A 96,460-nucleotide genomic window follows, 5' to 3' on the forward strand; every position below is an offset into this window, starting at 1 on the left:
ACCAGTTGGAGCGTGAACGTATCCACCTGCTGCTCATCAGTGAGGCAAGCAAGGGACTCGACGATATTGCGGCTGGGCGTACCAGCGATGCACGCAACGCTTTGCAAGCCATCAAGCAGCGCCGCAAGAACACAGCCTGATCGTGGCGAATCAGGAATCCCCAAAGACTACCGTCAAGCTCACTGCAAATTTTGAACGCAGCCTCGACGAGATCGATGCCTTCCTCACCGAAGCAGAGGCACCACAGGCCTTTGATGCGCTGCTTGATGAGCTGACGGATACCGTCATCCCCAATCTCGAACGCTTCCCTGCCATGGGGCGCTCTTTTCTGAGCCGCGCTATCCGTTCGGTTGAGACCAGTAATGGCATTGACACTCTTCAAGGCAAATTGGCAGCAATCGGTGAAAATGCTGAACTTCGTGAATACGTTCTTGAGCACTACCTGATGCTTTATGCACGTGTTGGTTCGGCGATTCACCTGCTCTCGATTCGGCATCACAAACAGTTGTCCTTCAATTTCCAGCATCTCTGGACCTCCAGTTAGCCCAACCAATAAAAATAAACACATAACCACACGACATGACTCAAGAAACAAACAACCTCGCCGCCTATATCTGGTCCCTTGCCGATCTACTGCGGGGTGATTTCAAGCAGAGCCAATATGGCCGCATCATCCTGCCCTTCACCCTGCTGCGTCGCCTGGAGTGTGTGCTGGAAGCCAGCAAGGAAGCCGTGCTCAAGCAGGTTCCCGTCGTCGACAAGATGAACCTGCCGGAAGAGGCGCAGGAAAAGTTGCTGCTGCGCGCCACCAATGGCTTGTCCTTCTTCAACACCTCGCCGATGGATCTGGGTACGCTGGGCGAAGCCAGCATCAAGGCCAACCTGGAACACTACATTCAGTGCTTCTCCAAAGATGCCCGCGAAATTTTCGATCACTTCAAATTTTTCGAGTTCATTGGTCTGCTGAATGACGCCAACCTGCTCTACAAAATTGTGCAGAAGGTTCGGCAAGCCGATCTCAGCCTAAAGTCTGTTTCCAACTACGAAATGGGTCTGGTATTTGAAGAACTGATCCGCCGCTTTGCTGAAAGCTCGAATGAAACAGCCGGCGAACACTTCACCCCGCGCGACATCGTCCGCCTCACCACCTCGCTGGTGTTCATGGAAGACGATGATGCGCTGACCAAGCCGGGCATCATCCGCACCATTTACGATCCCACCGCCGGTACAGGTGGTTTCCTGTCGGCTGGCATGGAATACGTGCACGAGCTGAACCCGCAAACCGTGATGCGCGCCTTCGGTCAGGAGCTCAATCCCGAGAGCTACGCCATCTGCAAAGCCGACATGCTGATCAAGGGCCAAGATGTCAGCCAGATCAAGCTCGGCAACACCCTCTCCAACGATCACCTCTACGCCAGCAAGTTCGACTACATGCTCAGCAATCCACCTTTCGGCGTGGATTGGAAGAAGATCGAAGGCGATATTACCGACGAATACACCCTCAAGGGCTTTGATGGGCGATTTGGTCCTGGCCTGCCACGCGTTTCTGATGGCTCTTTGCTGTTTCTTTTGCACCTGATCAGCAAGCTGCGCGACATCAAGGAGGGCGGCTCGCGCATCGGCATCATCCTCAATGGCTCGCCCTTGTTTACCGGTGGTGCCGGTTCCGGCGAATCGGAAATCCGCCGCCACATTCTTGAAGCCGATCTGCTTGAAGCCATCGTCGCGCTGCCAACCGACATGTTCTACAACACCGGTATTGCCACCTACGTCTGGGTGCTCTCCAACAAGAAAGCCGCCGAGCGCAAAGGCAAGGTTCAACTCATCAACGGCGTGAACCTCTGCGGCAAGATGCGCAAATCGCTGGGTAGCAAGCGCAACCAGATGGATGAAGGCGACATCGCCACCATCACCCGCTGCTTTGGCCAGTTTGAAGTCGTCGATGCCCGCCAACTCGACAAACCCGCCGAGCCGAAAAGTAATCGGGGTCGGCAGTCTGCCAACTCCAAAGCCGAAGCCCCCAAATCCTTCGCCAGCAAGATATTTGCCGCGCACGAATTCGGCTACCGCCGCATCACCATTGAGCGCCCTTTGCGCCTCTCCTACCAGTTCAGCGATGAACACATTTCCACGCTGCGCTTTGCTGCTGGCGTGCTGAATGGCGCCATGCAGTGGATTTACAGCGAATATGGACAGAACGGCGGCGAACAACTCTGGGACGACGCGCCAGACTGCGAAGATTACGGCGACCTGACTGCCGACAACGACGAAATCCGCACCCACCTCAAACGCCACTTTGCCGATCTGAAAGAAAAACAGATCAAGGATCTACTGGCCCGCGACACCTGGCTTGCCCAGAAGCAAATCCTGCTCAAGGCTAGGCAACTACAGAAAGTCATCGGTACAGCACAGTTTGACGACTTCAACGCCTACGACGATGCGCTGAAAGCCGCTGCCAAAAAAGCTGGAATCACGCTCGACAGCAAAGAGAAAAAGCAGATCGCTGACGCGGTGAGCTGGAAGAACCCCATTGCCGAGAAAGTCATCAAGAAGCTGCACAAAGAAAAAAACGCAAATAAGGCCAACCCCTTATATGGGCTGTTTTCCGTTAATGGTGAAATTGTCGAATACCAGGCTGATGGCGAGCTACGTGACTTTGAAAACATCGCCCTCAATCCAAATGCTACGGTCAACACCGTAAACGAGGCATATTTCATCAAGGAAGTGCAGCCGCACGTAGCAGACGCCTGGATAGATGCTGGCAAGTGCGATGCCAAGGATGGCGAGATTGGTATTGTCGGTTACGAAATCCCTTTTAACCGCCACTTCTACCAGTACCAGCCGCCACGCGACCTGGTTGAGATCGATGCGGATCTGGATGCCGTCAGCGCGGAGATCATGGCGCTGCTACGTGAGGTGCATTCGTGAAGTTTAAAAAATATCCAGAATTAAAATACAGTGAATATTTTAATTCGGATTTACCTACGCACTGGTTAGAGAAAAGGCTCGGATATATTTCGGCACAAGGGAAGGCTACGTTTGTTGATGGTCCGTTTGGTTCAGATTTAAAAACGACTGACTATCAAGACGAAGGGGTACCTTTGATTCAGTTAAATAACATCAGAGACAGCAAGCACGTTCTTCAGAATATGAAATTCATTACTGAAGAAAAGAAGAATAAGCTATTAAGACATATTACAATTCCAGGCGATGTGGTTATTGCAAAAATGGCAGATCCCGTTGCTCGCGCAGCAATTGTGGCTGATGATTTTTTTGAATATGTAATTGTTGCGGACTGCGTAAAAATCACCCCCGACCTTGGTCTTGTTAATTTGAATTACTTGGTTTGGGCTATAAACTCTGACTGCGTACGAATTAACGCAGAATTAGTATCTACCGGAACAACAAGAATTCGCATCAACTTAGGTGAATTGCAGAAACTAAAAATTCCGTACCCTTCAGACGATGAGCAAAAGGCAATCGCCGCCTTCCTCGACCACGAAACCGCGAAGATCGACGCGCTGATCGAGAAGCAGCGGCGACTGATTGAACTGCTCAAGGAAAAGCGGCAGGCGGTGATCAGCCATGCCGTGACCAAAGGCCTCAACCCCAACGCCCCGATGAAGGATTCCGGGGTGGAGTGGCTGGGCGAGGTTCCGGCGCATTGGGTGGTGACCAAGGCAAAATTTGTAGCAAATGTTTTTGTTCCTCAAAGAAACAAGCCTGATTTGAATGATGAGAATGGTGTGCCTTGGGCCACGATGGAAGACATGAAGGGCGCTTGCATCACGGGCACCAGAAATTTTGTTAATCCTGATTCAGCAAAGATCGCTGGTTCAAAAACTCTAAAAGCTGGTGCCGTGATTGCAAGCTGTGTTGGTAATTTTGGGGTTGCTTCAATCAACAAAATTGACGTGATTATCAATCAACAATTGCAAGCCTATATACCAATATCAATCAAGGCTGAGTATCTGCGTGAAACCGTTTTGACTTCCAAAAGCTATTTCGAGCAAATCGGTACAGCGGCTACCCTTGTGTATGTAAATCAGCAAGGCTTTGAAAATTTGCCAGTATTGACTCCGCCAATAATAGAACAAGAGAAAATTTGCACTTACATTGAGAAAAAACTATCTGACTTTGAAGATTTAATATCAAAAAGCGAAGTTGTCATTAGATTTATGCAAGAACGCCGCACCGCCCTAATCTCCGCCGCCGTCACCGGCAAGATCGACGTCCGCGACTGGCAGCCCTCCGCCACCTGAACGGACGAATGCGGATTGAGTTTCCAGAAGATGATTGACGCTGCCGAACAAGAACCTACAATACAACGTAACACGTGTAACACAATTGATAGGCCCATCATGTCGACTAGAACCATCAATGTCCGGATACCGGAAGCCCTCTACGGGCAGATTGAAGAACTCGCCCAAGCCACCGCAAGAAGCAAAAGCTTTCTGGCGATTGAGGCACTCAAGAGCTACGTCGAGAGCGAATCCTGGCAGGTGCGCGACATTCAGGCCGGCATCGAGGAAGCTGATGCCGGCGACTTCGCGTCTCAGGAAGAAGTGGCGGCGACTTTTGCCAAGTATGGCGCTTAAATGGACGCGGACAGCGCTCCGCAATCTGGATGACATCGCCGCGTTCATTGCTGCCGACAAGCCCGCCGACGCTACACGTTTCGTTCAGGAACTCCGAATCGCCACTGAAAAGCTGCTGTCTTTTCCCGGCTTGGGTCGGGCCGGTAGGGTGCCCGGCACCCGCGAACTCGTCTTGCACACCAATTATCTGGCCATCTATCGTGTGAAGGCCGGTGAGGTAGAAATTCTTCGCATCCACCACGCAGCAAGGTTGCTATAACAATCTGCCTGGGGATTTTCCCTCTGCTTGGCCCTTTCCATGGCATGGTGTGCGGCGCCAACTTATCCTGACTTATGTTGCAAAACATAAGTTATGTTTTTTCCCATAACTGACCATAAGCCATGAGCGACCAAGCCAGCGAACGCATCTTCCAGGACGACATCATCCGGCAATTGCTGGCCAATGGCTGGCAGCTCGGTTCGCCGGACAAATACAACCACGAACTGGCCTTGTACCCCGAAGATGCGCTGGGTTTTGTCCAAGAAACGCAGGAGGCGCAGTGGAACAAATTTTGCGCCAATCACCCGAAGGATGCCGAGCAGAAGTTCCTCGAACTCGTCGCCAAGCAACTCGCCAAGGCTGACCCGAACGCGACAAATAAAGACAGCCGCAGCTTCGGCACGCTGGGCGTTTTGCGCCATGAACTGCGCGACCGCAATGCGCGCTTTTCGCTGTGCCAGTTCAAACCCGAACATGAGCTGAACCCGGACACGCTGGCGCGTTACCAGAAGAACCGCCTGCGCGTCGTGCCAGAACTGGTCTATAGCCTATGGGCGACGGCAAGCCCGTCATCCCCGAGTGGTTTTATCGGGGATCCAACAGTAAAACCTCTGGATTCCCGCCTGCGCGGGAATGACGAAAGGGCCAAGGCCTGGCGTATCGATCTGGTGCTGTTCGTCAATGGTTTACCGATTGCCACGCTGGAATTGAAATCCGAGTTCAAGCAGGCGGTGGGTCGCGCCATCAAGCAATACAAGAAGACGCGCCTGCCGGTTGATCCGGTAGCAAAAAAGCCCGAACCGCTGCTCAGCTTCAAACGCGGCGCGCTGGTGCACTTTGCTGTGAGTCAGTACGAAGTTCACATGGCAACGCGGCTGGCTGGCGAAAACACCTACTTCCTGCCTTTCAACAAAGGCACGCAGGATGGCGGCGCTGGCAACGATGTACCGGAAGACGTGAACCGTTACGCCACTGACTACCTGTGGAATGAAGTGCTGCTGCCGGACAATCTGCTGAACATTCTGGCGCGCTACGTGCACTTGCAGATCGAAGAAGTGGAAGACTGGGAAGGCAGGAAAACCAAGAAGGAAAGCCTGATCTTCCCGCGTTATCACCAGTGGGATGTGGTGAACAAGCTACTGGCTGCAGCGCGTAGCGAGGGGCCTGGGCATAAATACCTGATCCAGCACAGCGCGGGATCAGGCAAATCGAACTCGATTGCTTGGGTGGCGCATCAGCTTTCATCACTTTACAAGGGTGATGGCCAGAAGCAGTTTCATTCAGTGATCGTCGTCACCGACCGCACGGTGCTGGACGCCCAGTTGCAGGACACGATCCACCAGTTCGAGCACACCGACGGCGTGGTCGGGCGGATCAACAACAAGGAAGGCGACGGCTCGAAATCAGAAAAGCTCGCCGCTGCGCTGGAAGGCGCGCAGCCGATCATCATCGTCACCATTCAGACCTTCCCCTTCGTGTTGAAGGCGATTGAAAACAGCGTCAGCCTGAAGGAACGCTGCTACGCGATCATTGCCGACGAGGCGCACTCCTCGCAAAGCGGCTCGACGGCACGCCAGTTGAAAGAAGTGCTGATGAAGGAAGCCGGTGAGGCTGCTGGCGATGAAGACACCATCGATAGCGACGACATCATTGCCGCTACCGTCGCTTCACGCCGCGCTTCGGGAAATTTGAGTTTTTTCGCGTTCACCGCAACACCCAAGCCGAAGACGCTGGAACTGTTTGGCCGCGTTCCGCATCCCGATGAAGTGCCTTCCATTACCAATAAGCCGGAAGCGTTTCACGTTTACAGCATGCGCCAGGCCATCGAGGAAGGATTCATCCTGGATGTGCTGAAGAACTACACCAACTACAAGGTGGCCTACAAACTGGCGCTGAAGATTCAGGAAGCGGATCAGGAAGTCGAGAGCAAACGCGCTCGCGTAAAGCTCAACCAGTGGGTGCGCCTGCACGATCACAACATCGCGCAAAAGGTGATGCTGATCGTCGAACATTTCAAAGCCAATGTGTTGGGCCTGCTCGGCGGGCAAGCCAAGGCCATGATTGTGACCAGCTCGCGCAAGGAAGCGGTGCGCTACAAGCTGTGCTTTGATAAGTACATTGCCGAAAAGGGCTACCAGAAGATCCATGCGCTGGTCGCCTTCTCCGGCGACGTGGAATTCAACGACAAAGACCCGAACGCCGCTGACCTGATCGGCGAGAAATTCACCGAAACCAATATGAACCCGAATCTGAAGAAGCGCGACATGCGTATTGCCTTCGATTCGGACGACTACCAGGTGATGATCGTTGCCAACAAGTTCCAGACTGGCTTCGATCAGCCCAAGCTTTGCGCCATGTATGTGGACAAGAAACTGGCTGGCGTCGAGTGCGTGCAAACGCTGTCACGTCTGAACCGCACTTACCCGAACAAGGCGGAAACGGGCACCTTTGTGCTGGATTTTTTCAACGAGCCGGAAGACATCCTGAACGCCTTCCAGCCCTACTACCAGACGGCGGAACTGGCGGATGTTTCCGACCCCAACCTGATCTTTACGCTGCACGGCAAGCTGCGTGCGGCAGGCATCTTCACCTGGCAGGAAGTGGAACAGTTCTGCACAGCGTTCTATGTGAAGAACAAGAGCAATGCCGCCATTGCCAATATCTGCAAGCCGGCGGTGCAACGCTGGCAGCAACGCTACAAGTCTGCGGTCGACGCCTTTAAACAGGCAAAAATGATGTTCGAGCGCACCAAAAAAACCGGCGACACGGTGCTGATTACCAACGCCGAGAATTGCCTGAAGGATTGCCAGAAGGAAAAGGACGCGCTGGATATTTTCAAGAAGGATCTGGGCACCTTCGTGCGCTTCTATGAATTCATGTCGCAGATCGTTGATTACGACGATACGGACCTGGAAAAGCTCAGCCTCTACGCCCGCAACCTGCGGCCGATGCTGCGCGAAGCCTTGATCGATGAAGATGAAATCGACCTCGATAACGTCGTGCTCAGTCACTACCGCGTTGCCAAGATCCGTCAGCAGGATTTGCTGCTCCAGCAAAACACCGGCGAATACAAGCTGGAGCCAGGTGAAGGCATGGGTACAGCCAAGCCCCAGGACCAAAAAGAAGAATTCCTCTCGCAGATCATCAGCCGCCTGAACGAAATATTTGTCGCCGACCAACTAACGGACAAGGATATGGTGAACTACGCCTACACCATCCGTGACAAGGTCGGCGAAAACAACATCGTGATGCAGCAGATTGAAAATAACTCAGCCGAACAAGCCTTGCTAGGCGACTTTTCCAAGGCTATCGACGACGCCATCATGGACAGCAGCACGGCACATCAGAACCAGATGCTGCAGTTACTGGCTGACCCGAAGAAAGCGGCTGGATTTGCGCGGATTGTGTTTGATTTGCTGGTTTCTGGAAAGTCGAATCCAGCCGTGTAATGCGTCAGGCTACACGCCCTGACCATCGCCTCATTAGACCCTAGCGTTGAGGATCAACGATAAGCCGCGGCCAAATCGACACGCGCCCGCCATTCGGCTTCACCGAACTGCGGGCGCGCCGCGTAGGCCGCGTTGACGCTCACACCAGCGTGGGCAAAGCTGCCGGGATCAGGCCATATTGCGCCAGCTGGACTTCGTCGCAGTTATGGCCGGGACCGCTACGGTCGACGACCAAAAAGTCGCAAATTCCATCAAGCGCCAGCAGCGGGTGATGCCAGACACCGGTGGCGTAATTGATCCCCTGGTCACCACGAGCGAGGAAGACGCTGAGGTTTTCTGCCGACGGCGCCTCACCGGCCGGCGCTACGACGACCAGATAAGGTCGTCCGGACATCGGCACGAAAGCCTGGCTGCCCTTGGGGTGGCGCTCCATCATCTCGACCGTAAAGGGCAGTTGCCGCGGCTGGCCGCGGAAGATCGAGACGATCACCTTGCCATCCGCGCCTGGCTCGATCGCTGCCAGGTCATGGTAACGTTCGGTGTTGCCGCCGTTGATCGTGAAATGCTGGGCAGCATCGCTCGCCTCGATGACTTCGCCAAAAGGCGCGAAGGCATCGCGGGTCAATGGCTGCGGGGGCAGGGTAATCGTCGTCATCGCGCGCTCCTTACTTGGCGACCTTGCCCCACAGACGCAGACGAGAAACGCCACCGTCGGGGAAGATGTTGAAGCGGATATGGGTGATCGGACCGAGCTTGGCGACCTGTTCCTCGAAGCTATGCACGGCATCCATCTGCAACTTTTGCTCGGGCAGCAGGGCCGCCCAGAACATCGACTGTGTGGTCGCCGAACGGTCGGTGCCGCCGGTGACACGAGCCGCCTGGATCGAGCAGCGGTCCGGATAGTTGCCTTTGAAGAAGGCGGTATCGACTTCGATCTTCTCGACGACGCCCGGCGCACCGAGTTCGATGACGCACCAGTCGTTGCCCGGCTCACGGCGGCGGCGGGTTTCCCAGCCATCACCCATGTTGGCGCCACGCCCCGGCAGGAGCAGCGCGGTGACGGTGGAACCGAAACTAGCATCGTTCCAGGAAACCGGACGCCCACCATTTTCCAGTGCGATCAGGTCGACCAGTTGGCCGGCATCCGCATTTTCCAGGCCGCCCACCGGTTGACCGTAGACGCGCAGGCGGGCAATGCCGCCATCCGGATACATATTGACGCGCAGGTGCGTCCATACGGCATCGCCGGAAACGGCGTCGACGATATGGTGGCTGCTCGGCCCGAGTGCGGTGGCCGGCAGGACTTCAGTCCATTTTGCCGCCGTGAGCGCCTCGACGTCATCAGTCGAAGAAACGCAGGCTTCGATGGAAACCGCCGGCGGGTAATTGCCGACGAAGTGGCTGGTATCAACGTCGAAACCGCGAATGCTGCCCTTGACGCCAAGCTTGACGAGCGCCCAGTCGTGGCCGGCGGTGCGCTTGCGGCGCGACTCCCAGCCATCCATCCACTTGCCGTTGGTGTCGAATTTGCCCGGCACGAACTGAGCCGGTTCAGGGTTGAGCATGCGCGAGGCTTCGGCAAAGAAGTCGTCGGAGGCAGCAAGTGTCTTGGCGCCGAGGCGCAGGTTGGCGAGATCGACCGCACGCAACGCCCAATCGGGCAGATCGGCGGCAGGGGCGATGACGGTGGGTCCGGAAGCATGACTAGTCATGGTTTTCTCCTGAATATTGTTTTCGGTTAGAGGGTTGAGGCGGTTGAAGCGTCGTAAGGGTGGCGTTCGATCCAGTGGCGGGCGATGTCGACACGGCGACAAACCCAGACCCGGTCGTGTTTTTCAATGTAATCAAGAAAGCGTTGCAGGGCGCGGAAACGTCCTGGGCGGCCAAGCAGGCGGCAATGCATACCGATGCTCAACATCGCCGGCCGTTCCTCGCCTTCGGCGTACATGACGTCGAAGGCATCGCGCAGATACTCGAAGAATTCGTCACCATGCGAAAAGCCTTGCGGCAGCGAAAACCGCATGTCGTTGGTGTCCAGCGTGTAAGGCACGATCAGGTGTGGCGCGATCGTGCCGTCAGTTTTCTTGACGCTCGTCCACAACGGCAGGTCATCACCGTAATAGTCCGAGTCGTAGAGAAAGCCGCCGTGGTCAGCAACCAGGCGCCGGGTGTTCGGTGAGTCGCGACCGGTGTACCAGCCGAGCGGTTTTTCGCCGGTCAGGCGCTCGATAATTTCCATGCCGATGCGCATGTGCTCGCGCTCGATGGCTTCGTCCATGCCTTGATAATGAATCCAGCGCCAGCCGTGGCAGGCGATTTCGTGACCGAGTTCCTTGAAGGCGGCAGTCAGTTCGGGGTGACGCTCAAGCGCCATCGACACACCGAAGATGGTCATCGGCAGGCCGCGCCGCTCGAATTCGCGCAGGATGCGCCAGACGCCAACCCGCGAACCGTATTCGTAAACACCTTCCATCGACAGGTGGCGATCCGGAAAACTGGGCGGATTGAACAATTCGGAGAGGAACTGCTCGCTGCCGGCATCACCATGCAGCACGCAGTTTTCGCCACCTTCCTCGTAGTTGAGGACAAACTGCACGGCGATACGCGCCCGGCCCGGCCAGTCGGCAAACGGCGGATTCTTGCCGTAGCCGATCAGGTCACGCGGGTAATTGGCGGGGGTATTCATGCGATTTCTCCTGTTTTTTGCCGTTGACCGTAGCAATCAGCCGAGCATTGCATCAAGACGGAAGCGAGCGATTTTGCCAATCTCGCGCAGGCAGGCCTGGAACTCGGTGGCCCGGTCGTTAAGCAGACGGGCATCGACGCCATCCATGATCTGGTAGCGACCCAGCCCCTTGACGGCGATCACGAACGGAAAACCGAAACGCGCCCGGTAAGCGGCGTTGAGATCGCGCAGGCGCTGCAGCTCTTCCTTGGTGCACTGGTCGAGGCCGGCACCGCGCTGCTCAGAAGTCGAGGCATCGGTCAGCGTACCATCGGCGGCCTCCTTACCAGCCAGCTCCGGGTGAGCGCAGATCAGGCCGAGTTGCTCGTCGGGCGTCGCGGCATCCAATACTTTCAGCATCGCAGCATGGAGTTGGCCGACATCAGCAAAAGGACGCGCTGACCAAGCCCGCTCGGGAATCCACGGCGAGTGCTCGAAGATATCGGCCAAGCGGCTGACAAACTCGGCTTGCGGCAAGGCGGACAGTTCAGCCAGCGGAGTAGAACAAGTTGCTGCAGTCATTTCGGTTTCCTTCGTTCAATCGGTCAGGCGGGCGCCCTGGGCAGCCCAGACGAGGATCAGATTGCGTTCTTCGTCGGTCATGCCGGTCAGGTTGCCCAGCGGCATGTAGCCGCTGGTCACGGTTTCCTTGATCTTGGCGATATGTTGGCCGATTTGCGTGGCGTTCTCCAGCATCACACCCTTCGGGGGCTGGACGAAGCCTTCGCGGGTCGGCTGGGCGGCGTGACAGGACACACAGCGCTGGTCGATCACCTGCTTGGCTTCGGCAAAGGTAATCTTCTTGCCACCGGTATCGATGCCCTTCGGAGCCATCAGCACGATCAGGGCAACAATCAGCGCGGCACCAGCTGCCGGCAGCCACCATTTCTGCTGCCCACGATGGCGCAGCACGAAGAACTGACGGATCAGCACACCAGCCAGCATCAGCACAGCCAGTACCAGCCAGCCGTTGGCATTGCCGTAGGTCATCGGGTAATGGTTGCTGATCATGATGATCAACACCGGCAAGGTAAAGTAGGTGTTATGCACCGAACGCTGCTTGCCGATGATGCCGGGCATGCTATCGACTGGCTGGCCGGCGCGAATCTGCTCCACCATCCGCTTCTGGCCGGGAATGATGTGGAAGAAGACGTTCGCCGACATCATCGTGCCGAGCATGGCGCCGACATGGATGTAGGCGCCGCGGGCCGAGAAAATGTGGAACAGCGCGTAGTTGCAGATCATCACGAAGACGAAGACGATTCCTGCCAGCAGGCCATCGCGACCGACCAGATTGCGGCACAACGTGTCGTAAACCAGCCAGCCAACAGTCAGGAAAGCAACCGCAATACCAACTGCAGCCGCCGGTGTCAGGTCCATGACCCGGGCGTCGATCAGTGTGTTCGAGGCGCCGATCCAGTACACCACGGCCAGCAGGCTCATGCCGGACAACCACGTGGAATAGGCCTCCCACTTCGACCAGTGCAGGTCGTTGCTCAGCGGTTCGCCCTTGGGGCCGGTCGGGAATTTCTGGCTGCAATAAAACCCGCCGCCATGCACCGCCCACAATTCGCCGAACACGCCGCGCTTGGCATCTTCCGGCTTTTTGGGCGCCTTCAGCGAGTTGTCGAGCATCACGAAATAAAACGAGGCACCGATCCAGGCGATGCCGGCGATCAAATGGAACCAACGCAGCAGCAGGTTGGCCCAGTCAAGCAGATATGCTTCCATGTCTGTTCTCTCCTTTTGGGGTTGTCAGGCTAGAGGCGCGCTTAGCTGCCGCGGTAGGTGGAGTAACTCCACGGCGAGACAAGCAGCGGTACGTGGTAATGCAATGACGGGTCGGCAATGCCGAAACGCAGCACGACTTCATCGACGAACAGCGGCTCGGGCAGCGGTTGGCCGAGCGCACGGAAGTAATCACCGGCGGCAAATACCAGTTCATACTTGCCGGCGACAAGTGCCTCGCCCTCAAGCAGCGGTTTGTCGCAGCGGCCATCGTCGTTGGTTTGCGTGCGCAGTATCTCCTCGCGCTCGCCAGCGATGCGGTACAAGCGCAGCGCAATCCCCTCGCCGGGCTTGCCGTTGGCCGTATCTAGTACATGCGTTGTAAGTTTGCCCATGAATTTGTCTCCTTGTAGTGTGTTTTGATGTCTTGCAGTCTAAGACCGCTTAACGCCTGTCAGAACCTTGATAACCTTATAAGCGATATACAGAAATCGTTATTTTGCTTGCGGCCCACATTCACAAAATGAGTCAAAGGAGACAACGCAATGACTATTCGACGAGACGATCAAGCATTGGACAGTTACTTGCTACGGGTCTTTTCCCTGGTGGTTAGCGAACGCAGCGTTTCTCGTGTCGCCTTGCGCATGAAACAATCCCAGCCGGCGATCAGTGCCGCCCTGAGAAAGCTGCGGGACATATTCGGCGACCCCTTACTCGTCCGCGAGAAAGGCGGCATGGTTCCCACCGAACGCGCACTTTTCCTGCTCTCACATGCCAAAATTGCGCTCGCTGAAATTGACCAGATGGTCCAGGCACCCGAAAATTTCGATCCGCAAGCCAGCAAGCTGACCTTTCGGATAGGCGCCCCGGACTATATCGCGCCTGCCTTCATGGCCAACGTGGTCGAAAGTTTCCGGCGCAAAGCTCCGGTGGCCCGCCTGGTCATTCACTCGCTCGGCCCCGATTTCGATTTCGAGCGCTCGCTGGCCGAAGGCGAACTCGACATAGTCCTCGGCAACTGGGCGGAACCGCCGCCCCGCATGCACCTGTCGATGCTGCTTGAAGATCGGATCGTCTGCCTGGTCAATGCCCGCCATCCTCTCGTCACCAAGGGCATGACCCCAGAAAGTTATGCCAAGGGTGTGCACATCGTGCCGCTGCCCTATTCGTTCAGTCAGCGCGGCGTCATCGACTGCGCACTCGCGACGCTACGCATTACCCGCGAAGAATGCGTCACGTTCCAGTCATTTACGATGGTCCCTTACCTGCTACAGCACACCGACCTGATCTTCACGACCACGCTGCACTTTGCCCGCTTCTATGCGGACATCCTGCAACTGGCCATCCTGCCGGCGCCGATCGACTTTCCGCCGATGCGTTTCTATCAACTGTGGCACGAAAGAAATCACAAATCGCCCGCGCATCGCTGGCTACGCAGCATCTTCGCTGAATGCGGCCAGAAAATGACTGATAACTACCCGACGGAAAAATAAAAGGCTCCCCGTCGGGAGCCTCTCGCCAGCGACGAACCAGTTCGGGTTAGCGATCGATCGGAACCAGAATCACGGGAACATCCGTCTTCATGGTTACCTTGTGCGCAACCGAGCCTAGGATGAACTCGCCAATCGATGTATGACCACGCGACCCCATCACGATCACATCGGCCACGACATGCTTGGCCATATCCAGAATGCGTCGCGCCGCGTCACCTTCCACTGCGCGCACACTGACCAGAACGTCGTGAACCGCCATTTCCGGATGCGCTTCGGCAAAGTCGTTGATGCGCTTGCGCAATAACTCCTCATCCTGGTTGTGCCCGGCGGCCTTGATCTCGTCGAATTTTTCTTCGGTAATGAACGACATGTAGGGCAGGCTGGTGGCCGGCAGCGACACGGTCATTGCGTGCAGTTTGGCGCCGAATTTCTGGGCCAAACCGACTGCATGCATGAAAACAGCGGGCGAACGAGGCGAAAGGTCTGATGCGTACAGAATGGATTTGAGTTCATACGACATATCCTGCTCCTTGGAAAGTTTGAAATTCGCATTAAGTCTAAAAGGAGAAAAAATTTCAAAACACAACAAATCAAATACGCGTTATTCAAATATTCATATATTGTGATTTGGCAACTTGTTAAAAAAAGCGCGCTTCCTCGACTTCTGAGCAATCCACAGCGAGCACCACACGACGCTGGTTCTCGCGCTGCGTGCCGCCAGGGCCGATGATCCAAAGATTATGGCTGAACTACTGGTCAGTGAGCCTGCCATTTCTCGGGATGAGGTGGATACGCATTCTCGGTGAGAAGAAGACGACCGCTTGCCCAGTCGCCCCATTTCTCGATTTTCCCGGTCGACCGCGACTGGTGGGTTATCCGGGATCAATCGCGGAAGCGGCTTCGCACCAGGTCAAGGTCGGCAGCAGCACGTGCCAGTGCTCGCATTTGAGCCGACTGGCGAATTCCGGTCTGGACTGATCGCGATGGCGCCGGACGACGGTTTCGACGCTGGCTTCGATTTTGCCTGTCGTCGGCAGCGAGCATTTACCGGCCAGGCGGCCGAGAACGAGGGTTTCGCCGGGTACGCGCAGGCCCCAGCCTTGCGCGACGTGAAGCAGTTCCAGCGGCTGGCCGATGGCGATGCGGTCGAGCCTGGCATGAAGTGGATCGTTTACCGGCTTGCGCCCGGCAAAACTCAGGTCGACGTCGCCCAGGCCAAGCGTCCGGTATTTCCGCTCCAGGCCGCGCAGGTCAGGCAACGGACTGGGCAACGGGCAGCGGGTGATGCCCGGGCCGCCCAGCCCTGGCGAGAACGGGTTACCGCGCCGGACACCCTGGCACAGGATCAGGGTTTCCTGCGCCCGGGTCATGCCAACATAGTACAGGCGGCGTTCGTCGGTGGTCGATTTCATCCAGTTGCCGCCATCGAGGATGAGCACGTGGCGGAATTCCCGGCCCTTGGCGGCATGCACGGTCGACAGGTTCAAACGGCCCTTTTCGCTGCGGGCGATGTCGGCCGAGAAATCGTAGAGTTCATCGACGATCAGGCTGGCCGGGACGCGCAGATCGCCCCAGACGGCTTCCAGTTCCTCGCAGAAGATGCCGAGTTGCGCAAGATGCGGATTGTCCTGGGTTGGACCGCCGAAGTGCTGATTGAACCAGCGGAGCAGGGCGGCCGGGTGCAGGCTGCGGCCACGTTTGGTCTTGAGCAAATCGAGCAACCAGTGGCACTCGCGGGTCTGGTGAAATTTCGGACGGCCACCGTTGTCGCGATCGGTAAGGCGATACGCCACATTCTCGCGGTGACACCAGGCACGGATCGGGTCGAGCGTCGCCCGGTTGCGGGCGAGGATCGCGAAGTCCGACCAGTCGGTGCCGGGTGCCAGCGATTTCAGGCGGCTGATTTCGGCCATCGCCACCGCCGCTTGGCCGAGCGCATCGTCGGGAACCGCCAGAATCTGCACCCGGCCCTGTGCCAACGGGTCAAGCTTTTGCCAGCGACCGCCGGCGGCGTCGTTCTGGCGGGCGTGGTTGATGCGGATCGGATGGCTGGCTTTCAGGCGCCCGGGGTTGGCGGCGATGAGGCGATTGCCCGCGTCGATAATGTGGCGCGACGAGCGATAGTTTTCCACCAGGTAGTCCAGTTTGGCCTGATAGTCGGCCTGGAAGCGCTGGATGAAGTCGTTGCTGGTCTGGCGGAAGCTGTAGATGTTCTGGTCGTCGTCGCCGACCGCGAGAAGGGTCAGGCGGGCATCCCTGTCCCGGGTCTGGCGGCCGGCGAGGGCGCTGATCAGGTCATACTGGCGCTGGTCGATGTCCTGATATTCGTCGACCAGAATGTAGCGGTAGCCGGCGAGCAGGCGTTCGCGCAGTTCATCGGCAGTATCGGCCTCATCATTGGCGCCGGTTTTTCCCTGGAGCAGGGCGATGGCCTGGTCGAGGATGCTCTCAAGCAGAATCCCGGCTTGCGCCTCTCCGTTCTGCTCGGCCAGACCGGCCAGGCTACTGCCGGTCAGGCGCAGCGCCAATGCGTGATAGGTCAGTACGGTGACACCAAGCGCGTCATTGCCGATCAACTGGCGCAGGCGCTGGCGGATTTCCCAGGCGGCTCCCCGATTGAAGGCCAGCACGATGATGCTGCCCGGCGCTTCGCGCAACACCCGCAGCAGATAGGCGACGCGATGGACGATGACACGTGTCTTGCCCGAGCCGGGGCCGGCCAGAATCAGACGGTTGCTGTCGGCCTTCTCGGCGACAAGGTGTTGTTGCAAGGGGTGGCGCAGGCTTTCGACGATCCTCCGCCACGATTCCTCGGTAGTCGCGCGTTCGAGGATTTCCTTGCGCCCGGCAAAATAGCGGCGGATGAATTCGACCTTGGGCAGCGTGAAATAGGCGAGGACGAAGCTGAGCGCTTCCGAGAGCTTTTTCAGGCCGAGCTTGGCGTATTCATGGATGACGTGGATCTGGAAGTTTTTCTCGTTGTAGTGCTCTTTCAGCGGCTCGAAATCGGCATTGGCGAAACCACGTTTTTCCTCCGGGTAAATTTTGATCGTCATTGCCGAGCGGAAAACTGTCTTGCCGCGATCGAGAATCAGTACGCCGTTGTCGTGCAGGTAGAGCAGGCCGGCATCGATGGCGGTCAGGTCGTCCTTCACTTGCGGGCCGATTTCCAGGTCGGATTTCAGGGCGTGGGCCAGGTCGCCGATCTTGCACTCGACACGCAGGTCGACGCCGCGCAGTTTGTCGTCGAGGCGGGCGAGCAGGGTGTGGAGCAGCACGGCGGCCACCGCCCGACGCTTTTCGGCGATGTCGCGGATGTTCGACCACGGACGCAGCAGGCGGACCTTGAGAATCTCCCGGCGCAGCAGACGGACACCGAACAGGGCGCGCCGGTTTTTTTCGTCGCTACCGAATGGGCGGGCCAGCGAATCCAGCAGCTTCATCAGATCGTCCGGCAGAAAATCGAGGCCGCTGCGGGTCTTCAATTCCTGACACAGGCCACGCAGATTGACATCCTGCCACTCGCCATCATCGGCTTGCGGCGCCAGTTCCGGCAGCAGGCCGAGCAGCGTCGATTCCATCGTGATCAGCCGGGCCAGACGCTCGGACGAAGCGTCCTTGACGCCACGGCGCAAGAGCACGGTCAACGCCAGATCGTTGCTCAAAACGCCCATCTGCTCCAGTTGGTGCAGCATGCGGATGACCTCGTTGCTGCTTACGCCGAGGTACATCATCAACTCGTCGGTGCTGATTCCCTTGTCGTCACGGGCGTTGATCAGCAGCGAGATCAGGTTGAGATAGCGGCGCTTGATCTCCTCGGAGAAATTCCCTTTGGCGAGATGTTCTTCCGCCTCTTCCAGCGATGGCACCTTGAGACAGCCGGGAAAAACCCGCGTGTGGTTTTCGTTGCGCTCAAGAAAGCGCGCCCGCTCGAGCCAGGAAATGGCGGTGCGAACCTTGGTGTCGGCATCGGGGTTGTCGGCCTCGATGCTGCTTTCCCGATCGTCGGCGGCGAGAATCTCACCGGGCGTGACAACGATTTCGCTGCTCCTGGTCTTGCCTGAATAGCGGCGCAGGGTGCGCAGGATGCCGGCGATATCCTGGCGCGAAAGGCGTGAGCGGGCCGACAGGCTGAACTGCGTCTCGACGTCCTGCTCGTCGTAGAGCAGCACGCAGCGTGAATTCCGCAGGTCACGGCCGGCCCGCCCCGCTTCCTGCAGGTAGTTTTCCAGCGAGCCGGGGATGTCGGCATGGATGACGAGGCGCACATCGGGCTTGTCCACGCCCATGCCGAAGGCGTTGGTGGCGACGATCACCCTCAGTTCGCCGGCGATGAACGAACGCTGGATCTCCTTTTTCAAACCCGGTTCGAGCCCGGCGTGATAATGGGTGCAGGCCCAGCCCATGTCCTTGAGAAAGCCGGATATTTCCTCGGTGCGGGCGCGCTTGCCGGCAAAAATAACGGCACCACCGATTTGCGGTGCGCTGCGGGCGAGGCCGAACTCCATCTCCAAAAGGCGGTGGATCAGCGGATTTTTCTCCGGCGTGCCGACGGCAATGACTTCGTAGTGCAGGTTTTCCCGCTCGTGGCCGCCATCGAAGATGCGCAAGCCCATGCCCAGCGCTTCCTGGAAGTGGGCACGGATGTCTTCGATGACCTCCTGCTTGGCGGTTGCGGTAAAGCAACTCACTGGCGCCATTTCTTCGGGCGACTGGGCGTGGCGTTCGCGGATGAAGCGCGACACATAGAGATAATCGGGGCGAAAGTCGTTGCCCCATTTGGACAGGCAGTGCGCCTCGTCGAACACCCAGGCGCCGATCCGGCGCATGCGGATGGCTTCGATGAAGGCGCGGTTGCGGAACTGCTCGGGCGAAACCAGCAAAATGCCGGTATCGCCGAGGCGTACCTTGTCCAGCACGTCGCGCCGCTCGGGCATGGTCAACATGCCGTTCAAGGTCGCCGAGTTGTAGATCCCGGCCTTGATCAGGTTATCGACCTGATCCTTCATCAGCGATTGCAGCGGCGAGATGATGATGCTCAGGCTGCCATTGCGCCAATGCCGCGACAGGGCGGGCAACTGGTAGCAGATCGACTTGCCGCCGCCGGTGGGCAGAATGGCGAGCAGGCTTTCGCCGGCATAACCGGCGCGGGCGATGTCTTCCTGCAGCGAGCCGCCAGCCGGGTTTTTCGGTTCGGCGCGAAAGGCAGCGTAGCCGAAAAGGCGTTCCAGTTCCTTGCATGGATCGAGATAGACCGAACAATAAGGGCAGTTGATATCACCACAGGGGCTTTCGCGCAGCTGGCGAATTTGCCGGCTGGTGGTCGGGAATTGCAGGCGGACCCATGGCGGCAGCACGGAATTGCCGCCGCTGACACGCAGCCAGGCGAGGACGTAGGAAAACGCACGGCCGGCCTCGACATCGGCCAGAGCTTCCTCGAGAACCGCTCGCAGGCGGTTTGGGCAAACCTTGCCAAGGACGAGGGCGGGAACCCGGCGACGGATCTCGTCAGCCGTGGGCGGCATGGCCTCCCTGATGTTCGTGAAAAAACTGCCGAGACCGCTGCCGCCAGTCCGGCCGAGAAAGAAATGATGGCAGGCAAGCTCGTCGGGGCCGGTCTCACGCAGGGCGGTGAAGGCCTCGTGTTGGTCCGCCCACAGCCGGAACGACAGTTGGGCATCCTTGAGCGGGTCGCTGCGCGAATCGCGGACCAGTTTGTAGTCCTTGACCAGGCTGTGATACGGGTTGGCCGGGAAGGCGAGGGGCGAAAGCTCCAGCGTGTCGACGGCAGGCAGGCGGTTCAGCAGCAGTTCAGGGTGGAGCCTGGCGAGTGTCGGCAGATCGTGGCGGACGACATTGTGTCCGACGACGAAGGCAGAGCCTTCGGTCAGGGCGTCGATCCGGGCTAGCGCCGCGGCGATCTGGCCGCCGGCAAGGAAGAGACTTTTCTGCGTATCCGGACGCCAGGCCGCGAACTTGCGGAGAGCCAACTGGTTGTCTGCAGCGGTCTCGATATCGAGACAAAGACAGCGCGGGGCAAACGTTCGACGCATTGACTGACCGGAGCTTATGCAAGAGAACTGATTTGACCATGCGCCGGGTCGGCGAACAACGGGGGATGGCAGCGGAATTGCCCGATTTCCGCGGTCGACCGCACTAATTGGCCAGGAAGGCCTCTTTATTCTTCGCGTTGCTGGAAGTCGGACGAACCGGCGCTCCGGCTAAACGTCGGCCTCGACCAGTCCGCCGTCCTTCTCCATCCAGGCTCGGCGGCCGGCGGCTTCGCCCTTGCCCATGAGCAGCGTGAAGGTCTTTTTCATTTCGGCGATGGTCGCGCGGCTGGCCTGGAAGGGCACCAGTCGGCGGGTGTCGGGGCAGAGCGTGGTTTCCCAGAGCTGATCCGGGTTCATTTCGCCGAGGCCCTTGAAGCGGGAAACGGTGATCTTGTTTTCGGAAATGCCTTCGTCGCGCAGCTTGACCAGCGTCCGTTCCTTTTCCGCTTCGTCCAGGCAATAGACCTTGCGCGTATGGCCGCGCGCCTCGACGTCGACGCGAAATAGCGGCGGTTGGGCGACGTGGATGTGGCCGCGCTCAATCAGCGCCGGAAAGTGCTTGAGGAACAGCGTGAACAGCAGCACCTGGATGTGGCTGCCATCGACGTCGGCGTCGGACATCACAATGATGCGGCCGTAGCGCAGCCCGGAAACATCGATGCTGTCGATTTGCTCGATACCGTGCGGATCGACGCCAATGGCCACCGAAATATCATGAACTTCGTTGTTCTTGAACAACTGGTCGCGGTCGACTTCCCAGGTGTTGAGCACCTTGCCGCGTAGTGGCAGCACCGCCTGGGTTTCCTTGTCGCGGCCCTGCTTGGCCGAGCCGCCGGCGGAATCGCCCTCGACCAGGAAGACTTCGTTGCGCGTGATGTCGTCGGATTCACAGTCGGTCAGCTTGCCGGGCAGGGTGGCGATACCGGAAGATTTCTTCTTTTCGACCTTCTGTGTCGATTTCATGCGGTTCTGCGCCGACTTGACCGCAAGTTCGGCGATCTTCCTGCCAAAATCGGCGTGGCTGTTGAGCCAAAGCTCGAACGGGTCGCGCACCATCTGTGAAACCAGCTTGTAGCTGTCGCGGCTGGTCAGTTTTTCCTTGGTCTGGCCCTGAAATTGCGGGTCAAGGACCTTGGCGGAAAGCAGGAAGGTCATGCGGCCGCAGACGTCGTCCTGCGCCAGCTTGACCTTGGCCGGCAGGATGGCGTGATGGTCGGCGAAGGTCTTGACCGCCTCGAAGACGCCGGCCTTCAGTCCGGCTTCGTGGGTGCCGCCATCGAGCGTCGGGATCAGGTTGACGTAGCTTTCCGGCTTGCCGCCACCTTCCTCGAACCAGGCGAGCGCCCAGGTGGCGCCCTCGCCGACGGCGAAGCCGTTTTCGCATTCGATGTACTTCTCGCCGACGAAGATCGGCGCTACCGGCTGGCCGACCATCAGTTCGGCTAGGTAGTCGGTCATGCCGTTGCGGTAGCACCAGCTTTTCGGCGTTTCGCCCTCGATTTCGAGGTCGACCGTGACATTCGGCATCAGCACTGCCTTGGAGCGCAAGACGTGCTCCAGATGCGGCAAATTGATCTTTGGCGAATCGAAGTATTTAGGGTCAGGCCGGATGCGCACCGTGGTTCCGGTCGTGCGCGGCCCGCAGTCGCCGATGCGACGCAGCGGCTCAATGACTAAGCCAGCGCTAAATGCCATGTGATAGACGCCGCCACCACGCCTGATTTCCACCTCCAGCCGGGTAGACAGCGCGTTGGTGACCGAAACGCCGACGCCGTGCAGGCCGCCCGAGAAGCGGTAGGCGTTGCCGGCGTCCGTCTTGTTGAACTTGCCGCCGGCGTGCAGCTTGCAGAAGACCAGCTCGACCGCCGGCCGGCCTTCCTCGGGGTGAATCTCGACCGGAATGCCGCGGCCGTTGTCGGAGACCTCGATCACGCCGTCAGAGCGAACCAGCACGCCGATCCGCTTGGCGTAGCCGGCCAGCGCTTCGTCGGCGGAATTGTCGATGACTTCCTGGATGATGTGCGTCGGGCAGGTCGTGCGGGTGTACATGCCCGGGCGTTCCTTGACGGGTTCGAGATCCTTCAGGACACGGATTGAGGAGGCGGAATATTCGGACATGGGCTCTGAAAATGACGCAAAAAAGGCGGTCGACCGCTGCAATCAGCGGTTGCCGGCGGATTGTACCGGTTGCGGCGGCATTCCCAATGCGCCGATCATCGCGCGGACGGCGCGCATCTGGGCGCCGTCGCGGGTATGGTAGCCGGCGCCGGTATATCCCCACCAGTCCCAGCAGCCTTTCGGGTTGAACTGCCAGCGCAAGGAGCCGAAGGCGAGGCCGTGGCGACGCACCGTTTGCGGGTAAAGCACGACGATCCGATTGCTCGCCGACCAGCCGTTGTAGCCGGCGCCCTCGACGAAACGGCGGCCGATATCGCCGGCGTTCTGCTGACAGCCGTGGAAAGCCACATGAATTTTGCAGCCGCCGCTGCGGCAGTTGGCAGGGACGAAGGCATAACCCTCGTTGGCCAGGCTGGCGTCGACGGCCCGGCCACTGACGAAGGGGCGCTGATCGAAGGCGATGACTTCGCCGGCCGGCTGGCCGGTGGGCGGCTGTAGCGTGCCGAGCAGGTGCGCCAGCAGCTTACCGGCGGCATCGATGTCCTGGCAACGATTGATGAACGGCGACTCGGTAGTTGAACAGGCGTTGGCCTGCGGATCGGCGATCGAGAGCATGGCGTGCCCGGCCTCCGGCACCTTGACGAAGCTGATGGCGTCGGCAGGCAGTGTGGCGCGGTAGAAGGCATCGAGCGCATCCATCACCGGCGCTAGCACGGTCCGGTCGTTGCCGCCGGCCAGCAGCCAGACGCGGTCGTCCTGCAGATTTCTGGGTGGGTCGATGCGGCCCGCTTCAGCCAGCTTTTTAACAGTCTTCAGCGTCTCGTCGGGCGTCGGCGGCTGATCCTTGCCGGAAGACGCCATGCAGTTCCTCAACGCCCGACGCAGCGAACCCTCGGCGCAGTAGTATGGCCCACCGGCCACGACGCCGGCGCCGCGGACGATGCCCGAATAGGCAACCTGGAACTGCACGGCCATGTAGGCCCCGGAAGAAATGCCGGATACGGTCACGTCGTCGATGTTCGCGGCCAGCCCTGGCAGCGGCTGGGCAGCGCCGGTGCCAAGCGAGATGAGCAGCAGCGAGAGGGCGCAGGACTCTTGCAGGCGTGCGGGAATTTTCATGTCACAAGGATTCCGATTGGTTACCGGGCGAGCGCCAACGGAAAGGGGCCGGCGAAACCGACCCCTTCGAACACACCGTCGATAGCGCGGGTTCTACCTTCTCTTTATGGCTTTGCCCGCCGGTGTGCTGCCGCCCTGAACGCCGAGCTGGCCGCCGGTGCCGAGTCCGCCCTGGACCTCCTGCGCCCTGTAGTTGCGGACGGCCCTGACGATGTTGTTGTAAGAATCGGTGAAGGCGGCAACGATGACCTTGCCTTCGGCGGTGTTGGCGTAGCCGCCGCCAATGCCGCCGCCGCCACCGCCGAAAAGTCCGCCCAGCATGCCGAAGTCGACATTGCGGGCGCTGCCTTCGGCGGCCGCCAGTTGCACGCCCGAGCGATTGTCGATCAGGGTCAGGATGGTGCTCGCTTCCTTGGCGTTCATGCTGCCGCCGAGCACGGCGCCCAGCGAACCGCCCAAGAGGCCGCCTAACGCCGCACCGCCGCCGCCGGCATTCTGGTTGCTGAAGGTGATCGACGGACTCATCGAATAATCGGCGGCGACCATCTGGCCCTTGCCGAAATTGGACCCCTTGCGCATCTCGCCGCTTTGTTCAAGCGCCCGCTCGCCCATGATGTTCTGCATTGCCCGACCGCGTTCGACAATCACGAAGCAGTTGGACTGCTGCACCAGCAGCTTCAATACCGGCACCGTCGAGCCGAGCCGTAACTGGCCGGTCAGATAGCCATACCAGGAAGCGTGCGTGTCTTCAACGATCGCCAGCGTGCCCATTGTGGCCGGGCATCTTTCGAGCTGGGCATTGGCGTTCTCCGCGTTGGCGCCACCAGCCGAACCGGTGGCGGTCGTTTTCGCCGCCTGCGAACCCATGTCCATGCTGGAACATCCGGCAAGTGCCGCGCATATCAGGCTTCCCAGCAACAAACGATGATCGGAATGATTTATAGCGAACATGGCAACCTCCTCTTGACTGGTTCTTGTGGGAATTCTTGTTGGGATCGGCAACCTGCGCAAGCAACCCGGATCCCGGAAGGAACCGCGGGAAGTCGTATCACATGCGCGACGGCAGCGAGGCCAGCCCGCATCATATACGAGAATGTTTGTATCGCGCATCGCGGCGTGGCGTGGTGGAAAGGCCAAACGCGGCACGTTCTTGGGTAGAATCGGGACCGCCCCAAGAAACGGAATATCTCGATGGCCGGAGCCAGCCTGCTTGCATTGATTGACGACATCGCGTCGGTTCTCGACGACGTCGCCCTGATGACCAAAGTCGCCGCCAAAAAGACTGCGGGCGTCCTTGGCGACGACCTGGCGCTGAATGCGCAGCAGGTTTCCGGCGTGCGCGCCGAGCGGGAACTGCCTGTCGTCTGGGCGGTCGGCGTCGGGTCGCTGAAGAACAAGGTGATCCTGGTGCCGGCGGCGCTGGCGATCAGCGCCTTCATTCCGTGGGCGGTGACGCCGCTGCTGATGCTTGGTGGTCTCTATCTGTGCTTCGAGGGCGTCGAGAAACTGGCGCACAAGTGGCTGCACGGCACCGACGGAGGCGAGCCCGAGAGCGCCGGGGAACAGGCCGCGCTGGCCGACGCGAACCTCGATCTGATCGCCTTCGAGGCGGACAAGATCAAGGGAGCCATCCGCACCGACTTCGTCCTTTCGGCCGAGATCATCGTCATCGCCCTGGGGACCGTGGCCGACAAGCCCTTTGCAACGCAGGTCGCGGTGTTGTCGGGCATCGGCCTGATCATGACCGTCGGCGTCTATGGCATCGTCGCCGGCATCGTCAAGATGGACGACCTCGGCATCCATCTGCTGCAAAAGCCCGGCGCGCTCGCCCGCGGAATCGGCAGGGCGCTGCTGCTGGCGGCGCCAAAGCTGATGAAGTCGCTGGCGGTGATTGGCACCGCGGCGATGTTCATGGTCGGCGGCGGCATCCTGACCCATGGTATTCCGCCCGTGCACCACGCCATCGCGTGGGTCGCCGAGGCTTCGGGAGTGGCGGGCGGCGTCGTGGCGCTAGCGCTCGACGTGTTGTTCGGCATCGCCGGCGGGACATTGGCCCTGCTCGGCGTCAAGGTGATCGGGAAACTGCGCGGCAAGCCGGAGTAGGGCGCCTCAGCCGAGCAGGGTGACGACGATTTCGCGGCGGTGTGCCTGGGTGCGGTGCTCGAACAGGTAGATTCCCTGCCAGGTGCCGAGCAGCAGGCGGCGGCCGCTAAAGGGCACGGTCAGCGAAGTGCCGGTCAGCAGCGAACGCGCATGCGCCGCCATGTCGTCGTCACCTTCGAGGTCGTGGCGATAGGCTGGGTCGCCATCGGGCGCCCAGCGCCGCAACAGGGTTTCGAGATCGCGGCGCACGGTGGGGTCGGCGTTTTCGGTGATCGCCAGACCGCAACTGGTGTGGCGCACGAAAATATGGGCAATTCCGGTGTCGACCGCGGCAGACCGGACGATGGCGGCAATTTCACCAGTAATCTCGGTGGCGCCGCGGCCGCGCGTGGCGACGGTCAGACGCTGCTGTTCGCTCACGGCCGGCGCGTCTGCGAATACGAAATCCGGTAGATCGCTCCGGCCAGGTCGTCGGAAACCAGCAGCGAGCCATCCGGCAGTTCCAGTACATCGGCCGGTCGCCCCCACGCCGATTCCCCCTGCAGCCAGCCGGTGGCGAAGGGCTCATAAGAGACAGCCCGATTGCCGTTCACCCTGACCAGCGTGACCCGGTAGCCCGATTTCCGGGAACGGTTCCACGACCCGTGTTCGGCGATGAAGATGTGGCCGCGATAGGAGTCGGGGAACTGCCGGCCGGTGTAGAAGCGCATGCCGAGTGCGGCGACATGGGCACCGAGATTTTTCGCCGGTGGCACGAATTCGGCGCACGGACGTTCGCCGCCGAACTCGGGGTCGGCAAGCGTGCCACCGTGACAGTAGGGATAGCCGAAATGCAGGCCGGCACGCGGCGCGCGGTTCAGTTCGTCGGGCGGCTGATCGTCGCCCAGCAGGTCGCGTCCGTTGTCGGTGAACCACAGTTCGCCGGTTCCGGGTTGCCAGTCGAAGCCGACGCTGTTGCGCACGCCGCGCGCGAATACCTTGAGATCGCTGCCATCCGGCCGCATGCTGGTAATGACCGCGAAGCGTTCCGGGTCCGGCTTGCAGTTGTTGCACGGGGCGCCGACTGGAACGTAGAGGCGGTCATCGGGGCCGAAGGCGATGAATTTCCAGCCGTGGTGGCGCTCCTTCGGGAAATCCTCGCGAACCGTCACCGGCGCTGGCGGATTGTCCAGGCGAGTGCCGATACTGTCGAAGCGCAGGATGCGGTCGACCGCCGAAACATAGAGATTTCCAGCGCGGAAGGCGACGCCGACCGGCATGGCCAGGCCGCTGGCGACGACGGTAGTGCGCTTTGCGCGGTACTGGCCGTCGAGCTGGATCGCGTGGACTTTGCCTTCGCTGGCGGAACCCACGTACAAGACATTGCCGTCACCGATGGCCATCTGCCGCGCGTTGGGAACCCGCGCCAGAACCTCGATCGAGAATCCGTCGGGGAGACGGATCCGCTCGATCGGCAGTTCGCCGGCAAAGGCGGCAAGGCTGACTGAGAAAAGCGCCAGGACGGCGCCGATAGTGCGGAGAGTCATTCGGGAATTTGCATGCGCGGCGGAAGTTGGCAAGGGCTTCAGTATAGCGACCCCGGCTGCCCGCATGCGGGAGCGAATCAAGCTTTCCGGCCAGGCGAAGCGCTTGACCGATATTGCGCAAGGCAGAGCGTTTGACTAAATCCGTTGCTGGCCGGAAAATCGGCGGTGCTGGACCCATGGTGCAATTTGCCGATTCAGCGGTGATTCGCAAAGCCCTGATCCCGAATCGGGGCTTTTTGTTTTTGCGTCACAGGGTTTGCCGGCGACGGTCTCCCTGGGGGATGCGCTGCCTGAGGTAATGATTTTGAACGCAAAAGTGCCGACTGTCGGTTTCGTTTCGCTGGGCTGTCCGAAAGCCAGTTCGGATGCCGAGCGTATCCTGACCAAGCTGCGCGCCGAAGGCTACGAGATTTCGCCGAGCTACGACAATTCCGATCTGGTGATCGTCAACACCTGCGGCTTCATCGACGCTGCCGTCGAGGAATCGCTCGACGCCATCGGCGAGGCGCTCAACGAGAATGGCAAGGTCATCGTCACCGGCTGCCTCGGCGCCAAGGGTGACATCGTGCAGACGACGCACCCGGCCGTGCTCGCCGTCACCGGCCCGCACGCTGCCGACGAGGTCATGGGCTATGTCCACACCCACCTGCCCAAGCCGCACGACCCGTATTCCGATCTGGTGCCGCCGCAGGGCGTGCGCCTGACCCCGGACCATTTCGCCTACCTGAAGATTTCCGAAGGCTGCAACCACAGTTGCACCTTCTGCATCATCCCGTCGCTGCGCGGCCCGCTCGTGTCGCGCCCGGTCGGTGACGTGCTGGCCGAAGCCGAGAACCTGGCACGGGCTGGGGTCAAGGAAATCCTGGTCATCTCGCAGGACACCAGCGCCTACGGCGTCGACATCAAGTACCGCACTGCCTTCTGGGGTGGCAAGCCGGTCAAGTCGCGGCTGAAGGAGTTGTGCGAGGCACTGGGCAGTTTCGGCATCTGGGTGCGCCTGCATTACGTCTATCCCTATCCGTCGGTCGATGACGTCATTCCGCTGATGGCCGCAGGCCAGATCCTGCCGTACCTCGACGTGCCCTTCCAGCACGCCAGCCCGAAGATTCTCAAGGCGATGAAACGTCCGGCGTCGGCCGAGAACACGCTCGAGCGCATCGCCAAGTGGCGCGCCATCTGCCCGGAAATCGTCATCCGCTCGACCTTCATTACCGGCTTCCCCGGTGAAACTGAAGAGGATTTCGACCAGCTGATCCAGTTCCTCGAGGACGCCAGGCTCGATCGCGTCGGCGCTTTCGCCTACTCGCCGGTCGACGGCGCCAAGGCCAACGAACTGGCCGAGTTGTTACCCGAAGAGGTGCGCGAGGATCGCCGACGCTGGCTGATGCAGGTGCAGGAAGATATCTCCGCCGACAAGTTGGCGGCCAAGATTGATAGCGTCATTCAGGTGCTGGTCGACGAGGTTGACGAAGAAGGCACCATCGCCCGCTCCAAGGCCGATGCGCCGGAGATCGACGGGCTGGTTTATGTCGACGGATTTTTTGATGCCGAGCCGGGGGATTTTCTGCAGGTGAAGGTCATCGATTCCGACCACCACGACCTCTACGCCGAGCCGGTGGGGCAGGGCTGACCGGCCATGGGCAAGCCGCGCCTCGCCATTGCGCTCGGCTCCGGTTCGGCCCGCGGCTGGTCCCACATTGGTGTGCTGCGCGCCCTGCTGCAGGCCGGCATCGTTCCCGACATCGTCTGCGGCACGTCGATCGGCGCTTTCGTCGGGGCCGCCTATGCGTCAGGCTCGCTTGATCCGCTCGAATCCTGGGTGCGCGGCCTGACGCGCCGCGATGTATTCGGGTTCTTCGACGTCAGTTTAGGGGCGGGCGGCCTGATCAAGGGCGAGAAGCTGCTTGGCTACACTTCCCATCTTTTTCTCGACGAGACCTTTGCCGATCTCGACAAGCCGTTCGCCTGTGTCGCCACCGATCTGGCTAGCGGTCGCGAGGTGTGGCTCAGGGAGGGGCGGATTCTCGATGCGGTGCGCTCCTCGGTCGCGCTGCCCGGCCTGCTCGCGCCGCATCTGCTCGACGGACGCTACCTGGTCGACGGCGGGCTGGTCAATCCGGTACCGGTTTCGCTGTGCCGGGCGCTCGGCGCCGACCTCGTGATTGCCGTCGATCTCGGCATGGACACCATCGGCCTGCGTCAGCGCCGTGGCGATGCCTCCGCACCGGTGCCTGCCTGGCGCCAGACGATGGGTCGCTGGCTGGGGCGCGAGGGCGACGGCGAGGACGTGGTACGGCCTTCGCTGGCCGACGTTGTGACCAACAGCATTGCCATCATGCAGGGACGCATCTCGCGTTCGCGACTGGCCGGCGAGCCGGCCGACGTGCTGATCACGCCGCGCCTGGGGCAACTCGGACTGCTCGATTTTCACCGCGCCGACGAAGCCATCGCCGCCGGGCGTCTGGCGGCCGAGCACATGCTGCCGCTGCTGCGCGCGATCACTGAATGAGGCGCCGATGACGGGCGATTCGCTGACGGCAACGCTGGCACGCATCGTCGGGCCGGCCAACGTCGTTGACGGGACCGCCGATCTGGCGCCCTGCCTGACCGACTGGCGCGGCCGTTACCACGGCGCCGCACGTTGCCTGGTCAAGCCCGGCGCGACTGCCGAGGTGGCGGCGGTAGTCCGCGCCTGTGCTGCCGCCGGGGCGCCGATGGTGACGCAGGGCGGCAATACCAGCCTGTGCGGCGCGGCGACACCGGACGACTCGGGCAGCGCCGTGGTGATCGGTCTCGGCCGGCTGAACCGCATTGTTGCGGTCGACCCGGAAAACAACACGATTTCCGTCGAGGCCGGCTGCACGCTGGCCGCGGTACAGGAAGCGGCGAGTGCCGCTAACCGGCTGTTTCCGCTGGCGCTGGCTTCCGAAGGTAGTTGCCAGATTGGCGGCAACCTGTCGACCAATGCCGGCGGTGTCCAAGTGCTGCGCTACGGCAACATGCGCGAACTGACCCTCGGTCTGGAGGTCGTTTTGCCCAGCGGCGAAATCTGGGACGGCCGGCGTGGCCTGCGCAAGGACAACACCGGCTACGACCTCAAGCAGCTATTCATCGGCGCCGAAGGCACGCTGGGGATCATCACAGGGGCTGTGCTGAAACTGTTTCCGCTGCCGAAAACGCAGGTAACGTGCTGGCTTAATGTGGCTGCGCCAAATGTTGCGGTCAACCTGCTGAATGCGGCAAAAAATACCTTCGATGCGGGGTTGACCGCTTTCGAGTTGATCTCCGAAACGTCGCTTGGCCTAGTGCTGAAAAACATACCGGCCAGTGCACGACCGACGGCGCAGAGCCCGTGGTACATGCTCGCCGAATTCTCCGATGCCGAGCCCACTGCCGTCGAGCATTGGCTGGCGACACGGCTGGACGCCGGCGAAGTAGCCGACGCCGTGATCGCCCACTCGGAAACCCAGGCAAAAATCCTCTGGGCTCTGCGCGAAAACATTTCCGAAGCACAGAAGATCGAGGGTATCAGCATCAAGCACGATGTCGCGGTGCCGGTTTCCTGCATCCCCGAGTTCCTGGCGCAGACCGACGCTGTGCTGGAATGGGCCTTTCCCGGTATCCGCATCGTCACCTTCGGCCATGTCGGCGACGGCAACCTGCACTACAACCTGTCAAAGGCCGACGCCCAGGACAACGACGCCTTCATTGCCAGCCAGCCCGAGGTCAATCGTATCGTCCATGATGCGGTCCACGCGCTGAATGGCTCGATTTCCGCCGAGCACGGGATCGGTCAACTCAAACGCGAGGAATTGCTGCGCTACAAAAGTCCGGTGGAAATCGCCCTGATGCGCTCCATCAAGAAGGCGCTCGACCCGCGCGGGCTGATGAATCCGGGCAAGATCCTCTAGCTTCGGTTGGCGGCTGCGCCGCCAGCGACCTCACTCGGGCAGTGTGATGGTCAAGCTGCGAAAGGTCTGGCGCTCGCCCGGCAGCTTCTTGCATGCGACGCCGCCGGTCTTGATGCCGCCGTCGTCGCTGAGCAACTGGACGCGCTTGCTGCCGGGAATCGCGAACAGGGCCTCGGGGCGCAGGTCGCGCAGGTCAATGCCGGTGATGATCGTTGCCGCCTCACTCGGGCGGCCCGACCAGCGGAACAGCGCGAAGCTGCCGGAGTCGGCAGTCGGTCCGGCGGCGATCACGTAGGAAGTGCCGACGCGTTCGATGCTGCGCACCCCGCGTTGTCCGAGATCGAGTTCGATCGGGGCAGCGAAGCGGGCGCGACCGCCGTCGATGAGTTCTCCCGGGTTGAGCAGCGGAACCAGCAAGGCACGGCCTTGACGCAGCGGGTTGCGCAGCCCGATCAGCAGGGTGCCTTCGGGTGTAGCGGCCAGGCCTTCGATATTCAGGCCGCCATCCGCCTCGGCTGCGCGCTCTGCCGCCGCGACGAGCCGGTAGGGGGCGAGCGCGTCGGTCGCGAGCAGGTCGTCGAGCAGCCGCGTGTAGGCCTGGCCGGCGGGTGTGAGCGTTGGCGGGTTGCCCGGTTTGACGTCGGTAGCGAAGAAGCGTTGCCGGCTCGGCCGGGTCTTGCCCTTGGCGTTGCGGGCATGCGAGGTGATCCAGTAGATACGAGTACCGATCTTCGTCGCCGCCTCGATATCGGCTTCCTCGCCGTTCTTCGTGGCGAGGAGGGCGGACAGATCGACCGTACCGACCGGTTGCGGCTGGCCCTGCCGATAAATGTGCAGGATATTGTGCTCGTCGTCGCCGACGACAAAGTGGTCGGCATCGAGCGCGGCGGCGGCCGAAGCGTCGCAGGGGCCGCGGTAGACAGCGGCGGTTTGCGCCGCAGCTGCCGATGCGAAACAGGCAACGAGGACGGCAGCGAGGCGGTAGCGGGTGCGCGGTTTCATCGAATCATCCGGAATTGTTCAGGGGCTGGCTGCCAGCATAGCACCACAGCCACGAGCCTCAGTGAAGCGACTTACTCGCCAGCGGGCCGAACAGTTCGGTGATGTCGTCGGCGCTGAAGCGGTATTGGTGGTTGCAGATGTCGTCGCGGATCAGGATTTCGCCATGCTCGGCAAGGATCGTCTCGGCATCCGCACGGCCCAGGCCGCGGATCATGTCGCGCACCTTGGTCCAGTCCTCGGGGCAGTGGTAGCTGACCGGCAGCGGATCGAAGACGCGCACGCCGTGGGCGTCCATTTCCTCATGGAACAGGCGGTTGAGCAGGGTTTCGACATCGAGTTCGAGTAATTCCGCAGCCTTGACGGTGCTCGCCAGTTGGGTGATGCGCTGCCAGCCATCGGCATCGTGGTTGTCGGCGCCCGGCATTTTTTGCAGGAACAGGCAGGCGGCAGCCTTCGGGGCGGCAGTGGCGAACAGGCGCGAGGACTGCTGTTCGGATTGTTCGAGGTAGTGCTCGAAGATTTCGGCGATGCTGTTGCCGACCAGCGGCACGAAACTCTGGTAAGGATGGCGGGCATCCGGCATGTCGAGGCTAAGCATCAACTGGCCGCCCTGATTTTCACCTTGTTGGGCGCCAAGTAGTTCCGGCACCGGGGCGGGCAGGACGACCGGGTTGCTGCGCGCCATGCCGCGTAGCTGCAAGGCTTCGTTGCAATCGATGACCAGTAACTGGATCGGGCCGTTGCCGCGCAACTGCAAGGTCAGGCGGCCCGCTTGCTTGAGCTGGCCGGCGATCAGCGCGGTGACGGCCGCTGTTTCGCCGAGCAACTGGGCGACGGTCGGCTGGTAGTCGCGTCCGGCCTGCATCTGCTGCCAGGCTGCGCCAAGATGAACGACGGCGCCGCGAATGTCGAGATGCTCGAAGAGGAAACGGCGGATGAAGCTGTCGCTCATTTCAGTTCCGCGGCGTAGGTTTCAGGAGAAAAACCGACCAGCAGCTTGTCGCCGGTATCGAGCACCGGGCGCTTGATCAGGCTCGGATACTGCGCCATCAATTTGAGCGCTTTTTCCGCGTTGACCCTAGGGCCAGCCATTGTTTCCATGGTTGCAGCACGCTCGTCGTCAGAAAGTTTTTTCCACATCAGGCCGCGCCGGTTGAGCAGCGCTTCCCAGCCGGTTCGCGCCGCCCAGTCGGGCAGGTGAGCCTCGGCGATGCCGGCCTTCTTGTAGTCGGTGAATTCAAAAGCGATGCCGTTTTCAGTCAGCCAGGCCATCGCCTTCTTCATGGTGCCGCAGTTCTTGATACCGTAAATCTTGATCATTTCACACCGTCATTGTTTTAAACGCCCATTTTAACGGCATGCATTCGTAGTCCGACATTGACGTTTAGTCTCTCTCACTCATAGTGGGTCCACATGCGCAACACACGAACCACCCGCTCCGTTGGAAAAACTTCATAAACCAGGCGATGCTGGATATTGATGCGTCGCGAATAGGCGCCTGCAAGATCGCCGACGAGTTTTTCGTAAGGCGGCGGGTTTTGAAACGGGTCAGCGGCGAGAACGGCCAGGAGTTCCAGCGCCTTGGCCTTCAGGCCCGTTGTGGCCAGTTTCTTCGCATCCTTCTGCGCGTGCTTCGAAAAGACGACCTGCCAACTCACCATTCAAGCGCCTTGGTACTCTGATCAAGAGGCTCTGCCATGCCCTCCTTGATGGATTCGCGCATGCCGGGGATGGAAAGAAGGTACAGCGTTTCCTGAATCGCATCCCAATCCTCGGTTGAGAGCAGGACGGCGCTGGCTCGCTTGCCGGTGATGTGAATCGGTTGATGTGATTCGGCCGCCTGGTCAATGAGCCGATAAAGGTTGGCGCGTGCTTCACTCGCGGTCAGAGTAGCCATCTTTGTTCTCCGGATAGGGGATACTTGATGGTACGTTTAAGCGTACGTTATTGTCAATCCACGCGATGTGAGGGCCAGAGTTTGAATTCTTGAAAGCAGAGCTTTTGCGGCACAGGCCGATTTTTCTTGTTGCGATTATTTATGGCCGCAACAAATAGTGGTCTTCTAACGCCCGAGCAGCTTCCCGGCATAGGCCTGACGACAGCCAGCGCTTTAGTTGCCAGTCTGGGTGGTGGGCACGACTTCAAGAACGGCCGCCAACTCGCCGCCTGGGTCGGCTTGGTTCCAGGTCAATACAGCAGCGGCGGCAAAGCAAGATTGGGCAGGATTACCAAAGCGGGGGATGCTTACCTGCGCAGCCTGCTCGTCATGGGTGCCCGCTCTGTCCTCGCCGGTCTGGGTGACAAGCAAGATCGCTTCAGCCGTTGGGCTCGCGCCCTGGTTGAACGACGCGGCTACTGGAAAGCGGCGGTCGCCATTGCTGCCAAGAATCGGCGGCTGGCCTGGGCCGTCATGAAATATGGGGAAGATTTCCGGTTGACCGCGGAACCCGCCTGAACAGTCGAAAAAAGCGTCTATAGGGAAAAATCTGGAAAGGGATCACAGGCCGCTCGCTGGCGGCCAAATACCAGCGAAGCACTGCCAACGTTGATGTGAAGCGGGTTGGACCCGCGCGGGGTATGCCTGATTAGCTCAAGGGGAAGAAGTCATTCCCGACTAACGAATGAGGCCCCCGTGCGCGTCTTTCATCAGGGTCCGGGCAAGAAGCCCCACATGACCGATTGTAGTACCGCAGTCCTTCACCTTCTTTGCTCAGACATGGCAGATCAGATGGGTAGACAGATTATTGAGGCGGAACGATGAAACAGTAAAAATCAAAAACCCGCTTGCAGAATATGGGGAAGCCCTTGTATTAGGCCAAACGCAACGAACTCTTGTTGTGTTATTGCTTTTCATAGTCTTCGAGGTCCTTGATACGCCGCTCGGCGTGGGACTGCATGCAACCGATGTACATGGCTGTCCGGATAGTGCCGCTCGCATGAAGCGTGAAAACTGCGGTGCAGTCGGCCTCTCGAAACTTGACCCAAGCCCTCTGTGCTTCGATGAGGGTGCTCTTCATCTCCGAAAATTTTTCGAGTTCAGTGTCGGGTTGGTCAAGGCTCTTTATAACTCGGCGGTAGATTGTATTCAGTTTGGTTTCGACCTTCTTCTGGTCGGCCGACGCACATGCGTTAATGTCAGGAGTCGTGATTGCTTTCGAGCAGTCGATGGCTTGCGCGGTGAGGGAGAAGAAGACAAGAGGTAATGTGAGTAGTAGTCGCATGGTAGAGGGCCTAACGTTATGGAGTTGAGCACCTTGACGACCGTAGGGCGGCGAGTGTGCTCGAACGACGCGTTGGACGTGAGAGGTGGCGGAAATCAAGGACGGTGCTCTTTCTCTCTGTCGTCCCCGCCCAAAACGGCCAAAATCCGCTGTTTATCCGAAGTGTTTTTTGGGCGTGTGGATCAACGCGAGCGTTATACATCCGCTCATAAAACACTTCGCTTAATAGCATATTTTCCACGCTTTATAAATCCCCGTGGCATGTGTTCGGAATGCGCAACTTGCCTCCCATTGAAAGCTAGCCACCTATCTCGTGCAACGTTAAGTATACGCCTTGGCAGGCGTATACTTAACTAGGCGAAGGTGTATAAAGCAAATACCTTGTTTGCAACGCATTGAATTTTTGTGTTTTATTGAAATCATCATGCCAGATTCCACCCCTCAAACCCCGCTGCCGCCAAAACTGCTTGACCAGGTGCGTGACCGCCTGCGCGTCAAGCATTACAGCATATGTACTGAAACGCAATATCTTCAATGGATAAAGCGCTGTATCCTCTTTCACGGCAAGCGCCACCCACGCGAGATGGGGGCGGTTGAGATCATGACAATAGAGCGAACCAAACGGGTCAGTGTGAATTGAAAACCCCAATTCACTCTGACCGTTTGACCGCCCGGTTTTGCAGTTTTGGCTCGGCATTTTTGAGGTCCAGTCAACCTTCGCCGAGAAATCCACGATTGACTCCGCCTGAACGGGGCAAGATACTTCAAAGCAGCATTTGAAATTCCTGTCCTTTCGATTTTTTCAACGACCGGAGACATAAAGTTGAAATTCAGAAAAGCCGCCTTAACCCATGCCATTACACACAACTTCAACACCAGCCCGTAACATGCTGACTTTTCAAGGAACGTGGGACGGGCGTGATGAGTTGGGCAGCGGAGGAGTTCAAGGCGATCGACCTGGGCGACCGGCGTCTGGACAAGCGCACGGTGCTGCTGGCGGAGCGCATGGCCGCCAACCCGCTGGCCAGCATCCCGCAAGCCTGCGGCGGCTGGGCGGAAACCCAGGCGGCATATCGCTTTTTTGCGCAGGACGACATCGAATGGGAAGCCATCCTCGCCTCGCACTGGCGAAGCGCCGAAACGCGCATGCAGGCGCACCCGGTGGTGCTGTGCCTCCAAGACACCACGGAACTGGATTTCAATGGTCAGCGCATTGCCGGTCTGGGGCCGCTCTCGTATGAAGCCCAACGCGGGATGTACGTGCATCCCACCTACGCGGTCAGTCCGCAGCGTGAACCCTTGGGTGTTCTGGACGCCTGGATGTGGGCACGCGAACCCAAGGACGCGAGCGGCCAACGAGGTGGCCTGCTGGAAAGCACCCGCTGGACGGAGGGCTACACCCGCATCGCGGAGTTGGCGAGCAGGCTGCCGGACACCCGGCTGGTGTATGTGGCGGATCGGGAGGCGGACATCGTGGCCCTGATGGTGCAAGCCCGCGAGCTGGGGCATCCCGCCGACTGGCTGATTCGTTCCCAGCACAATCGGGCGCTTCCCGGAGGGCGGCAAGCTGTGGACTGAGGTCCTGGCCAGCGAAGCGCTCGGCGGCATCCGCTTCACGATGCCTTCGCGGCAAGGACAGAAGGCGCGGGACGTTCGGCAACGAGTCTGGGCAAAGCGGGTGACGGTCTCCGACGGCAAGGGGAGCCGGATCGAGGTGAGTTGTCTGGTGGCGCGAGAAGAAAGTGCCCCGAGGGCGTGAAGCCGGTGGAATGGCGGCTGCTGACCAATCGGCCGATTAACTCTTTCGAAGCGGCGACCGAACTGATCGACTGGTACCGGGCGCGCTGGGAGATCGAACTGTTCTTCCATGTCCTCAAGAACGGCTGCCGCGTAGAGGCGTTGCAGTTGAGCACCGTGGCGCGGCTGGAACGGGCGCTGGCGCTGTTCATGGTGGTGGCTTGGCGGATTGCCCGACTCATGCGCCTGGGCCGTACCTGCCCAGACCTGGATGCGGCCTTGCTGTTCGAGCAGGACGAATGGCAAGCGGCTTACATCCTGAATCGGAAGAAGGTGCCCAAGACGCCGCCCAGGCTCAATGAAGTGGTGCGCTTGGTGGCGATGCTTGGCGGATTTCTGGCCCGCAAGGGCGATGGCGAGCCGGGTGTGAAGACCATTTGGCTCGGCCTTCAACGCGTCGTCGATTTCGCGGCGGGGATCAGGTTCGCCCGGGAAGCTCATGCGCTATGAGTTGTGTGTAATGGGATGGCCTTAACCCTGTCGATGATGACCGCCATGGCAACCAGCCCCGTCTTCGCCCAAAACAAACCGACGGTCTATTTCATTGCTACTGGCGGCACCATCGCCATGAAGATTGATCCGGTGAAAAATGCTCCAGTGCCGGCAATCTCCGGGGAGGATCTGTTGGCCACGGTGCCGGACATTGGTAAGTACGCCACAATCCAAGTCAACAGCCTGTCGAACGTGCCATCCGACTACATGGACCCGCCCCGTTGGGTTCAGTTGACCCACGCGGTGCAAGCGGCGCTGGACATGCCTGAGGTAGCCGGCGTGATTGTTTCGCACGGCACCGACACGCTTGAAGAGACTGCTTTCTGGCTTGATCTGACTGTTAAATCGAGCAAACCGGTAGTTTTGATCGGCGCCCAGCGCAACGCCTCGTCATCCGATTTTGACGGTCCGCGCAATCTGCTCAACGCGGCGCGCATCGCCGTCGACAGCCAGTCCCGCGACAAAGGCGTGCTGCTAGCCATGAACAACCAGATCAACTCGGCTCGCTATGTGACCAAGACCCACACCGGCAATGTCGAGACCTTTAACTCAGGCCAGTTCGGCATCATCGGCGAGGCCTACCCAGACCGGGTGATGTACGCTTATACCCCGGTGCGGCGACAGCACATCCCGATCGGCACCGGCCCCATGCCGCAAGTCGACATCGTTCCCATGTACGGTGGTGCCGACGGTGCGTCGTTGCGCAGCGCGGTGGATCGGGGCGCCAAGGGCATCGTGGTACAGGCCCTGGGAATGGGCAACATGAACGAGTCAATGTTCGAGAGCGTTAAGTACGCGCTGTCCAAGCAGGTGCCAGTGGTGATCGCGACCCGGGTCCACAACGGACGGGTACTACCGAACTACGGGTTCGCCGGCGGCGGCAAGACCACTTTCGATGCCGGTGCGGTGATGGCCGACGATCTGTCGCCTGCCAAGGCTCGGATCATGCTGATGCTGCTGCAGCAAAGTGGCGTGAGCAGCAAGAGCCAACTGCAGGCTGCGTTCGACCGCTGATATTCCACAGTTGAGTCTCTGGCAGGCGCCTGGCAGGGTGGTTCCAGCATCCGTGCAATTCTTTCGGCCAGAAAAATAACGGGGTCAGAGTCGAAGGACAATAGGGGTAAGGCCACACTAAGAACTTATCCGTAAACAATATTTACTTTCAGTTTAATTTTTCTGAACGCCATGATTGATGCGGCCAGGTGGTTGAGCGCCAAGAAACTGCGCTCAAGCTTCTCGTATCGCACCAACAACTTCCGGAAGCGGTTGAACCAGCTGTGAGCCACTTCGACGATCCAGCGCCGGGCTTTCTTCCTGGGGTCACGTTTGAGTTCGCCGGCCTCTTGCCCACGCCCTTTGACATGGGGGATGTAGCCATGCTTCGTGATGATCGCCAATGCGGGCGCGCCGGTGTAGCCGGCGTCAGCGCAAAGGTGTTTGCTTCGCCGCTTGGGTGGCGACGCTCGCTTGACGACAATGGCCTCAAGCACAGCCGCCAACTGAGAGACGTCGTGCCGATTGGCGCCGGTCACGACGAGCGACAACGGGACGCCACGACCGTCCACCAGCAAATGACGCTTGCTCCCATTTTTTCCCCGGTCCGTTGGATTGGGTCCAACGCTTGATTGCGCCATCGGGGCCTTCATCATCGCGCCGTCAAGGCTTTGCCAGCGCCAGGCGATACCTTCAAGGTCGTCGTATTCGGCAAGCCCGCGCTTCCATAGGGCTTCAAACACCCCGGCCTTCTCCCACGCCAGAAATCGGGCATGAATCGCACTGGAACTGCCAAAGCGCTCCGCCGGGAGTGCCTTCCACTGGCAACCTGTGCGCAGCACATAAATAATCGCCTCGAAGACCAGCCTCGGTTCTTTGGGCTTGCGCCCCCCGCCAGCCTTGCGGACGTAACTCCGATCCGCCAGTCGCTGGCGTATCGGAATCAGTGGCTCAACGCGCTTCCAGAATTCCTCGGTCACTTCCCATGACTTCACTTTTGCCATCATCTCCCCCAACGTAATTCTCGCGCATGGGCAGTGATTGTCCACTATTTACGGACAAGTTCTTAGTCATGCAGCCAACGGCTGAATATTGTGGTTAGCCGAATGCGCCTTGATGATGCAATCGCGTTCGGGGCTGAGGGTGACGGCGCCAACCGATGTCCAGTTTCGCGTCTTGCCAGACCAACGTGCGGGGTTTAGTTGGCGGTACGAAACAACGACTCGGCGTAAGCGTTGTCATCGCTGACACGGGGGCGCGAGCACGAGGGTTTGACCCCCAACCAATTGAGTATCACCAGCACCGTTGTGGCTTTAAAGGTCGAGCCGTTATCGCCGTGCAGCACCGGCTTGGCGGTCAAGGCGGCAATGCCCTCAGCCAGCGCCGTGCGGCGCACCAGAGGCACCGCATGATCGGCGTGATCACTGTCATACGCCTCCCAGCCGACGATCTTGCGGCTGTACAGATCGAGGATCAGGTACAAGAAGAACCAGCGTCCCATTACCTGCGCGGGCAGGTAGGTCATATCCCAGCACCACACCTGAAGGGGTGCGGTGGCCATGTGCGTGGCCGGTGGCCGGACCGCCTTGGGTGCCTTGGCGCGCCCGCGGTGGCTGGTTTTCCCCTGTGCGCGCAGGATGCGGCTGAAGGTGGATTTACTGGCCAGATAGACGCCCTTGTCGGCCAGCATGGGCACGATGCGCGCCGGTGGCACAGAGGCAAAGCGCAGCGCGTTGGCCACGGCAAGCACCTGCGCCCGCTCGGCCTCGGAGAGGGCATAGCGCGGTACCGGGCGCAGCGCCTGTGGCCGGCGATCACGGCCGACAAGGCCATCGCTGGCTTGCCAGCGTTGCAGCGTGCGCAAGTCGATGCCGGCCATCTCGCAGGCAGGCTTCACCCAGCAGACGTCAGGCATCGCGCTTTTCGCTGTCGTACCTGCCGGTGCCGCGTCCGCCTTGGCTTTGGCCAGGCCAAACAGCGAATGCTCATCCGGAAGCTTCCTGCCAATGTCGACAGAGGTTATACTATCTAACTTCTTGACCGTCAGTTTGACCAATTTCACCCTCAAAAAAGTGCTTAACATAGTGCCCAACAGATCACGTGGCTTTTGCTGGATGATAAAGGGCGGCCTTGGATAGCCAATGTATTAAATGAATATAAAAACAACGTGTTACGGCAGTTTTGTGCAGCTCACGGGATGCTGCTGGATTGGTTTTTACCATTATGTGGCGCAAGGGGTAGCGAGTTCGAATCCCACCTCGATCAATTAAATAACCGGCTTGTGCGGGTTTTTTAATTTAAAGGTTGATTAATTTATTAGGACAAATTAGATTGTTTCCGCCATTTCACATTAAGGAGGTAATCATGGATTTGTCCACCCTGACCGTTGTCGAATTGCGTGAGCTGCAACAACAGATTCCTGCGGAATTGAAACGCCGAGAGGCTCAGGATAAGATGAAAATCCTGAATGAAGCGCGGGCTTTTGTTAAAGCACGCGGTTATGCGCTTGAAGATCTGCTGGGTAAGGAAGCTAAAGTCAAGGGACCGACCGGAAAAGTAAAGGTCAAATACCGTCACCCGAAGAATGCCGCGCTGGAATGGACCGGCCGTGGCCGCCAGCCGAAATGGGTTGCCGAATGGCTGGCTGCCGGCGGCCATCTCGATGACATGATGGTCTGAAATGCGGATTCTCCTGAGTAACGACGACGGTTATTTCGCGCCCGGAATTCTGGCGCTGGCCGAGGCGCTTGACGGCCTGGGCGAAATCGTTGTCGTTGCTCCGGAGCAGAATCGCAGCGCCGCCAGCAATTCATTGACGCTGGATCGACCGGTATTTCTCAAGCAGGCCGCAAATGGATTTTATTTCGTCAATGGCACGCCATCGGATTGCGTCCATCTGGCGGTCTCTGGAATGCTTGATTACATGCCCGACATTATCGTTTCCGGCATTAACCATGGCGCCAATATGGGTGACGACACCATTTATTCGGGAACGGTTGCCGCGGCGACCGAAGGTTTTCTGTTGGGCATTCCATCGATTGCACTTTCGCTGACGAGTTTCGAGGGTAGTCATTTCAATACCGCGGGACGTATTGCCCGGGAACTGGTGGAGCGTTTTTTCAATGATCCGATTCGTGATCCGGTGCTGCTGAACGTCAATGTTCCCGATATTCCCTATGCCGACCTGCGCGGCACGGAAGTGACCCGTCTCGGCAGACGTCACAAGGCTGAGCCGGTCGTCAAAATGCGTTCGCCGCGGAATGATACGGTCTATTGGGTGGGTGCTGCCGGAGCGGCCGCCGAGGCAGGGCCAGGAACGGACTTCAACGCGATCGAACGCGGCTGTGTGTCGATCACCCCGCTGCAGGTCGATCTGACGCATACGGCGCGGTTGCAGGCGATTGCGAACTGGCTGCGATGACCACCAACGCATTGCAAGGATTCGGGATGACCTCGCAGCGGACGCGGGCGCGCATGATCGAGCGCCTGCGCGAGATGGGCATCCGCAATGCGGCCGTCCTCCGGGCGATGGCGGCAGTTCCGCGTCACGTCTTTGTTGAGGAGGCACTGGCGTCGCGTGCCTATGAAGACACCGCGTTGCCGCTGGGTATGGGGCAGACGATTTCACAGCCTTTCGTCGTTGCTCGGATGATCGAACTGTTGCTCAACGGGCGCATGGCGCTGGGCAGGACGCTCGAGGTTGGCGCCGGTTGCGGCTATCAGGCGGCCGTCCTGGCGCAACTGACGACTGAGGTTTATGCGATCGAGCGCCTCGGGCCCCTTCTGGAAAAGGCGAAGGCTCACATGCGACATCTGAAGCAGTTCAATGTACGCCTCAAGCACGCGGATGGTCAGCTCGGCATGCCCGAGGCAGCACCGTTCGCCAGCATCATCGTCGCCGCTGCGGGTCGCCAGGTGCCGCCGGCCCTGCTCGGGCAACTGGCAGTTGGCGGGCGTATGGTCTTGCCTATCGGTACGACTGAGCAGTATCTTTCCCTCATTGAACGGACTGCGGAGGGTTTTGTCGAAACCCGGCTTGATCCCGTTCGCTTTGTCCCACTCCTTGCAGGAACGCAATGATTAGAGTCCTCGCTCCTTTGGCCGTCCTCCTCCTGATGGCGGGCTGCAAGTCTCAGCCGCCGGCTCCGACCGTCGACCGCTCTACCTCGTCCTTGGGTAGACAGTCTGCGCCCGCGTTTGAGGGTCCCGGGTATTACACGGTCAGGAAGGGCGACACGCTTTACCGCATTGCCCTCGAGCATGGTCAGGATTACAAGGATGTTGTTGCCTGGAACAACGTTACCAATCCCAACGCGATCAACGAAGGGCAGATCCTGCGCGTGGCGCCGCCGGTCGTCACGTCAGCCGCCATGGGCGAGGCAGTGGTGGCGCAGCCAGTGGTGACGACGCCGGTTGTAGAGTCGCGGCCGCTGGATGTGCCAGGCAAGGTTGCCGGCACACCTTCCGCGATTGCCGGAGATGGTCTGAAACGGGGGCCACGCGGCGGCAAGGAGCCCTATTCCGATGAGGCGTACGCCCGGCTCAACCGCCCCGGGGAGACGGTCCCGAAGCCGCCGGTTGTCGCGGTCGACCAGAAACCGGAGCCGAAACCGGAAGTCCAGCCCGAGGCAAGACCCGAGGCAAGACCCGAGGCGAAGCCTGAACCCAAGCCGGAACCGGCAGCTACCGGCCCCGACGACGTGGCATGGCAGTGGCCCACGTCGGGCAAGGTGATCTCGTCCTTCAGTGATTCGGGAAACAAGGGTATTGATTTCGGCGGCAAGGCCGGCGATCCCGTCGTGGCTGCCGCCGATGGCAAGGTCGTCTATGTTGGCACAGGGATTCGAGGTTTCGGTCAGCTCCTGATCGTCAAGCACAACGCGACTTTCCTCTCGGCTTATGCGCACAACCGTAAGATCTTGGTCGCCGAAGGCCAGCAAGTCAAGCGTGGCCAGAAGGTGGCGGAAATGGGCAACACGGACAGCGAGATTATCAAGCTCCATTTCGAGATTCGCAAGCAGGGCAAACCGACCGATCCCGCGGCCTTCCTGCCGAAGAGATGACCGCCTGGGCGGCTGACGATCCGGAAGACGATGAACTGGCGTCAGTCGAGGCTGACGCGGAACCGCTCCCCGAACCTCAATCCGTCAGCCCAGAACTGGGACTCCTCGAGGATGTTACCCAACTCTACCTGAACGAGATCGGCGCCAAGCCGTTGCTGACGCCTGCCGATGAACTGGCGACGACGCGCCTGGTGAGGGCCGGCGATTTCGCGGCGCGCCAGAAGATGATCGAACACAACCTGCGTCTGGTTGTGAATATCGCCAAGCACTATCTGAACCGGGGTATCCCGCTCCTCGATCTGGTTGAGGAGGGCAATCTCGGCCTCATCCACGCGCTGGAAAAGTTCGATCCCGAGCGCGGTTTCCGGTTTTCGACCTATGCGAGCTGGTGGATCCGCCAGACCATCGAGCGGGCGATCATGAACCAGTCGCGCACCATCCGGTTGCCGGTGCATGTGGTCAAGGACATCAACCTCGTTCTGCGGGCCATCCGTCACCTCGAGTCGCCGCCGACTCGCGAGACCTCGATCGCACGCGTGGCGGCGCTGATCGACCGGCCGGTGGCCGATGTCCGGCGCATCCTGCATTTCAACGAACAAATCGCCTCGCTCGATGCGCCGCTGGAACTCGATTCCGGCCATAGTCTGGGCGACGCGATTGCCGACGAGGCGGCGGTCAATCCAGAAGATCTCCTGCAGTTCCGCGAGATGGGCGCGCTGCTCAACGACTGGCTGGCGCAGCTTGGTGAACGTCAGCGGCAGATAATCGAACGGCGCTATGGACTCAACGGCGCCGATGTCATGACACTCGAAGCCCTGGCGGTCGACCTCGGGTTGACCCGGGAACGCGTCCGCCAGATCCAGGCCGGGGCGCTCGATCGCCTGCGCGTGATCATCAAGCGCGGCGGCGTCACGCGTGACTCATTGCTGTAACCCGGTGCGGACCCGGCACTGCTACTGGCGCGACATACGCTTACGGATTGCCTCCGCCAACTGGAACACCGACATCGCGTAAAAGCTGGAACGGTTGTAGCGCGTGATGACGTAGAAGTTATTGAAGCCCAGCCAGTACTCGGTCGGCCGGCCGGGGGAAACGAGATCGACCAGCGTCACTGTCGCCTGCGGGTCGGCATCGGCCGTGATGCCCTGCTGCGCCAGATCGGCGACGAGCAACCTCGGCTGAATTCCGGCCTCGATCAGGCTGCGGTCGGGTTCGCCGCGTGCGCGGGCAGGGACGGCGATCGGCTGGCCGGCCTCCCAGCCGTGTTGCTCGAAAAAACGTCCGACGCTGCCGATGGCGTCGTCGACGCTGTCGGAAAGGTCTATTTTCTGGTCGCCGTCGAAGTCGACCGCATAACGTCGCTGGCTGCCCGGCATGAATTGCGGAATGCCAATGGCGCCGGCGAAGGAGCCGCGCACGTTGACCGGGTCCATGCCGTTTTCACGCGCCAGCAGCAGGAACTGCTCCAGTTCGGTGCGGAAAAAGTCGGCGCGGCGTGGGTAGTAAAAGGCGAGTGTGGCCAGCGCCTCGAGCACCCGGAAACCGCCGGTGTTGGCTCCGTATTCGGTTTCGACCCCGATGATGGCGACGATGATCTCGGGCGGCACGCCATAAATGACGCTGGCCTTGATCAAGCTCACCTGGTTTTCCTGCCAGAAGCGGACGCCACGCTCGATCCGCCGTTCGTTCAGAAAACGCGAGCGGTAGCGCTCCCAGGAACGCTGGAGCGGCGACACCGGCGGCCGGATCAACTGCAGTACCTTGTCGTTGGGCCGGATCTGAGCGAACTGCAGCAGCAGTTCGTCGGCATTGAAGCCGTGGCGCTGTTCGAGGTCGCGCGCAAATTCGATGACTGCGGGGTCACTGGCAAAACTGCCTGGGGCAGGTGCGGCATCGGCATGGGTCAGGCAGGCGCAGGCGACGAGCAGCAGAGTGCCGAGGGTGTGTTTCAAGTAGTTCTCCGTCAGGGCATGCGCCTCAGGGCGCTGCGTAGTGTGGTTAGATCGTCGGGAATTCCGCTGTAGCGCGCCCGCAGGTAGGCGCCAACCACATCACGAAGCGCCGGGGCCAGCGTCGGATATTCATTTTCGACACGTTCAAGCAAGGCCAGTGGCGTTTCCCAAGGGGCACAGTTTACTTTGCTTCGCGCCAGCCGGCGCAAGGCTTTTCGCCAGAGGCGGGCGGCTGGGTCGATGCGTGGCCGCTGGTGGAGGGTCCAAACACTTATTGCCAGCAGCAGGATGCCGCAGATGACCGCCAGCGTGGCAGCCAGGCTTCGCCAGTCGGCATCGGGCATGCCAAGGCGGGCGAGCAATTCACGCTGGCGCTGCGGGTTGTAGCCGAGGATGTACTGGTTCCAGGCATTGTTGACTGCCTCCCAGCGGAAGAGCAGGGTGCGCAGCCAGTCGTTGTGCAGTTGGATGAGCGCCGGCAGTGGCTCGCCGGCAGGCATGGCGGCGGCGATACCGTCCTCGACCCGGGCCGGCGAAACTGCGGCGGTCGGGTCGACCCGCGTCCAGCCCAGTCCGGCGAGCCAGACCTCAGCCCAGGCATGGGCGTCGGACTGGCGGACGACGACGAAACCATCGACCGGATTGACCTCACCGCCCTGATAGCCGGTGACGACGCGGGCTGGGACGCCGGCGGCACGCATCAGGAAGACAAAGGACGAGGCGTAATGCTCGCAGAAGCCGCGCCGGGTGACGAAAAGGAAGTCATCGACCGGCTGCTCTCCGAGTAATGGCGGTTGTAGGGTGTAAAAGAACTTTTCGTCGGAAAACAGCTTCAAGGCTTTCCGCACCCGGTCGGCAGGGTCCGGGTCAGCCGCTTTCCAGCCCTCGGCCAGGGCGCGCGCTCGCGGATTGCCCTGCGGGGGCAGCATCAGGTTGCGCCGGAGCGCAATAGGCTCCTCATCGGCATTAAAGCGGTAGTCGAGCGTTGCCGTCAAGGCGAAACGCTGGCGCTGGCTCAACGGTTCACGGCTGGTTGCGGTCAACGTGCCGGAAAGGAGAAATTCCGGCCCCAGGGCGCCGGGCGCGTCAAGGGCCAGCAGCCAGCGTTGCTGCTGCGGTTCGAGTGTGGTCTCGTAGGCGATCGGCGGTGACAGCGGCTCAATCTGCGGCGGGCGGGTACGACCGATTTGCGGCTTCCAGGTCAAGCCGTCGAAGCTTTCGAGGACCGGTCCGCGCCAGTAGAGTTTTTCGCGCTGCGGTGGCGCTCCGGTGAAACGCACACGGAAGGCGATTTCGCCGCTCAAGGCCAGGTTGGCGATATTGCCCGGAGTCATCTGGTCGGACAATCCGCTGCGGCCGCTGTGAGCATCCTGCGGCAGGCCCCAGAGCGGCCCGGTAATCCTCGGAAACAGGACGTAGAGGACAAGCAAGAAGGGGACTGCCTGCAGCGTCAGCAGGCCGGCGTAGCGCAGCGTGGTGCCGGTGCTGCTCGACGGACCGCCATGCAGGCGAATCAGCGTCGCAGTGAGCAGCGTCATCGCCGCCAGCAGCCACAACCCGGTGGGGATGCTCTGCGAGTAGAAATAATGGGTCAGCAGCAGGAAGTAGCCTAACGTGACGACCACCGTCGCGTCGCGCCGGGTGCGCAGTTCGAGCAGTTTCAGGGTCATGAAGACGACCAGCATGGCAACGCCGGCATCGCGCCCGAACAGGGTGCGAAACTCGATCAGCACACTGCCGCACGCTATCGCGACCAGCAACCCGAGCACCCAGCGTCCGGGCAGGCGCTCGTTGCGCCACCACAGCCAGCCACCCCAGGCCAGGAGAGCGGCAGCAATGGCGCTCAGCCAGAGTGGCTGATGCTCGGCGTGCGGCAGGGTGGTCGCCAGCGCCGCCGCGAGGAGCCAGGGTGTGGCGCCGCGGTCGAGCACTTCGCTTGGGCGTGTGCTCATGTCGGAAAAAGCGCCAGTACTTCCAGGCAGCGATGGCGGTGCGCATCGCCGCTGTCCGGCGCGATTTCCCGCCCCGGCAGGCGTAGACCGTAACAGGCACCCTCTGCCGCGGCCGTCAATATCCAGCCGGCAAGGATGGCAATGCGCGCCTCGGGTGCGGCCGCCTCGGGCGTCAGCGACCAGTCGAGTTGCAGTTCGGTCTGCGCGCCGCCGGCGAACTGCTTGACCAGCAGCGGGCGTTGTCCGGCATCGCGGGCGCTGGCTTTCCAGGCGACGTGACGCGGAGAGTCGGCTGGTTGGCGTTCGCGGAAACCGGAAAAATCGTCCTGCCCGCCGTCGCCGTGGTGATCGCCGATCCGTGTTGCCGGCTGCTGCCGTGGCAATGGAGCGGCCAGCGGTTGCGGGTAAACCAGGCAACGCATCGCCGGTTGCAGATAGCTCCAGGCGACGAACAGTCCGAGCGGGTAGGTCGTGGCCAGACGGGTGCGCGGCAAATCAAGCCAGCCACGGCGCACGGAGGCAACCGGCACGGCGACTTCGCTCAGGCCGTGGGCGGCAACGTCGGCGGCGACAATCCGGGTTTCGTCACTGGCACACAGTTCGAGTGCCAGGCGCGACGTATTGCGTTCGCTCGCCAGGTGCAGCGGAAAGTAGGCGACCTCGCCGGCAAACACCGGGTCACAGCGCCCGGGCGTGATGAGCAGTCCGTGCAGGTTGCGAAAGGTGTGCACCATGCCGGTGAGCGCGAGGCCTGCCAGCAGGAAGACGAGGGCATGGCCCAATGCCAGGTTGTAATTGATGGCGCCAGTGAGCATCGCCAGCAGGGCGGCAGCGAAGAGCAGACCGGCGCGTGTCGGCAGGATGAAGATGCGGCGTTGCGCAAGACGCAGAGGCGCAGTCCCGTCGCTTTGCCAGCGAAAGAGCCGGCGCTTGAGTTCGCCGATGACGCCCACGGCTTCAGGGAATCGGCACCGCGCGGATCAGCGCCGCGATGTCCTCAGCCTTGGCCATCCCGGTTCCCTGCGTCGCGCGCAGACGATGGCGGGCGACTGCGGGAAGAACGACCTGAATGTCGTCCGGCAACACCATCTCGCGTCCGTCCAGCCAGGCCCAGGCGCGTGCCGCTGCGAGCAGGGCGAGACCGGCCCGCGGCGAGAGGCCATGCTGGAAGGCAGGGTCGCGGCGGCTAGCCGCGACCAGGGCCTGGACGTAGTCGATCAGCGGCTCGGCGGCATGTACCGTGGTGACCTCGCGCTGAAGGGACGGCAGTTCGCATGCGGCGATCATTGGCGCCAGTTGATCGGCCAGCGCGCGCTGACCGCCAGCCTTCAGCAGCGCGCGTTCGGCATTGCGGTCGGGGTAGCCGAGCTCGATTCGCATCAGGAAGCGGTCCAGTTGCGACTCGGGCAGCGGAAAGGTGCCGATCTGGTGCGACGGGTTCTGCGTCGCAATGACGAAGAACGGGTCAGGCAGCGGGCGGGTTTCGCCTTCGACCGTGACTTGGCGTTCCTCCATCGCTTCGAGCAGGGCGCTTTGCGTTTTCGGGGTCGCACGGTTGATCTCGTCGGCAAGGACCAGTTGGGAAAAGATCGGGCCGGGCAGGAAGTGAAATTCGCCAAGCTGCCGCTCGTAGATCGAGACGCCGGTGATGTCGGCCGGCAACAGGTCGCTGGTGAATTGGATGCGCGAGAAATCAAGGCCGAGCAAGCGCGCCAGTGCGTGTGCCAGAGTTGTCTTGCCGACGCCGGGCAGGTCTTCAATCAGCAGGTGGCCGCCGGCGAGCAGGCAGGCGAGCGCCTGGCGAATCTCGTATTGCTTGCCGAGAATGACGCGGTCGGCGGCTGCGAGCACGGGGTCGAGCGGACGCGGCCTGGTGCCGAGATTCGGGAGCGTGACGGCGAACATCGGGTATTCCGGAAAATGGTGGTGCAGTCCATTCTAATGCTTGAAGCGGTGTGCTGATTGGGTCGATAATCACATTTCGCCGTGCTCCTTCCTGGTGCGCCGGTCCACAGAGAGAGAGAACAAGTGACGACCACTGCATTCATCACCCATCGCGACTGCCTGTTGCACGACATGGGTATGCATCACCCGGAATGTCCGCAACGTCTTACCGCCATCAATGATCACTTGATCGCCCAAGGGATCGACGCCTATTTCAACTATCACGACGCGCCGCTTGCCACATTCGAGCAGTTGCTGCGTGTACATCCGGCTTCGCACCTTGAACGCATCAAGCGTGCCTCCCCGATGCACGGCGTGGTCCATCTCGACCCGGACACCGCCATGAACCCGCACACCTGGCAGGCAGCCCTGCGTGCCGCGGGCGCTGGTTGTCTTGCGGTAGACCTGGTCATGGGCGACGAGTGTGAAAACGCCTTCTGCGCCGTCCGCCCACCCGGACACCATGCCGAGCGCACCAACCCGATGGGCTTCTGCTTCTTCAACAACATCGCTGTCGCTGCCCGTCATGCCCTCGCCAAGCATGGCCTCGAACGCGTGGCGATCATCGATTTCGATGTCCATCATGGCAACGGCACGGAAGACTGCTTCGCCGGCGACAATCACGTGCTGATGTGCAGCATCTTCCAGCACCCCTTCTATCCCTACAGTGGCACCGACAAGCCGGCGGCCAACATGTGCAATGTGCCGCTGGCGGCAGGTAGCGGCGGCGAGGAGTTCAGGGATGCGGTAATCCAGGTCTGGATGCCGCGCCTGATGGACTTCAAGCCGCAGATGATCTTCATCTCGGCCGGCTTTGACGGGCACTACGAGGATGATATGGGTGGCCTAAAACTGCTCGAGAAGGACTACGCCTGGTGCACCAAGGAATTGAAGAAACTGGCTGCCGAGTTCTCGGACAGGCGTATTGTTTCCATGCTTGAAGGCGGTTACGTCATGACTTCCCTGGCGCGCAGCGTCGGCGCCCATCTGCGAATTCTGGCCGATCTCTAGGCGCGGATTTCCTGAGGAAAGAATGCGGGGTGAGGTAAAATCGTGCCCTCTCTCCTGTTTCCAACGTTTAACCGGACGAATTAATGGCGTTGATTGTTCAAAAATATGGTGGAACCTCGGTGGGAAATCCCGAGCGCATCAAGAATGTAGCGCAGCGCGTTGCCAGGTTCCAGGCTCAGGGTCACCAGGTCGTAGTTGTGCTTTCCGCGATGAGCGGAGAAACCAACAAGCTTATCGCGCTGGCCAAGGAAGTGCAGGCCAACCCCGATCCGAGGGAACTGGACATGGTGATGTCTACCGGCGAGCAGGTCAGCATCGGTTTGCTGGCCATGGCGCTCAAGGACATCGGCTGCCCGGCCAGAAGCTACACCGGCGGACAGATAAAGGTGCTGACCGACGCCACCTTCACCAAGGCGCGCATCCTGTCGATCGATGAAGCCAACATGCGCCGCGATCTCGATGCCGGCAACGTCATCGTCGTTGCCGGTTTTCAGGGTGTCGATGCCGACGGTAACATCACGACGCTGGGGCGCGGCGGTTCCGATACTTCCGCCGTCGCCATGGCTGCCACGCTGAAAGCTGAAGAGTGCCAAATCTACACTGACGTAGATGGGGTCTATACCACTGACCCGCGCGTTGTGCCCGAGGCCTGCAAGCTAAACACCATCACCTTCGAGGAAATGCTGGAAATGGCCAGCCTCGGCTCCAAGGTGCTGCAGATCCGCTCGGTCGAGTTTGCCGGCAAGTACAAGGTCAAACTGCGCGTTCTTTCCAGCTTCCAGGACGAAGGGGAAGGCACGCTGATCACTGTTGAGGAAGAAAAAAACATGGAACAACCAATCATCTCCGGTATTGCCTTCAACCGCGATGAAGCCAAGCTGACCATGCTCGGGGTGCCGGACAAGCCCGGAATCGCTTACCAGATACTTGGCGCGATCGCCGACGCCAACATCGACGTCGACATGATCATCCAGAACGTCAGCCACGACGGCAACACTGACGTTTCATTCACGGTCAACCGAAGCGATTTCGCCAAGGCGACCGCCATTCTCGAAGGTGTCAAGAAAAAGCTCGGTGCACGCGAAATCACGGGCGACAACAAGATCTGCAAGGTTTCCGCAGTGGGCGTCGGCATGCGCTCGCATCCGGGGGTCGCCAGCCAGATGTTCAAGGCGCTAGCTGACGAAGGCATAAACATCAAAATGATCTCGACTTCCGAAATCAAGATATCGGTCGTGCTCGATGAAAAGTATCTGGAACTGGCCGTTCGCGTGCTGCACCGCACTTTCGGCCTCGATCAACAAGTTTGACCGCAGGGCGCGGACGATATATCATCCGCGCCTTCGTTGAAGTCTGGATCCGGAGACGTGGCCGAGAGGTCGAAGGCACTCCCCTGCTAAGGGAGCATACGGGCATAAACCTGTATCGAGGGTTCGAATCCCTCCGTCTCCGCCAGTAATAACATTTAAGCCCATGATTCTTTGGGCTTTTTTGTTTTCATAGCGGATGCGACTATCAATTCAACTATCGAAAGTCGGCTCGGTTGGCTGATTACCGCCGTCCCGCCAGCGCCGACTTTCTGACGTGAGGCCGCTACCCGCCATATTGTAGACTGCCGATATTGCATTCCCAATGGCGGTTCAAGGTTGTCAGCGGCCCATCATGCTTTTCGGCAATCGGGCCGGATTTGTTAAGGGTTGTCAGATGCCAGCCCTGACCGGCATGGCTGCTGGGCACGGGAGTTGCTCATTGGGCTGGCGTCAGACAAGCGCCGAGGGAGGAAACCGCGGGGAGCACGACGGCGATATCAGGAAAGGCGACGGGCTATGGGGATTTGACTGCCTGGATTGCCGACTGAGACGAGGATCAAGCCGGTCAGCGAGGTGACGGCCGCGTTCAATCGGCCAGCCTCTGAGGGGATAGGCCAGGTTTTTGGGTGTCGCACCCTGCCAGAATGGGCATTGCCGTAGCGCCAGGCAATCGCTTCCCGTATCGTCACTATTGGCGGCAGTGATGACGGACAGTTGAGATATTGAGAGAGCGATGCGCTCATCGTGCGACGCGTTGCAGTGGTGGTGCGCTGATCGGCTGCCCGCGCCCGAAAGTCTCGATGACGACCATCGCTGCCCCACAGTCAGGACAGATGAACGTAGGTTGCTTGATATCCGTTGGTGCCGGCGCATCCTCGGTTGCTGCAACGCCCGCGGGCGCCACCTGCAACAGTTCACGGACCCGCGCCAGATTCTCCCGGCGTCCGGCATTGGCGATCAACCCATAGTGGCGGATCCGGTGAAATCCACTGGGCAGGACATGCAGCAGGAAACGGCGCATGAACTCGCCCGGATTAAGCGTCATGGTCTTGTAACGGGTTTGGCGATTGGCCCGGTAATCCTTCCAGCGAAAGGTAATGCCACGGTCGTCCATGGCCACCAGTCGTTGATTCGAGATCGCCACCCGATGGGTATAGCGCGACAGATAAGCCAGCACCGCCGCCGGGCCGGCAAACGGGCGCTTGGCATAGACCACCCATTCGCACTGACGTAACGGGCGCAACCAATCAGTGAATTGTTGGGTCGTTGTTAGCGCCGCGTACTCACCGAAGAGCTGTAACAGGCCGGCACGATGTGCCTTGTCGAGTTCTTCGAGCAAGCGCCGCCGGAATAAGCGGGAGAGGATACGAACGGGCAGGAAGAACCCTGGCTTGCAGGCAATCCAACGCGACCCGTCGGGGGACAGGCCGCCGCCCGGGACAATGCCATGGACGTGGGGATGATGGGTCAATGCCGATCCCCAAGTATGCAACACCAGCGTGGCGCCGATTTGCGCGCCCAGATGCCTGGGATCAGCGGCAATGGTGCTCAGCGTCTCTACGGCCACCTCGAACAACAGGCGATAAATGCCGGCCTTGTTGGTGTACGCGATAGCGCTGATCGGTGCCGGCAAGGTGAATACCACGTGGTAGTAATCCACGGGCAGCAAGTCGGCCTGGCGTGCTGCAAGCCAGCGTTGCGCCGCACTGGCCTGGCACTTTGGGCAATGCCGGTTGCGACAGGAGTTGTCCCCCAAGGGGACTTCCTTCGGGGCGTAGGCAATCTCCGCATGGTCACAGGCATTGTGCAATGCAACACATGTCCCCCCAGTGCCGCGCTGCGGCACTGCTCGATGGCCGACATGACCTTGAGTTGCCCCAGACTCAGGTGAGCCTGCTGCGTTTGGCGCCAAGCCGGCCCATGGGTCCGGAAGATGTCCGCGACCTCGAGGGCAGAACGCCCCATGGCGATAAGCTATGCGGGGTTCAGATTCTCCAGCGGGCTGATCACTTCGCGCAGGATGTCGGTGGCGACCTGGGTGTACAGCGCGGTGGTATCGAGTTTCTTATGCCCGAGCAGAACCTGGATCACGCGGATATCCACTTTCTGTTCCAGCAGGTGGGTGGCGAAACTGTGACGCAGGGTGTGCATCGAGATGCGCTTGTCGATCCGGGCCGCCTCCGCCGCGGCATGGATGGCGCGGTTGAGTTGGCGGGTGCTGAGCGAATCGATCGGGTTCAGGCCGGGAAACAGCCAGCCACCATCAAGCATCTTGCCCTGCGCACGGGCGACGCGCCACCAGACGCGCAGGCGTTCGAGCAGAACGGGTGAGAGTATGGCATCCCACAGGGACTTCCTTTGGTCGTAGCGATCTTTATGGCCCTTGCCTTGTTCAACCCGTAGCGTCATGCGCTGGCTGTCGATGTCACCGACCTTGAGGGAAATCACCTCGCTGGCGCGCAATCCAGCCCCGTAGGCAACGGAGAGCGCGGTCTGGTGCTTCAGGTTGCCGACAGCAACAATCAGGCGCGACACTTCTTCGCGGCTCAGTATCACCGGCAGTGTGCGCGGGACTCGTACAGGCTGCATCTTGGCCATCAACTCGACATGACCGAGCGTCACGTCGAAGAAGAATTTCAGCCCGGTGATTGCGGCATTGAGCGAGACGGGCGATATGCCGTGATCGACCAGGTGCAACTGGTAGCGTCGCAGGTCTTCGATGGTCGCGGTGTCCGGCGAGCAACCCAGGAAACCGGCGAATTGCCGAACGGCGCGAATATAGTGAGTCTGGGTCTTGTCGCATAGCTTGCGCATCCGCATGTCGTCGATCATGCGTTGACGCAACGGGCTGATGCTTTGGGTCGTGATGGTCATGGCGCTGCTCCTGTCGAGTAACGAGGCGGATTGCCTCAGTTCTCAACATAGGAAACAGCACGCCAATCTCAAAGATACTCAGCCGCTTATGCGTAGACTCTACCGCGCGAGCGGTTTAGTCCATCGACCCAGACCTGCCACTCGAGTAGGAACTTTGAATGGCTGCAATACGATAGATACCGGACGTACCAACGGGGTGAGTTTCGTGGCGCCAACTTGGACGCCCTGACCGCAGCCAGAACGCAAGTCGGTGGTGTTTGAGCCGATAGCGCAGCTTTGGCCATTTCTTCTTTACGAGCCCCGCGGGCAGGTGGTGTCATCAACTGCGCGCCCAACCATCGGACTCCAAGACTTGCCGCTCGCAGCACACCCGTCGGTCACCATAGCGAGAGGCGTCGCGCTCTAGCCCGGCTTCAGCGGCTTCGCCAAACCTTTGCTGCGGCGCTTCTTGCTACAGCGCGATTCCTACGCTCCATAGCATGATGCAGTCGGCTTGACTATTGCGAATATTTGACTAGCCTAAGATTTATCACCACGAGTCAGTGCACAGGGCTTGTGGGATTACACGGGGCAGCGAGACATGTGCTTCCTGCTCTTGGCACCAGTCCCATGCTGAGAGGGCGCACTTCGCAGCGGGCTCTCACCCTTAGTTCTGACGGATCGAGGAGGGGCGATGGACGAGGCTTTCGCGAGCCAGTCGGGGAGTACCGCCGCCGAGCGACCAAGTGGCTTGTCGGTGCCCAATCTCACGCTGCCCAGGGGCGGGGGCGCCATTCGCGGCATGGGCGAGAAGTTTGCCGCTAATCCGGTTACCGGCAGCGGATCCGTGACCATCCCAATCGCCGCGTCTCCCGGGCGATCCGGGTTCGGGCCGCAGCTGTCGCTGTCGTACGACTCGTGTGTCGGCAACGGCCCATTCGGATTCGGATGGAATTTGTCCTTACCCGCGATCACACGGAAGACAGATCGGGGCCTGCCACGCTACCGGGATGCCTTGGGCTCGGACGTCTTTATCCTCTCAGGCGCCGAGGATCTGGTGCCCGTTCTCGATCAGGTGGGCGGCAGTTGGAATGCCCGTTCGGTGCAGCGCGGGCTCTACGGCAATTCCTATCGTGTCGATGCCTATCGGCCGCGCGTCGAAGGGCTGTTTGCACGCATCGAGCGCTGGAGCAATGACAGCAATCCCGGCGATGTCTTCTGGCGCTCCATTTCGAAGGACAACATCACCACCTGGTACGGCCGCACCGCAGAGAGCCGTATCACCGACCCGTCCGATCCGGCCCGGATCTTCTCCTGGCTCATCTGCAGCAGCCATGACGACAAGGGCAACGTCATGGTCTATGGCTACAAGGCCGAGGATGCCCAAGGGATCTCCGCATCTACCCTCAATGAGCGCAACCGCACGGCCCTGTCGCGATCGACAAACCGCTACCTCAAGCACATCCGCTACGGGAATCGCCTCCCCTACTTCCCGGATTCGAGCCTGCCGGAGGCAGTCCCGCTGCCGGACGAGTGGCTGTTCGAACTTGTGCTCGATTACGGCGAGCACGATCCCGACGAGCCGCGGCCCGCGGTCGAAATCAGGCCCTGGGACTTGCGCAACGATTCATTCTCGAGCTATCGCGCCGGGTTCGATGTGCGCAGCTATCGTCTGTGCCAGCGCGTACTGATGTTTCATCACTTTCCGGAGGAGGCGGACGTCGGCCCGGATTGCCTCGTGCGATCTACCGATCTCACCTATTCCTACGAGTTGGACCCCTCGAACGCCGACAACCCGATCTTCTCCTTCCTGCTGTCGGCCGTGCAGAACGGTTACCGGCGTGCGCCTGCCGGTGGCTATGTGCGCCGATCCCTGCCCGCGGTGGAATTCGAGTACAGCCGTCCGATCATCAGCGGCGAGGTCAGTGACCTGGACCCCCGCAGCCTGGAGAACCTTCCAGTCGGCCTCGACGGCGGCCAGTACCAGTGGGTCGATCTCGATGGTGAGGGCCTCTCCGGAATCTTGAGCCAGCAAGCAGGGGCCTACTACTACAAGCCGAATCTGAGCCCGGCCGCCATCACCTCGGCGGCCGCGGTCGAGTTCGGGCCGACCCGATGCTTGGCGCAGCAGCCACCTCTGTCCGGCAATGCCAGCCAGCAGTGGCTTGATCTCGCTGGCGACGGACAGCTCGATCTGGTCTACCTGGATGGCCCGACACCCGGCTTCAGCGAACGGTCAGATGACTCAGGCTGGACCGGGTTCAAGCCCTTCGATTCCCTGCCGCGCATCGACTGGGCAGACGCGAATCTGCGCTTCGTCGATCTGACCGGTGATGGTCACGCCGACGTGCTGATCACCGAGGACGACGCTTTCTGCTGGTACGCCTCGCTGGCGGAGGCCGGCTTCGCCCCGGCAGAACGCCTGCAGCAGGCGCTCGACGAGGAACAAGGCCCGCGCCTGGTCTTCGCCGACGGGAAGCAGTCGATCTATCTCGCTGACATGAGCGGTGACGGCCTCACCGATCTGGCGCGGGTGCGCAACGGCGAGGTGTGCTACTGGCCCAATCTCGGCTACGGCCGCTTCGGCGCCAAGGTCGGCATGGACAACGCCCCCTGGCTCGACCGGCCGGATCAGTTCGACCAGAGCCGCATCAGGCTCGCCGACATCGACGGCTCGGGGGTGATCGATATCATCTATCTGGCCGCAGATGGTGTGAAGCTGTACTTCAACCAGTCGGGCAACAGCTGGGGCGCCGAACGCAAGCTGGCCGCGTTCCCGCCGCTGGACAATCTGGCCGCCGTTCAGGTGGCCGATCTCATGGGCAACGGCACCGCCTGTCTCGTCTGGTCCTCACCGCTGGCCGGCGATGCCGCCAGTCCGATGCGCTACGTGGACCTGATGGGCGGACAGAAGCCGCATTTGCTGACCCGCTCCGTCAACAACCTGGGCGCCGAGACCCTGGCGTTCTACGCCCCCTCGACCAAGTTCTACCTGGCCGATGCGTTCGCGGGCAAGCCCTGGATCACCAAGATTCCATTTCCGGTCCACGTGCTCGAACGGGTCGAAACCTGCGACCGCATCAGCGGCAATCGCTTCGTCACCCGTTACGCCTATCACCACGGCTACTTCGATGGCACCGAGCGCGAGTTCCGCGGCTTCGGCATGGTCGAGCAGTGGGACACCGAGGAATACGCCGCGCTGGCCGAAAGCCAGACACTGTCCCCGGGTACCAACATCGACGCCAGTTCCCACGTGCCGCCGGTTCTGACCCGCACCTGGTACCACACCGGCGTCTACCTCGGCGGCGGGGGCATCTCGAACTATTTCGCCGGGCTCCTCGATGCCAACGACACCGGCGAGTACTACCGCGAGCCGGATTTGGACGACGCCGAGGCAAAGGCCCTGCTGCTGGCCGATACCATCCTGCCCGAGGGTCTGACCACCGAGGAGGAACGCGAGGCCTGCCGCGCCCTCAAGGGCGCCATGCTGCGGCAGGAAGTCTACGCGCTGGACGACAGCGAAAAAGAGGCGCATCCCTACGCGGTCACCGAGCAGAACTTCACCCTGCGCATGCTGCAGCCGAAGGCGGGCAACCCCCATGCGGTGTTCTTCTCGCACCCGCGCGAGGCCATCAGCTATCACTACGAACGCAAGCCCGCCGATCCACGCATCGGCCATGCCCTGACGCTTGAGGTGGACGACTTTGGCAACGCGCTCAGGTCGGCAGCTGTCGGTTACGGCCGTCGCCAAGCCGACACGACGCTGACGCCCACGGAACAGGGCGAGCAGTCGGCGATCCACGTCACCTGCACCGAGAGCGGTTTCACCAACCCGGTCGACAATGAGGACCGCTACCGGACGCCGCTGCCGAGCGAAAGCCGAAGCTTCGAGGTGACGGGCCTCCGGTTTGCTCCCGGTGCGCGATTCGATTTCGCCACGCTGAATACCGCCATCACGGAGGCTGAGGAACTCCCCTACGAGACGCCGCCCGATGCCAACCGCGAGCAGAAGCGCCTCATCGAGCACGTACGCACCCTCTATCGCCCGGACGATCTCGGCGCCAGCCATGGCGGCGATCCGCTGGCCCTGCTCACGCTCGGTCAGCTCGAGTCGCTCGCTCTCCCCGGGGAGAGCTACAAGCTCGCCTTCACACCAGGCTTGCTCGCCCAGGTCTATGGCGAGCGGGTCTCCGACGCCATGCTCGCCGACGAAGGCCGCTATGTGCACAACGAGGGCGACGCCAACTGGTGGCTGCACGCGGGGCGCATTTTCTTCTCCCCGGCGACCGACGCCGCCGCGACGGCCGAGCTCGCCATTGCGCGGCAGCACTTCTTCACTCAGCGGCGCTACCGCGACCCGTTTCATTCGCCCGCGCGCAGCACCGAAACCCTCGTGACCTTCGATACCTACAACCTAATGCCGGTCGAGGTGCGCGATGCCATCGACAATGTCGTTGCCACGAGGAATGACTACCGCACGCTGCAGCCGAGCCAAGTCACCGACCCCAACGGCAACCGCTCCATGGCCGCCTTCGACGCACTGGGACTCGTCGTCGGCACGGCGGTCATGGGCAAGGCGCCGCCGGCCACGGTCGAAGGCGACTCGCTGGATGGCTTCGAGCCGGACCTCGACGATGCCACCATTGCTGCGCACCTCGCCGATCCGCTCGACTATCCCCACAGCATCCTGCAGCGGGCGAGCACCCGCCTGATCTACGACCTTTATGCCTACCAGCGCACCAAAGCCGAGCCCCAGCCGCAAGCCCCGGTCGTGTACGCCCTCGTCCGTGAGACTCACGATGCCGACCTCACAGACGGCGCGCTCACCAAGGTCCAGCACGCCTTCAGCTACTCCGACGGCTTCGGCCGCGAGATCCAGAAGAAGATCCAGGCCGAGCCGGGCCCCGTGACCGACGGCGGGCCCGTGGTCAGCCCACGCTGGGTGGGCAGCGGCTGGACGGTGTTCAACAACAAGGGCAAGCCGGTCCGCCAGTACGAGCCCTTCTTCACCGACACCCATGTCTTTGAATTCGATGTCCGCCGCGGCGTCAGCCCGATCCTGTTCTACGACCCGGTGCAGCGCGTCGTCGCCACCCTCAATCCCAATCACACTTGGCAGAAAGTGGTGTTCGACCCCTGGCGGCAGGAGACCTGGGACGTCAACGACACTGTCCTGATCGACGATCCCAAGGAACCCAATGACGATCCGGATGTGGACAATTCAGATGTAGCGGACTACTTCCGCCGTCTGCCCGACGCGGACTACCTGCCGTCCTGGTATGCGCAGCGGGCCGACGGCGCGCTGGGTGCGCAAGAGCAGGCCGCCGCAACCAAGGCAGCCGTGCATGCCTTCACGCCGAGCGCCGCGCATGTGGATTCCCTTGGCCGTGCCTTTCTCACCGTCGCCCACAACAGACTCAAGCGCAGCGATACGCCAGTCAATGACCGCCCAGAAGAGGCCTTCCGCCGCACCCGCGTCGTACTCGATATCGAAGGCAACCAGCGTAACGTCATCGACGCGCTCGACCGCAGCGTCATGCGCTACGACTACGACATGCTCGGCAACCAGGTGCACTCGTGGAGCATGGATGCCGGCGAACGCTGGCTGCTCAACGACATTGCCGACAAGCCCATTCGCGCCTGGGACAGCCGCGGCTTTGCGCGGCGCCTGACCTACGATGCGCTGCGCCGCTCTACAGGCCTGTTCGTGACCGAAAGTGGCGTGGAACGACTGGCAGAGCGTACCGTATACGGCGAAGCCCTGGGAGCCGCGACCAACCACCGCGGCCGTGTGTCCCAGCAGTTCGACGCCGCCGGCGTCGTGACCAGCATCGGCTACGACTTCAAGGGCAACTTGCTCTCGAGCCAACGCGATCTCCTGCCGGACTACCAGTCCGGGGTCGACTGGTTGCAGGACCCCTCCGCAACCGCCGGCCGCTTCACTAGTAGCGGCACGTACGACGCGCTGAATCGCCCCGTCACGGCGACCTCGCCGGACGGCAGCGTGTATCGTCCCCAATTCAACGATGCCAACCTGCTCCAACAGGTCGACGTGCACCTGCGGGGTGCAGGTACGGCCACGCACTTCGTCACCAACATCGACTACGACGCCAAGGGCCAGCGCCAGCAGATCTCCTACTACAACGGAACGGTCGCGGCGTACGAGTACGATCCGCTGACCTTCCGCTTGATGCGCTTGAAGACGACGCGCCCCGCGGGCGCCGACACAACCGCCTCGCAGATCTTTGAGAGCCCGACCCTGGTGCAGGACCTGCGCTACGTCTACGATCCGGTTGGCAACCTCACCCGCATCCATGACGCGGCCCTGAACACAACGTTCCGCGATGGTCAGCAAATCGATCCGGCCGCGGGCTACGCCTACGACGCGATCTACCAGCTCATCGAGGCCACGGGCCGCGAGCACATCGGGCAGAGCGCCTTCAACTTCGATCCACCCGGCGGCGCCTGCCGCGACTACCCCTTCGTCGGCAATCGGGCGAACCCCAACGACCTGCAGGCGCTGCGCAACTACACCGAGCGCTACCAATACGACGCCGTCGGCAACTTCGAAACAATGGCCCACCTGGCGAGTGGAGCCGGCTGGACGCGGCGCTACGAGTATGGCGAACCAAGTCTGATTGAGGCGGGCAAACCGAGCAACCGGCTGAGCCAGACGACCGTGGGCAACGGATTCACTCAGGTCGAGCGCTACGCACACGACGCCCACGGCAACATGACGGCGCTGCCGCACTTGCCGTTGATGCGTTGGGACTACCGAGATCAGCTCATGGCATCCGCGCGCCAGGTGGTCAACGACGGTACACCGGAAACGACCTACTACGTTTACGATGCCGCGGGGCAGCGGGTGCGCAAGGTTACCGAGCGGTCGGCAAACGCCGGCGTAACCGCGGCGCGGAAGAATGAGCGCATCTATCTCGGCGGGTTCGAGGTGTATCGCGAGTACGACGGCGCTGGCGCTGCGGTTACGCTGGAGCGCGAGTCTCTGCACGTCATGGATGACCAGCAACGAGTGGCGCTAGTGGAGACGCAGACCGTTGAGGACGGTAGCGTGGTCCGGACGCCCGTGCCGTTGCAGCGGTACCAGTTTGGCAACCATTTGGGTTCCGCTAGCGTGGAGTTGGATGGGGGTGGGGCGCTGATTGGGTACGAGGAGTATCACCCGTATGGAACGTCAGCGTTTCAGGCGGGGCGCAGCGCCGCGGAGGTGAGCCTGAAGCGGTATCGGTATACGGGGATGGAGCGAGATGAGGAGACGGGGCTCGCGTGCCACGGAGTGAGGTACTACGCGACGTGGTTGGGGCGGTGGGCGAGTGCGGACCCAAAGGGGGTAAATACGGGGATAAACCGCTATCGTTACGGAAGTGGAAATCCGGCGAATCGCCTCGACCCCTCCGGCCTAGAGGATGTTGCTTCGCAATCATGGACCGATTGGTTTCTGTCGTTCAACCCTTTCAGCAATATACCGCTTATGGACGCTACTAGAACCCTTGGGCCAGTGTATGGCGACCCGGTCCACCTCGATCCGGATGCGGTCAAAGAAGGACAGACTCGCACGGCAGAATCAGTTTCAGATGTCGGTTCCACCATCCTGGACATCGTCCTTAGCGTTGCGGGTTCTGGAATTGAACTTCCGATCGGACGAGGTTGGGGCGCTGCGGAACGTGGACCATCGATGTCACGTGCACCAGTTGCGGAAGGTGTTGCCCGAACGGTGGTCGCATCCGAGGCGCGCAAGGGTGTGGAGGCGGCCAGCCTCTCGAGGGTCGACCCGTTAGCGAAAAAGTTGACCGATACGTTCTACAAGAACCTTGAGCGCGCAGCGGCACGTGCTGGTAACGAAGTAATCTCCCTGGGCGCCGTACGGGGAATTGAGGGTGTCCCGGTGATCATGGCTCAAGGAGAAAGTGCCGAGGCTGCTGCGCAACTCAGGCACTTCTCCGAGGGCCAGGGATTTTCGTTTGCCATGGATCCTCGGAATCGGGAGTGGGTGGCGATTGCGACTGGCGAGGGGGCTGCGCCCACAGCTCAACTGCGATCGGGTCGTGTGATGCCCGCGGCACAGCGCAATGGAACTCATCTGGATGGTGCCAGCTTGCTCGCGCGCCGCCCCCTTACCCTCGAAGAGTCAAGAGCGGCCGGCTTGTTCGGCGGGGCGATCGTGATGCGGGCCGATAACACGATCGAACTTGGCGTCGCCTCTGGAGTGCTGAATAGGGCATACGTCAATGGCCCTGGAGGGGCGATGGGGCGAACACTTCCCGAAGCTGAGATCCAAATGATGACCGAGCTATTCGAAAGCATGGGGTTCCAAACAATTGTCAATAGGTAGTGGTGTTGCGATCACTTTATCAGGCTCAGAGCGAGCGATTCTGCAGGGGTCATCATGGCAAACCAAATTGCGATAGCAGAGAGTGCAATTCCCTTGAGTATCAAAGGGTCCAAGGTCGATTTGCTGTTGCCCGAAGCCCGATCACAGCTAAACCTTTATCCGCTAAAGCCAACCACGCCGCAGAACTGTAGCCCCACCGCAAGCAAGCCGACGAAAGGATCCCGTGATGAACAAGATCACCTTCCCTCTCAATCTCCAGGTGCAGGGCCCCGAAGTCGCTGACCTTCACGAGGCACTGGCATTGCTGGGCTTCGCGATCGCCAAGTCGGAACAGACCAAGCAGCGCTTCGGCCCTACGACTCAGGCCGCGCTGAGCAAATTTCAGACGGTGCAGAAGCTCGCCGCGACCGGCGAGGTCGACGCGGCCACCGCCGATGCCCTCAACGCGGTGCTGGCCGACATGGGTGCCTTCGATCCAGCGCCGGGCGGCGGCAACGATCCGCCCGTACCCAACATCCCTCCCGAAACTTCTCGGCTATTCAGCGTTCAGGGCGAGGTGGTCAAGCCGGATGGCGCGCCGGTGCCCAACCAGATCGTGCGCGCCTACGACCGGGCGCTGTGCGAATGGCGCCAGCTGGGTGACGCCGATGCCGTAGTCCGCACCAACGATCTGGGCCGCTATGAATTCACCTACGATCCGGCGCAGCTGACGCAGTGGGGGAAGACTCGCGCCGACCTCAAGGTCGAGGTGCGCGATCCGACCGCCGACACCGTGCTCGCCGAGTCGCCGCTGATCCTGCGCGCGCTGCCGCATGAGACGGTGAATTTCTCGATTGGCAAGGACCCCTACCGTGGCCCTGACGAATTCAGCCGATTGCAGAAGACGCTCGCACCGATGCTCGGCGCGCATGACGCCGATTTGAGTTGCCTGCTGGTGTCGGACGTGCTGATTCTGGCCCGCGAGGCCGGCCTGGCCATCTCCAAGGTCGCCTACTATGTAAAGGCGCGGCGCTGGTCGGCAACGTTCGGCCTGCCCACTGCGCTTTTTACGGCTTGTTGCGCGGTGGCGAGCCGACCCGCATCGACGCCTTGTTGGCCCGACCGCTGGAGCGTCTGTGGGCGCGACTGCAGGAAGCGAAATCGCGCAATTTCATCGGCCTCGCGCTGTCGCTCAATTTGCGTGGGCAACTGGCGCAGGTGCAACAGGGCTATCTTGCGCGGCCCGAGCATCCCTATGCGAAATTGTTGCAAACCACGGGGCTCGGCACCGACAAGCAGTCCACCTTCACCCGCCGGCTCACCACGGGCGATGCTTCGGGCGATGAGCTGTGGCAAGCCCTGCAAGTCGAAGACGGTTTCAGTGCCGGCGAGGTGGGCACACTGCAACAGACTTTCGAGCTGCAGGCCGTGGTCGGCGACAACACCAGCCTGAGCGGGGCCCTGCGCGGTGGCCTGGCAGTGCAGGCTGCGCGAGAGGTGGCCGCGTTCAGCCCCGAATATTGGCGCGACATGGTGTTGACCATCGCCACGGTGGAGTTTCCCGACGAGGTGCTGCCCGATGGCACCCCGGCACAGCGCAGGGCCGCGTACGCGCAGATGCTCTACCGCGAGGCGGAGCGGCGCTATCCGACCGCTTCGCTGACCGGCCAGATGACGCGAAATGCGCAGTGGGCGAGCCACCCGGCGCTTGGCTTCATGTCCGACAACCCGGACTTCGAATTCGGCGATTTGCGGCTGCTCAACTTCCTGCGCGAGAACCCTGGAGCACTTGACGCCGGGCAGGGCGAGGTTCGCGGCGACCTGTTGCGCATTGAGCAGCTCTTTCATCTGACCGCGCCGCAGGACAAGCTCGTCTCGATCCAAGCGATGTGGAATGCCGGGATGCGCTCGGCCTCCCAGGTCGCCGCGGCGGGCCGCGCCGGACTGGCGCGGCGCCTGGCTGGCACGGTCGACACCAAGACCGTTCAGCGCATGTACCGCAAGGCGGTGCATGTGACCTCGCTGGCGCTGAGCGTCTATCTGCGTTTCAACCCCAACCTGAATCGCCTGCCGCTCGCCACGCTGCGCTCGAATCAAGCGCCCGACGGGCAGGCGGCGACCACACAGGCCCTGGCGCGGTCGACCATCGCGCTGCCCGAATGGCAAGAGTTGTTCGGCTCACCCGACGCCTGTGAATGCTCGCACTGCGAATCGGCGCTCAGTCCCGCCGCCTATCTGGTGTCGATCATGGCCTTTCTTGAGTGCGCCGTGGATGCCGACGGCCACAACGCGCTGGACGAACTGCTCGCGCGCCGCCCAGACCTTGGCGCACTGCAGCTGAGCTGCGAGAACACTGAGACCTTGGTGCCACACATCGATCTGGCAATCGAGATCCTCGAATCCATCGTTGCCAGTGCCAACGGCCAGACACTGTCGGCCACCGATATCGGCCCCACGACCTGGGATGCCGACCTGCTCGCCGCGCAACCCGAATACCTGCGCACGGCGGCCTACGACATCGTGCGCCTCGCGCCCTACCCTTTGCGGAGCCTGCCATTCGACCTGTGGGCTGAGGAAGGCCGACGCTACCTGAAGCGCATGGGCATCGAGCGCGAGGAGTTGATGTTGGCCATGCCGGCGATGCCCGGCGTCGGTCCGCTGCAAATGGCCACCGAGGCGCTCGGCATGAGCCGCTTCGAGCGCGAACTGATTGCCCAGCCGAAAGTGGCACCCGCTGCATTGGCACCTCTGTGGGGCTACGACAGTGCTGCGAAGCTTGCCGCAGCAAAGCTTGGAACGGTGGCCAACCTGCTGGCGCGTGCCGACATCGACTACGACACCTTGCTGCGCCTGCTGAACACGCGCTACTTGAATCCAGCGCGATCGATCAGCATTCGCTTCGACGGCACACCCTGCTCGGTCGACGGCGCCGTGCTCATCGACGCGGCCGGTGTCGAACTAGCTGGAGCACCCTTGCGCACGATGCTCGACCGGTTGCACCGGTTCGTGCGTTTGCAGTCACGTCTGGATTGCGACGAATACACACTCGACTTGGTCATCCAGGCCCTGGGTGCCGGCGATTTCGATGCGCCGCACTTCTTCGAGAAACTCGCCGCCGTGCAAGCGCTGCGGCGCGACTTGCGTGTCGGACTCGCCGACCTGGGGAGTTGGTGGGGCGCCGCGCTCGACACCTTCATCTTTGAGGACGACCAGCCCTCGCAGTACGAGTCGATCTACCTCGACGAGGCGCGATTCCCGGACACACACTCGGGCACTGGCGTGGACCTGCGAAACGCCGTCTTCGCGCTGCGCGCGGACCGTGCCGATCTGGCGATCACGACCTCGGCCGACGCCAGCTTGAGCCCGTGGCTGGCCGAATCCGACAGCGCCGCTGAGCCGACTTACCTCCTCCAGGCCGACTACGGCGCGTACATCCAGAGCGCCACCCGTTTGACGGGCGACGATCTGCTGCTGCTGGTGGGCGCCATGCTACCCAAGGATGCCATCAGCGGGCATGTCGCACTCGACCTGGCGAATGTATCGCTGACCTATCGGATCGCTACGTTTGCTCGCGCATCGAAGCTCAGTGTCAAGGACTTCATTCGTCTGATCGCCTTGACGGGCCAGATGCCACTGCATGCGCCGTCTGTCGATGCCGGCCCGGTCGACACCCAGAGCTTCGTCGACGTGTTGCGCGAAATCCAGGCCGCCGAACATTCCGTCGAGCAACTGGCCTACCTGCATCTTCACGAGGCGCAAGCCGTGGCGGCGCTGGCGCCCGGCGCCGAGACCGCCGCGGCGTGGCTCGAGTCGATGGTCGAAAGTTTCAATGGCATCGTGCGCCTGGACGACGCCGGCTTGACTGACGAGCTGAAGTCCTCGCTGACCCAGTCTCTCGGTTCGACGCTGAGCTTGGACCCAGCCGCGCTGGACGCCTTGTTGTTCACAAACCGCCCTCGGTTGGGCGACGCGTTGTTGTCGCACGTGATCGTTGCCGCCAACCAGGGCGGTACGGACCTGCCGGTGCCAGTGGGCGAGTTCCCGGCCTTGTTCGATCAACTCAACAAGTTCAGTCTCGCGTGGAGCGGCTTGAAGCTCGATCTCGCGTTCTTGCCCTTCTTGCTGGTTACGGGCCCAAGAATGGGATGGGCAGACATTGCCGCGCTGCCGGTGACTGCTCCCCCCACGGCCGTATTCGACCCCTGGCGCAGATTGGTGTCCGCTGCGGCATTGCAGAACTCAACCTTCACGCCAGAGGAGTCACTGTTTGCCTTCATCGAGCAAGCCATTGCGCAGTCGATTGATCCCGCGAGCTTCTTGCTCGACGACTTTCTGGCACAACTCAGCGCGTGGACCGCATGGCCCCTGGCCGACGTCACCTATCTGACAGGGTCGAGGGGCTTCAATCTCGCCCTGCCCTCAGCCATGCGCGACGAGCGCGCGTTGCTCGCCATGAAGGAGGTCTTCGATCTGATCCGGACCTCGGGCGTGAGCGTGGCGCAGGCCCACAGCTGGACGATCGAGGAGCTCGGGTACGTGCAGACGCAGGCGATCAAGCAAGGCCTGTCCCCTGCGTTCGCCCCGGAGCGGTGGCTCGATGTGCTGGGCACGATCCAGGACCAATTGCGCACGCTCAAGCGCGATGCCTTGCTCGGCCAGGCATTGAACCATCTGGGCATGAAGGACGCCGAGGCGTTTTACGCCCAGTACCTGATTGATCCGGCAATGTCGCCGGCCGACCGCACCTCGCGCATCGTGCTGGCGCATTCGGCGGTGCAGTTGTTCGTGCAGCGCATCCTGCTGAATCTGGAGCGCTACAAATTCGATAAGGCCGACGCGACGGCCTGGCAGTGGCAGCAGAACTACCGTGTCTGGGAGGCGGCGCGGCGGGTCTTCCTGACGCCCGAGAACTGGCTCGAGCCGGAGTGGCGCGACGACAAGTCAGCCTTCTTCCGCGAACTCGAAGACGCCCTGGACCAGGAGGATGTGACGGCCGAATCCGCCGAACGCATCTATGTCGACTACCTTCGCAAGGTCGACCAGGTGAGTCGGCTCGAGATTCTCGGCAGCTACGAGGAATCGTGGACCGCCGGCGATACCGATACCGTCCATCTGCACGTCGTAGGCCGCACGCAGGAGGTGCCGGCAGCCTACTTCTACCGACGGCTGGAAGACCATCTGCACTGGACGCCATGGGAGCGCATCCAGCTCGACATGTCTGGCGACCACCTCGTTCCGGTCGCCTACAACGGCAAGCTCTACCTCTTCTGGCCCGAATTCAAGGTCACCGATTCGAACGATCCAACGGCTATGGAGCAAACGATGGATAAGGTCGCCGCCGCGCAACAGGATATTGCCGATGTCCAGAACGATATCGACGCCAAGAAGCGGGAGATCAAGCAAAACGACGACCCCGAGGAACTCCCCTCGTTAGCGGCCGATCTCCTGGCGCTTGTCGACGAGCTGCGCATTGCGCAGGGTGCATACGACAAATTTGTTGACCCGGACGGCACGGTGCATGTCGACCCTGATATTGAGAATCCCGTGCGCTTCGATGTCGAGCTGGGCATGTCCTGGTGCACCCTCGGACCAAATGGAACCTCGCCCAAGCAGAGTGCTCGCGAGAAACTCGTCTATCAAACCAACGTCGACCCCGAGTGGCACTATTTCGGTGGCTGGGTCAGCGGCGACAACCTGCTGCGCATTGCGGTACGGTCGTCGCATTCTTCAGAGCCCGACATTGGCTATTTCTATCTCGACAACCTCAATGGTGAGTTACATGCCAGCACGTTCCTGAGCGGCGCGCCGGTCGGCGACGTGTCGATCACGGGCGCGTCGCAGAGCTTTCAGTCCCTCAACCTTATCTATTTCACCGACGGAATATCGCGACTGGAGTTGCAAATTGCGGGCGACCCATGGCTGGGCGAGATGGTGAAGGAAGAAGCCCGATCCGCAGCTGCGGCCCTCAGGGCCGTCGAGACAAACGTCGGCAATATGGACATGTTGTCGGTGCCTCGAATACCGCAAATTCGCACGCTGTTCAATACCCTGACCGACGGCTACGGCCGCGTTCACTATCTCCATCAGCTGGGGTTGGGGGGCACCGAGGCGGCACCGTTCTTTTTTTCCAGCAATCTGGGCTGCTACTTTGCTCAGCAGGAGTCCGTGCCGGTGCGGCCGATTTTCCAGGTCGCTGCAACAAGCGCATCGCCCGGCTCGGTTCGCCTGATGGCACCGGTGCCGTCGGCCCGTGCTGCGGTTGTCGAGGCCGACGCGCACTATCAGTCGAACGGCACCCAGATCATCGACCGAGGCCTCGGCAGCGCGGCCGGCACCACGTTGCAATCGAATACGACGCTGGTGAACAGCATCCTCGTCGACGACAAGGAACCCATTGTGTTAGCCGGCACCGACCTGTTGGAGACCACGACGAAGTACCGCTTCACGCAATTCGCCGACCCGAACAGCAGCCTGTTCTTACGCCAGGTGTGGCGCCACGGCGTGACCGGCTTGCTCAGTCCTGACCCATTGGACGACGAGGATTCGGAAACTCTCTATCGGCAACTTTTGCCGCTCGACGGTTTTGATTTTGCAGCGTCCTACGAGCCCAACACCGCTTGGGTGGCCACGCCATACCCCAAGGGCGAGATCGATTTCGACGACAGTTCGCCCTGCGCATGGTCGAACTGGGAACTCTTTTTCCATATCCCGATGACCATCGCGACCCGGCTGATGCGCAACGAGCGCCACGCCGAAGCGCGACTATGGATGCAGCACATCTTCGACCCAACTGCCGCCGACGACGCCGGCCCCGAGGGCTTCTGGAAGATCAAGCCCTTCTACGAGGAGCAGCAGGGTGGGGCCGTGCAGTCGCTCGACGAATTGCTGACAACTGGCAATAGCGCCTACGAGCAGCAGGTCGAGGCCTGGGTAGCCGATCCCTTCCAGCCCCACGTGATTGCCAGGTTGCGCATTTCGGCCTACATGCAATTCGTCGTGATGCGCTACCTGAGCTCGTTGATCGGCGAGGCGGACCTGCTGTTCCGCCGCGACACGCGCGAATACATCGATCAAGCGCGGCAACTCTATGTGCTGGCCAGCAGCATCCTGGGCGAACGACCGATCATGCTGCCGGCGCAGGAGACATTCATCACAACGCCGAACCTGCTGCTGAACCGGTTCCGATTCGACTGGAACGGGCTGGCAGGCGGCAATCCACTGGACTCGCTGACGTCGTGGCTTTCGGTGGGTTTGCCTGGGGCTTCGACAACACCGAAGAGGAGCATCGGCTTGGCAAGTGGCGGGCTGACCGTCGATGCCACGGGTGCTGGCGGTGCCTTGTCCACCTCATTCGGCGGGACCGGGCACGCTGTCACGCTGGGCAGCGCCAGCGGGGTGGATACCTTGTTGCTGATGTGCATCCCGCACAACGATGTCCTGTATGGCTACTGGGACCTGGTCGCCGATCGTCTGTTCAAGATCCGGCACAGCATGAATTTGAGCGGCCAGGTCAGGCAGCTTGCGCTGTTTGCGCCGCCAATAGACCCTGCGTTACTGGTACGTGCTGCCGCCGCGGGCCTGGATATCGAGGCCGTTCTGAGCGGGCAGTTTGCGCCGCGCTCGAACTACCGGTTCGCCTTCATGTTGCAGAAAGCCCTGGAGCTTTGCGGCGAAGCGCGCAATTTGGGCCAGATGCTGCTGGCCGCTCTCGAGAAGCGCGATGCCGAGCAACTCGGCGTGTTGCGCAGCACACACGAGCTTGGGCTGTTGGCGGCGATTCGCTCGCTCAAGACGAAGAGTGTCGATGAGGCAGATGCCTCGCTGGCGAGCCTTGTGGAGAGCCGAGAAGCGGCGCAGTTCAGGATCGAGTACTACTCGGGCCTGGAAAGGGTCAACGCGGGAGAGCAGAAGAGCCTCGATGCTTTGGAGAAGGGCCGAGTTTTCCAGATCGCGGCCGAGATCGCCGAGACGTCGGCAGGCCTCTTGAATCTTTTGCCAAATATATCGATCGGCTTCGCACCCCCAGCTCCTCCATCGACATCGATTTCCTTCGGCGGCTCGAATCTCGGTGCTGCGGTGCAAGCCACCGCAAGTGCGGCCAGGGCGCTTGCAAACGCCAAGACCTACGAAGCTTCGAAGGCCAGCACGATGGCGGGATACGGCCGCCGGTCGCGCGACTGGCGCTTCCAGGCCGATCTGGCACGGCGCGACGTCAAACAATTCGACAAGCAGATCCTGGCTGCCGAGATACGCAAGCAGAGTGCCGAAACCGATCGTGACAATCACGACAAGCAGATTGACCAAGCCAAGCAGGTCGATGAATTTCTCAAGCTCAAGTTCAGCAACCAGCAACTCTACGGCTGGATGGTTTCCAAGCTGGCGTCCGTGCATTTCCAGGCCTATCAGATGGGCTACCAGATGGCCGTGCAGGCCGAGGCCGCATTCAGAGAGGAGTTGGGCCCCGCCGAACAATCGATGTCGTTCATCAAGTTCGACAACTGGGACAGTCTCAAGAAGGGGCTGCTCGCCGGGGACCTGCTGTGCCAGCAGCTGCGCCAAATGGAAGTTGCTCACATTGCCGCCAACAAGCGCGAGCTCGAGATCACGAAGCACATCTCCCTGTTCCAGCTCGATCCGACCGCTCTACTGGCACTCCGCGAAACCGGCAGTTGCGATATCCATATCCCCGAGGTGTTGTTCAACATGGATTTCGCGGGCCACTATTTCCGCCGCATCAAGTCGGCGCGCATCTCGATTCCCTGTGTGGTCGGCCCCTATACCAACGTCAGCGGCGTCTTGACGCTGACCGAAAGCTGGACAAGAAGGAACGCGAATCTCGCCGACCCGACTCAGCCGGAACGTGACCTGACGGTCTCCCCGCAGACCGCCATCGCGACCAGCAGCGCCAATCAGGATGGTGGCGTATTTGAGCTCAGCTTCAGCGATCCGCGCTACCTTCCATTCGAAGGCGAAGGGGCCGTCAGCACCTGGCGGCTGGAACTCCCGAGCGCCGTCCGAGCCTTCGACTATGACACCATCACCGACGTAATCCTGCATTTGAGCTATTCGGCACGTGATGGGGGTGCCACAGTGCAGGAAGACGGGGCCACCAGCTTCAAACAGGCGGTGAGCGAAGGACTGACTGCCGCGCTGAACGACCTGAAATCGCTGCTCGAACAACCGGATGTGAGCTTGTCGCGCCTCTTCAGCCTGCGCCAGGAGTTCGCCGCCGAGTGGAACCGCCTACTCTTTCCGGGCGAGGGCCAGCCGCAAACGCTGACCTTGAGTCTGACCAAGCGGCATTTTCCGAAGTACCTGGATTATGTCTGGCTGGATTCGTCAGCTGCACCCATCGTTTTGGTGGTCGACTCACTCAACGTCTTCCTCAACCCCGCCCTCGATCACCCGATCGACGCGGCGGGCGTCGTCTTCAAGGTCAACAATTCGACGGCCAGCGATAGCGACCCACCGGGACTCATCGAGTTCGAAGCGGTGTCCGGCCTGTCCGGCAACACTATTGACAACTTGGCGGGGCTGACTCTCACGCTCACGATCAACAATGGCACATTGCTTCCAGAGGCGTGGAAGGATATGTACTTCCTCGTGAGATATCGCGTGAACATAGGCGGCTAGCCTGAACGCCAGACCAACGCGCGCTCCCATGGCAGCAGACATGGGAGCGCGCCGCGGTACCCGGGGCCGATCAAAACGGGCAGGTAGAAGCAGACTCCCGGCAAACCGTCGCAAGCGGGCGCGATACTGGCATGTTCCTCGATCCGAGCACATTCCAGGCAAGGAAAGGTGCCGAATCTCTTTGCGGCACTCGCAAGCTGGCCGCTACAGGCGGCCATCGCGTTCCGCGATACTGCAAGGAGGGGAGACGCGCGGACCCAAAGCGATGCTTGCCGTCACGCGCATCGTCCTGCAGGTGGTCGGAGCGTATCTGTGGGGAAGAACCCCAGGGCGCCGGTTCCGCGGCTCCTGGGCTCAGTGGTCTTTGCTCAAGGGTCCGGAGCGTCGCCGGCGCACCACATCTTTTCGGGTGCTCCATCATCGACGACGTACGATGCCGCGGCGATGACACGTCCAAGACATCGTGATCTGTTGCATGCGACGGTCGGCAATGGTTAGATGGACGGTCATTACGGTTTCAAAGTCGGATGTCCGTTGTTGGCCGAAAGTGTGAGTACGGCTAAGTTGCCAGAAAGCCGACGTCCGCGGTAGGCACTCTGGTTCCTGTCTGGTGTTGGTCGGCTTCAATCCTCCAGGCTCATAGCTGCTCCACAAGTTTGTGGATCAGGATCTTCTCGACCACAGCCCTGCTTTCGGCTTTGGCCTGGTTCCAGCGAATTCATGCGGTGACGATCCGCTTCGCTTACTCCTGGCATATTGACTACGCTTGCCCATCGGACTGAGCGACAGGTCGCTTTCGTCGACCATTTTGCGGTGAAATCTTCACCCACGGCAGAACGCCCCCATCAGTGTCGCGATGCCGGCCCGGCGTTCTCTTCGCGCAGAACGTAGTCGTCGCCCAATACGGCCCTAGCCCTCCGGCGCAAACCCGTTGCGCTCCCGGCAGCGTGGCGTCATCAGCTTGCGGGCGCCGGCCCTGGCGATGATCTTGCGATTGACCAGCCAAAACATTGCGGCACGAACCGGATATTCCGGGACACCCATCTGTTCGGCGATCTCGAAGGTGGTGAACGAATCGATCGGGTGTTTCTTCATCGCAGCGAACACGGTTTCGGTAGTTACGCGAATCGGCTCGGACATCCGCCCGTGTTCCGGAAATGGACACGGCCAGTATTTTCAGGCGCCTGCTAGCACCGAGTATTTACTATGACCATCGCCGGCAACCAGAATCGGCTGAAACCCGTGAGACGCGGCGCGGGCAACGCCTTTATTTCCTCAAAGTCGAGGCCAAAACCAGATACCAGGCGCTCAAATTCCGGAAGCTCTACTAACATGCGCTTCATTGGTGACATCCTCGGTACGACCTTAGCCTCGATTGCCTTCAAGCGGCGGGATATGGATTCAGTACTCATGCTTGCTGCCCTCCACTGGTAGCGACCTGGTCGAAACACTGGGCGACGATGCACCCGGCGCGACGCCAAACGCGTTGCCCGTGAGCGTGTCGAGGAATGTGGCTGGATCCAAGTCGGCCAGTACCACCTCGCAATAGTGGTCGAAATAGCGTACGCCCTCGATCGGCTCGCGCGCCTTGGCCGGTTTGACGAAGACGACGACGCCCACTTGACCACCAAGCGCCTTCGCTTCGGAAACGTCCCGCGCGTGCGCCTCCCAAGCAACCGGATTATTGCCGGCATCGCTACTCGGCTCGAACAGGATCATCACGGGCCGCCTCGGTTTCACGCTCGCCTCGTTCTTCTCCAGGCGCAGACGCATGTTGGCTGTGGTCATGGCTTTCCCTTCAACTGCTGTTCAATCGAATCCAGCGCTGCGCGAGGTCGGTGGTTTCGAGGCTGCGGCGTTGTTGGTCGATCAGGCCTGCCAGCGCTTGACCTTCGGCGGGCAGGAGGTCACCACCAGCGACAGCGGCCAGAACCTTAGCCTGCGCTGCCGAGCAATCGGCGACCCCGTTGATAGCTGGCAAGTCAATCGACATGGCACGCTCTCGAACCGCCGGCACCAACTTGTCGATCACGAGACGTGCGGCAACCACATCGCCGGACTTTGCCGCGGCAATCACTATGCGAACAACCTCGTTCAACTCGCCCTCCATTGCCGCGATGGCGAGCAATGTCGCTCGGTTTCGGCTGCCCTTCGGCCTTCCCTTCGGATTGCCGCTTTGGCCTTTGCTCCAACCTACTCCTGGTTTCCCACTCATCTTGTACTCCTCGCTGCAATAACAGCATCAAAGTCTCCACGGCCCGCCAGCAATTCAGCTGCATTTCTGGCAAAGAACGCTACGCCGCCGGGTTCACGAACGCGATCAAGAAAGAGCTGTTGCGCTTCCGATAGCCTCCCCCCAGGCGACCAAGGGCGCGTGCGGCTTTGCTAGTGTCCATTGCGAACGATGGACTCGGTGGCATTAATGTGATCGGCTGCAATATTCAGGATGTTGTTTCTCCTTCGTGGATCAATTTATTCCGTGGATTTTCTCGGTGTTGAGAACCTGGAAGCCGGCGTCTTCAAGCGCGACCAAGTCGTTCATAATTTCGGCCTCCGACTTTCCACACATGTGTGCAACGGTCCCGACTGAAAATGTCGGCACGCCGTCGTCGGTATCGCCATCTGGAGTGACATCGAATATTTCATCGAACATCCGATCCATTTCCGCCTTCCACCACGGCGGCGCCAGGCGCATCGCCGTCACGGAAGCAGCCATGAGTTCCTGACGGTCTGCTTCGTCGTCGCCGTAGTTTTGGGTTTCACAGAAACGCTTCATGGCCGCGCGAAACTCAAGACTGCCGGGGTTCAGTTGCATTGGCAAGGGCGGCAATCCAGCCGTGGCAAGCTCGGCCTCGATCTCGTCGATTACGTCTGCGGGAGCAGACAAAAAGGCATCTATTATTTCTTGGTCGATGGCATCGCCTTGCTGCATGCGTTCGGCAGCTGCGGAAAGCTTCATTAAGGCAGAAATACGCTGCACAAATTCAGGGATGGTGTTCATCTTTTCTCCTTTCGGTGAATACGGATTGCCTCAGCTTCGATTGCGAAGTAGTCGGCCCAAAGTTGGTAGCGCCGCTCGTGGTCATCGATGGCCGCTGGCACTTCAACGCCGGCGGCGATGATGATCATCAGGCCTTCGCGCAGTTGATCGGGGCCAGTCGTCAGATCTCGGCGCAGCTGAGCCTTGAACTCGGCCATGTTGGATTCGGTGAACTCACCCGTCGCCAGACGATTAGCTTCCCAAGCCTCGAAGTCATCACGTAATTTTCGGGTAACGGTAGCCATCAGAAGTCCACCTCGTCGTTTTCGGCAAACAACCTCATGGCCCTGGATTGATCGGTTGCTGCCTGCTGATACGTCTGGCTGCTACGGTCGAACCAGAGTTGTATCCGGCCCTCCCACTCGCCGTGTCTATGTTTGCAAACGATCAGCAGGGCGTCTGCTTCTGCATCCTTGCCGTGGTCGCCTTTTTCCTGCGCTTCTTCCTTGCACTTGTTGCGCCACACTGAAAAAACGTTGTCGGCCAGGTCGGTGATCGAGGCCGATCCACGCACATCGAACTTTCCGGGGGCGTCAGTTCGTCCTTGCCCTTGCGGCTGTGGGCCAGCAAATGAACCGCCTGGCCGGTGTCGTGGGCATGGGTGGCGAGCGCCAAGACGAACTGCTTCTGCTCGTTGTACCCATCTTCTGCAATGCCGCATGAAAGCAGGTTGTCGACCACCAGGTGTGTAACCCCGAGTTGCTCATGGCAGTACCTTCCAACGGCCAGGATGCGATCGGGGCTAACCTGTCCCGATTGGTCGTAGAGCCAAAGTCGGTCATTCGTCCAGTCGTGAAGGTCGTGGACGCTTCTCCGATCCGGCGCGTTGCGTCCGAATGCCTGACGGCAAAGGCGCTGCATCGTGCTGAATGGTTTCATTTCCATGCTGGCAATGCAGACGCGCTCGCCCGGTGCCATGAGGTTCAATGCAACTTGGCCGATCATCATGCTTTTGCCGTGGCCACTGATGCCCGGCCAGATGCTCAATTCGCCACCACGCAACCTGACCAGTTGATGCGTTTTTGACCATGGCAACGTCGCCCCGGTCTGATGCTGCGGGCGCTCGAAAGCCCACTGTGTCAGGATAGTTGTCCCTTTGGTCTGATTTAGACTTCAGACCAGAACAGCAGGGGCGAGGAAGAGGACGACGTGAGATATCCGAAGGAACTGAAGCAGAAAGTATTGTCGCGAATGATGGCGCCGGGGAATGAGACGGTGTCGGTGTTGGCGCGGGCGTTCAACGTAACAGAAGCGACACTGTATGCGTGGCGGCGGGTTGCCCTGGAAGCCGGGGTTGCGGTGCCGGGTGACGGGCGCAACGCCGAGCAGTGGGCCGGGCCTGCAAAGTTTGCGGTGGTGCTGGAAACGGCACCGCTAGCGGAAGCGGAGTTGGGCGAATACTGCCGTGCGCGGGGTTTGTTTGTGGCGCAGGTACGGGAGTGGCGGGAGGTGTGCGAGTCTGCCTTTATGCCGCCTGCAGGCGGCATAAAGGCAGACTCGGCGAAGGCTGACCGGCTGCGCATTCGTGAGTTGGAGCGTGATCTGGGTCGCAAGGACCGGGCCTTGGCGGAAACGGCGGCGCTATTGATTCTGAGAAAAAAAGCCGCGGCGATCTGGGGGGAAGAGGACGAATGATCGGCACCCAAGATCGCCGCGACGCGGTAACGCTGATCGACGAAGCGGTAGCGAGTGGCGCCCGGCTGTTTCGGGCCTGTGCCGAACTGAATCTGAGCCTCCCGCACCTACCGGCGCTGGACAGAAGTCCAGGGTGAGGTGAAGGCTGACCAGCGCCCTGACGCCGCCCGTCCGACGCCGGCCAATGCGCTGAGCAAGGACGAGCGGCAGCACTTGGTGGCGGTGTCCTGCCAGCCCGAGTTTGCCAGTCTGCCGCCTTCGCAGATCGTGCCCATGCTGGCGGATCAAGGCCTCTACCTGGCCAGCGAATCCACCTTCTACCGGGTCCTCAAGGCCCATGACCTCCAACATCACCGAGGCCGCGCCGCCGCGCCAAGTCATAGCGAACCAAAGCGCCATCAGGCCACCGCACCGAACCAGGTATGGGTGTGGGATATCACCTGGTTGCCGGGGCCGCTTGCGGGCACCTACTACTACCTCTACCTGATGCTCGACCTGTTCTCGCGCAAGGTGGTGGGCTGGGAAGTGTATGAGGAAGAGACGGCTGAACTGGCGTCTGGGGTCATCCGCAAAGCCAGTCTGGCTGAAGGCCGGGGGATGACGCCGCTGGTGCTGCACGCTGACAACGGCAGTCCCATGAAGGGTGCCACAATGCTGACAACCTTGCAGAAGCTCGGCATCGCACCGTCCTTCAGCCGTCCCGGCGTGTCCGATGACAATGCCCAGGCGGAAGCCTTCTTCCGCACCCTCAAGTACCGACCCGGCTATCCGGGCAAGGGATTCAAATCCCTCGACGAAGTGCGCCAGTGGGTGATGAAATTCGTGCGCTGGTACAACACCACGCACCGGCACTCGGCACTCAAATTCGTCACCCCGGCCCAACGACACCAGGGCGCCGATATTGTCGTACTGCAAGCGCGCGAAGCGCTCTACGCTGAGGCCAAAGCCGCCAAGCCGGAGCGCTGGCGCGGCCCTATCCGAAACTGGGATCGCCCCGCAATCGTGTACCTCAACCCAATACGACAACAGGATAACAAACTAAAAAAGGCCGCTTAAGTAACGTGACAACTATCTTGACAAACAACGAAAGCGGAAATTACTTGATCGACCCAGTCGCTTGCCGGGCGCACTGATGCGCCCTCATCGGGGCCGGCGAGGAAGGCGTCGAAATCGATATCGTCAGGGATCGTGTTCATGCCGCCTCCCATGCCTTGCCAAAAATTCGTCGGAATCCGGCTTGTGCCATCTCAACCAGGGCAGCGTCGAAACGGTCAGCATTCACCATGGCGCGGCACTTCGCCTGCCTGGCGATGAGCTGGCAGCATTCGCCTGCCGGCTTGTCGGTGCCGATCCCAGCCCATGCAACGCGCTGGCAGATGTCCATGCGGCGCCCACTTTTTGTGGCTGGCCGATAGCCGTTCAAGGAAACGTTCACGCCGTCCTGCCTGTCGGCGAACCACACCGACAGCGATCCCGGCTTTGCTGCCACGATGGCTTTGACGATACCGGCCAAATTTGGCGTATTGGACTCGATTATGACGGCCACTGACAGGCCTACCAACACCCGCCAGTCGTAGGCACGCTCTGCCTTGGCGATGATTACCGGGTTAGATTCACGCAGCGGACCAAGGAAGGAAACCAGCACAAGGTCTGCCGGCCGCTTACCACTTGAGCGCAGCGCAATTATTTCGGCGGCGCCGTAGGGGAGGTCTCGGGCGCTCACACTGCACCCGCAAAAATTGGGTTGTCCGATTCGGCGGATTTGGCGCCCTGAATGATTTCATCCTCCCAGCGTCGTCCGGTGAGCCAGGTTGCCGGGTGCGGGACGAACTGTCCGCCATCCTTCTGCCAGTCGGCTGATGCCTTCTGGCGTTGTAGCCCTGCCAACAGTTCATTAAGCATCTGGCCGGCCAATTTGGCCTTGGTCCATGCCTTCATGGCCCTGACCTTGTCGACCTTTTTGGGATATGACTGCCAGAAGTCAGAGAAACCACTATCCACATCGACGGCAGGCGATGAAGCAATGCGCAATTTTTGCGCAGTGCGCATTACTGGTGGTTCTTGATGGTTAACTGATGGTTCGCCTGTCAGAACAGACAGGGGTTTTGGGTACGTTTTGACAGGGGTAGCGGTACGTTTTGACACCCTGTCAGAATTGACAGCCCCTGTCAGAACGGACAAAGGGGAAGCTTTCAATACGACACGGTAGCGATTTGTGCCATGCGGGCCTTCGTTCTGCTGGACTTCAAGTTCGCCGCTGGACCGAAGCGCCGCAAGTATTTTATTGGCGTTTCGCGCCTTCATCCGGCACTTGGTGGCAAGGGTCTGCACAGAAGGCTAAGCGTTCCCCTCATCGTCGGCGAAGTCCGCGATAGCCAAGAGCATGAGCAAATCGTTGCCCTGATTGACGCTAAATTCCCATACGCGAGCCATGGTTTTGACGCTCATGCTATACCCCTACTGCGCGCGCAATGCGGCGCATGGCCGTCGAGTAGTTGCAAGATTCGACGCCTTGATTTGCCGCAATCCAAGCTGATTTTGCATACTCATAGCCAGCGATGCCGCTACCAAAGCGGCGGCGGATGCTGGCAGATGTGGCAAACTGAGCGCTGAACGTTTTCCCCTTGCCGCCCATGCCAGCCAGTGTGGGTGTTTCCTTTTTTGGTCGCATGATTGCGCCTCTGATAGAGAGACGGCACTCTTGCGCCTGGTGGAAAAACTTTGTCATCCATGGCGTTGCCATGGCTATGATCGCGAACATGGAGCCGACTACGCTTGGCCGGCCAGTTCTGATGCCGTTAGTTTTGCCTTGGGCTCAGTGCGCCCGCGTTCGGCGATTTTTGACAAGGCCCTGCGCACTTCATCAACAGGCCAGAACGAACTGCGTCCGCGTTTGATTGGTGCCGGAAACTCGCCCCTAGCGATCGCTTCGTAAAGCGATGTACGCCCGCCCGGGAAAACGCCTTTTATGCCGTGGCGAGGTCGGCTCGGTTTGTTGAATGGACGGCTCTCGCGCTTCGCCAGTTCGGCCTTTTCGGCATTGCGCGCTGCCTCGTCAGGGGTAACTTCAGGACGCCCGATCAGGGCATCGGTCCCGACAAATCCTTCTTGCGGAAGAATGGCTGGATTAATCATCTTGCGAACTCTTTTTTGTGCTGGCGCTCGCAGTTTACCGCTGTTATTTTGGACGTCCGGTTAAATGTCCAAATACGGCTTTTGGGTTTTGAGAATGCGCTTCAAGTGGCGATATTTCGATTCTTTTGAAGTTGATTTATTTTCTCTATACAGACCAAGTTCGACAATGAGAAGGTCAAGAATCTCATTTTTCTTCCTGCTGTTTTTCGGAAGAGAGAAATATCCTTTAGTTGTTGCAGATTTACGCAGTTCATCGTGGTCAATCTCAGACGGCCTATCCTCACCGATTCTGTTTGATTTTTGCGCCATAGAAAAGGATTTGTCGAACACAAATGCACCGGGATCTTTTTTCACTTGATCCATAATCTCTAAAGCAAATACGTATCTGGCAACATCCATGTCACGGTCTCGCCAAGCTTCCGGCCTCTTCCAATACCCTGTTTCTGACGACCAGACTCCATCAGAAAACCCATTCCATTACACACAAATTATCACTACTGTCCGGTCAAATGAGCACTCGAACTGCCGAGCGCCGTGACTGACGGGGCTTTCCAAGCGAAAAGGTGTGGTGTCGATTTGAAATCGGCGAAAAATGGCCCTTCGAAATTTTCTGAAGGGTGTTGCCATGAACGCCGGCAAGACACTGTTTTCCCAGTTGATGGATTTCCTGCCGTGGTCGACATTCAATCGCTATGTCACACGCTACAGCGGCGACAAAGGCGTTCGCACACTGAGTTGCGCCGAACAATTTCGGGTGATGGCCTTTGCACAACTGACATATCGGGAGAGCTTGCGGGACATCGAGACCTGTCTGTCGGCGCAATCCGCCAAGCTGTACCACATGGGATTTCGCGAGCCGGTACGGCGTGCGACATTGGCCGACGCAAACGAATCGCGGGATTGGCGCATCTACGCCGACTTTGCCGCGCGGCTGATTGTCCAGGCAAGAAAGCTCTATGCCAGCGAAGACTTGGGCCTGGAATTGTCGAACACCGTGTATGCGCTCGATTCGACCCCCATCGACCTGTGCCTGTCGGTATTTCCCTGGGCGCATTTCCGTACCACCAAGGCGGCGGTGAAGATGCATACGCTGCTCGACTTGTGACCAGAGGAAATCCCTGTGGGACGCGGCAGTATTCCCAGTTTTATCCACGTCTCCGACGGAAACTGCACGATGTCCATGCGCTGGACTTGCTGACCCCGGAAGCCGGTGCGATTTACGTCATGGATCGCGGTTAGGTTGATTTCGCCCGCTTGCACAGGCTGCATCAGGCGGGGGCTTTCTTCGTGACCCGTGCCAAATCGAACCTGAATTCCCATCGCGTCTATTCGGCGCCAACCGACCGCAGTACCGGTATTCTCTGCGACCAGACGATTGCCCTGGATGGCTATTACACCCGGCGCGACTATCCTGCCCAGTTGCGGCGTGTTCGATTCAAGGATGCCGAGACCGGAAAAACGCTCGTCTTCCTCACCAACCAGATGATCTTGCCGGCAGCAACGATCTGCGCGCTTTACAAAAGCCGCTGGCAGGTCGAGTTGTTCTTCAAGTGGATCAAGCAGCATCTTCGAATCAAACAGTTCTTCGGTACTTCAGAGAACGCGGTCAAGACGCAAATCCGGATCGCGGTGTCGGTCTATGTGTTGGTCGCCATTGTTCGGAAAAATTGAAGCTCGACGTTTCCCTCTACACTTTGCTACAGGTTTTATCCCTCACCCTATTCGAGAAAATGACCTTGCAGCAGGCGTTCCCGGGTGACGATTACAGATCCGGAGCGCACCCGGTTTGCAACCAATTGAATTTATTGGGAATCTAACCGGACAGTAGTGACAAATTATTCAAAATTACACTTCGAAGTTGAACTCGCGTCATAACGCATGAGCCTCTCTCGCGAATCTGATCCCGGCGGCGAAATCGACGACGCGTTGAAGGCCAAGCCAAAGGGTCTTCACCCCTGGCTCGCCATCGCCCTTGCGGGCCAGAAATCCGCCAAGCATCGCCACCAAGCGCACCACTTCATTGAGCCTGGGCGGCGTCTTGGGCACCTTCTTCCGATTCAGGATGTAAGCCGCTTGCCATTCGTCCTGCTCGAACAGCAAGGCTGCATCCAGGTCTGGGCAGGTACGGCCCAGGCGCATGAGTCGGGCAATCCGCCAAGCCACCACCATGAACAGCGCCAGCGCCCGTTCCAGCCGCGCCACGGTGCTCAACTGCAACGCCTCTACGCGGCAGCCGTTCTTGAGGACATGGAAGAACAGTTCGATCTCCCAGCGCGCCCGGTACCAGTCGATCAGTTCGGTCGCCGCTTCGAAAGAGTTAATCGGCCGATTGGTCAGCAGCCGCCATTCCACCGGCTTCACGCCCTCGGGGCACTTTCTTCTCGCGCCACCAGACAACTCACCTCGATCCGGCTCCCCTTGCCGTCGGAGACCGTCACCCGCTTTGCCCAGACTCGTTGCCGAACGTCCCGCGCCTTCTGTCCTTGCCGCGAAGGCATCGTGAAGCGGATGCCGCCGAGCGCTTCGCTGGCCAGGACCTCAGTCCACAGCTTGCCGCCCTCGGGAAGCGCCCGATTGTGCTGGGAACGAATCAGCCAGTCGGCGGGATGCCCCAGGCTCGCGGGCTTGCACCATCAGGGCCACGATGTCCGCCTCCCGATCCGCCACATACACCAGCCGGGTGTCCGGCATGCTGCTCGCCAACTCCGCGATGCGGGTGTAGCCCTCCGTCCAGCGGGTGCTTTCCAGCAGGCCACCTCGTTGGCCGTTCGCGTCCTTGGGTTCGCGTGCCCACATCCAGGCGTCCAGAACACCCAAGGGTTCACGCTGCGGACTGACCGCGTAGGTGGGATGCACGTACATCCCGCGTTGGGCTTCATACGAGAGCGGCCCCAGACCGGCAATGCGCTGACCATTGAAGTCGAGTTCCGTGGTGTCTTGGATGCACAGCACCACCGGATGCGCCCGCATGCGCGTTTCGGCGCTTCCCAGTGCGAGGCCAGGATGGCTTCCCATGCGATGTCGTCCTGCGCAAAACGATACGCCGCCTGGGTTTCCGCCCAGCCGCCGCAGGCTTGCGGGATACTGGCCATCGGATTGGCTGCCATGCGCTCCGCCAGCAGCACCGTGCGCTTGTCCAGACGCCGGTCGCCCAGGTCGATCGCCTTGAATTCTTCCGCTGCCCAACCCATCACATCCACCCAGCATTTCTTGCAAAGTCAGCATGTTACGCAGAGGTGTTGAAGTTGTGTGTAATGGAATGCTTCTTACCCCGGCGAACATGCAAGGAGCACAATGATGGAGCACTTGAAGCGATTCTTTCTACCCTTGTTCTTGGCGGCATTGGTTGCACTTTCATGGCTAGGTCCATCCCTTTATATACAACTCACATGACATGACGGATCTCGCGCATATGCTCTACGCCGGAGACGAAATCGCGCAAGCGCTGAATGCCGAGCCAGAGGGATTTGACGCCGGGTTCGCCGTCGCCCTTACGGGCGAGGAATCCGCCGAGTTGCGCGATCAGGCGGATGACCTAGCGAACCGCCGGCACCTTCTTCGGTGGCTTCTTCTTGTTGAGGATGAAGGCGCCGGCCCATTCCGTTTCGGAGAAGAACAGATCGGCAGACCACTGCGGGTGGATGCGTCCCAGGCGAATCAGACGGGCGAGGCGCCAGGAAACGACCAGATAGACCGCCAGCGCCAGTTCCAGCTTGCTCTGGCTGCCCAGTTGCAAGGCCTCGACCCGGCAGCCGTTCTTGAGTACATGGAACAAGGTTTCGATCTCCCAGCGGCAGCGATACCAGTCGATCAATTCGACGGCCGCCTCAAGACCGGCGACTTCACGATTGGTCAGCAAGCGCCATTCGACCGGCTTGCAGCCGGTGGGCGTTTCGATTTCGGTGGTGATCAGACAGGTCACGCGGACGTGGCGGCCGTCCGTGTCAGGAGTGGGAAGGTCGACCGCCTGGCTTCGCAACTGCTGGCGCACAATCCATTCCGGCTGCCCGTGCCGCGATGCCAGGGTGAATTCGATCTCGCCGAGCGGCGCTTCGGCAAGAGTTGCCGCCCACAGTTTGCCGCCTTGCGGCAAACAGCGGTTGTGCTCGGCGCGAATCAGCCAGTCTGCTGGCGTCCCCAACACCTGGGCGCGGTGCATCAGGCCGACCATGTCCGCTTCGCGGTCGGCCACATAGACCAACCGCGTTTGTGGCATCGTCGCCGCGGTTTCGGCGACCCGCTCGTAGCCTTCGATCCAGCGCGTGCTCTCGCTGATGCCCGGCCGGCTTCCGTCGGCCGCTTTCGCCTCTCTCGCCCACATCCAGGCGTCGATCACCCCGAGCGGTGCGCGTTCCGGCGTGACCGCATAGGTCGGATGCAGATACATGCCGCGCTGGGCTTCATACGAGAGCGGCCCGAGTCCTTCGATCTTTGGCCGTTGAAGTCCAGTTCGGTGGTGTCCTGAAGGCACAGCACGACTGGGTGTTGCGCCATGCGCCCTTGGCTGCAATCCATGTGTGGTTGCAGGATCGATCGCCAGGTCAGCCCACGCTTGCCAGCGCTGGCCTGGTCGAAGAAGCGGTAAGCCGCCAGCGTCTCCGCCCAATCCCCGCAGGCGCCCGGTATGCTCGCCGTCGGCTGCTCGGCAAAGCGCGTGTCGCCAGTTTGATCAGCCTCAGCTTCAGACGTCCGTCCCCAAGTTCAGCCCCGCCAAATTCGTCTCCCGCCCAGTTTGCCATCGCCCGATCCCCATGAAAATGGGAAGGACCAAGCAAGGGGTATACCAGATAAATTTAATCAACTACTTGCCAGGGGCGCATCGGGCGGTCAGATTATGATGAGTGAGTTGTGTATAACGAGATGGGTTGGGGGCGGCTCCCGGTGTCAAAGGGGTGAACTTCTTTGATCCTGCCGAGAAAGCCTTGCTGCAAACCATGCAACGCGGCGAGTTCAACATTCACGGTTGGCGTCGTGCCGATCTTCTCAGCTATCTGAAGCTCACTCCGTCCGCCATGTCGCGCCAACTTGCCCGACTGCGTACGCTCGGCTTGATCAAGAAAGTCACTCATACCTATCGCTACTACCTCACTCGATTGGGACGTTCAGTCGTCGCTGCGGCCTGCTCATTGACCCGCTTCAACATAGTGCCAACCATGGCTTGCGCATCCTGAATTCTTCTCATGATTTGTGATGATTGAACTGGTTAGTGACTAAAACAATCGGAAACACTAACGAGGCTCTGCCTCAGACCGACAAGTGGTATTGGTGATTTTTTGGTGGCAGTGGTTTAAGGTGGCTCCAGTCGAGCCTGCTGGGACAAGCCCAGAAAATTTGGAGCTCGAAGCTCAATGGGTCCGAAGACCCGTGGACGACTGGAGCCGGACATGACGATACCACACAGCGTAAGCGACGTTCTGGAAAATCATGTGGTGCTGGAGAGCGAAAGCATCGACCGGATGTACCTGAACGTGTACGTACCTGCACCGGCAAGTTTCCCAATCCGATCACCGACATCTGCTGGTCGTGCATCCTGCCGATCAGCATTGGAGCCGCGCGCATCGCCAACTTCGGCGACCAGGAGGACACCGACAACCCATCGAGCCCCGTCTGCAGTTGTGGCGTCAATCCGGTCATCGGCCTGTCCATCGGTTTCTGGGAGCCGGCACGGCATGTCGAAGTGGTGCGCAAACCCTTCTGCCTGGTATCGCTCGGCGGCATCGATCTCGACCCGGGCATTCCGGCGCCGGAAGCGGCGCGCTTCACCCGCCCGGAAGGCGATGGCGACGGCGGCAGCTTCTGCCAGGCGCACTTCTACGTGAACCCGGTGATGTATTGGCTGGACGTGGTGACCGACTTCCCCTGCCTGGAATAAGCGAGAGCGTGCAGCCCTCCGTGAACAGTGACTTGGGATAGGGAGCAAAAAACCATGACAGCGCACAACGCCGACAACGAACGGATCAAGCGCCGATACTTCGCCTATTTGAAAGAAGCGATGCGCCACAGCGAGCCGACGGTGGACGCGGTCGCAAAGGCCTTGGCGCGGTTCGAGGCCGATACCAAGCACCGTGATTTCAAGGCGTTTCACTTCGAGCAGGCCATCGCATTCAAGAGGCACCTGGGCGAGCAGAAAGCCCAACGATCCGGGGAGAAGCTGAGCAAGGCGACCCTGAACGCCACCTTCGCGCACGTCAAACGATTCTCCCACTGGCTCGCTGGGCAACCGGGCTACAAGTCGCGCCTTCAATATTCCGACGCGGATTATTTCAACCTGTCGGAAAAGGACGTGCGCGTTGCGACGGCCAGGCGGGAGCAGGCGGGGCCGACTGTGGAACAGGTGAAGCACGTCATCGCCATGATGCCGACCGAGAGCGCGATCCAGCGCCGCGACCGCGCCCTCATCGCGTTCACGCTCTTGACCGGCGCACGAGACAGCGCCATCGCCTCGCTGAAGCTGAAGCACGTCGACCTCGTCGCCGGCTGCGTCCATCAGGACGCGCGTGAGGTTCGGACCAAATTCAGCAAAACCTTCACAACGTACTTTTTCCCGGTTGGGGATGAGATTCGCCGAATTGTCGAGGAGTGGGTGGCGTTTCTTCAGGCTGAGATGCTCTGGGGCAATGACGATCCGCTCTTCCCGGCGACAAATATCGCACTGGGCGACTCTCGGCAGTTTGAAGCGGTCGGTCTGAAACGGGCACATTGGAGCAGCGCTGCGCGAATTCGCACGATCTTCCTGGAAGCCTTCGCCAGTGCCGGGCTGCCGTACTTCAACCCGCACAGCCTTAGAAATACTCTCGTTCGGTTCGGACAGTCGGTCTGCAAGTCCCCGGAGGATTTCAAGGCTTGGAGCCAGAATCTTGGCCATGACAAGGTTCTGACTACCTTTCTTAGCTATGGTCAGGTCGAGAGCCGCCGGCAGGGCGAGATCATTCGTGGTTTGGGGACACCACAACTCGCCGCGCAGTCAGATGTCAGCGTGCTTGCCAAGGCGCTGGCCCGTGAGCTGCGCGATTCGGGCATAGGAACGCTGGTCGATAGCACCTGAATAGTCGATGCCGATGTAGCAAGCGAATGCCGGCATGGAACTATTGGCCAACAGTGCGTTCAAGGGATCGCCAATCAAATCGCCAACGCCTTCAACAACGCATCCCGTGCATCGAGGTAGTAATGGATGGTGATCTTGGCCGCCAGATCGTCGGGCAAATCGTTCAATTGCCGCCGACTGCTGATGGGCATCAAGATGCTGGCGGCGCCTTTCTCAATGGCCGTTTCAACGACTGCCACCGGATTGAAGATCGTTTCGATGGAACCCCCCAGGTTCAGCCCGCCGGTAACGGCAAGGCCGCCCTTGATGCTCTTCTGGAGTAGCGATGAGCAAAGCGCGAGCAGCACGGCGACGCCGACCGCAGAGCCGCTCTTGGCGCTGTCAAATGCCCGCAATTGGATTGAGAATTCGTGCTGGCGAGGCTCGCGGTCACCGACAAGTTCCTTCGCGCGCGCATAGAGGTTCTGTTCGGCACAGCGGACACTTTCCCGGAAAGGTGGCGGTGCCGGTTGATTCAGAATCTTCACGCCACTGCCCGGACCTTCCGTGATGTCCACACGATACAAACCCGTATTTTCATCACCGCCTCCGGGCGCAATAACCCACACCTGCCCCGGCGGTAGCGGATCGCTGCCAATGCTGCTCTCGCTGAAAAGCTCGGGCGTGGCGACGAATTGCTCCACACCGTCCTCGCCCATCGAGTAGCTGAACTGGGTGTTGCGGAACTCGGCGGACCCGATGCGCTTCTGCTGTTCCTTGACCCGCCGGCGGCATTCCAGTGCGATGCGCAGCGCCCACTCCAGCACCTCGTCGGAAACGGGAATCTCCCAGTCCTGCGTGGACTCAATTCCCGCCACCGCTAGTTGCTGCGCCAACTGCTGGGCAACGTCCATCCGCAGACCATCTGCAAACATGACCAACCGCCCGCCGCCGTTTCGATGGGCGGGGCGCGCTTCGATACCGACTGCCCATTGTCGCGGATGAGTTGTTGCAGATGGCGTGCCGTGCCATCGAGCCAGGGCAGATAAACGGCCCGCACAATGCCCAACACCGCGCCGTGCTGTTCTGGAGACCCACACGCTGCCAGGGCAGCCAGGGCAGCGGCATCGACCCGCCAGCCCGCGCTGGCATAAAACGCCGCATACGCATCCGGGGTCGGCGCGCCGTGGGTGATCTGGCACAATCCGGCCAGTTGCGCCAAGGGTTCGAGCGCCGTTGCCAAGGGACTCAGGCCCAGCCTCTGCCAAGGATAGCGGCGCCGGCCTGCATGTTCCGCCTCCAATACGGCAACGCGACTGATGACCTCGTCCTGCGGCCGATCCACCAGCGACTCCAGCGCCTGCTGCAATCTTCGCTCTTCGCTTTCGTTGATGTTCGGCCAGACCTCGGCGGTATCGAATAGGGACGGTGCTTTGGGCGCGGCCCGCTTCAGCCATTCGACAACGCCTGAGTAATTCGCGGGTGCCTCGGCGAAGCGCTGCCAGACCTTGTTCCATGGATTGCCCCGTCCGGAAAGAAGTTGAGCCGCCTTCAGTGGGCCGTCCTTGTCCGGATCAAAGCTGAAATCCGACTTGCATTGCTGACAGAAGGCTTTCCATTCCACTACCGAGCGACGCTGTTTGAACGCCTCAGGATCACCCAGCCAGCGCAGCAGCAGCCCTGTCGCATCCGGCGCCACCAGCCCGTTGAAATACTCCGAATCCAGACGCTTGCCCTGCAACTGGGTCAGCGGTTCGACCAACAAGGTCGGCAACGCACCGGCCAGCGCATCGAGCGTCGCCTGATCCTTGGCCACATCAAGATTGAGACCGCCGTGGCTGGACACCAGAAACGCGAAAGGCGTCCACTCCTTGCCATTCACGTGCAGCCACATCATGCCGCGATACTGTAAATCAACCAGCGCCACCAGTTCCTGCGGACAATCTTCGGCGGCCCGCAGCGTCTCCCGGCTGATGCCTGGCAGGTAGAAAATCGGCGTGGTTCCGCCAGCGGGCGCACCGTCAACGAGCCGCGCCTCGATGCAGCGCAGCCACAGCGCCGGGCCGGAGCGTTTTTCCGGCGCATAACTGCCGAGCACAAACAACTCCGGCAGCAGGGACTGCAAATCCGGCAAGACGGATTCCCATATGGCCAGGATTTGGCAGACGCTGTCTGCCAAATCAGCGGATAAACGGTGTAAAACTGGCGGCACTGGCGCAGGGTGCGCGGGGCCAGGTCGCGTATGCCGCCTGCGGCCAAGGCCTCGGCCAGCCGGTTGACCATCGCTTCACCATAGGTGGCACGGTCGGCCCCTTGTTGCTCGTATTCGCGGATGTACCAGCCAATCACCCAATTGCGCAGCGTGAGCGTGGTATTGATGGTGCGGCTGACGGCGGCGGCGCTTTGCGCATGCGCCTGCTCGATGGCCGCCACCAGCGAGGTGAAATCCATGCTTGGGCTGGCCTGGGCAGCTTGTGGCGGGCTGATAGTGGGTTTCTTTGCGCTCATTGCCGCGCTTTCTGTTCCCTGGTCAGATGCACGTCATTCACGCGGTCGCCGGTGAAGGTGCTGCCGTGCCAGAACCAGGGAAACTCCGCTTTGGCTCGCTGCGGTTCCTTGCCGCGATCCTTTTCCCATTTGATGTTGGGCTTGGCGCGCAGCAGGCCGGCGCCTTTCTTGCCGCCGGGGATGTCTTTGGCGAGGAAGGGGCGGATGTTCATGCGCACGCCGTCGTTGAGGTCGGGATGCCAGCCGATGGCTTGCTGAGCGAGCGGCTTCCAGCGCACGAAAATATCGTAGGGCGGTTCGCCTTCGAGGATCAGCTTGAGCACGGACTGCAATTGTTTTGCGGACTGGAGACGGGCGTCGCTGCCGGCCTCACCGGCGTCCACGGCGGCTTGCTGGCGGCGAATCCAGTCGCCGAGGTAGGCGTAGGTGAGCTTTTCCAGATTGGCGTGGGTGAGCTGGTGATAATTCACCAGCGCGCTGAAGCCACTCTTGTGGCCATCCCAGAGGTGCCAGATGAACGGGCGGTTGTGGAACAGCTTGCAGTGCTGCTCGAAAAATCCGTTGCGCAACCAGTCTTCCAGCGTCGAGCCGGCGTAATCCACTTGGGCAAGCAGTGCGGCCTGCTGGGTGGCGTTCCAATCCTGGCCGTAGGCGCGGGCGAGGAGTTCGCGCAGGCGCTCGGCAGCCGCAGCTTCGCCCTTGGTGGCGGAGAGGCAGACGATGCCGTCTTCATCCGCCAGCGTTTCCAGACCATCGGGGGCAAGCGCCGGGCAATCGGGAAAACTGGAACCGGTCTGGCGCGGCCATTGGTAGCCGAGCAAGCGGGCCACGGCCACCTGCAACGGCTGGTCTGCACCGGCAGGGTGGCCGTTGAACAACCACTGCATCGCGTCGCTCGAAAACGGCTTGGGCAAGCCGTGCGGATACTTCTCCGCCGCCACCTTCTGCCAGTGCGCCAGGTCGAAGGGGACTTTTAAGAAGGTCACGTTTGTGATCTTCATAGACTGGTCGATCCTTCGGACTTCATCGCGAAACTTTTCGGATGAAACAAACGCCCAAATTGGCAAAAGGGTATCCGTGCAACAGTGCTCGGCGATCTCCTGGATGTCATTCGCTCGCTGGATTTTTTCGCCAATGAATTGCTGAATTTCATCCAGCACCAACAGTGTGCAGGGAAGTTGCCCGCCCGGTCCGAAAATTTGCCGCACCACGTCGAGCGCATCCTCAATCGACGGGGAATTGTTGTCCTTGAACTGATCCCGGATGGCGGCTTGGGCATTGGCGGCGGTGGCATATTTTGGCTCGGCACTGACCAGCGCTTCAGCAAGGGGCATGGAAAGCTTCAACAGCAGGACTTCGCGACCGAGTTCGCGGTTCTGCTGTTTGAGGGCGTCCGCCACCTTGGCTTCGAGCCCGGATGAGCGCAACCAAAGAATGAATTTCGCCTGCGCCAGATTCTCTGGCAGACCGGCCGCGCGCAACACCAGTTGGATAAAAGCAAGACGGACGTTATCCATGGAACCGGCGCCCAGCGTGCCAGCAGCCGCGCGCAGGCCACCCATGGCCCGGCTGCGGGTGCTCAACTCCTTGAGCAGATCGGCGATTTCCGCCGGCAGCGTGACCAGCGAGCGGGCGGTGGCGCCGTGGGCAAAGTGATAGTCTTCCCACAGGTAGCGCAGCACTTTGACGAGATGGGACTTGCCGCTGCCAAAGAAGCCGCTGACCCAGACTGCCTGCTGCTCGGCTTGCCCCAAGCCAACGAGATAGGCTTTGAGAATCCGCTCCAACCCCCTGGCGTATTCGCCGTCGCAGACAAAGGTTTCCAGCTCGAAGCGCAGCGTCTTGATCTGTCCCTCGTTGTGGCCGATCTCGGCGACCTTCGAGACGCCGTTGTTGAGCAGCTCAAGGGTCGTTGGATCGCGAAAATAGAGTTCTCGGTTGCTCATGGGGGAATTCATTGATTAATGAAGCTTTCGGTGGAGGTGATGGGAACGGCCATGTAGTTGAAACCATCGCGCGCATCCATGAAACGATAGACGTTGCCGGCGTATTCGCCCGGAAACAAGATCAGCAAGCGACCGCGCACGCTGTCCTCAACACTTTCAATCAGGCGTGAGACCGCATGAAGTCGAACAGCGATGCCAAGCCGGTGACGGCTACGACCGTGGCGGCATCTACATCGTCAGGGCTACAGGCTTGGCGTACCCGTTCAACGGCCAGGTCTTCGAGTTCGCTATGGGCGCTGAAAAGCTCGGGTTCGGCAAAGATGCCCTCGCGGATTTCGTGGGCCGAAATCCATTCCGGGAGCAATCGTGTGAGGTCAACGGTGATCCAGCCGTGGTTAGCCTCCAGGGTGAGCGCTTCAAACTGCGGGATGCGTGCGCGTACCCGCCGTTCTTCAGCCGGTGGATACACCGCGAACCAGACGCGTTGCTTACCCGAAGAGTGGCCTGCCAGGGCAGACGCACCTGGCGTGAGTAGTTGGTCAGCAGCCGGTCTATGGCGCTCAGATGGTTGGACCTGAAATTCAGCAAGCAGCGGGAAGCTTAGTTCAACGACCTCCCCCCACCGCCCGCAGGTTGAGTAGGCCGGCACGATGGGCCTCTTGGCCCATTGCTCTGGCGCGGTCAGGGTTTAATCCCAAGAGGGAACACCACGGACTGGAGAAGATCGCGACGCCGTGGTAACCGGCGACATCACCAAGGAAGATGGCCATGGTGACGGCCTGTACAGTTGCTTTGATCTGCTGGCGGACCTTTTTAGTACGTCCGACGAGGTGCCCTGACTGAGTCCATGAGGACGCGGCATGGCGTGCGGTCTGATTTCGACTCAGTTCTGAATACTGATCCGGGAATGCGGCTTCAAACGCCTGTGCCAAGCTGTCTGTTTCAACGTGATCGCCTACTGACGTATCCATGATCGGCGGGGTCGTTGCCCGGAAAAGTGGATCACGCGCCCAGGCTACCTGCACCGCGAGCAAAGGCAGGCTCGCCGCATCGATAGAATGGAGCTTGCGTAGGAGTCCAAAGATTGGCCTGGCCTCGTCGAGCGAATACAGTTCGCGGAGGCGTCGAAGTGATTCCTTGCGTGTGCTGTCCGTGGCCTTGTCCAGAATATTTCGCTGAAGAATGGCGTCGCGGTAATCGGCAGCGCCAGAACCGATGGGAACTGCCCCCAGCACCGCTTCAAGCTCTGCCAGCATCATGGTCCGGCTGATATGCGCGCCACCGGAAGAGAATTTGAGCCCAAAAGACTCCAGCGCTGGTGTGGCAGCAGGAAAAGCGCTATTGACCGGCATCAGGCTGTTTCTTGTTTCAAGTGGCGGTGTCTGGTATGGAATTTCATGGAGATTGAATATTTTTCGGGTGTGCTAATTTACTGCATCGGGCAACCCAGTCCAAATAAATGGTTTTCCGTTTCAATCTTGCGCCATCTGCCAAGTAACACACAGTTCTCGATAACACTGCACGCCGCCTCGTTCCCGATACGAAATCCGCTCCCCCATTGAGGCTGTTTTGCTCTATTGCCTGGTATGGCTTAACGTACGATTGAGCCTCTTGCAAAACTCCCTCACACGAAGTGCTGCGCCACACTATCGGCCTTACTGAAGCCGATTTTTGCTTCTGAAACGTAAACTCCGCGCCTAACGCTATCCGTAAGTCATATTTCTTGTGATCCAGTGCAAAGTGCTCTCTGCACCCTCAAATGCATCGCCTGGAAATCAGGGGGGCAGCGCGTATTTTTCATTGTCGCAATCGCATTAACTGATCAGCGGCCAGTGCCAGGATACCGAACATCAGATGGCTCATGACTTTGACGGCCCCTTGAACCCGCAACGTGGTGCCGCCGAACTCATCCTTGAGGCGCGCATTGCTGCGCTCCGCCACTGTGCGCTCGTTATAACGAACCGCGTCTGCGGGTTCAAATTCTTCTTTGAGGCCGCCGCGCGGGTTATGGTCAATCAGCGGTACATGATTCAAGCTTCGGCTGTGCTCATGCAACACCAAACTGCAATAGGCGGCGTCCATCACATCGTAAAGATTCGTGACGCGGCCTGCGCTGATCAAGGAGAGCGGAATCGCCGCCCGGCTGTCGTGCATCGAGGCCGACGAGAGCAAGGCCGCGACAGGGACGCCACAATCGGCCGTGTCGATATGAAGCTTGTAGCCGTTCCAACTGACTTTGTAGCCTTGCGCATTGCACTTGGTGCCGCGATCACAGGCCGTCGGTATCTCGGCCAACATCTCAGACAAGATCTGCTGGCATTGCCGTTCAAGCGGCGAGTGCTTGGCCGGCGGACGCGCTTCACCCCGCGCCGGACGTCCCCGCTGTTTCCTTTCGCGGCTGACTTTGGGGGGCTTGGTTCGGGTCGGCCGCTCACGGGCAGGAATGGCGGTCCCATCGCGACTGATATGCCCGATCAATTCATCGCCAAGATGGGTCTGAATGAGTGCCTCATGAACCCGTTCAGGCAGACGGTGTTCGGCAAATTCGGCAAAAGCGCGGGAGAACGTTGCTTCGGAGGGCACCTTCTTACACATCGGAAACCCGCAAATACGGCGCAGGGCGCGATCAATCGTCAGGCGCTCGATCAAGGCCTTCGTCGTACTCAGGCTCAAAACGGCTTTGGCCACAAAGGCATTGGCCAACCAGGCGCGTTCGCTGGGCGGGCGGCCAATGCCGCACCACGACGAAGTCACGAAGTCCTCAATTCGCACCCAATCAAGCGTATGAATCACCTGCTCAAGCTTGGGCGTCATCATGCTGACCTCGTGACGCAGTTCGGGGATAAGTTCATGCTGAATCACATTCCAGCGTTGCATGATCAGGTCGCGTTGGGTAGCATTCATGGGCGGGCGTTATGATGTTTGGCTTGGTAACCGCATCATGCCAGAAATGGCCGCCCGTCCTTCCTTCGATCCGCTTGCCGGAACGAAAAAATCCTCAGCGGAGCCAGGGTTTTGCAAGAGGCTCGATTTTTTTGTCGTTTCGTGAATTGACCCCAAGGTTCATGGGGGATGGCAACAGGATTTGAACCAGCGACGGCATGTCCGCGCAAGCGCTGGCGTTGCCATTACTCGAAAACGACCGTACTCTATGGGCAATCCTCGTGACTTAGCATCTTGTCATGGAGCGGTTTTGTAGGCATGAGACTTGTGTGGCTTGGGTCGAATAGGTCGCGGTCGGTTTCGGTTGGGGATGAATTTTTGAAGGTTCAGGACAATCTCAGAGAACAGTGCGGCGACGATGCGCGAGGTCAAGCGAAGGCGGCCGGTGAGCACGCAGGGCAGCAGGCGGCGCAGATGCGAGAAAGCCAAGGTGCGATTGATACGCCACGGCGAATCTGGGGCGATGAGGTGCTCGTGGCCAGATAGACCGCCAGCGCATTGAGGTTGTCGCAGAGCATCTTGGCGCCGACGTCCTGACAGGCCGCGGGCAGAGTCAAGCCAGACGTATGCTCAAGCGACAGGCGATGCTTGAGGCGCTTGAAGGCCTCTTCGATGCGCCAGCGCCGATGATAGAGATCTGCGAATGCAGGCGCCGGATACTGCGCACTGTCGAGCAAGGACGTCATGAGCACGCGCACCTTACCGGCGGGTGTCACTTGGCGGATCAGGCGCACGGTCGAGGCCTGGCGGGGACACTCGTAATCGACGGCATCGGCAATTCGGCGGTGGCAGGGTCCCACGGTGTCGTCCTGGCCGGAGCGCATGAACTGCGTGATGGCGGCAAAGGTCGACGCGACGAATCGCAGCGCATGCAAGGAATCTCCCGATGCAGCAAGGCGGCCACCAGCCACGCGCCCGGGTAACCGCGGTCGCAGCAGCAGCATGTCGTGGCGGTCAATCCGGTCAGGCGCTCGAACAGCATCTGCCGCTCACCAACCAGGGGCTGTGCAGGATCAGCGAAGCGAACAACTCGATGCCCGGACGAAACAAGCCGATCAGCGTCGCCTCGCGCACCGCTTGCCCTCCGCGTTGAGCAAGGTCAAGCGAACCTTGGAGGCATCGGCGGCCAGGAACCCGCAATCCCTGCCAGAGCGGCTGACCGGGAAGGGCTTCATCGACCAGCCGCAGCAACTCTGTGTTGAGCGGATCGAAGACATTCGCATAGAGGCGGCTACGCGCCTTCGAGAACACTGGCGGTCACCACCCGAGACAAGCGGGTTCGCCGCGCCAGCAGCGTGAAGAACGCATCGGGTTCGCCCTGCACGGCCCCACGCACCGCTGGGCGGAAAGCGATCAGATCGGTGAAGAAGGGCAATCCACGGCTGCGCGTGAAATTCCGGGAATCACGGCGAAACCGCTTCGCGAAAGCTGTGCTCTGAATGAAGTCCCGTAAGCCTGAAAAGCACATTGACATATTTAGGACGGCATATTTAACCTATAAATATCAATCCGTTACGAGACCCAATTCTACCCCGATAGGCCGGCTTATCGCGGCGGCTGTAAAATATGCAAACGCGCTAAGTCAAGAGGATTGA

At 60.5% G+C, this 96,460-nt stretch carries 70 protein-coding genes, 1 tRNA gene and 11 pseudogenes (1 of these 82 running past the window's edge); 32 read left to right on the forward strand and 50 right to left on the reverse strand.

Annotated features, from left to right (window positions below; translation table 11 throughout):
• The 7 genes from IPP03_22300 to IPP03_22330 form a co-directional block, all read left to right on the forward strand.
• On the forward strand, positions 1-140 hold the end of the coding sequence (locus tag IPP03_22300; protein MBL0355231.1) for a type II toxin-antitoxin system Phd/YefM family antitoxin. 157 nt of this gene lie to the left of the window's left edge; the window shows 140 of its 297 coding nt (coding positions 158-297); the start codon falls outside the window, past its left edge; its stop codon occupies positions 138-140.
• A 2-nt stretch (positions 141-142) separates the two neighbouring features.
• Positions 143-544 (forward strand): type II toxin-antitoxin system RelE/ParE family toxin, encoded by a 402-nt coding sequence (locus IPP03_22305; protein ID MBL0355232.1) that lies wholly within the window; start codon positions 143-145, stop codon positions 542-544.
• 35 nt (positions 545-579) lie between these two features.
• Complete coding sequence (locus IPP03_22310; protein MBL0355233.1) at positions 580-2,928, forward strand: SAM-dependent DNA methyltransferase; 2,349 nt, start codon at positions 580-582, stop codon at positions 2,926-2,928.
• Positions 2,925-4,262, forward strand: coding sequence for a restriction endonuclease subunit S (locus tag IPP03_22315; GenBank protein ID MBL0355234.1), 1,338 nt, complete (start codon positions 2,925-2,927; stop codon positions 4,260-4,262). Before IPP03_22310 ends, IPP03_22315 begins: the two co-directional genes overlap by 4 nt.
• A 99-nt stretch (positions 4,263-4,361) precedes the next feature.
• Positions 4,362-4,598, forward strand: a complete 237-nt coding sequence (locus IPP03_22320) for a hypothetical protein (GenBank protein MBL0355235.1) — start codon at positions 4,362-4,364, stop codon at positions 4,596-4,598.
• Positions 4,588-4,857 carry a type II toxin-antitoxin system RelE/ParE family toxin gene (locus IPP03_22325; GenBank protein ID MBL0355236.1) on the forward strand — a complete coding sequence of 90 codons (270 nt, stop codon included), beginning with the start codon at positions 4,588-4,590 and terminating at the stop codon, positions 4,855-4,857. Before IPP03_22320 ends, IPP03_22325 begins: the two co-directional genes overlap by 11 nt.
• 122 nt (positions 4,858-4,979) lie before the next feature.
• Positions 4,980-8,306 carry a type I restriction endonuclease subunit R gene (locus IPP03_22330; protein MBL0355237.1) on the forward strand — a complete coding sequence of 1,109 codons (3,327 nt, stop codon included), beginning with the start codon at positions 4,980-4,982 and terminating at the stop codon, positions 8,304-8,306.
• Positions 8,307-8,445: 139 nt separating this feature from the next.
• On the opposite strand, the gene IPP03_22335 is transcribed toward IPP03_22330, so the two are convergent.
• Genes IPP03_22335 through uraH form a run of 6 tightly spaced genes read right to left on the reverse strand, consistent with a single transcriptional unit; the run spans position 8,446 to position 13,154 of the window.
• Positions 8,446-8,961: an ureidoglycolate lyase gene (locus tag IPP03_22335; GenBank protein MBL0355238.1), complete on the reverse strand. Its 516-nt coding sequence runs from the start codon at positions 8,959-8,961 to the stop codon at positions 8,446-8,448.
• A gap of 10 nt (positions 8,962-8,971) precedes the next feature.
• A complete protein-coding gene (gene alc / locus IPP03_22340) occupies positions 8,972-10,018 on the reverse strand; it encodes an allantoicase (protein MBL0355239.1) in 1,047 nt (348 codons plus the stop codon).
• Between the two features lie 26 nt (positions 10,019-10,044).
• Complete coding sequence (puuE, locus tag IPP03_22345) at positions 10,045-10,992, reverse strand: allantoinase PuuE (protein MBL0355240.1); 948 nt, start codon at positions 10,990-10,992, stop codon at positions 10,045-10,047.
• Positions 10,993-11,028: 36 nt separating this feature from the next.
• Positions 11,029-11,553 carry a 2-oxo-4-hydroxy-4-carboxy-5-ureidoimidazoline decarboxylase gene (gene uraD, locus IPP03_22350; GenBank protein MBL0355241.1) on the reverse strand — a complete coding sequence of 175 codons (525 nt, stop codon included), beginning with the start codon at positions 11,551-11,553 and terminating at the stop codon, positions 11,029-11,031.
• Between the two features lie 15 nt (positions 11,554-11,568).
• Positions 11,569-12,762: a urate hydroxylase PuuD gene (locus IPP03_22355; GenBank protein ID MBL0355242.1), complete on the reverse strand. Its 1,194-nt coding sequence runs from the start codon at positions 12,760-12,762 to the stop codon at positions 11,569-11,571.
• Positions 12,763-12,803: 41 nt separating this feature from the next.
• A complete protein-coding gene (uraH, locus tag IPP03_22360) occupies positions 12,804-13,154 on the reverse strand; it encodes a hydroxyisourate hydrolase (protein ID MBL0355243.1) in 351 nt (116 codons plus the stop codon).
• A 150-nt stretch (positions 13,155-13,304) separates the two neighbouring features.
• Here uraH and IPP03_22365 point away from each other — a divergent pair, with 150 nt between their 5' ends.
• Complete coding sequence (locus IPP03_22365; protein MBL0355244.1) at positions 13,305-14,252, forward strand: LysR family transcriptional regulator; 948 nt, start codon at positions 13,305-13,307, stop codon at positions 14,250-14,252.
• A 46-nt stretch (positions 14,253-14,298) separates the two neighbouring features.
• Here IPP03_22365 and IPP03_22370 read toward each other — a convergent pair whose 3' ends face one another.
• The 5 genes from IPP03_22370 to IPP03_22390 form a co-directional block, all read right to left on the reverse strand.
• Positions 14,299-14,772 (reverse strand): universal stress protein, encoded by a 474-nt coding sequence (locus tag IPP03_22370; protein MBL0355245.1) that lies wholly within the window; start codon positions 14,770-14,772, stop codon positions 14,299-14,301.
• A 352-nt stretch (positions 14,773-15,124) separates the two neighbouring features.
• Positions 15,125-20,305, reverse strand: coding sequence for a RecQ family ATP-dependent DNA helicase (locus IPP03_22375; GenBank protein MBL0355246.1), 5,181 nt, complete (start codon positions 20,303-20,305; stop codon positions 15,125-15,127).
• Positions 20,306-20,473: 168 nt separating this feature from the next.
• Complete coding sequence (parE, locus tag IPP03_22380) at positions 20,474-22,423, reverse strand: DNA topoisomerase IV subunit B (protein ID MBL0355247.1); 1,950 nt, start codon at positions 22,421-22,423, stop codon at positions 20,474-20,476.
• A 42-nt stretch (positions 22,424-22,465) separates the two neighbouring features.
• Positions 22,466-23,542, reverse strand: a complete 1,077-nt coding sequence (locus IPP03_22385) for a poly(3-hydroxybutyrate) depolymerase (GenBank protein ID MBL0355248.1) — start codon at positions 23,540-23,542, stop codon at positions 22,466-22,468.
• 93 nt (positions 23,543-23,635) lie between these two features.
• Positions 23,636-24,493 carry a peptidoglycan-binding protein gene (locus tag IPP03_22390; GenBank protein ID MBL0355249.1) on the reverse strand — a complete coding sequence of 286 codons (858 nt, stop codon included), beginning with the start codon at positions 24,491-24,493 and terminating at the stop codon, positions 23,636-23,638.
• Positions 24,494-24,733: 240 nt separating this feature from the next.
• Between IPP03_22390 and IPP03_22395 the strand changes: the two genes are divergently transcribed.
• Positions 24,734-25,645 (forward strand): DUF808 domain-containing protein, encoded by a 912-nt coding sequence (locus tag IPP03_22395; protein ID MBL0355250.1) that lies wholly within the window; start codon positions 24,734-24,736, stop codon positions 25,643-25,645.
• A 6-nt stretch (positions 25,646-25,651) separates the two neighbouring features.
• On the opposite strand, the gene IPP03_22400 is transcribed toward IPP03_22395, so the two are convergent.
• Together IPP03_22400 and IPP03_22405 are read right to left on the reverse strand one after the other, a co-directional pair.
• Positions 25,652-26,065: a YjbQ family protein gene (locus tag IPP03_22400; GenBank protein MBL0355251.1), complete on the reverse strand. Its 414-nt coding sequence runs from the start codon at positions 26,063-26,065 to the stop codon at positions 25,652-25,654.
• Positions 26,062-27,171 (reverse strand): sorbosone dehydrogenase family protein, encoded by a 1,110-nt coding sequence (locus IPP03_22405; protein ID MBL0355252.1) that lies wholly within the window; start codon positions 27,169-27,171, stop codon positions 26,062-26,064. The genes IPP03_22400 and IPP03_22405 overlap by 4 nt, the downstream gene beginning before the upstream one ends.
• Positions 27,172-27,469: 298 nt before the next feature.
• Between IPP03_22405 and rimO the strand changes: the two genes are divergently transcribed.
• The 3 genes from rimO to IPP03_22420 are packed head-to-tail and all read left to right on the forward strand — an operon-like array spanning position 27,470 to position 31,082.
• Complete coding sequence (rimO, locus tag IPP03_22410; GenBank protein MBL0355253.1) at positions 27,470-28,801, forward strand: 30S ribosomal protein S12 methylthiotransferase RimO; 1,332 nt, start codon at positions 27,470-27,472, stop codon at positions 28,799-28,801.
• Positions 28,802-28,807: 6 nt separating this feature from the next.
• On the forward strand, positions 28,808-29,680 hold the full coding sequence (rssA, locus tag IPP03_22415) for a patatin-like phospholipase RssA (GenBank protein MBL0355254.1): 873 nt from the start codon (positions 28,808-28,810) through the stop codon (positions 29,678-29,680).
• Positions 29,681-29,687: 7 nt separating this feature from the next.
• Positions 29,688-31,082, forward strand: a complete 1,395-nt coding sequence (locus IPP03_22420) for an FAD-binding oxidoreductase (protein ID MBL0355255.1) — start codon at positions 29,688-29,690, stop codon at positions 31,080-31,082.
• 30 nt (positions 31,083-31,112) lie between these two features.
• Here the strand turns inward: IPP03_22420 and IPP03_22425 are convergent, their stop codons facing one another.
• The 5 genes from IPP03_22425 to IPP03_22445 form a co-directional block, all read right to left on the reverse strand.
• Positions 31,113-32,084, reverse strand: coding sequence for a DUF3616 domain-containing protein (locus tag IPP03_22425; protein ID MBL0355256.1), 972 nt, complete (start codon positions 32,082-32,084; stop codon positions 31,113-31,115).
• A 58-nt stretch (positions 32,085-32,142) separates the two neighbouring features.
• On the reverse strand, positions 32,143-33,036 hold the full coding sequence (locus IPP03_22430) for an Hsp33 family molecular chaperone HslO (protein MBL0355257.1): 894 nt from the start codon (positions 33,034-33,036) through the stop codon (positions 32,143-32,145).
• Positions 33,033-33,404 carry an arsenate reductase gene (locus IPP03_22435; protein ID MBL0355258.1) on the reverse strand — a complete coding sequence of 124 codons (372 nt, stop codon included), beginning with the start codon at positions 33,402-33,404 and terminating at the stop codon, positions 33,033-33,035. The genes IPP03_22430 and IPP03_22435 overlap by 4 nt, the downstream gene beginning before the upstream one ends.
• Positions 33,405-33,478: 74 nt before the next feature.
• The gene (locus IPP03_22440) at positions 33,479-33,742 is read right to left on the reverse strand and encodes a Txe/YoeB family addiction module toxin (protein ID MBL0355259.1); all 264 of its coding nucleotides are present in this window, start codon (positions 33,740-33,742) and stop codon (positions 33,479-33,481) included.
• On the reverse strand, positions 33,739-33,981 hold the full coding sequence (locus IPP03_22445) for a type II toxin-antitoxin system Phd/YefM family antitoxin (protein MBL0355260.1): 243 nt from the start codon (positions 33,979-33,981) through the stop codon (positions 33,739-33,741). The genes IPP03_22440 and IPP03_22445 overlap by 4 nt, the downstream gene beginning before the upstream one ends.
• 177 nt (positions 33,982-34,158) lie before the next feature.
• On the opposite strand from IPP03_22445, the pseudogene IPP03_22450 reads away from it, so the two are divergent.
• Positions 34,159-34,539: pseudogene (locus IPP03_22450) on the forward strand (IS110 family transposase).
• A gap of 385 nt (positions 34,540-34,924) precedes the next feature.
• Here the strand turns inward: IPP03_22450 and IPP03_22455 are convergent.
• The gene (locus tag IPP03_22455) at positions 34,925-35,305 is read right to left on the reverse strand and encodes a DUF1311 domain-containing protein (GenBank protein MBL0355261.1); all 381 of its coding nucleotides are present in this window, start codon (positions 35,303-35,305) and stop codon (positions 34,925-34,927) included.
• Positions 35,306-35,729: 424 nt separating this feature from the next.
• Here IPP03_22455 and IPP03_22460 point away from each other — a divergent pair.
• The 3 genes and pseudogenes from IPP03_22460 (at position 35,730) to IPP03_22470 (ending at position 38,608) form a co-directional block, all read left to right on the forward strand.
• A pseudogene (locus IPP03_22460) lies at positions 35,730-35,906 on the forward strand (phage integrase N-terminal SAM-like domain-containing protein).
• Between the two features lie 350 nt (positions 35,907-36,256).
• Positions 36,257-37,552, forward strand: a pseudogene (locus IPP03_22465) (IS4 family transposase).
• Positions 37,553-37,567: 15 nt separating this feature from the next.
• Positions 37,568-38,608: an asparaginase gene (locus IPP03_22470; protein MBL0355262.1), complete on the forward strand. Its 1,041-nt coding sequence runs from the start codon at positions 37,568-37,570 to the stop codon at positions 38,606-38,608.
• A 125-nt stretch (positions 38,609-38,733) separates the two neighbouring features.
• Here IPP03_22470 and IPP03_22475 read toward each other — a convergent pair whose 3' ends face one another.
• Both IPP03_22475 and IPP03_22480 read right to left on the reverse strand, forming a co-directional pair.
• A complete protein-coding gene (locus tag IPP03_22475) occupies positions 38,734-39,594 on the reverse strand; it encodes an IS5 family transposase (GenBank protein ID MBL0355263.1) in 861 nt (286 codons plus the stop codon).
• Between the two features lie 63 nt (positions 39,595-39,657).
• Positions 39,658-40,484, reverse strand: a pseudogene (locus IPP03_22480) (transposase).
• A gap of 467 nt (positions 40,485-40,951) precedes the next feature.
• Here IPP03_22480 and IPP03_22485 point away from each other — a divergent pair.
• The 5 genes from IPP03_22485 to rpoS are packed head-to-tail and all read left to right on the forward strand — an operon-like array spanning position 40,952 to position 44,582.
• Positions 40,952-41,266, forward strand: coding sequence for an H-NS histone family protein (locus tag IPP03_22485; GenBank protein ID MBL0355264.1), 315 nt, complete (start codon positions 40,952-40,954; stop codon positions 41,264-41,266).
• A 1-nt stretch (position 41,267) separates the two neighbouring features.
• Positions 41,268-42,008: a 5'/3'-nucleotidase SurE gene (gene surE, locus IPP03_22490; GenBank protein MBL0355265.1), complete on the forward strand. Its 741-nt coding sequence runs from the start codon at positions 41,268-41,270 to the stop codon at positions 42,006-42,008.
• Positions 42,005-42,667: a protein-L-isoaspartate(D-aspartate) O-methyltransferase gene (locus tag IPP03_22495; protein MBL0355266.1), complete on the forward strand. Its 663-nt coding sequence runs from the start codon at positions 42,005-42,007 to the stop codon at positions 42,665-42,667. Before surE ends, IPP03_22495 begins: the two co-directional genes overlap by 4 nt.
• Entirely contained in the window at positions 42,664-43,650 is a 987-nt protein-coding gene (locus IPP03_22500; GenBank protein ID MBL0355267.1) for a peptidoglycan DD-metalloendopeptidase family protein, read from the forward strand. Before IPP03_22495 ends, IPP03_22500 begins: the two co-directional genes overlap by 4 nt.
• Entirely contained in the window at positions 43,647-44,582 is a 936-nt protein-coding gene (gene rpoS, locus IPP03_22505; GenBank protein ID MBL0355268.1) for an RNA polymerase sigma factor RpoS, read from the forward strand. Before IPP03_22500 ends, rpoS begins: the two co-directional genes overlap by 4 nt.
• A 21-nt stretch (positions 44,583-44,603) precedes the next feature.
• On the opposite strand, the gene mltB is transcribed toward rpoS, so the two are convergent.
• The 4 genes from mltB to IPP03_22525 all read right to left on the reverse strand — a co-directional run bounded on the left by mltB (position 44,604) and on the right by IPP03_22525 (position 49,459).
• Positions 44,604-45,602 carry a lytic murein transglycosylase B gene (gene mltB, locus IPP03_22510; GenBank protein MBL0355269.1) on the reverse strand — a complete coding sequence of 333 codons (999 nt, stop codon included), beginning with the start codon at positions 45,600-45,602 and terminating at the stop codon, positions 44,604-44,606.
• An 11-nt stretch (positions 45,603-45,613) separates the two neighbouring features.
• Positions 45,614-47,554 (reverse strand): DUF3488 domain-containing transglutaminase family protein, encoded by a 1,941-nt coding sequence (locus tag IPP03_22515; GenBank protein MBL0355270.1) that lies wholly within the window; start codon positions 47,552-47,554, stop codon positions 45,614-45,616.
• Positions 47,551-48,369: a DUF58 domain-containing protein gene (locus IPP03_22520; protein MBL0355271.1), complete on the reverse strand. Its 819-nt coding sequence runs from the start codon at positions 48,367-48,369 to the stop codon at positions 47,551-47,553. Before IPP03_22520 ends, IPP03_22515 begins: the two co-directional genes overlap by 4 nt.
• A gap of 142 nt (positions 48,370-48,511) precedes the next feature.
• A complete protein-coding gene (locus IPP03_22525; protein MBL0355272.1) occupies positions 48,512-49,459 on the reverse strand; it encodes an AAA family ATPase in 948 nt (315 codons plus the stop codon).
• A gap of 123 nt (positions 49,460-49,582) precedes the next feature.
• Here IPP03_22525 and IPP03_22530 point away from each other — a divergent pair, with 123 nt between their 5' ends.
• The 3 genes from IPP03_22530 to IPP03_22540 all read left to right on the forward strand — a co-directional run bounded on the left by IPP03_22530 (position 49,583) and on the right by IPP03_22540 (position 51,964).
• On the forward strand, positions 49,583-50,509 hold the full coding sequence (locus IPP03_22530; protein ID MBL0355273.1) for a histone deacetylase family protein: 927 nt from the start codon (positions 49,583-49,585) through the stop codon (positions 50,507-50,509).
• Between the two features lie 83 nt (positions 50,510-50,592).
• Complete coding sequence (locus IPP03_22535; protein ID MBL0355274.1) at positions 50,593-51,819, forward strand: aspartate kinase; 1,227 nt, start codon at positions 50,593-50,595, stop codon at positions 51,817-51,819.
• Positions 51,820-51,870: 51 nt separating this feature from the next.
• Positions 51,871-51,964: transfer RNA gene (locus tag IPP03_22540), tRNA-Ser, on the forward strand.
• 594 nt (positions 51,965-52,558) lie between these two features.
• On the opposite strand, the pseudogene IPP03_22545 reads toward IPP03_22540, so the two are convergent.
• Together IPP03_22545 and IPP03_22550 are read right to left on the reverse strand one after the other, a co-directional pair.
• Positions 52,559-53,784 (reverse strand): annotated as a pseudogene (locus IPP03_22545) (IS91 family transposase).
• Positions 53,785-53,793: 9 nt separating this feature from the next.
• Positions 53,794-54,693 (reverse strand): site-specific integrase, encoded by a 900-nt coding sequence (locus IPP03_22550; GenBank protein ID MBL0355275.1) that lies wholly within the window; start codon positions 54,691-54,693, stop codon positions 53,794-53,796.
• A gap of 673 nt (positions 54,694-55,366) precedes the next feature.
• Here IPP03_22550 and IPP03_22555 point away from each other — a divergent pair.
• Positions 55,367-63,022 carry a toxin gene (locus IPP03_22555; GenBank protein MBL0355276.1) on the forward strand — a complete coding sequence of 2,552 codons (7,656 nt, stop codon included), beginning with the start codon at positions 55,367-55,369 and terminating at the stop codon, positions 63,020-63,022.
• A 1,245-nt stretch (positions 63,023-64,267) separates the two neighbouring features.
• Positions 64,268-72,634: a hypothetical protein gene (locus IPP03_22560; GenBank protein MBL0355277.1), complete on the forward strand. Its 8,367-nt coding sequence runs from the start codon at positions 64,268-64,270 to the stop codon at positions 72,632-72,634.
• Positions 72,635-73,543: 909 nt separating this feature from the next.
• Here IPP03_22560 and IPP03_22565 read toward each other — a convergent pair.
• From IPP03_22565 to IPP03_22590, 6 genes are all read right to left on the reverse strand, one after another.
• Positions 73,544-73,774 carry a hypothetical protein gene (locus tag IPP03_22565; protein MBL0355278.1) on the reverse strand — a complete coding sequence of 77 codons (231 nt, stop codon included), beginning with the start codon at positions 73,772-73,774 and terminating at the stop codon, positions 73,544-73,546.
• Positions 73,775-74,035: 261 nt separating this feature from the next.
• A complete protein-coding gene (locus IPP03_22570) occupies positions 74,036-74,422 on the reverse strand; it encodes a hypothetical protein (protein ID MBL0355279.1) in 387 nt (128 codons plus the stop codon).
• A 10-nt stretch (positions 74,423-74,432) separates the two neighbouring features.
• Positions 74,433-74,732, reverse strand: a complete 300-nt coding sequence (locus IPP03_22575) for a hypothetical protein (protein MBL0355280.1) — start codon at positions 74,730-74,732, stop codon at positions 74,433-74,435.
• Between the two features lie 369 nt (positions 74,733-75,101).
• The gene (locus tag IPP03_22580) at positions 75,102-75,635 is read right to left on the reverse strand and encodes a hypothetical protein (GenBank protein ID MBL0355281.1); all 534 of its coding nucleotides are present in this window, start codon (positions 75,633-75,635) and stop codon (positions 75,102-75,104) included.
• Positions 75,632-75,919, reverse strand: coding sequence for a hypothetical protein (locus IPP03_22585; protein ID MBL0355282.1), 288 nt, complete (start codon positions 75,917-75,919; stop codon positions 75,632-75,634). Before IPP03_22585 ends, IPP03_22580 begins: the two co-directional genes overlap by 4 nt.
• Entirely contained in the window at positions 75,919-76,188 is a 270-nt protein-coding gene (locus IPP03_22590; protein ID MBL0355283.1) for a hypothetical protein, read from the reverse strand. The genes IPP03_22585 and IPP03_22590 overlap by 1 nt, the downstream gene beginning before the upstream one ends.
• 191 nt (positions 76,189-76,379) lie before the next feature.
• On the opposite strand from IPP03_22590, the gene IPP03_22595 reads away from it, so the two are divergent.
• On the forward strand, positions 76,380-76,700 hold the full coding sequence (locus IPP03_22595) for a hypothetical protein (GenBank protein MBL0355284.1): 321 nt from the start codon (positions 76,380-76,382) through the stop codon (positions 76,698-76,700).
• A gap of 165 nt (positions 76,701-76,865) precedes the next feature.
• A pseudogene (locus IPP03_22600) lies at positions 76,866-78,365 on the forward strand (IS3 family transposase).
• Here the strand turns inward: IPP03_22600 and IPP03_22605 are convergent.
• The 6 genes from IPP03_22605 to IPP03_22630 all read right to left on the reverse strand — a co-directional run bounded on the left by IPP03_22605 (position 78,362) and on the right by IPP03_22630 (position 80,843).
• Positions 78,362-78,505, reverse strand: a complete 144-nt coding sequence (locus IPP03_22605) for a hypothetical protein (protein MBL0355285.1) — start codon at positions 78,503-78,505, stop codon at positions 78,362-78,364. The pseudogene IPP03_22600 and the gene IPP03_22605 overlap by 4 nt on opposite strands.
• Entirely contained in the window at positions 78,502-79,032 is a 531-nt protein-coding gene (locus IPP03_22610; protein MBL0355286.1) for a hypothetical protein, read from the reverse strand. The genes IPP03_22605 and IPP03_22610 overlap by 4 nt, the downstream gene beginning before the upstream one ends.
• Positions 79,029-79,640, reverse strand: a complete 612-nt coding sequence (locus IPP03_22615) for a hypothetical protein (GenBank protein MBL0355287.1) — start codon at positions 79,638-79,640, stop codon at positions 79,029-79,031. Before IPP03_22615 ends, IPP03_22610 begins: the two co-directional genes overlap by 4 nt.
• 118 nt (positions 79,641-79,758) lie before the next feature.
• The gene (locus IPP03_22620; GenBank protein MBL0355288.1) at positions 79,759-80,070 is read right to left on the reverse strand and encodes a hypothetical protein; all 312 of its coding nucleotides are present in this window, start codon (positions 80,068-80,070) and stop codon (positions 79,759-79,761) included.
• Between the two features lie 8 nt (positions 80,071-80,078).
• Positions 80,079-80,444, reverse strand: a complete 366-nt coding sequence (locus IPP03_22625; protein ID MBL0355289.1) for a hypothetical protein — start codon at positions 80,442-80,444, stop codon at positions 80,079-80,081.
• 60 nt (positions 80,445-80,504) lie between these two features.
• Positions 80,505-80,843 carry a hypothetical protein gene (locus IPP03_22630; protein MBL0355290.1) on the reverse strand — a complete coding sequence of 113 codons (339 nt, stop codon included), beginning with the start codon at positions 80,841-80,843 and terminating at the stop codon, positions 80,505-80,507.
• A gap of 226 nt (positions 80,844-81,069) precedes the next feature.
• Here IPP03_22630 and IPP03_22635 point away from each other — a divergent pair.
• Positions 81,070-82,261: pseudogene (locus tag IPP03_22635) on the forward strand (IS4 family transposase).
• A gap of 52 nt (positions 82,262-82,313) precedes the next feature.
• Here IPP03_22635 and IPP03_22640 read toward each other — a convergent pair.
• Together IPP03_22640 and IPP03_22645 are read right to left on the reverse strand one after the other, a co-directional pair.
• Positions 82,314-83,605, reverse strand: a pseudogene (locus IPP03_22640) (IS4 family transposase).
• 224 nt (positions 83,606-83,829) lie between these two features.
• A pseudogene (locus tag IPP03_22645) lies at positions 83,830-85,183 on the reverse strand (IS4 family transposase).
• Between the two features lie 153 nt (positions 85,184-85,336).
• Here IPP03_22645 and IPP03_22650 point away from each other — a divergent pair.
• The 3 genes and pseudogenes from IPP03_22650 to IPP03_22660 all read left to right on the forward strand — a co-directional run bounded on the left by IPP03_22650 (position 85,337) and on the right by IPP03_22660 (position 87,489).
• On the forward strand, positions 85,337-85,615 hold the full coding sequence (locus tag IPP03_22650; GenBank protein MBL0355291.1) for an ArsR family transcriptional regulator: 279 nt from the start codon (positions 85,337-85,339) through the stop codon (positions 85,613-85,615).
• Between the two features lie 305 nt (positions 85,616-85,920).
• Positions 85,921-86,313, forward strand: a pseudogene (locus IPP03_22655) (TraU family protein).
• Between the two features lie 57 nt (positions 86,314-86,370).
• Positions 86,371-87,489, forward strand: a complete 1,119-nt coding sequence (locus IPP03_22660) for a site-specific integrase (GenBank protein MBL0355292.1) — start codon at positions 86,371-86,373, stop codon at positions 87,487-87,489.
• Positions 87,490-87,563: 74 nt separating this feature from the next.
• Here IPP03_22660 and IPP03_22665 read toward each other — a convergent pair.
• The 9 genes and pseudogenes from IPP03_22665 to IPP03_22705 form a co-directional block, all read right to left on the reverse strand.
• A pseudogene (locus tag IPP03_22665) lies at positions 87,564-88,316 on the reverse strand (peptidase).
• A gap of 32 nt (positions 88,317-88,348) precedes the next feature.
• Positions 88,349-89,602, reverse strand: coding sequence for a BREX-1 system phosphatase PglZ type B (gene pglZ, locus IPP03_22670; GenBank protein MBL0355293.1), 1,254 nt, complete (start codon positions 89,600-89,602; stop codon positions 88,349-88,351).
• Between the two features lie 370 nt (positions 89,603-89,972).
• Positions 89,973-91,922 carry a hypothetical protein gene (locus tag IPP03_22675; GenBank protein ID MBL0355294.1) on the reverse strand — a complete coding sequence of 650 codons (1,950 nt, stop codon included), beginning with the start codon at positions 91,920-91,922 and terminating at the stop codon, positions 89,973-89,975.
• A 160-nt stretch (positions 91,923-92,082) separates the two neighbouring features.
• A complete protein-coding gene (locus tag IPP03_22680) occupies positions 92,083-92,391 on the reverse strand; it encodes a hypothetical protein (protein ID MBL0355295.1) in 309 nt (102 codons plus the stop codon).
• 136 nt (positions 92,392-92,527) lie between these two features.
• Positions 92,528-93,274, reverse strand: coding sequence for a hypothetical protein (locus IPP03_22685; GenBank protein MBL0355296.1), 747 nt, complete (start codon positions 93,272-93,274; stop codon positions 92,528-92,530).
• A 445-nt stretch (positions 93,275-93,719) separates the two neighbouring features.
• Entirely contained in the window at positions 93,720-94,826 is a 1,107-nt protein-coding gene (locus IPP03_22690) for a transposase (protein ID MBL0355297.1), read from the reverse strand.
• A 407-nt stretch (positions 94,827-95,233) separates the two neighbouring features.
• Positions 95,234-95,740 (reverse strand): transposase, encoded by a 507-nt coding sequence (locus IPP03_22695; GenBank protein ID MBL0355298.1) that lies wholly within the window; start codon positions 95,738-95,740, stop codon positions 95,234-95,236.
• A gap of 88 nt (positions 95,741-95,828) precedes the next feature.
• The gene (locus IPP03_22700) at positions 95,829-96,116 is read right to left on the reverse strand and encodes a hypothetical protein (protein ID MBL0355299.1); all 288 of its coding nucleotides are present in this window, start codon (positions 96,114-96,116) and stop codon (positions 95,829-95,831) included.
• On the reverse strand, positions 96,097-96,240 hold the full coding sequence (locus IPP03_22705; GenBank protein MBL0355300.1) for a hypothetical protein: 144 nt from the start codon (positions 96,238-96,240) through the stop codon (positions 96,097-96,099). Before IPP03_22705 ends, IPP03_22700 begins: the two co-directional genes overlap by 20 nt.
• Positions 96,241-96,460 lie beyond the last annotated feature (220 nt).

This window comes from Candidatus Dechloromonas phosphoritropha, from assembly GCA_016722705.1.
In the GTDB taxonomy this organism is placed as follows: Bacteria; Pseudomonadota; Gammaproteobacteria; order Burkholderiales; family Rhodocyclaceae; genus Azonexus; species Azonexus phosphoritrophus.

Coding starts and splice junctions, on each gene's coding strand:
- IPP03_22310 (MBL0355233.1), top strand. CDS start 580: ATGACTCAAGAAACAAACAACCTCGCCGCCTATATCTGGTCCCTTGCC.
- IPP03_22320 (MBL0355235.1), top strand. CDS start 4,362: ATGTCGACTAGAACCATCAATGTCCGGATACCGGAAGCCCTCTACGGG.
- IPP03_22325 (MBL0355236.1), top strand. CDS start 4,588: ATGGCGCTTAAATGGACGCGGACAGCGCTCCGCAATCTGGATGACATC.
- IPP03_22330 (MBL0355237.1), top strand. CDS start 4,980: ATGAGCGACCAAGCCAGCGAACGCATCTTCCAGGACGACATCATCCGG.
- IPP03_22335 (MBL0355238.1), bottom strand. CDS start 8,961: ATGACGACGATTACCCTGCCCCCGCAGCCATTGACCCGCGATGCCTTC.
- alc (MBL0355239.1), bottom strand. CDS start 10,018: ATGACTAGTCATGCTTCCGGACCCACCGTCATCGCCCCTGCCGCCGAT.
- puuE (MBL0355240.1), bottom strand. CDS start 10,992: ATGAATACCCCCGCCAATTACCCGCGTGACCTGATCGGCTACGGCAAG.
- uraD (MBL0355241.1), bottom strand. CDS start 11,553: ATGACTGCAGCAACTTGTTCTACTCCGCTGGCTGAACTGTCCGCCTTG.
- IPP03_22355 (MBL0355242.1), bottom strand. CDS start 12,762: ATGGAAGCATATCTGCTTGACTGGGCCAACCTGCTGCTGCGTTGGTTC.
- uraH (MBL0355243.1), bottom strand. CDS start 13,154: ATGGGCAAACTTACAACGCATGTACTAGATACGGCCAACGGCAAGCCC.
- IPP03_22365 (MBL0355244.1), top strand. CDS start 13,305: ATGACTATTCGACGAGACGATCAAGCATTGGACAGTTACTTGCTACGG.
- IPP03_22370 (MBL0355245.1), bottom strand. CDS start 14,772: ATGTCGTATGAACTCAAATCCATTCTGTACGCATCAGACCTTTCGCCT.
- IPP03_22375 (MBL0355246.1), bottom strand. CDS start 20,305: ATGCGTCGAACGTTTGCCCCGCGCTGTCTTTGTCTCGATATCGAGACC.
- parE (MBL0355247.1), bottom strand. CDS start 22,423: ATGTCCGAATATTCCGCCTCCTCAATCCGTGTCCTGAAGGATCTCGAA.
- IPP03_22385 (MBL0355248.1), bottom strand. CDS start 23,542: ATGAAAATTCCCGCACGCCTGCAAGAGTCCTGCGCCCTCTCGCTGCTG.
- IPP03_22390 (MBL0355249.1), bottom strand. CDS start 24,493: ATGTTCGCTATAAATCATTCCGATCATCGTTTGTTGCTGGGAAGCCTG.
- IPP03_22395 (MBL0355250.1), top strand. CDS start 24,734: ATGGCCGGAGCCAGCCTGCTTGCATTGATTGACGACATCGCGTCGGTT.
- IPP03_22405 (MBL0355252.1), bottom strand. CDS start 27,171: ATGACTCTCCGCACTATCGGCGCCGTCCTGGCGCTTTTCTCAGTCAGC.
- rimO (MBL0355253.1), top strand. CDS start 27,470: ATGATTTTGAACGCAAAAGTGCCGACTGTCGGTTTCGTTTCGCTGGGC.
- rssA (MBL0355254.1), top strand. CDS start 28,808: ATGGGCAAGCCGCGCCTCGCCATTGCGCTCGGCTCCGGTTCGGCCCGC.
- IPP03_22420 (MBL0355255.1), top strand. CDS start 29,688: ATGACGGGCGATTCGCTGACGGCAACGCTGGCACGCATCGTCGGGCCG.
- IPP03_22425 (MBL0355256.1), bottom strand. CDS start 32,084: ATGAAACCGCGCACCCGCTACCGCCTCGCTGCCGTCCTCGTTGCCTGT.
- IPP03_22430 (MBL0355257.1), bottom strand. CDS start 33,036: ATGAGCGACAGCTTCATCCGCCGTTTCCTCTTCGAGCATCTCGACATT.
- IPP03_22435 (MBL0355258.1), bottom strand. CDS start 33,404: ATGATCAAGATTTACGGTATCAAGAACTGCGGCACCATGAAGAAGGCG.
- IPP03_22445 (MBL0355260.1), bottom strand. CDS start 33,981: ATGGCTACTCTGACCGCGAGTGAAGCACGCGCCAACCTTTATCGGCTC.
- IPP03_22455 (MBL0355261.1), bottom strand. CDS start 35,305: ATGCGACTACTACTCACATTACCTCTTGTCTTCTTCTCCCTCACCGCG.
- IPP03_22470 (MBL0355262.1), top strand. CDS start 37,568: ATGGCCTTAACCCTGTCGATGATGACCGCCATGGCAACCAGCCCCGTC.
- IPP03_22475 (MBL0355263.1), bottom strand. CDS start 39,594: ATGATGGCAAAAGTGAAGTCATGGGAAGTGACCGAGGAATTCTGGAAG.
- IPP03_22485 (MBL0355264.1), top strand. CDS start 40,952: ATGGATTTGTCCACCCTGACCGTTGTCGAATTGCGTGAGCTGCAACAA.
- surE (MBL0355265.1), top strand. CDS start 41,268: ATGCGGATTCTCCTGAGTAACGACGACGGTTATTTCGCGCCCGGAATT.
- IPP03_22495 (MBL0355266.1), top strand. CDS start 42,005: ATGACCACCAACGCATTGCAAGGATTCGGGATGACCTCGCAGCGGACG.
- IPP03_22500 (MBL0355267.1), top strand. CDS start 42,664: ATGATTAGAGTCCTCGCTCCTTTGGCCGTCCTCCTCCTGATGGCGGGC.
- rpoS (MBL0355268.1), top strand. CDS start 43,647: ATGACCGCCTGGGCGGCTGACGATCCGGAAGACGATGAACTGGCGTCA.
- IPP03_22515 (MBL0355270.1), bottom strand. CDS start 47,554: ATGAGCACACGCCCAAGCGAAGTGCTCGACCGCGGCGCCACACCCTGG.
- IPP03_22520 (MBL0355271.1), bottom strand. CDS start 48,369: ATGCTCACTGGCGCCATCAATTACAACCTGGCATTGGGCCATGCCCTC.
- IPP03_22525 (MBL0355272.1), bottom strand. CDS start 49,459: ATGTTCGCCGTCACGCTCCCGAATCTCGGCACCAGGCCGCGTCCGCTC.
- IPP03_22535 (MBL0355274.1), top strand. CDS start 50,593: ATGGCGTTGATTGTTCAAAAATATGGTGGAACCTCGGTGGGAAATCCC.
- IPP03_22550 (MBL0355275.1), bottom strand. CDS start 54,693: ATGACCATCACGACCCAAAGCATCAGCCCGTTGCGTCAACGCATGATC.
- IPP03_22555 (MBL0355276.1), top strand. CDS start 55,367: ATGGACGAGGCTTTCGCGAGCCAGTCGGGGAGTACCGCCGCCGAGCGA.
- IPP03_22565 (MBL0355278.1), bottom strand. CDS start 73,774: ATGTCCGAGCCGATTCGCGTAACTACCGAAACCGTGTTCGCTGCGATG.
- IPP03_22570 (MBL0355279.1), bottom strand. CDS start 74,422: ATGACCACAGCCAACATGCGTCTGCGCCTGGAGAAGAACGAGGCGAGC.
- IPP03_22580 (MBL0355281.1), bottom strand. CDS start 75,635: ATGAACACCATCCCTGAATTTGTGCAGCGTATTTCTGCCTTAATGAAG.
- IPP03_22585 (MBL0355282.1), bottom strand. CDS start 75,919: ATGGCTACCGTTACCCGAAAATTACGTGATGACTTCGAGGCTTGGGAA.
- IPP03_22595 (MBL0355284.1), top strand. CDS start 76,380: ATGGCAGTACCTTCCAACGGCCAGGATGCGATCGGGGCTAACCTGTCC.
- IPP03_22605 (MBL0355285.1), bottom strand. CDS start 78,505: ATGAACACGATCCCTGACGATATCGATTTCGACGCCTTCCTCGCCGGC.
- IPP03_22620 (MBL0355288.1), bottom strand. CDS start 80,070: ATGTTCGCGATCATAGCCATGGCAACGCCATGGATGACAAAGTTTTTC.
- IPP03_22625 (MBL0355289.1), bottom strand. CDS start 80,444: ATGATTAATCCAGCCATTCTTCCGCAAGAAGGATTTGTCGGGACCGAT.
- IPP03_22630 (MBL0355290.1), bottom strand. CDS start 80,843: ATGGATGTTGCCAGATACGTATTTGCTTTAGAGATTATGGATCAAGTG.
- IPP03_22660 (MBL0355292.1), top strand. CDS start 86,371: ATGACAGCGCACAACGCCGACAACGAACGGATCAAGCGCCGATACTTC.
- IPP03_22675 (MBL0355294.1), bottom strand. CDS start 91,922: ATGAGCAACCGAGAACTCTATTTTCGCGATCCAACGACCCTTGAGCTG.
- IPP03_22685 (MBL0355296.1), bottom strand. CDS start 93,274: ATGCCGGTCAATAGCGCTTTTCCTGCTGCCACACCAGCGCTGGAGTCT.
- IPP03_22690 (MBL0355297.1), bottom strand. CDS start 94,826: ATGAATGCTACCCAACGCGACCTGATCATGCAACGCTGGAATGTGATT.